Raw genomic sequence first — 115,343 nt, 5'->3', positions numbered from 1 at the left:
GTATTACCCGGGGTTTCCCCCGGCTATCCCCGTGTGATGGGTAGGTTGCCTACGTGTTACTCACCCGTCCGCCGCTATCCAGATGTCGGAAGTCGGAAGTCGGAAATCGGAAATCGGATTTCCTTGTCGGCTTCGGCAAAGCCAAAGCCTTCTATCCCGACTTCTGACCTCTGACTTCCGACATCTGAACCGCTCGACTTGCATGTGTTAGGCACGCCGCCAGCGTTCGTCCTGAGCCAGGATCAAACTCTCATGTTTGAAATTTTTATAAGCTCCTTTGAGCTTAATCATCTGATTTTTTATTCGAGACCTGTTCGATCTCTCACACTTTATGTGAAACTCTCAGGCGTAACACTGTTCAGTTTTCAAAGACCACTTTTCAAAAACAATAATCTTTAATTTGAGTGATTGGATTTATATTTTACTACATTTTTTAACTATTGTCAACAGTCTTCTATATTAAATTTCAGACCTGACAATTTTCGATTTTATCATATCATATTATTTATGTCAACATAATCATATTTTTTATTGAATTGACCAGCAGAAAATAATATATCACAGGATGTGTTATACTTCAATTATTGTCGAAAGCAATTATAATATATCTAATGTATTATCCTCACAAATTCTTAAAATAGCTCTTTTTTTCATACTTTCTATTTGAAATCCAGTATTGCTTGAGGGACATTTCCGACTATAATGGTTTCGGCAATAGGAACATCGGTTTTAACAACCATATTTGAACTTAAAAAAGGCTGCACTATTTTTATTTCGGCGTTTATGTCCAGCATAATGCGATGTCTTGTTTGATTTATTCCCGCTTCCTCAAAAGCTTCGGTTGTATTAACATAAACGGTTCCTACAGGGTATAGTGACACTTTTATTGCGGGGCCAAAATTAGCCAGTATTTTGCTTCCCGTTATCATCCCAAGTGGAATTTTTATCCCATCCATCGTTATTTCCTGAAGTGTCTTAACAACTTCCAAAGTGGTTTCAGTCTCCAGCCGGTTTATTTCTATTGTGTTTACCTGTATTAATGTTATCTGGCCGCTTGTATTTTTGTGAATTGTAATGAGGTCCTTATACTGGACATTATTTTTTATTTTGTCTTTAATAGCTCTATTTATCGCTTCTGTAGCAAGAATCCTCGCTCTTGCTTCCGCTATTGCAAAAATACTGGGAGATAGTTGCCTTTCAATAAAAGTAAAAATGCCGATACAAACAAAGATAAAAGTAATAATTATTGCATAAATATTTATTAAATTGTAACTTTTGCGACGCATATAAAATCTTTTTCTAAACACAAAAATTCCCTCCCACTTATTTTATGCGGGAGAGTAACAATATGTGAATAAATATATCCTATATAAACAAAGTAGTTTCGGTGAAGTTTGAACAATTAAAATTTCCCTTATGATTTTTATTGTGGTATAATATTTTATGCAAGAGGTCAAACCTGGGGGGTAGAGTATGACAAAACATAAAATTAGAATATTGTCGTTTAAGAACATTATACTCACTTTTCTTGTTGTGCTATTTATCGGTTTTGGGGCGGGTCTTGGTTTATTCCTTTCTTATATTAAAGACGCCCCCGCATTCGACCCAAACAAGTTAAAACCCAGTGAAACATCTTTTGTTTATGATAAAGACGGCAAAGTAATAGCTGAACTTCACGGAGAACAAAACAGGGTTCCGGTAAGCATTGATCAGGTCCCCGATTCTTTGAAAAACGCTTTTATAGCTATTGAAGACCAGTATTTTTATCAGCATAAAGGAATAAATATCCGCTCTATTTTTGGAGCTTTATGGTCGGATATTATACATGGCGGTTATCACCGAGGAGCCAGCACTATCACTCAACAACTTGTAAAACTTGCTTTTTTGAGCCCTGAAAAAGCACTAAAGCGCAAAGCTCAGGAAGCATGGCTTGCCATACAATTGGAAAGGCATTATACCAAAGACCAGATTCTGCAATTTTATTTAAATCAGATATATTTCGGCCATTCGGCTTATGGTGTGGAAGCGGCTGCAGAGATTTATTTTGGCAAAAGTGTCGACAAATTGGATCTGGCAGAATCTGCGATGCTGGCGGGTATACCAAAAAGCCCTTCTCTTTATTCTCCCTATATAAATTTTGATAGAGCCAAAGAACGCCAGGAAATAATTCTAAATGCCATGGTGGAAAGAAATTTTATATCCCGCGACGAAGCCGAAAAAGCAAAAAATGAAAAACTTCGTCTGGTAGGATTAAAGAACATAAAAGCCGATTATAAAGCGCCGTACTTTACGGATTATGTAATTCAAGAACTGGCAGCACAATTGCAGAAAGAATTCGGCATGACTGAAGATGAGGCTTATAATAAAATTTATAATGAGGGCTTAAAGATATACACAACCGTTGATATGAATATACAGGAAGCCGCAGAAAAAGCATTGGCGGATCCCAAAAACTATCCCTATTCCAAAGATGATAAAAATGGGAATCCACAACCTCAAGCCGCTGTAGTCGTAATAGACCCCCATACGGGATATATTAAAGCAATGGTCGGCGGAAGGGAACATCAACAAAAGCTCGGTTTCAACCGAGCCTCTCAGGCATTCAGACAGCCTGGTTCCGCTTTTAAGCCTATTGCCGTATATACCGCTGCCATAGACATGGGATATACTGCTTCTACTGTTATCGATGATTCCCCGGTTTCTTACCCTTCCGGTTCAGGAAAAACCTGGACTCCTGAGAATTACACAAGGGATTACAAAGGTTTGACGACCATCAGGACCGCTATCGCCAATTCCGTCAATGTCGTGGCTGTCAAAGTTTTAAAAGATATCGGTATAGATAGAGGCATAGAATATGCACAAAAACTTGGTATCAAAAATCTTGTGCTTTCAGGAAACAGAAACGACCGTCAGCTGACTATTGCCCTGGGAGGTCTGACCAAAGGAGTTACGCCGCTGGAGCTGGCTTCAGCCTACGGAACCTTAGCTAATCATGGTATTCATGTTGAACCTCTGGCCATATTAAAAGTTCTTGATAAGAACGGCAAGGTTTTGATTGAAAACAAAGCTGAACAATGGCCTGCCGTCAGTAAGCAGGTGGCTTTTATTATAACAGATATGTTGCGAAGCGTTGTAAATGAAGGTACGGGCAAAAGACTTGCAAACTTGCCTTTTCCAGTAGCCGGAAAAACAGGTACCACAACGGATAGTAAAGATGTATGGTTTGTCGGATACACTCCGCAGCTTGTCGCAGCGGTTTGGATGGGCCATGACGAACCGGCTCCCATGTCACATGTGGCAGGAGGCTATCAACCCGCTCTTATATGGAAGCAGATCATGACTGTAGCTCAGCAGAACCTCCCTAAACAGAATTTTGTAAAGCCTGATGGAATTGTGGGGCCGATAAATGTATGTATCGATTCGGGTAAACTACCTACAGAATTATGCTATAAAGACCCCAGGGGAGTCAGAGTGCGCGGGGAATATTTTATTAAAGGAACTGAACCTACCTCTTATTGCGATGTACATGTGGAAAAACAAATTGATATTTCGACAGGTCTGCTGGCTACACCAAATTGTCCGCCAGAATTAGTACAAACCAAAGTATTTATTCAAAGACCGCATCCTTATACCGTATCCCCGAAAGGCAAAATACCCCTAGATGCAAAATATGAAGCCCCTTCCGAATACTGCAATGTTCATAGTCTTGGCGAAACTCCGGGTAATTTTCAACCACCGGATGTAAATACATGGAATCCAGAAAACACACAGGAAAATACTCAAGAGAATAAACAAGAAAATATGCAAGAAAACATACAAACACCCTGAAATTATAGAAATATATAAATAAATAGAAGGGAGATTATCCCCTTCTTTTTATTTGTCTTATAACGACTGCGGCAGAAAACCTGACCCCTTGTGGGAGACGCCCGCCGCATAAAGTTTCAAAAAATCTACCGCTTTTATGTCCTGAGCTTTTTACAATGGAATTTAAAATCAAAGATTTTTTATAAATTCATCGGAATCTATTACCACAATACCGTTTTTTAATAAATAGGCGGCGGAAACCCCCATTCCTTCTCTTAATATACCTTTGAATGTTCCGTCATAAATTTTACAACATCCACAAGATGGGCTCCTTGATTTTAATATCGCTTTATCGGCGCCAATCAACCTCGCAAGTTTAAGGGTTTCCTTTGCTCCCTCAAGAAATTTGCGGGTAACATCCTCCCCTTCGGATGTCATAACCCGAGCTATACCTTCAATTACATCAAATCCGTCACCATCTAAAATTTCGGCCGGATATCTCGGAGTCGGCAAACCCCCGGCCTGTTCAGGGCAGATCGGCACAGCCTCCTTTTCTTTGATAAGTTTTTCAAATATGCTGCAATAATTATTTTTTGCGTTGTATTTACAATTGAATCCAGCAAGGCATGCGCTTATCAAATACATTATTTAAATTCCACCACCGTTACTCCCAGACCGCCTTCATCCATATTGCCCGGTCTGAAAAATTTCACTTCCGATTTCTTCTTCAGCATCTCGGTAATACCCTGGCGTAATACTCCGGTACCTTTTCCATGAATTAAATACACGGAGGACATTCCGGCAATAAACGCGTCATCCAGGTATTTGTCCACTCTAATCAGTGCTTCATCAAGAGTAAGACCTCTGAGGTCTATCTGATTCGAAACATTTCTGGCTTTTTCCATTGCCAAACTTGCATATTTCGTCTTTTGAACCGATTGCTTTTCATCATACGTTTTTACGAGGCTTTTTAAAGGAATATTAATCTTCATTACTCCCACCTGGAGCAAAGCCGATTTTTCTGTTTCATCTATGGAAAGAATATAACCTTCCTGGTTCAGCCCCGCAATTCTGACTTTTTCCCCTAGTTTGAATGTTTCATCCTGTTTTTCGGAAATTGTATCTAGTATCTGTGTTTTTGAATTTTTTAGAGATTCGTCGGTTTCTCTCAACCATGCCCTGGTGGTCTCTATTGCTTTGTCGCGTATTTGCCTTGCAGCTTTTTCATCAGCCTCCTTCAGACGGGCGATTATTTGCTCCGCTTCGTTTTCCACTCTCTCCAGCAGTGCTCTGGCCTTTTCCTTTGCTTTTTCCATGATTTTTTCATACTGACGGCGTACTTTTTCTCTTTCCTCTTCAAGTTTTTCCAGTTTCTTCAGGTACTGCCTCCGGAGGGAATCGAGTTCTTTTCTTTCTTCTTCCGCTCTATTTCTTTCCTTTTCTATATGCTTTAATAGATCTTCCATCTTTATATTCTCAGACGCCAAAAAGCCTCTTGCGGAATCAATAATGCTCTGATTGAGACCAAGCCTTTGGGCTATTTCAAAGGCATTGCTCTTCCCCGGTATGCCTATGGTAAGTCTGTAAGTCGGGCTCAATGTCCTTACATCGAATTCAACACAGGCATTTTCTATTCCATCGGTAGAATATGCAAAAGCTTTTAGCTCGCTGTAATGTGTGGTGGCTATTACCTTTGATCCTTTTTCATAAAAGTAACTCAGGATAGCCATAGCCAGAGCGGCGCCTTCGGTAGGATCAGTTCCGGCACCTAGTTCGTCCAATAAAATCAGAGAATTACTGTTGGATTTTTCCACTATTTCCTTGATATTTTTAAGATGGGATGAAAAAGTGCTGAGGCTCTGTTCAATACTCTGTTCATCCCCAATATCTGCAAAAACCTCATCAAAAACAGCAAGTTCGGTGCCTTCATCCGCAGGCACATGAAGCCCTGATTGACTCATCATCGCCATTAAGCCGACAGTTTTCAGGGAAACAGTTTTCCCGCCAGTGTTTGGCCCGGTTATTACTAGAATAGAAAATTTATCCCCCAATATAATATCTATAGGAACTACTTCTCCTTTTAACAGTGGATGCCTTCCTTTTTTAATATTAATATAGCCTCTGTTATTAAAAGACGGCTCCACACCTTTAATCTCTATACTGTAACCCGCTCTGGCCATGATGAAGTCCAGTTTTGCCAGATTGTCTAAAGTATCCGACAAAAAGTCATGGTTCTCCCGTATTTTTAGAGTAAATTCCCATAATATCTTTTCAATTTCTTTTTTTTCTTCGGTTTCCAGTTGAGCAAGTTCATTGTTCATCTGCAAAACCGGCATTGGCTCGATATATAAAGTTGAACCGCTAGAAGACTGATCGTGGACCACCCCCGGCAAAGCTCCTCTAAATTCCTGTTTTACAGGTATGACGTACCTGTCTTTTCGAACAGTGACTATGGGTTCCTGCAGCGCTTTCTGATATTGATGCGAATTGATGATGCTCTCCAGCTTTTCCCTGATTCTCTGGGCCAGAAGCCTTTTTTGTCTTCTTATGGTGCCAAGTTTTACGCTGGCATTGTCCGAAATTTCATCTTCGCTCAATATTGCTTTTTGAATTTTATCTTCAATAGATTGAAACAAATGTAAACCTTGTATAATTTCGTTTAATAGGCTGCAGTTCTCGGGTTTTCGTTCGGCCCACGCGGTTTTTATAAGCCTGGAAGTGCGCATCGTCGATGCAATATCAAGAAGGTCTCTTGGAGCAAGTACCGAACCCAATTTTGCCAATCGCATGGGATTCCTTATATCTTTAAGCCCATCCAGGGGAAAATGAATTCCACTTTTTAATATGGCAACCCCTTCGCTGGTTTCCCGCTGTAACTTTTTTACCGTAAATTCATCGCTGCAGGGTTCCATGTTGAATATAAGCTGCTTTGCCATGGGGGATTTGGCATATTCACTTAAAATCTTCTTTATTTTATCAAACTCAAGGATGGTTTCTACTCTTTTATTCATCTCATCACCTGAAATTTCATCGTTATGAAACTCCTCTGAAATAATGACCATGTGTGAAATTAGGGGTTATTTCTGCCTGATCTATTATCTCGATTTTATTTGTTTTTTTCACATAGGATGATACCAAATAATGAATTCTTTCCGGCGTTTCATCAGCAAGATAAAGCTGCGCCACATTAACATTCGTATCCTTTATTTCTTCAATATAATTTATCATGCAGAGTTCGTCGCAATTATATATGTGTGTCCTATTTTTCTCATCAATTCTAACCGGAAACACTTTCCCGATCCGGTCTTTCATTCCAAAAACATTTTTCACTCTTGATTTTTGAAAATCCAATAAATTATGTTCGCTTACCATAAGAGGTATCCTGCCGTGAATAATGCATTCCGTTTCTATTTCGCTTTTTAACTGTTTTATTTGATTCAGGTTTAGTTCGACAGACAGTATCGCTCTTTTTGCGCCAAGTTTTCCCAGAACATTTAAACTTATAGAATTGAACGCATTAAGGGAAAAGTCCGCCACCACCGCAAAGCCTTTATTTTTTGCCTCATTCAGAACCCCAAGATTCCCCGCAAGAACGCCTGTCACCTTGTTTTTATTGATTTTTTTCAAGGCGGAACATATATGCTCCATTTCATCAGATTTAGTTATTCGTGGAAAAACTAAAAAAAATTCTCGACCGGTATCTTTTATGAATTCGTATGCCTGTTCATAAGTAGAAAGAGTTGCAAAAATGTCTTCCGAACCATAGTATATTATATCCGCTCCGGCCGATAATGCAGCTCTTACGGATTCGGGAGTGTTTACTCTAACGCTCAATTTTAATCGGGATCCCGAATCTGCCGCTTTTTTTTCATAGTAGAAGCGTTCAAGATGTTCTCTCCAGTTTCCGGCCGGAGTTGATTTAATATGTTTATTTATTCTCTGCCGCTCAATGTCTTTGATAGCATTTCTCCGAAGTTCATTTATTACACTAAAGGGCACCATTATGTCATTATCCATTCGGGCAGCAAATTTTCTAAGCTTAAACACTGTATTGCCAAGCCGGTCAACCTGTTCTCTGAGTGTTTTTTCATCAAGTGGTCTGTTTTTTGCCTTTTCTGTAACATAATCGGATCTTTGAATCGATATATTGCCGTCACAGTCGCTAACCCTGATTTCAACGGGGTTTTTATTCTTTGCCGTCACTTCGATATCGACAGGTATCTTTTTTTCGAATAGCGGATCGCAATAGGTCTTCTTTAATTCTTCTAAAATTGCAATATCCGACGTCTTGTATATATGTGTACCTTTTTTTAGCGGCTTTTTGGTTTTTATCTCTATCAGTGTTCCTGCTTTTGCCTCTTTAACCTCTTTTTTATTTACATAAAATCTTGTAACTGTATAGCCAAAGCCTCCATCCCCTCTAACATCAATTCCGTCGCCAGCTCTAAGATCATCTTCCAGCAGGATTTCAATCATGTTCGTTCTGGAATTGTATCCCAAAACCTTCCCTAAAAAAACACCTTTATTTCGGGGAAATTCTGTGTTGATTAACTCTGAGCCCGGGTTTTCAAAATAGTATCCAGTGGTGAAATCCCGGTTGAATATTTGCGCCAATCTTTTTCTATCTTCGGGTTCCACTTTATACTTTAAGGGATTTTCAAAATATTTGTCGACTGCCTTTCTGTAAATAGATGTAACCTGAGCCACATATTCCGGCCTTTTTAACCGACCTTCTATTTTAAAAGAGTCTATTCCCGCCTCAATGAGTTGTGGCAAATGCTCTATTAAGTTGAGGTCTTTTGGACTTAATAAGTGTAACTTTGGGGATAAAGGCCTGCCATCCATATCCACTATTGTGTACGGCAGGCGACACGGTTGAGCGCACAATCCTCTGTTGCCGCTTCTTGCGCCGATGAAACTACTCATAAGGCATTGACCCGAATAACAAAAACACATGGCGCCATGTACAAAGGTTTCAATTTTTAATCCCGTCTTCTCTTTTATTTCTTTTATCTCATCAAGAGAAAGTTCCCGTGCCAGTACAACTCTGTCAAAATTCATCTCCTCCAACAATCTCGCACTTTCCAAATTGTGCACGGTCATTTGAGTGCTGGCATGGACTTGTATATCCTTAAAATTCTTTTTTATAAAATACCCCAGCCCCAGGTCCTGGACTATTATACCGTCAACGCCTATGGAATACAGGAAATCTATAAAATCTCCAGCCTGTTTCATCTCAGAGTCGGACAAAAGAATGTTCACCGTAACGTAGACATTCACCCCTTTTAAATGTGCATATTTACAGGCTGCCTTCAGCTCATTCCTGTCAAAGTTGGCGGCACCCCTTCTGGCGTTAAATTCTTTACCACCGAGGTAGACCGCATCGGCTCCGTTTTCTACAGCAGCCTTTAGAGCTTCGAAACTGCCTGCGGGCGACAATATTTCCGGCGACTTCAACGGACATTCAACTCCTTTATAAGCGTATCAAGCGGCCTGGTATTTACAACGTCATCCTTCTCAAGCCATGCCCTTCGCGCATTCCAGACTCCGAAGCGCATGTCTTTCAGACCTTCTTTTTCGTGGGCGTCGGTGTTGATTGCAATTTTCACGCCCATATCTTTTGCCCGTCTTGCCATCATATCATCCAAATCCAATCGGTCTGGGGAAGAATTTATCTCAAGTATGGTATTTGTGCGGGCCGCAGCCTTCAAAACCAAATCCATATCAACATCGTAAGGGTCCCTTTTCCCAAGCATACGCCCTGTGGGATGAGCAATGATGTCCACATGGGGATTTTCACAGGCTGCTATAATTCGCCTGGTAAGTTTTTCGCGATCCTGCTTGAACCCGCTGTGAATCGATGCTACCACCACGTCGAGTTTGCTCAATATCTCGTCATCAAAATCCATTATTTCATTAGAAAGAATATCCACTTCAATTCCGGAGAGAATCCTGAGTCCTTCTATTTCACTATTCAACTTCTTTATAACTTCCATCTGCTCTCTTAATCGCTTTTCGTCAAGACCTCCAGCTATTTTCAACGATTTGGAATGGTCGGTTATCGCTATATACTCATATCCCATTGATTTGGCGGCCGCAACAATAGCTTCAATGGAATTATTACCGTCGCTCCAGTCGGTATGGACATGAAGATCCCCTTTGATGTCTTGTCTCTCAAGGAGCACGGGAAGTCTGCCTTCCATGGCGGCCTCCAGCTCTCCTCTGTCTTCTCGGAGTTCTGGTACTATATATTGCATTTTTAAAAAATTATAAATTTCTGTTTCACTTTCGGGATAAAATACTTCTCCGTTTTTTTCTTCATAAATGCCATATTCATTCAATTTAAAGCCTTTTTGCTGAAAAATGCTTCTAAGTTTTGCATTGTGTTCTTTGCTGCCTGTAAGATATTGCAATGCGCAATGGAAAAAGCGCGGTTCTACTACCCTCAGGTCTGCCTGTATCCCTAAGTCAAGCCTAACGCTGGCTTTGGTGGAACCTCTGGCGAGAATCTCATTTACGCCGGGGAGCCGCAAAAATCCCTCTATAACATCATCAGGTTTGTTTGACGACGCCAGAATATCAATGTCGCCAATCAATTCTTTTCTCCGCCTTAGACTGCCCGCAATATCAATTTTTTCAACTTCGGGCATGGTCTTCAGCATCGAGACCATATCTTCCGCGAGAGCGAGACCTGTCGACAATAAGGTTTTTCCAGCTTCGCCCCTGAGCATCTTTATACCCTTTAATACGACCTGCTCTGTTTTGACACCCATTCCCGGCAGCGCTCTGAGCCGATGCGATATGGCAGCCTGTTCCAGTTCATCAATAGACGAAATATGCAGAGCATCATATATAATTTTAATTTTTTTAGCGCCAAGTCCCGGAATCCTGAGCATAGCTACAAGGCCCCGAGGAAACTCTTTTTTTAAGTCTTCATAAAAGCGGCATGTCCCTGTGCTCAGTATCTCCCGAATTTTCCCCGATAGAGCCTTTCCTATTCCTTCGATCTCTTCAAGACAACCTTCTTTCACGATATCCTGCAAATCTGCCGGCAGATTGCTTATAACATGGGCGGCTTTGCGGTATGCTCGAACCTTAAAAAAATTCTCTCCTTTGATTTCCAGAATATCCGCTATGTCGGAGAAAATGAAGGCCACTTCAAAATTTTTCATATGAAACTTCAACCTTTCGAATTTTCACTTTCCAGCATGTGTAAGAATTCGTCGTATTCATGTTTTAATTTAAACAGCTCATCAGTTATATTCAGCGCGGCCAGGACCGCTATCCTGGCTGCGCTTAAATTTTGATGGCTCCGTGATAAATCTATCATCTTTTTGTCAACATATGAAGCGACTCCCCTAATATATTCCTCAGAACCAGTTCCCTTTATATAATAATCCTCTCCATTTATCTTGACCTTAATTCTGTTTATTTTTTCAGGAGCCTTCTCCATCCCCAACACCTCGAAAAACTTATTATATCTAATCTAATATTTCCATCGGATTTATTCTCTCAACGTGCCGTTAAATTCTTTCACAAGTTTCTCCCTTATCCTGTCATGGACCCGGTTTATTTCCTCATCTGTCAGCGTCCTATCTTTCGCCCTGTACGTTATTGAAAAAGCCAGGCTTTTGAACCCTTTTTTAATCTGATCGCCCGTATATATGTCAAAAAGTTCCACTTTCTCCACCAGGTCGTTGCCCGTTTCTTTTATCGTCTGAATGATATCCCACGCCGGCAACCTTTCTTCCACTATTATTGCAAGGTCCCTCGACGATGCTGGATATCGAGGCAAATCGGTGAATTTGATATCGGTGGAAGCTTTTTTAATTAGGAGATCTATATCGAGCTCACATATATATACTCTTGAATTTATATCATAATTATCCATTACATCCGGATGAATTTCTCCTGCAACGCCAATTTCCTCTCCGTCAATCAAAACTTGCGCACAGCGGCCCGGATGAAAAGCATAATGCCGATATTGCTCAAACTCATATCGTTTTATTTTCAATATAGCAAACAATGTTTCGATAGTTTTCTTAAGTTCATAGAAATCTGCCTGCTTTCCGCAGAGCCCTATGGTCAGTTTCCTGTTTTCACAGGGCAGTTCTCTCAATGGCAGTTCTTTTGGAATATATACCACTCCTGTTTCATACAACCTGATTTCCTCTATTTTCTGATTAAGGTTATAAACCACCACATCCAGCATATTAGGAATCAATGTGGTCCTCATAATGCTCTGTTCTTCACCCAGAGGATTCATCAAGGTAATCGCCCGCCTCAGGGGACTGTCGGCCGGAGTATTTATCCTGTCAAATACCCTTGGACTTACAAAAGAATATGTGTATATTTCCGAATAACCTAGACCGGTCAAAATCTGTTTTATCGTGTAAGACAACTTTTGAGGAATTTCCACCTTTCCCCGGGTAACATCTCCCTGGGGCAAAGTAGACGGAAGCCTGTCATAACCATATATCCTCCCTACTTCTTCCACCAGATCAGCCTCTCTTGCAATATCGGCCCTGAAAGTGGGAATGATGGCAAACATGCAACCGGAATCCTTTTCTACTTTTATGCCCAGGCGTTTCAGAATATCCAGCATTTCACTCTCAGGGATTTCTGTCCCTAGGGCACGATTTATTTTATCCGGCCGCAAAATAATTTTTCGCGGATTTGCTTTTTCAGGATAAACGTCTATATAACCCTTTACCACCTTGCCTGCTCCCAGTCTTTCGATAAGCTGGCACGCCCGATCCGCAGCCATTTTGCAAATGTTAGGATCCAGACCCTTTTCAAATCTTATTGAAGCCTCAGATCTTAACCCGAGCTTTCTTGAGGTTCTTCTTATGCAGGGGCCAACAAAATTCGCCGATTCCAGCAAAATGCATTTTGTGGATGAATTTATCTCAGATTCTTCCCCGCCCATAACCCCCGCTATACCCACGGGTTTTTTTTCATCGGCAATCACCAGCATATCGTCGGATAGTGGTCTGGATACTCCATCAAGGGTAACAATGCATTCGGAATCCCTGCTCCTTCTCACGATTATGGAATGGCCTTCAAGCTTGTCATAATCAAAGGCGTGAAGCGGCTGGCCCAGCTCAAACATCACATAATTGGTTATATCCACTATATTGTTGATAGATCTTACTCCGCATGCTTGAAGTCTTCTTTGCATCCATAGTGGAGAAGGTCCTACTTTTACATCTTTTACAATCCTTGCCACATAGCGCTTGCATAAATCCGGGGCTTTAATGGTTATCTTTGCCATATCCTCGGCATTTTCTTCGGCTTCCTCTTTTAAAATAATCTCAGGCATTTTCAAATCTATTCTATAAGTGGCTGCGGTTTCACGTGCCATTCCCACAATGCTCAAACAGTCGGGCCGATTAGGGGTAATCTCAAAGTCGATTACGGTGTCTTCCAGTTCTATATACTCTTTTATATTCTTTCCGACAGGAGCGTCTTGCGGCAAAATCATAATTCCGTTTTGCATATCCTCGGGAAGGCCATGATCATCAATACCCAATTCTCCGGCTGAGCAAAGCATTCCATATGAATCCACCCCCCTGAATTTGGTGGCCGATATCCGTTTGCCCCCATGGATTACGGCTCCGTCTAGCGCTACGGGCACCAGGGCCTTTTCCCTTATATTGGTTGCTCCTGTCACAACCTGGATAATCCTATCTCCAATATCGACCTGCACAACCAGCAACTTGTCGGCGTCCTGATGTCTTTCAATTTTTTCAATGCGCCCTATGACTACTTTTTCAATCTCTTTACCAAGTTTCTCTATGCTTTCAACATTTGACCCCGACATTGTCATTCTCTCGGCGAAACTCCTGATTTCTTCATTAATGTTAACATATTCTTTCAACCAGTTCAACGGCACCAGCATCTATATCCCCTCCTAAAACTGCTCTAAAAATCGCAAATTATTTTCATAAAAAAGCCGCATGTCATTTATTCCGTATTTCAGCATCGCAATCCTTTCAATTCCCATGCCAAAAGCAAATCCGTTTACTTTTTCGGGATCATAACCAACATTTTCCAGAACATTTGGATGTACCATGCCGCATCCAAGTATTTCTAACCATCCGGTAAATTTGCAAATTCTGCAGCCTTCACCCTGACATGCTATACATGAAATATCCATCTCCGCACTAGGTTCGGTAAACGGAAAATAATGCGGCCTGAACCTGGCCTTTCTATCTTTTCCGAACATCTCACAAGCAAAAGCCTCCAGTGTTCCTTTAAGGTCTCCCATAGTAATATTTTCGCCAATCGTCAGACCTTCCACCTGGTGAAACATCGGTGAATGAGTGGCATCTACGGCATCCGATCTATAAACCCTCCCGGGAGCTATTATTTTTAGCGGAGGCTTATGTTTTTCCATTGTTCTTATCTGTACCGGAGATGTCTGGGTCCTCAGGAGTATTTCATCAGTAATGTAAAAAGTATCCTGAATATCTCTTGCCGGATGATCTTTGGGAGTATTCAATGCTTCAAAATTATAATAGTCCAGTTCTATTTCAGGGCCTTCCACCACCTCATACCCCAGCCCTATAAATATTTCCCGAATCTCGTCCAGAATCAGAGTAAGCGGGTGTTTGTGGCCAATTACAACTTTTGACGGTATCGTGACATCTATCCATTCTTCTTCCATTTTTTTTGCTTTTAATTGTTGTTTTAACTCATAATTTTTTCGGGAAAACTCCAATTCAATTTCTTCTTTTATCTCATTGGCCAGCTTTCCTATAGCGGGCCTTTCATCCGGAGAAAGTCCTGTTAAGCCTTTCAAAATTTGTGTAAGTTCTCCTTTTTTCCCTAAAAATTTAACTCTCAGTTCATTTAACTCATCCAGATTCTGCGACTGAGCTAAATCTTGAAGCACCCTTTGTTTTAACATAATCAATTCTTCTTTCAATTCATTAACCCTCCTATTCTTAACTAATTCTTAACTAAAAAAGCCTTCATCCCATCAGGGACGAAAGCTTAACTTCCGCGGTACCACCCTTCTTCAGTTTAAATTCTTAAACCCTCTTGTTCTTTAACGGAGAAAATCCGTGGGAGCCTACTACATTCGGCCCCCCTGCTCCGGAGTGAACTTCAGCGGTTTTGCCTTGAGAGAGCTTTCAGTCCGCGACTCTCTCTCCCTGAAAGGCTATCCCGCTTACTCTCTCCCTCACAGCTTTTTATTGTAAAATCAGCTTTTTATAAATAAGGTAAGCCGTAATAGATCCTGTAACCTCAAAAATATTCCAAAAAAAGTCGGCGTTAAGCATAAAACCACGCCCTTTCCAATTGGTTTATCATAATTATAGCACAGCTTCTGGTTATTTACAAGCAAAAGGGCATGTTTTCATTCGCTGTTTAACCGCCTCGAACAAAATGATTCCGTGAGCTATTGAAACATTCAATGACTCCGCCTGGCCCTTCATTGGAATTTTAATCATTTCATCGGATATCCTGTTAATTTCATCAGATACCCCCTCATCCTCTTTGCCCATCACAAGCACCGTCGGACCGGTCATATCAAGTTCATAGTAATATTTTTCAGCCCCAAGATGAGTAGAAACAATTTTACCGCCTTTATTTTTCAACTCTATTAAAGTTGCAATAATATCATCACTTTGAATTAACGGCACATGAAAAATTGAACCCATGGTGGAACGAATCACTTTTGGATTGTAGGCATCGACACAGCCCTTACCAGCTATAACGGCATTAATTCCGGCAGCGTCCGCAGTCCTGATAATGGTGCCCAAATTCCCGGGATCTTTTATTCTGTCAAGGGCGACGATAAAAAAGTTTTCCTTGACATATTCCTTTAGTTCAAAGGACTTCATTCTTATTACCGCCATGATCCCCTGAGGAGTTATTGTATCCGATAGGGAATTAAACAGATCCTCTGAAATCATGTAAAGTTTTAACTGCTGCAATCGTGCAATAAGATTTGAGCTTCTGTCATTATATTTATTTATAAATTTGGTCGATGCCACCACAAATTCAATTATAAAATTGGATTTTATGGCTTCTTCCACCGACCTCAGTCCTTCCACCAGGAAACACCGATCTTTGTCTCGGGCATTCCTGGATATCTTCAGAGCCCTGATAAATTTTATATGTTTTTTAGGAATATCATAGAGTATCATGCTATTTCACCCAGCACCTCGATGCAACTTCTGGGGCCAATCACCAGCAGAGTATCATCCACTTGTAAGACGTCTTCCGGCGATAATATGACTTTGACCTCATTTTGGCGCTTCAATGCCACTATATTTAGATTATATTTCTGGGATAGATTTAATTCCTTAATACTTTTTCCCACCATGATTTTGGGTGCGTTAATTTCAACAAGACAAGCATTCCTGGCAATCTCTATCATATTTAAAATATTTAATGATACAAGACTTTTGGCAATCTTTTCAGCCATATCTTTTTCGGGATAAATTACGGTGGTTGCACCGGTCTTTGAGAGTACTTTCCCATGGAGATCGCTAACCGCTTTTGCTATTATCTTTTTTACTCCCATATCCTTCAGAATAAGAGTGGCCAGAATACTTGCCTGGATATCAAATCCCATGCTAACAATAACACAATCGAAGTTATGAAGCCCCAGGGATTTAAGCGCGTTCTCGTTTGTGGCGTCCGCAATTACCGCATGGGTTGCTGAGGTGGATATTTCTTTTATACGGTTTTCATCCTTATCTATAGCCAGAACTTCATGGCCGAGGCTTAACAAAGTTGATGCGACGGCTGTTCCAAATCTCCCCATTCCTATGATGGCAAATTGTTTAAGCTGCTTCATCGACCCACCTCATACGTGCTTCTCCAGTTTTTCAATATCTTTGTTCTGGCCCACTACCACAAGTATATCCCCTTCCAGAATAATATCATCTGCTTTTGGGGATACAATCACTTCTTCATTTCGTTTAATGGCCATTACATTCAATCCGTGTTTTACCCTCATATCCAGTTCCTTGAGGGATCTGTCGAACCATTCGGGAATAGCGGCAATTTCAACTATGGAAAAATCCGGAGAAAGTTCAATATAATCAAGAATATTAGAAGAAACAAGGTTATGAGCAACGCGCACTCCCATATCCCTTTCTGGAAATACGACCCTGTCGGCGCCTATTTTGTAGAGAACTTTCCCATGAAGTTCGCTCTGAGCTTTTGCCACTACAAATTTTATACCCATTTCTTTCAATATAAGCGTAACCAGTATGCTGGCCTGGATATCCTGGCCGATACTTACTATTCCCACATCAAAATTCCTGACCCCAAGAGCTTTCAATGTGTTTTCGTCAGTTGCATCAGCTTCCACGGCATGAGTAATAGAATCCGACATTGATTGTACAATCTCCTCATTGCTGTCAATTCCCAGCACATCGTAACCAAGATTATACAAAGTTCTGGCAATACTGGACCCGAAACGTCCCAAACCAATGACAACAAATTGTTTCAATCAAACCGCCTCCGTATTTAGCCGACTAAAATTCTTTCTTCCGGATACTTTAATATCGCCTTTTTCTTCCTGCTGCCAAGCGCTAATACCAGAGTCAGAGGACCAACTCTCCCAGCAAACATGGTAAAAATAATTATTAACTTACCTATATTTGAAAGCGCCGGGGTTATACCCAGTGACAATCCAACAGTTCCAAAGGCCGAAGTCGTTTCAAATAAAATCTTTAACAAATCCGCATGTTCGGTTATGGTTAAAAGGAACGAGTTGACAAATACAAGCAACAGAGAAATAACCGCAATAGACACCGCTTTAAAAATATTATCGTGAGGTATCCTTTTTTGATATATTTCTACATCCTCTTTCGACGTAATAACAGTATAAATCATCATTAAAATTGAAGCAAACGTGGATGTTTTTATACCGCCGCCCGTGGAGCCTGGTGACGCTCCGATAAACATAAGAAGAATTGTAATATATTTAGACGGCATTGTCATGTCCGGCAAGTTAATAGTATTAAAACCCGCAGTTCTTGGCGTAACCGACTGAAAAGCAGCAGCCAGGATTTTCCCTAAAGGAGATAGAGAACCCAATGTTTTCATGTTTGAATACTCAAGAATATAATAAGCGACAAAACCCAGAGAAAGCAATGCCGCCGTCGAGGTTAGAACTACTTTAGAATGAAGGCTGAGCTTATGAAAACTCCTCGTTGTGAAAATATCGTACAGAACAGAAAAGCCTAAGCCTCCAAAAATTATCAAACCCATTATAACAATATTGACTAGCGGATCCTCCACGAAAGGCGTAAGACTTCTAAAATTCCCAATCAAGTCAAAACCGGCATTGTTAAAGGCGGACACTGCATGAAAAATCCCGAAATACACTCCTTTAGAAAAGCCGTAAATTCTTGTAAATCGCAGGGAAAGCAGCAGCGCCCCGGTTCCTTCGAATATAATAGTAGTCGCTATTATATATCTAGTAAGTTTTACTACACCGGACAGGGTCCCTTGATTCAGAGCTTCCTGCATGACCAGGCGTTCTCTTAAAGTTATCTTTTTGCCCATAATTAAAAATATTAATGTAGCCATGGTCATTATTCCCAGCCCGCCCATCTGTATTAATGAAAGTATGACCAACTGTCCGAACAGCGAATACTGGGTATAAGTATCCACCACTACCAGCCCGGTGACACATACCGCCGAAGTGGCCGTAAAAAGGGCGTTTATAAATCCCACACTTTGACCGCTACGGGAAGCCACCGGCAAAGCAAGCAGGACAGATCCCATTAGAATCAATGCCGCAAAGCCAAAAGCGAGAATCTGAGTCGGTTTAAAACTTACCCGAAGTCCTAAGAGAAACAGTTTTATTTTGACCGCCCCCAAAAAGTCCAAAAAAGCGACCGAAGCCGCTTTTTACTGGTTGTTGGCTTTAGCTATATTTATAAGCTGTGTAAAACCGCTGCTATCATGGATGGCCATTTCCGATAACATTTTGCGGTTTATCTGAACTCCCGCTTTTTTCAGGCCGTTTATAAATTTGCTGTAAGACATTCCGTTAAGCCTTGCAGCAGCATTTATTCTGGATATCCACAGTTTTCTAAAATCCCTTTTCCTTAGTTTTCTACCAGTATAAGAATAGGCCAATGCTTTGAGCACCGTCTGGTTAGCCGGTCTAAACAGTTTACCTTTTGATCCTCGATATCCTTTTGCCAGCTTTATGATCTTTTTATGTCTCTTACGCGCCGTTACGCCTTTTTTAACTCTTGCCATAATTATCCTCCTTTGGTTTTACATGTACGGTAATACCTTTTTGATTCGTTTATAATCAGCTTTACTTAGAATGGAAGCTTTCCTCAAATGCCTTTTCCTCTTGGAAGTCTTTTTGGTTAAAATATGACTTTTAAAGGCCCTTGCCATTTTAATTTTCCCATTTTTAGTCACTCTAAATCTTTTTGCTGCGCCTCTGTGTGTTTTAATCTTGGGCATGTAATTCACTCCTTAGCTTTGTTTTGTTTTGGTGATAAAACCATAACCATATTTCTACCCTCTATAAGGGGTTGTTTTTCTATAAAGCCAAATTCTTCTACACTATCCGCCATTTTCCTCAATACTTCTTCACCAAGTTTTGTATGAGTTATTTCTCTGCCTCGAAACTTAATCGTAACTTTTACTTTGTCTCCATCTTTAAGGAACCTCTGTGCATTCCTTACCCTCACCTGGAAGTCATGCTCTTCTATATTCGGATTCATCCGGATTTCTTTGATATTAATTATCTTCTGGTTCTTTCGAGCTTCTTTTTCCCTCTTGCTCTGCTCGTATTTAAATTTACCGTAATCCATTATCTTGCATACCGGCGGTTTTGCGTCGGGTACGATTTTAACTAAATCCAATTGTGCTTCCTGAGCGTGACGCAGGGCCTCTTTCAACGACATTATTCCAATCTGTTGTCCATTGGAATCAATCACCCTTACTTCCTTTGCTTTTATTTCATGATTTACCTGTATCTCTTTTTCTTTGCTAATACTATTCACCTCCACCATAATTAAATAAAAAAGGACAGGAAGATTCACCCGTCCTGTTAGTCCAGAACATAAACCTTATCAGCTTTCGCCATAAGGTGAGAAGTAAATCTTCTTCTTTATAAATCAAAATATAAAATTATCAATGGTTAATATATCATATAAGGCTTATACTGTCAATTAAAATCTAATTGAAATCAATTGAAATCCACTAAAACCATCTCTTCTGCTACTGTTTGTTTTTTTCTTTTTGCTTGACCTCGGCAATAAAATCTTCAATATTTTTAGAACCAATATCTCCGGCTTCTCTTTGCCGCACCGAGACACTGCCGTCTGCAGTTTCTTTATCGCCTACTATTAGCATGTACGGTAATTTTTGCATTTGTGCTTCCCTTATCTTATACCCGATTTTTTCGTTTCTTTCATCAAGCTCTACCCTTATATCCGCTTCCTCAAGTTTGTTTTTCACCTCTTTTGCGTAATCCATGTGCTTTTCACTGATGGGAAGAATTTTTACCTGCACGGGTGAAAGCCATACTGGAAACGCTCCGGCATAGTGCTCTATCAATATTCCTATGAAGCGTTCTAAGCTACCGAATATGACTCTGTGAATCATGACCGGACGGTGCCTTTCGCCATCGGGGCCTATATATGTCAGGTCAAATTTCTCCGGCATCTGAAAGTCCAGTTGAATGGTGCCGCACTGCCAGGTACGTCCGATGCTGTCCTTCAAATGGAAGTCAATCTTAGGACCATAAAATGCTCCATCGCCTTCATTTATTTTATATGGTAGCCCTTTTTTATCCAGCGCATTCTTTAAGGCTTGTGTAGCCTTTTCCCATAGTTCGTCGGAGCCCATAGAGTTTTCAGGCCTTGTGGAAAGTTCCACATGGTATTTGAAACCGAAAATATTATAGAAATAATCCACCAGGTCTATAACCCCGATTATTTCCCTTTCTATCTGCGATGGCATCATAAAGATATGAGCGTCATCCTGCGTAAAGCATCTTACCCTCATTAAGCCATGCAGTACGCCTGAAAGTTCATGCCTGTGGACCAAACCCAGTTCCCCAAGTCTGAGGGGCAGTTCCCTGTAACTGTGGACATCGGTCTTGTAAAGCAGAATGCCCCCGGGACAATTCATGGGTTTTACCGCATAATCCTCTTCGTCTATTTTTGTAAAGTACATGTTTTCTTTGTAATGGTCCCAGTGTCCGGACATTCTCCACAATTTTTCACTTAAAATGATTGGGGTCTTTATCTCGAGATATCCTCTTTTTCTATGCTCTCTTCTCCAAAAATCGGTGAGAATATTCCATAATACCATGCCCTTCGGATGGAAAAAGGGAAAACCGGGGCCTTCCTCATGCATACTGAAAATTCCCAGTTCCCTGCCGAGCTTCCTGTGGTCCCGCTTTTTCGCCTCTTCTATTCTGGTTAGATATTCGTCCAGCATGGACTTTTTAGGGAAAGAGATACCATATATCCTCTGGAGCATCTTGTTGTGTTCATCGCCCCTCCAGTATGCTCCGGCAAGGCTCGTCAACTTGAATGCCTTTATTCTGCCGGTGGCGGGAATATGCGGTCCTGCACACAAATCAATAAATTCGCCCTGCTGGTAAAAGCTTATATCGACATCCTCAGGCAAGTCCCGGAGGAGTTCAATTTTATAAGGTTCATCCATTTCCATCAATTTTTTAACGGCTTCTTCACGGCTTATATCCATACGCTTGAAGGAATAATTTTCGGATATAATTTTTTCCATTTCTTTTTCAATTTTCTCCAGATCCTGGGGCGTAAAGCTCTCATCTCTGTCAAAATCATAATAAAAACCTTCCTCTATGGCCGGCCCTATTGTAAGCTTTGCTTCGGGAAACAATCGTTTCACCGCCTGTGCCATCACATGTGATGTGCTGTGCCAGAATGTGCGTTTTCCTTCTTCATCCTCAAAAGTAAGAAATTCAACGGTGCAATCATTATCGATTTTGCAATCTAGATCAACAACGACGCCGTTCAGTTTTGCCGCAAGGGCCTCTTTTGCCAGTTTTACGTTTAGATCCTGCGCAATCTCAAGAGGTGTTATCCCTCTGGGATATGTTTTTTGTTCTCCTCTGAAATTTACTTTTACCTGTTCCATAAACGACCCTTCCTTTTGTATTTTTTCATAAAGTAAAGCCTCTCGTGTAATAAAGGGACGAGAGGCTTTCCCGTGGTTCCACCCTGATTTAGACTCATTATGCTTTAAGGCTGCAAGCCAAAAACTCCGAGGTGGTTTTCAACTTACTATTCCCAGGGTTTTCGCAGCTTTCGACCCCTCTCTTGGGGAAATCATAAGTTTACTCTTCTCTTCATAGTTTTGTTTATTTAATTTTTTTTATTATAATTCTGTGAGTATGTATTTGTCAAGTTAAATCATCTTAAAAAGCTCAAGTAATAAGACGCCACCGCCTGAATCAAGCCCACAATAAAGCCTATTATACCTCCAAGAATTTCGATTTGTTTCAATTCTTTTTTTGACAATCGTATGATAATGTCTTCTAATTGTTCCAGATTCATGGAGTTTAATTTTTCTTCTACCATGGTTTTTAAATCAAATTCATTTTTGGCTTTTTCCATTAAGATTCCTTTAAGCCGGTCAAAAATTGTTCCACCGTGACGGTCTATGGCTTCTCCAAGATAATCAGAAATTGCGTTTCTGAACCCTGCAGGAAAAAATGCCGGTAATTTTTCACAGGACTTTTCTATTGCAAGATTTTTTATATATAAAATGAGCTGTTTTTTAATCTTTTCTGAAGTGAATCTGTTTACTATCTCATCAGGTGACAATATTTCTTTCTCAAGAGTTTCCCCAATATTTTTCGAAATATCGAACCTTCTTTTTGGTATCAGACCCTGTATTTCTATCCCTGTCAACGGTATTTTAATGGGTTTCAACGGTCTGAAAATTAGTTTTACAGCCAGTAAATTGGTGCTCCATCCTATAAAAGCCCCTAATAACGGCATCAAAACAAATTGAATATAATTCATTAAAACCACCATTGCTAATTTCCACTAAATAATTCGATAAAACAGACAGCATAATCAATATAACACATATTTATAAAAATATCCAGAAAAAAGAAGCCTGGTCGCTCCTTATTTTGTCTCCAACGGTTTTGGCTCGGAACAAATCTCGCAATTTGTGCAAAAAGAGATTCTTTCTTCGAATATATTATATAAAGCATTTATTACTTCTATTTTTTCTTTTCCTTTAAAACCGTGAATAATAATCTTTTTTGGCGCCATATTAATCAAAGTACTAACCAGAATGTCATCTAAATTTACATCCGGATTTTCCCGAGCAATCATATTCATACTCTCATCTTTTTCAATTAGATTCATTTTTTCATCAAAAAGATAAAATTCCCCACCGCGCAGAATTACATTGACCAGATCTTTTTTGGGCTCCTGAAGGTCTACAAAATATCTTAACAGTTTTATAAATTCCCTGTATTCCTTATCCATCAGATATTCGTCTATAGCTTTATCAACTGCTTCTTCAAGTTCATCCATATAATCTTTCAATCGGAAATTAATAAAACCATCCAGGATAATAATGCTGCTGGTGTTTAAATAGTCTATTATTTTATGTAACACAAAAGTTTTACGCTTTATCTGGTATAGTAAGTTTTGTTTTCCGCAAGTTTCATTGAAGTTCAATATATTCCGGGAAAATTCATAAATTCTATTTTGTTCATTTGCATTAAAATAAAAATAGTTGTCTTTTATGATTTTCTTGATCAACTTTGGCTCCCAGAAATTTATTATCACATCCGAGATGGCATTGGCCACACAATAAAAAAACATACTTTTTAAATCTTGATAATTGCCTTTTAACAATACATAGTCGTCGACATGGCAATAATAATACATTATGCCATCATTGCCGGATTTTTTCAAAATTATCTCAAGACCTTCATCTTTAAGAATATCAAATTCCAACTTCAATCTATCTTCAAATCCGTCGACAGGTTCAATAATGCCGATCGATAATAATTGCACGGAACCACTCCCTTTCTTTGTAAATATTATATGTCTATGGCTTATACCATATACAAAAAACTCAAGGGAGCTTTTCCAATAATTAGGTAAAAAAATTACTTGCTTTTTGCAAGTAAAAAAATGGTGGGCGCTGTAAGGATTGAACTTACGACCCCTTCCGCGTCAAGGAAGTGCTCTCCCACTGAGCTAAGCGCCCACATCTCTGGTGCCGGGAACCGGAATCGAACCGGTATGGGTATTTCTACCCGCAGGATTTTAAGTCCTGTGCGTCTGCCTGTTCCGCCACCCCGGCTAGCATTTATATGGAGGCGGCACCCAGATTCGAACTGGGGGTAAAGGTTTTGCAGACCTCTGCCTTACCACTTGGCTATGCCGCCGTAAGATACAAAATGGAGCGGAAGACGGGATTTGAACCCGCGACCCTCGCCTTGGCAAGGCGATGCTCTACCACTGAGCCACTTCCGCATAACCTATGGTGCCTTGGGGCGGAATCGAACCACCGACACGAGGATTTTCAGTCCTCTGCTCTACCGACTGAGCTACCAAGGCTCAAATATGGCGACCCAGAAGGGATTCGAACCCTCGACCTCCAACGTGACAGGCTGGCGTTCTAAACCAACTGAACTACTGGGCCGCAAATTTTTATTCTGGTGGGCGAAACAGGGATCGAACCTGTGACCCCGTGCTTGTAAGGCACGTGCTCTCCCAACTGAGCTATCCGCCCTGAAGACATTAATAAGTATACCTTAGAATCTAGCGGGTGTCAAAAATCATTAATTATTATTATACATATTTATTTTTATTATGCGCTTGATAGCTCTCAATTACTCCGGATATCTAGCTGCAATGTTTGAAGGTTATTTTTTAAGATTTCATGTATTATCGTTGTTTAAATTATATAAATATCCCGACGATTTGTCAAGTCTTGAAACATCCATTATACATTTTGCGGTTTTTTCATCGGTTATAAGTACGTCCAGCATATTGCTCTTCAACGCTCCAAGGATGGACTTGACTTTTTCTTCGCCTGTCGCCACTCCTATGACTCTTGGGATTCTCTTTATATCTTCCGTACTGATGGATATGACCCGTCCGTCGAGCTCAGTGCGCAATTTGCCGTCTATATCAAAAAAATGAGCACATATATCCCCAACTGCATTCTCCCTTTTTAAAGATTCCAGGTCTTTCTCTTTCAAATAACCGGTTTTGAAAAAGCTTGAGGTTTCATCTATATTGCCTATTCCAACCACGGCTATATTTACCGCCCTGGCCATGTTCAATATTTCCTGAATGGTATTATCCTTTATAATTGCGGCCTTTATTTCCTGGCTGTCTACTATAGCCGGCGCTGGAAGTATGAAAGACCGCCCTCCGAAACTTTCGGCCATTTTCCTTACTATTTCATTGGCGCTTTCCGAACTTTGCCCTAGGCTGCCAATAATCTGGACTACCTTTATATTCTTTCTTTCGCTTATGCCTATGGAATCGACTACAGCTTTCAATGTCCTGCCCCAGGCCACTCCGATTGAATCCCCGTCTTTTACAATCCTTCTTAAGTACTTTGCTGCGGCAGCAGTCACTTGTGCAAAGGACCTTGAGTAATTCCCGTTTACATTGCGGACTATAATGGCTTCTTTCAAACCAAATATGTTTTCGAATATTTTTTCAAGCTCTGATCTTGCGGGTTCAGGATAATTTATTTTTATGTCAATTAAATTGTGTTCTTTGGCTGCTTTGAGCAATCTGGAAACCTTTGGCCTCGACAAATTGAGCTTTTGGGCAATTTCCCTCTGCGGGACATCATCAAGATAATACAGTTCAGCTACTTTAATCATCAGTTCAATATCGTAGTCCGCCACGTCAATCCTCCTAATTAGCCCGCAGAGATATCTGCGGGCTAAATCCAAATATTATCCTACTTATTTTAAGCAAAAATGTCAACTATATTGTATCAAAAGATCAAACACCCAGTTTGTTCAACCTTATTTGTTCATTTTTTGTAAAATTATTTACAGGCACATGCCCTTTTAGAGGCATTATTTTTTCATGTATTGCGTCGATTATCCAGTCGGCCTGTGGATAGAAAAACTTCTCCAGTTCAAACGCAGGAGTAATCCAGTTTTTGGCCCCGACCGCCACAGGAGGCGCATCAAGGTAATCAAAGGCAAGTTCGGTTATATTTCGGGCAAAATCGTTCAGCATTGAACCGCGTTCACATTCATCACTGGAAATCACGATCTTTCCCGTCTTTTTCACGGATTCAATAACTTTTTCATAATTGAAAGGAACCACAGATCTGGCGTCTATCACTTCAGCGGAGACACCAAATTTTTGTTCGAGTATTTTTGCGGCCTCCACTGCCTGGTAGAGCACGGGGCCTATGGTCAGTAGGGTTATATCTTTTCCTTCCTTCTTAATATCGGGTTCGCCTATCGGTATCTCATAATAGCCCTCGGGAACTCCTTCAAGGTGGAACATTTCTCCTATGTCATATATCTTCTGACTTTCAAAAAACACCACCGGATCCGTCCCCATCAGGGCGCTATTCATAATACCTTTTGCATCATAGGGAGTAACCGGGTATACAACTTTCAAGCCCGGGATATGAGCACATAATGATGTCCAGTCCTGGGAATGCTGAGCGCCATATTTTGCTCCCACCGATACTCTCAATACCACTGGCATTTTCAAAACTCCGGCACTCATTGCCTGCCATTTGGCGAGCTGATTGAATATTTCATCTCCGGCCCTTCCCATAAAGTCTGCGTACATGAGTTCCACCACCACTCTGCCGCCTGAAATGGCGTAGCCGACCGCGGATCCTACTATGGCTGCCTCAGAAATCGGGGTATTGAAAAATCTGTGGTATGGCAGAGATTCCGTCAATCCCTTATATACTCCAAAAGCTCCTCCCCAATCTCTATTATCCTCGCCATAGGCAATCAATGTTGGATCGGTATAGAACTTGTCTATGATTGCTTCGAAAATCCCATCTCTCAACTGGTAAGTTTTTATCCTGGAAACGGGTTTACCGTCTTGAATGCCCACTCTAATCTTATTTTTAATCTGTTTTACCCGCGGGTTTTCTTCCTTTGGAATAAGCACTTCGCATTCTCTGTCATCCATTTTTTCGATTCTCAGGTTGGAAAACATTAGATTACCAATAAAGTCGGGGTTTTTAACTAGGTCAATTCTGGGAGATATGCTGTCGTCAATGGCCAGCCTGAATATCTTCAAAATCAACTCCTTACTATCCTGCCTTATGGTTTCGATTTCATTTTCCGAGGCAATGCCTGCTTTGATCAGGTCATCTTTGAAAGAAACCAACGGGTCAATAGCTTTCCATGCGTCCAGTTCTTCTTTTGTCCTGTATGTTTCGGCGTCTGAAGGAGAATGTCCGGTCAATCGGTAGGTAACTGTATCTAAAAGAACAGGACCGCCATTTTCCTCTATTATCCTCTTCTTCCTCTTTATAGCATCTATCACCGCCAGAGGATTGTAACCATCAATTCTTTCGGCATGCATCTGTTCCGGATTTATACCTGCTCCTAACCTCGCCAGGAACTGGTATCCCATCGTTTCTCCATTGGTTTGACCGCCCATGCCGTAATGGTTGTTAAAAAAGTTGAATATGATTGGGAGGCCGCCCCTGTATCCTTCTTCCCACAATGTCTTAAATTGATCCATAGCCGCCATGTTCATTGCTTCCCAAACCGGGCCGCACCCAACAGCGCCGTCGCCCACATTGGAAATAACTATTCCCTTCTTTTTATTAACTTTTTTGTAAAGAGCGGCGCCCATTGCAATAGGAGCGGATCCTCCTACAATGGCGTTGTTGGGGTATATCCCAAAGGGCGTGAAAAAAGCGTGCATCGAATTGCCCAGACCTTTTGCAAACCCGTTCTCCCGACCGAAGATCTCTGCCATGGCACCGTAGATGAAGAAATCCACTGCTAATTGTTTAACGTCGTTCTTATCTTTCTGCTTGCCCTCGACCACCTTGAGCACTGCTCCGTCAAAAGTTTCTTTCATTATGGTTAATAGTTCATCATCGCTCATTTTTTGAATACAGGAAAGAGCTTTTGCTATTATTTCCCCATGGCTCCGGTGAGATCCAAAAATATAATCGTCTTTATCCAGCTCAAATGCCTGACCCACCGCCGACGCCTCCTGACCCAAAGAAAGGTGTGCGGGACCGGTGTATTTGTACGGTATGCCTTCATATTCATTGGTGGTTCTCACCGTATGAAGCATAATTTCAAATTCCCTAATGATTGTCATATCCCGGTATATCCTTAAAAAATCATCCTTTGAAAAATTCGCTTTCTCTTCATTCAAGCTCTTATTATATTGATTTACCGGTATATCCTTAAAAGTTATCCATCCGCTTTTTCTCATTTCTTCCGGATTAATGAAAAGAGTTTTAGACATTTATTTTGCCTCCCATAAACTCAAAATTTAAAAATAGCCTCCCGAATTATTTCCGAAACCGTCGGGTGCGGAAACACCAGTTGTTTGATATCCTTTACCCTCATTTCATTCTCTATCAAAAGCGCAGCGCCGTAGATAATCTCCGAAGAATAGTTGCCAATCATATGAATTCCTATAATCCTGCCGGTCCTTTTATCCGCCAGAATTTTACAAATTCCGTCCCCTTGCTCATTCTCCGCCACATACCTGCCACTGAAACGCATCGATACGGTGGATTTTTCAAAATCTATTCCCTTTTGATTTGCGGTCTCCTCATTCTCTCCCACTGATGCAACTTCGGGATTCGTATATATTACGGAGGGAATGGCATGGTATCTTACAATATCTTTACTTCCCGTCATGTTGTTGACCGCAACTTCGGCCTGCCTGTATGCAGTGTGGGCCAGCATCAATTGACCGGTTACATCGCCCGCAGCGTATACCTCAGGGATATTCGTCCTGCATGCGCCGTCAACTTTTATTCGCCCCTTTTGTATCTCCACACCGATTTTCTCTAGGCCTACTCCCCGGGTTACAGGGCTTCTTCCAATACTCATAAGTATTTTTTCGGCTTCTACCGAACTCCTCTGGCCATTTATCTCATAGAAGACCGAATTGTCTTTTATTTCCACAACTCTGGAATTGAGATAGAATTCAACGCCTTTTTTTTGATAAGTTTTCATAAGTATTTCAGACAGTTCCCGATCGATATTGCCAGCGATATGGTCCAGCATTTCGACAATCGTTACTTTGCTGCCGGCAGAATTGAAATATGACGCCATTTCAAGACCTATGACTCCTCCGCCGATAATTACAAGAGATTCCGGAACCTTTTTGAGGTCAAGAATTTCGCGATTTGTCAGAACGATACCTTTATCTACGGCTTCCATTGCGCCGGGAATTGGCGGAATGATTGGCTCGGAGCCGGTTGCTACCAACAGTTTCCCGGCGGTAAAGGTTTCGCCGCATGCTGCTACAGCGTAGCCTTTTTCCGTCTTCCCCTTGATTTCACCGAAGCCTTCCAGCACTGTAACATTACAGCTTTTAAGCTGGGATCGGACACCGGAGACCAGGATCTTTACAACTTTGTTTTTTCTGGCGACTACGGCTTCATGGTTCAAGTTGATGTTTCCGGCATCAACTCCGTATTTTTCACCATATTTCGCACTTTCATAAATCTTGGCGGAATAGAGCATGGTTTTTGTGGGAATACAGCCTTCATTCAAGCATACTCCACCCAGATATCTTTTTTCGAGCAAAAGGGTGTTTAAACCTGCCCGGGCGGCCCTTTCCGCTCCCAAATAACCGGCAGGTCCGCCGCCAATGACTATCAAATCATAATCCATGTTTTTATCACCTGCTGTCAATTAAAATTTTATGTCTGTTCAGCATCTTTGGCAGACATATGAACAATAAAAATTATGCGCCTTCCTGTATAGATGGCAAGACTTTTTTACTTGTACAAAAACTTATCTTGCCAACAAAAGGATGAAGTTTTCCAGGTTTGTCTTGAGATCTTTCAAGAACCTAGCGGCCGGAGCGCCATCCACAGCCCTATGGTCAAAGGTAAGAGATAACCCCATGGCAGGATAATAATCGTATCCACCGTTGACCAGCCTTGGCCTGTGGACAATGGAGCAGACGCCAAGTATCCCGGTCTGTGGTGGATTTAGAATGGGTGTGAAATGTTCCACATCCAGCGTTCCGAGATTTGTTACAGTAAAGGTGCCTCCTTTCAGGTAATCCGGATTGATGGAACCTTTTCTGCACTGTTCGGCTAGTTCTTTAACTTCTTTCGAAATTTCATTTAAGGATTTCATGTCAGCGTTGAATATGGTGGGCACCATCAAGCCTCTTTCAGTATCTACAGCCACGCCAAGATGTACATTTTCAAATACCATCATGGTGTCATCAACAAGGTGGGCGTTCAATTCCGGGTGGGTTAAAAGGGTCCTTGTCACCGCATAGAGCACCATATCGTTCAAAGTTATGTTCTCCAGATTATATTTCTCCCGGCTGGCTTTGACCTTTTCCCTATACGCCATTATTTCCGTGGCGTCAAATGTGGTATTAATCGTCAATTGAGCAGTGCTTTCAAGTGAATACATCATATTTTTTGCAATGACTTTTCTAATGTTGCTGAATTTTATTTCCTTATACTGTGACATAGGGCAGGAGTTTTCCATCATGTGCTTTTGTGGAACCTGTAGTTTTCCCACATCTTCTTTAATTGCAGCTTTTTCTTCAGTCTTCTTCACTTCTGCAATACCCTGGATGTCCACCGTGGTGATTCTTCCTCCAATACCAGTGCCTCTCGATATCGGCAGATTAATATCTGATTTTTGATATTCCTCTTTTGCCGCCGGGGTAAATATGGGGCCTTCTTTTATCAGTTCAAGTATGTCCCTTTCTATGATCCTGCCTTCCGGACCGGTGGGGCTGGCAAACCTGAAGTCCACTCCCGCCCTCTCGGCCAGATTCTTTGCCCGTGGGGAAATCTTTATCTCTTCATGCCCTGTTTCAGCCGGCACAGGTTCTGACCTGTCTGACCTTTCTTCTAACTGAGCTTCATCTGTTGAGCTTTTGGCTCTTTTATCCCTCAGTTCTTGAATTTCAATGAGGTTTTCCGACACGCCACCGGCCGGAGCAATGCTATCAAATTTTTCCCCCTCTCTGCCGATTACGCCAACATCCGTAAGTACCCGGACTTCATCCCCCTCGTTGAAAAATACTTCAAGAAGTGTTCCATCTACCTCAGCTTCCACATCAAAGGTGGATTTGTCAGTTTCGATGGTAAATAAAACTTCCCCTGCTTTTACCTGTTCCCCTTTTTTCTTATGCCATTTTGCTATAATGGCACTTTCATCCGATAGCCCAATTTTGGGCATTTTTACAGGTGTAGCCATGCTTATCTTCCTCCATCAAAATATTCATGTTCATAGTGAAATTTTGTTCATATATAATATTTTGTTCATTATGTTATATTCTACATCAAAACTAATTTTCCTTCTTTCTTTCCGTTTTTTTTCAAAAAAAATAGCCCTCCCGGGCTAAAATTTCCTTTTCTCTTTCCCTCAAGGTTTATATTCTTTCACAGGAACATAATGTTGCCGTTACTTGTTTTGAAACTTTTCGAGTAACTTATCCATAATAGCATCAGCTTTTTTTATGGCGTCTCCTACACCGACTTGAATGATGGGCTTCTTAGAAAATCTTTGAGTATTTTTTATACCCATATCCTTCGTCAAAATTACTACATCGGCTTCATCAGCTTCTTGTTGGGTTATCTCATTCTCTATTCCTATGGAACCTTGAGTTTCTACTTTAATTGTAATACCTTTTCTCTTTGCAGCTTTTTCCAGGGCTTCAGCTGCCATATACGTATGGGCTACCCCTGACGGGCATGCCGTAACGGCCACGATTTTCATGGTTATCCTTCCTTTCTGTATCTTTTGCTAATTCTATTCTAAAATGTATCTTTGTATATTATAACTTAATTTGCTATTATTTTTAAAGAAGCGGAGATAAAAATTAATTAAAAATCCAGGCCTTCTATTTTTAATTCCTCATCCTCATTCTTTTGTTCAATGGGTTTCTTGAGGGCATTGACCATAAATGCTGTAATTGCTATTCCAACAAGTGTTGATATAATATATCCAGGAATGTTTTGTACTACCGGAAGAACTATCCAGCCTCCCCATGGTGCGTTATTTCCCACATTTAACAACATTGCTGTTATAGCGCCTGCAGCGGAACCAACCATCAAGGAAGGGATAACTTTTATAGGGTCCATTGCTGCAAAAGGTATGGCGCCCTCAGTAATTCCAATCAAGCCCATTATCAATGCAGCTTTGCCGTTTTCTCTCTCTTCAATAGTGTATTTTTTTGGCGCCAACCATGTAGCAACTGCCATTCCTAAAGGAGGAGTACAAATGGCTACACCTACAGGGCCCATAACCGTTATTATTCCTTCCTTGATTAATCCTACTGCAAAAGTGTATGCTACTTTATTAACAGGGCCTCCCATATCAAAAGCAATCATAGCACCAAGGATTAATCCCAATAAAACCTTGTTTCCCAATCCCAAACCTTTTAACCATTCGGTCAATCCGGCCATTATTCCTGCTATGGGAGCTCCTATAACCCATACCATCAATCCACCAACTATTAAGGTGCCAAAAATGGGAAATACGAAAATAGGCATTACGGGTTTAAGATTTTTAGGTACCTGTATCTTTTTAAGATAAAAAACCACGATTCCGGCTACAAGTCCTGCAATAAGCCCACCTAAAAATCCAGCACCGATCTGATTTGCCAGATATCCTCCAATGGCACCGGGCGCAATGCCGGGTCTGTCCGCCATTGAAAAAGCTATATAACCTGCCAAAATAGGAACCATCAACGAAAAACCGCCGACACCTATATTAAATGTATCTTTTAAAAAACCAGATTCCGGAACCGATGGTTTGCCGGAAATTGCTACTGAAAGAGCTATCAATATACCACCGGCTACTACAAAAGGAATCATGTACGAAACGCCTGTCATAAGATGTTGTCTGGTTTTCTTTAAAAGATCTACCAATTCTCCCATTATTAATACCTCCCTAATATCATTTCATTTTATTTCTGTAGTTTTAAGTGAAACCATCTGAAACCCGATACAACTTCCTTAATATCCTTTGACAGTATCTCCTTCTGTCTTAACCGCCTATACTAGCATTAATACCGTTTTCTAAAAATGAATTTTTGATCCTTTCCATATCTTTTTTATCAGGTGTTATCAGTTCTTTGAAAAAATAATCTCTATCAAGTTGCTGATATTTATTCTTGCCCAAATGGTGTTGCGGCAGCAGATGGACCGTTTTTAAACCCAATTTGCTCATAATTTCTATAAATCCATCAATAGTGTTTTCATCATCATTGAAACCCAGAACAACAGGTATCCTGATAATCGGCTTAAACCCTTTATCCACTAATTGTTGCAAATTGCTCAAAATCAATTCATTTGAAACACCTGTCATGTCCTTATGCCTTTGCGGATATATATGTTTTAAATCATAGAGGATATGATCGGCGTATTCTGCAACCATCAACAGGATATTTTCCTCAGCATAACCTGTGGTTTCAATAGCCGTATTGATGCCGCTTCTCTTGACAGACTTTAGCAAGTCCAGGACAAAATCGTGCTGTACCAGACACTCCCCTCCAGAAAGAGTTAACCCTCCTCTGGAATACTCATAAAAAACCCTGTCTTTTTCTACTTCATCCATCACCTCCTCAGTGGTTTTTGTATATCCAAAACGCCTCAATGCACCTGTCGGGCAAACCTGCTGGCACTTGAAGCATCGAATGCATTTCTCTCTATTTACCATAATGCTTTCATCAGTAGCAATGATGCATTTTTCAGGGCAAACCGAGACACACGTCTTGCACAAAATGCAGCTTTTAACATTGTATCCCAGTTCAGGGTAGATTTCCTGGGTCTCAGGATTGCTGCACCATTTGCACCTCATCGGACATCCCTTTAAAAACACTATCGTGCGGATGCCCGGCCCGTCATGAACACTGTAATGCTGTATATCCGTAACAATGCCGGTCTTACATCCCATGCTCGGTCCTCCTGATGATGTCATTTTGCAGAGATTCATCCAGTTCAGTGAAAAATGCGCTGTATCCCGCTACTCTCACTACTAAGCTTTTATACTCATCCGGGTTTTTCTGAGCTTCTCTTAAGGTATCGGCTGATATTATATTGAATTGTATGTGGATAATCTTAAGCGCCGAAAAGGCCCTCAAGTACGCCACAAATTTTTCTAAACCCTCTTTACCTTCTAATGCCGACGGATGAAACTTCTGATTCAGCAGGCTTCCGTTTGACAGAAGGTAGGAATCCAGTTTCCCTACGGACTTCAGTACTGCCGTAGGTCCTTTCTTGTCTCGGCCCACCATCGGCGAAAGGCCGCCGTCTGCAAGCTGGAAACCGGCATTTCGTCCATCGGGAGATGCACCTACATCGGCTCCCAAAGGTATGTGAGCCGACACGGTATATGAGCCTGGTTGGAAAATTCCACCCCGGATATTTTTATATTTCTCCACTTCTTTACAATAAAACCTTAAGACATCTGAAGCTAGGTCATCTACTTTATCTATGTCATTTCCGTATTTACTAACATGATTTATAAAATAATGCTGCCACGTCTCATATCCTTTGAAATCAGCCGCCAGCATCTCCTTCAATTTATCAAATGTGAGCTTTTTATCCTCAAAGACTACTTTTTGCATCACTTCTAAAGAGTCAGCAACATTCGCAACCCCAATTCCCTGAACTCCAGAAAAGTTGAATCTTGCTCCTCCTACTGTCACATCCATGCCCTTTTCTATGCAATCATCGATAAATAGTGACAGAAATGGAGTCGGAGCTATTTCCCGGTGAGCTTTGTCCACTGCATTGGCACCTTTTACCATAAGGGATATTCCAGCCTTAATCTTCTCTTTATAAACCTTCATCAGTTCGTCAAAGGTTCCATAATCTCCATCCAGAGTCTCTTCCAGAACTTTCATGAGATTGAACAATGCTATGTCGTGAAGCCCATAGGTCTTGCCCGGAATGGAGAGTTCCACACAGCCAACCACGCCATAATCCCTAGCCTCCTCCAGAGGCACCCCTCTGTTCAAATATGCCGGGATAACGACTTCATCGTTGAAAATCTGCGGCATTCCTATCCCTAAGCGTATTACTTCTGCTGCTCTTTTCAGGAAAGTATGAGGAGAGTTAGAGTGAATTCTGATGCCTATATTAGGCTGAGGTAAGCTTATATCCTCAGTAGCTTTCAGGCAAAGATAAGAAAGCTCATTTGTGGCATCTTTACCCTTTTCATCAACACCACCAAGCACTATATTGTAACCAATTGGAAAACCTGCAAAATGCCTGGCGCTTTCTGCGCTCCTTATGGCAACAACCTCATTAATCTTTATCCAAAGACATTCCAGCAACTCCAGAGCAGTCTCCTGGCTTATCCGCCCTTCATTGATGTCTTTTTTATAAAATGGATACATATACTGATCAAACCTACCTGGAGAAATTGAGCTGGCGTTTGATTCACATTGCAGTATCACATTTATAAACCAGAAAAGCTGCAGGGCTTCATAGAAGTCTCCAGGCGGTTTGGTAGATACCTTTTGGCAGATATTGGCGATTTTTTCAAGTTCAAGTTTTCTTTCTTGAAATTTTTCATTTTTTGAAAGCTCCAAAGCTAAATCTCTATACCGCAGTATAAAGTGTTGAGAAGCGTTTAATGTTATTTTCGCCGCTTCATAGAAGGTTTTTGTAGACGAGCTCCCAGCAGCAAGCGCTTTTTCTTCGATTTCCTTCAGCAATCCTTCCATACCAATTTTCAATACTCTTTCATAACCAGGAATAATGTGCCCTTGCCCCTTATCGGTTTGATTCAACTTGAATACTTTCCTTGGCAAGGAATCTTTAACATCCTCCGGAAGCAGCTCATTGACCTTATCTCTTAAAGTTCTCCCTTTCCAGTATGGATATAGCACTTCCCTGAAGACTTTCTTATCATGCTCTGTTATCTCAAATCTGTCCTGAGGCCTTGTAGAAATGGTGTCCAATTCTTCATAAAACCAGTCTACATCCATTTCCGGTGAAACCACACCCATTCTCGGCTTTGGGGAGCGGCCTCCCACTATCAACTCGCCGTCATTGATGACGATTTCCATCTTATTCAGAATATTTTCAAGGGCTTTTGCCCTGCGTATAATCACTGGCTCGCCTTCAGTTTTTTCATAGGACTCTTTATAAAGAAGGGCCCTCTCCAGATAAATCTCCCGCGGCTTTTCAAAAAGCCGGGCCTTTAATTGAGATATTCTGGACATCTTTCATGCCTCCTTGAAGACTGATTGAAGCATCTCAAGAAGCTCTTTTTCATCCTTTGCTTTCATCAATCCTTCTCTGAATTCGTCATGTATCAATTTTCTGGAAAGCATTGCTAGAATCTGTAAATGCTGGTTTGAAGCACCTGCGTCAGGAACAGCCAACAAAAAAACCAGATTGACGGGATTGCCGTCCATGGAATCCCATAAAATGCCCTTTGAAGATTTGCCGAAGGCCACTGCCGGTTTTGTCACTGCACGACACTTCCCATGAGGAATGGCTATACCCATGCCTATACCCGTAGTACCAAGACTTTCTCTCCGTTTTACTTCATCTAAAAATTCCTCTATTAACTTTAGATTGCCATTGTTATAAAGGAGATTTGCAAGCTCTGATATCGCATCTTCCTTGGTTATACCTTTCAAGTCCATTTTTATCAAATTCTTATTTATCATTTCTTCTGCTGCTATTTCATCCATTTAAATTTCTCCCCTCTTAAGTAGTATCTTGTTAATTTCTAAAGAGTTTTTTGCCTCTCTAATCATTTTTAATAATTCAGGATTATCCATCATATCGTAAAACTCTTTAAAAAAACTTTTGGTATATTTACTGTTATTAAAATGTAACGCCAGGTAGAAGACCAAATCCACCTTTTCCCCCCACCAGTCGATGGACTCACTGAGAGTAATGACAGAAACTGCTGGTTTTATTACCTGACGGTCTTCGCCATGGGGTATGGCCACCCCTTTCCCTATATATGTTGATGTGATTTTTTCCCTATCAAGAGCTGTTTTTATAAACTCATGCTTTACATAGCCTTTTTCTACCAGAATATTACCTATGTCTTCTATGATTTCTTCTTTTTTTCTATATCTTTTTTTATAGAATATGAGTTCTTGAGGAATCAAGTCGCTCACAAAACCGCCTTCATGGTTTTGTAATGTATGCCTTATCTTAATATTGTTGTAATTCCCTATGGCATTACGAATTTTTATTACATCGGATCCGGTTACAAGAGGCGATATCAGTATTACAGGCAGATCTTTTAAATCCAACGGGATTGTAGAAATTATCAGGTCAACACTTTTACTTTTGAGTATTGAATCAACAACCCCGGCCGGTACCACATCTTCAATGATTATTTCCGGCAGTAATTTCTTCAGCCTTGTAGCAAGCAACTGAGCGGTACCGATGCCGCTTGAGCAAACCACCAAGGCTCTTTTTGGGGATGTGGCCCTGTCAATGGCTGCTCCCAGGTGCATAGCCAGATACCCTACTTCTTCTTCGCCTACTTTTATTCCCATGCGGTTTTCAATAATTCCTGCCGCAATCCAGGCAATCCCGTATACAGCAGTATAGTTTTCTTTGATCTGGTGCAATATTGGATTGTGAAGGTTCATTCCATTTTTAATCCTATTTATCACTGGCCTGAGATGCAAAGCCAGGCCGGTCACCAGTACCTTGTCACTGGAAAGTTTAACATCAATGGTGTTCTCTGTGACATGTATAATATCATAAACAATTTTAATCAGGTCATCGTCGAAATCTTTTAACATTTCTTCTATGTCCTTTTCTTTAAGGGGAAGGCTTCTCTGGATCTTTGCGCCTAAAATATGCAATGATATATAACCTGTTTCACTTTCGGGAATTTTTATGTTAAATTCTTTTTCTAGTTCTTCCGTGATAAAACTAGCAATTTTAAACTCCTCAGTTTCTTTCAATTTTTGAATCTGGGAGCCGGGCATTTTAATATCTTTTTTGTCCCGAAGCCGCTGGATACTTATGACCAGATGCACAATCAACGCCGTATACGTTTCTTCAACAAACCTGGAATTTAGTTGTTTTTCTGCTTCCAGCAATATTTTTTCAATTTTCCTTACATCTATTTCTGGGAACATTTCTGCCAGCTGTTTATAATTATCCGGGTCTAATCTTCTGTCCAGGGGAATTGCAACAGGCTCCCTGACCAGGTTTTTCAATTTATCTTTTTCCAGATGTTCTGCAAGAAAATTCGCTAAAGCCTTTCGCCAATTTTCTTCTTCCCCGATTATCTCTAAACCATAATTAGGCTTTTTTATTAATGCAAGCTGGTGCTTACCTAGCCACTTTTCTACATTTTCAAGATCTTTATATATTGTCATCCTACTTACAAACAATTCATCCGCCAGTTGTTGGGACGTTAAATTCTTGTCAGTCTGCAACAATCTTGATATAATATATTTCTCCCTTTCAGTGGAGTCAAAAGGCTCGGAATAGTATTCGCCAAGTTCCGATAGTTTATCACTCAACATGATCTTTTGCTCGGCAGTGGCTTTTAGATATACACCCATCCTCGGTTTTTTAACAAGTTTTATATCAAAACCATCTAGCCACTCCTGAATAATTTGAAGGTCGCTGCGTACGGTTCTGGAAGAGACTTTTAAAGCCTCCCCTATTTTTTCTGTCGTTATGGGTCCGGTGGTATTTATCAATATTTTTAATATCTCATGATGTCTTGCTTCAAGATTTGTCATTGGCATCACGCCTTTTAAAAAAGTCTTTTTTTTCCGGAAATTTATGAGGAAAAACTTTATTATTCCGGAAAAATATTATTTTTTCATTTTGTTAATTTTATTATAACATGTTTATTATAAGCAAAAGGCAGTATTTATTTCTACTTTAATGCGGAAACTGTTTATTATTTACTCAACTTTCGCAGATCAAACTATAACTACAAACCTTGATAAATCAATAAAAATAAGCAAACAAAAATGCAAGGAGCTTCCTTTTTGTGATATAATGGAATTGGACAAAATACACAAGAAAGGAAGATCCTTGCAATGTCCATTATATCACATTATAACGAAAATGAAAACCGCTTTTCCTCAACTGTTGACAATTTTTTAAAAGAAAATCGAATAGGGTTCCTACTAAAACAGAGCAATTTCTACAAGGAAAAGGGAATTTCATGCTATGCTGTTTTCAAGTTCCTGTTCACTCTTGTATTCTCCGGTAAGAATCTTTACAGGATTCTGGAGTCGCAAAATTCCAATTTGCCCTTTGCCAAGGATGTCATATATAGATTCCTGAACTCTATATATTATAACTTGCAGAAATTTCTTATGTTACTGGCATCATCCATAATCCGCAGCAAGTTGGTAGGTTTGACATCGGACAACCGTGTCAATGTCCTAATAATAGACGATTCTATATACAGTAGGAATAGAAGCAAGGTTGTCGAACTTTTAGCCAGAGTAAGAGACCATGTGGCACAAAAATACGTTAAGGGATTCAGACTTCTCACCCTTGGATGGTCTGATGGAAATACCTTCATCCCGCTCGGCTTCAACCTCTTGAGTGCACAAACTTCTGAAAACAGGTTGCAACCTATGAACAGTGAAATTGATAAAAGGAGCATAGGCTACAAGCGCCGAATCTCTTCACTCGCGAAAGAAACCGATGCCATGATAGACCTGCTAAAACAGGCAGTGGAGAATAACATCCCTGCAAAATATGTGCTGTTTGATAGCTGGTTTACTTACCCAAGCATATTGTTGAAGATCCTCGGATTAAACCTTAACGTCATAGCCATGGTTAAGAACATGAAGAAAATTTATTACAGTTTTCAAGGCAAAAGAATGAGCCTTCAGTCTATATATTCTTGCGTAAGAAAAAAACGCGGTAAGGCAAAGATACTTTCATCAGTTGTAGTTGGTATCGGCACTGACAATTATGGTAATGAAGTTCTTGCAAAGATTGTATTTGTAAGGGATCGCAACAGATCTCGCAACTGGCTTGCCATTATTTCTACAGATACAACGCTTTCTGATGAAGAAATCATAAGGATATATGGCAAGCGCTGGGATATTGAGATATTTTTCAAGATATGCAAGTCTTACCTTAATCTTGCAAAAGAGTTCCAGGGGCGTTCTTATGATTCTATTGTTGCCCATACTACTATTGTTTTTGCAAGGTACATCATGCTGGCTGTTGAAAACCGCAATAACAAGGATTTGCGGACTATAGGAGGCTTGTTCTATTACTTCTGTGATGAGCTTCAGGATATAAAGTTCATAGAAGCTTTGCAGCTATTGATTGATGCTCTTAAGACTGCTTTGCGTGAAAAGCTCATGCTTTCAAAAGAAGCAATCAGTGAGTTTTTAGATTATTTTATGTCTTGTCTGCCCACTTTCCTTAAGGAAAAGTTGGCACTTTGTTCCTGCGAAAGTTGAGTTATTTAAAAATAAAGGAGGCTCAAAGGCCTCTTTTCTTTGGAATTAATATAATGTTCAACTATTTTTTTCCGGTACTTTTATCTTTTCTTATCTTGCCGTCTTTTTTATCCATCTCTTCTTCTGCCAGGTTTATCATCTTTCTGACCATGTTGCCGCCTATTTTGCCGACTTCCCGGGTTGTCATGTTTTCCCGCCCACGCTTTTCGATGTCGTCGTCCAGATGAAGTTCTTCAGCCACTTCTTTTTTCAAGCTGTCGAGTTCATCTTCAGCTTTAGGATTGACAGGTCTATTTTTCCGGGGCATAAGGATAACCTCCTGAAAAATTTTTTCTATTATATGCAGAAAAGTATACTGTATTCAATAATTTACCGCTGTAATAAACAACCGATTTTCATTTTCTCCGCCTTTTCAATTCTTCCATGATTTCCTGAATGGATATGCCGTCATAGCGTAGGGCTATTAGTAAGTGGAAAATCAAGTCAGCGGCCTCATAAATGGTATCGCTTTTTTCACCGCTCATGGATGCTATGATGACTTCGGAGGCTTCCTCACCCACTTTTTTTAATATCCTTTCTCTGCCACCTTTATAGAGCTTTGCCACATAGGAATCTTCTGGAAGTTCATTGAATCTGGAATCTATTATATCTATTAGATCTTCAAGGATTTCCAATTCACTATTGTGGCCTTTTTTCCGGACCGAGTCATTTTCCGGCTTGTTTTCTTCTCTATTTTTTTTATCTCCAAAATCTTCAACCTTTTGAATACCCTTATCCTCTGTTACTGCCATCAAACTCCTGTAAAAGCATGATTTGTTTCCGGTATGGCATGCCGGGCCTTTTGGATCTACTTTTAAAAGTAATGTATCACTATCGCAATCGTAAAGGATTTCTTTCACTTTTTGGAAATTACCGCTAGTTTCACCCTTTTGCCATAGGGTTCTGCGCTTTCTGCTGTAAAACCATGCATTTTTCGTCTCCAGAGTTTTTTGCAGAGCTTCTTTATTCATATATGCCACCATCAAAACTTCCCCGGTGTTTTTATCTTGAACCACTGCGGGTATGAGTCCTTTTTCATCAAAATGTATTTCAAGATTATCTCCTTTGCTGTCAACGGATATTTCCTTATTGAGGCTAGTTTCGCTCATAATCTCATTTCAATCCCTTCTCGCCGCAGATATTGTTTCACCTGACGGATGCTGTAAGTGCCGTAATGAAATACTGATGCCGCTAGGGCCGCATCAGCCCTGCCTTCCTGAAAAATTTCTTTAAAATGCTCCATTTTGCCTGCACCGCCTGACGCTATCACCGGTACATTCACCCTTTCAGCAACTGCCCTGGTGAGCTCCACATCATAGCCATCCTTGGTGCCGTCGGCATCCATGCTGGTCAGGAGAATTTCGCCTGCTCCCAGTTTCACTGCCCTATCTATCCATTCCAGTGCATCAATTCCCGTGGCTGTACGGCCGCCGTGGATATATACTTCCCAGCCGTTGTGTCTTTTCTTTGCGTCACATGCCAGAACAATGCACTGGCTGCCGAAGCGCCTGGCTCCCTCATATATTAAGCTGGGATTTTGTACGGCTGAAGTGTTCAGGGATACCTTGTCTGCTCCTGCCATAAGCAGGTTTCTTATGTCTTCAATGCTCGATATGCCGCCTCCCACAGTAAGAGGTATGAACACTTCCTTTGCTGCCCTTCTCACCATTTCCACCGTGGTTTTGCGTCCCTCAGCTGATGCGGTTATATCAAGAAATACTACTTCATCTGCTCCCTCAGCGTCATAGAAAGACGCCAATTCTACCGGATCTCCTGCATCACGTAGGTTTATGAAATTTGTTCCTTTCACCACCCGCCCGTCCTTGACATCAAGGCACGGAATGATTCTCTTTTTAAGCATGCTAACCGACCTCGCAAATAATACAAATTTTTACGCCGATAACGTGGAAAACCTCTGTATCAGTTCATTTAAATTCAGCGCTCCGCTGTACAGAGCTTTCCCAATAATTACCCCTTCAACTCCTCTATCTTCATAGCAGGATAATTTCTCCAAATCTTCCATTGATGAAATACCGCCTGATGCAATAATTTTAAAGCCTCCGCAACCCATAATTTTCTTCAGACCCTCTAAATCCGGGCCCGACATCATACCATCTCTGGAGATATCGGTATAAATAATAATATTTATCCCGATTTCGCGAATTTGCTCCAGAACGTTATCGAGTGAAATTTCAGAGACTCGGGTCCATCCTTTTATTGCTACCATGTTGTTTTTTACATCGATTCCAGCAGCTATCTTTTCCGGCCCATAAAATGCGGCCGCTTCTTTTATTACAACTGGAGACTCTATAACTGCGGAACCGAATATCAGTCGATCGATTCCTGCATCAAAATATTTTTTTATAACTTCTAAGTCTCTTACTCCTCCGCCCAATTGAATTTTCGACCTTATTTTTTCCCGAATCTGCTTTATGACCTCAAAGTTTCGAGGCTTTCCCGATTTTGCGCCGTCCAGGTCAACAATGTGAATCCACGATGCGCCCATTTTTTCCCAATTTTTTGCGGCTTCAACCGGATCCTGCAAAAACACGGTTTCCCTAGAAAAATCCCCCTGGATTAATCTCACGCAGCGCCCGTCTTTAATATCTATAGCAGGATATATAATCATCCGGTCATCTCCCCAAAATTCTTTAAAATCTCGAGCCCGAAGAAGCTACTTTTTTCCGGATGGAATTGCACTCCGAAAATGTTGGCCTTTTCGACGCATGAGGTAAAAACGTTGCCATAATCGGTAGTCCCAACTGTTGCATCCTCCGCAGGATCGCAGTAATAGGAGTGAACAAAATAAAAGTCGGTATTGTCAGGTATGTTTGCAAGGAGACGAGAATATCCGGTTTTTTTCACGCTGTTCCATCCCATGTGGGGAACTTTCAGACCTTTATTCTCGAATTCAAATCTCCTGACAGAACCTTTTATTAGCCCCAGGCCTTGAAAATGCCCTCCTTCGAAACTTTCTTCAAATAAGAGCTGCATACCCAGGCAAATGCCCATAAAAGGCATCCCAGACTTTACAACATCATTAATAGTTTCGATCCATCCCATGGATTTAAGGCTGGCGACGGCGTCTTCAAAAGCGCCAACTCCTGGAAGCACCATTCTATCTATATCTTTTATGCCCTGCGCATTTTTAAGCAGTTTTACCTTGAAGCCCAATTTTTCAAAAGCCTTTTGCACACTCATCAAATTTCCCATTCCGTAATCGATTATGCCAATCAAAAACACATCCTCCTTCGGGGCCGGACCGGAAAATACTTTTTGACATCTTTCAAAAGTGTTGACACTATAAAATCCCCTTTGTTGAAGGTATGCCCTTTTCTCTCTCATCGAAACTTACCGCTTCCCTCAGTGCCCTGGCAAAAGATTTGAAAAGAGATTCTATCATATGGTGAGTATTCTGGCCACGGATGACCTGCAGGTGTAGAGTAATTTTTGCACTGTATACAAAAGCTCTGAAAAATTCCTCCACCAATTCCGCGTCAAACTCACCCACCTTATCTCTTATAAAATTCGCCATGAAATAAAGATAAGGCCTGCCGCTGATGTCTACCGTCGAAAATCCCAAAGATTCGTCCATGGGCACAAAAAAGCTTCCGTAGCGGCGGATGGACTTCTTTCCTCCCAGGGCTTTCAGGAAAGCCTCTCCAAGAACTATGCCGGTATCCTCTACCAGATGGTGGAAATCCACCTCCACATCTCCGGCAGCCTCTACTTCAAGATCAAAAAGGGAATGGCGGGAAAATAGAGTCAACATGTGGTTGAAAAAAGCTACTGGAGTTTTAATTAAGCATTGGCCCGCGCCGTCTAAATTTAATCTGACCCGTATATCAGTTTCTGCCGTCTTTCTTGAGATTTCAGCACTTCTTTCCATGATTTCACTTCTTTCGGTAAATTTATATAACCGTTGAGCAACTGTAGTGCAGCAAGTTCGGTTAAATCATATAAATCCGGCTCAGTCACTTTTGTCGGTAAGAAGCGATGCCAACTTATTCAGTCAGAATTTGTCGCAAGGTTTCCAGCAGTACTCTGTTCTGTTCGGGGCTTCCCACGCAAAACCTCAATACATTTTTCAGCTTTTCGCCATTGAGCCTGCGAGTGAGGATCCCCTTTGCCAGGAGTTTTTCGTATACCATATCCCTGGGCTTCTCAAATTCGCACAAAAAGAAATTTGTGGAGCTCGGGTAAACTTTTATTCCGGGAATCTTGTCTAGCTCCACTTTAAGCTCGTCCCGGGATTTAACCAGTTCGTCCCTCAAGTTCTGCACCCAGTCCAGATTTTTTAATATCTCAATCGCGGCGATCTGTGAAAAGAGAGTGACATTATAGGGAAGTTTTACCTTGTATAACTGGTCTATTATGGATTCATGAGCTATGGCATAACCCACCCGCAAGCCCGCCATGGAAAATATTTTTGAAAAGGTACGGATTACAGCTACATGGGGATATATCGAAATGCGGTTTGCAAAGGTCTTCTTTCCGAATTCAAAATACGCCTCATCCACAGCCACAATTCCATTAAAAGATTCGATGAGATCCAGGATTTTCTCCTCGCTGAAGTAATCACCGGTAGGATTGTTTGGATAGCACAAAAACATCATCTGAGGCTGATCTTTGCTGAAATGCTTTTTTATGGCATCCACATCCAGGTCCCAGCGCCAAAAGCCTCCCTTTTGTTCCAGCAAAAGCGGAACTTTTATGACTCTCGCCCCGGAAACGGTTGCAAATATTTCATAACTTGAAAAGGCAGGCACCGGTATTATCACATCCCGCCCAGGACCGGCAAAGGCAAACAATAAATCGCTGATTATCTCATCAGAGCCGCTGCCGACAAATATCTGTTCGGGTTTTACTCCCGTATATTTTGAAAGCTCTTCTCTCAGCTCATCGCAGCTGGGATCATAGTAGAAATTTATTTTTTCATGTTTAAGCCTCTGCCAGATGCGCTCTTTTATTTCAGGCGGAATATCATACGGGCTTTCATTTGCGTCAAGCTTTATACTGCAGGATTCCTTTGAAGGTTTATAAGGTTCTAGTTCTAAAATCTCCTGCCTCACGAATTTTAACCCTGGATTTATTTTGATCTCCTCCCCATATCTACTTTTGTATAATTATACACTAGTTATCAATAGATAGACAAGAATTCTGATCGAAACCTACATCCGATCATTTGCTTTTCTATACAGCCGCCTTCATCCTACGCAGTAATTCCTGTATCCGCCCGGATTTGAGGCGGAAACTGACCTGGTTTGCTATAAGGCGGGCGCTGATGGGACAGATTACCTCTTCTATCTTCAAGCGGTTTTCCTTTAAAGTATGACCGGTAGCTACGATATCCACAATGGCATCGGAAAGCCCAAGTAGCGGCCCAAGTTCCACGGAGCCATTGAGTTTTATTATTTCCACCGGCTGGGCCTTTTTTAAAAAAAAGCTTTCAGCGATATGAGGATATTTTGTGGCAACCCGGTATATAGGGATACCCGGTGCCCTATCTTCTGGTACGGCCACCACCATCCTGCACCGTGCCAAGTTTAAATCCAGGAGCTCAAAGACATCCTTCCTTTCTTCCAGTAGCACATCCTTTCCGGCCACTCCCAGGTCCGCTACACCATGCTCCACAAAGGTGGGCACATCTAAAGGCTTTGACAGGATCAATCTCATACCATAGTCTTCAAATTCAAAGATTAGTTTCCTGGAATCCTCGCTGACATTGTCAAAATGCATTTCTATTCTATTGAAAAGTTCCATCGTTTCTCCGAGTATCCTGCCCTTTGACAGGGCTATTGTCAGAAATTCCAAAGCAGATCTCCTTTTCCATATTTCATATTTGATGTACCATAATAAATGAACCTGCCACGACTCTCCCTTGTTTATTTTCCGCTTTATCACAGATTATTTTAATCAAATCCATCTCTTTTTACCTCTATTTTTCCGTTTTTATAATAAAGGATTTTTGCATTAAGATTTTCATCTAGACATGTATTTTCTTCGTCCTCCATTGGTATCAGTTTTACAGCAAGATTTTTTTTCCTGAGTTCTTCTGCTTTTTTAAGAGCCTGCGTGAAACTTTCCATGTCGTAAAATATATAATTCGGTTCGTATGAATCAACCATATCTTTCTCCAGTATTGAAAGCAGCGCTTCTTCAGTCAGCGCAAAACCCGTGGCGGGGCGGGTTCCGTTGAATTTATCCATGAGATTGTCATAGCGCCCACCACCGCCCAAAGGGAACCCAGAACCCGGTGAATATATTTCAAAAACAATGCCGGTATAATATTCAAGGCCCCTGGCAAGCCCCGGGTCAAAGGTAAGCCTTACATCATTGAAACCTTTCAGCATCCCAGCCAGTTCCATAAGTTCCGACAGAGCACTACGGCATTTTTCATTTAAGGTGATTTTATTTAATTCCTCAAGAATTTCTGGACCGCCATAAAAACCGCTCAGAGACAGCAAAACCTGTTTTATGCCAGGTTTTACAGGAATCTCCTTTATCAGTTCTTCCAGCAGAACAAAATTTTTACCCCATATGGCACGGGCTATCTGCTCTTTTTTCCCCAGGTCTGCATCTATTTCATCCAGCAAACCCTCAAGGAATTTTATGTGACCGATATTTATTATAAAATCGGAAACGCCGATTTTCTTCAAAATTTCCGATGCAAGCAGGATTATCTCCGTATCGGCCTGTATACCCTTTATGCCGATGAGTTCGGCGCCCACCTGGAAAAATTCCTGGTCGTGCCCCCTCCTTGGTTCCTGAAATCTGAAGACATTTGAAACATAACAAAAGCGGAGCGGGAGCCAGTGTTCGCTATAATAAGTCGCCACCATGCGGGCAATGGAAGTGGTGACATCCGACCTTAAAGCTAGAACCCTGCCCTGCCGGTCGAAAAACTTGAAAATTTTCTCAGAAAATCCTGGGCTGTTGCTTGAAAGAAATGTTTCCAGATATTCGAAGGAAGGAGCTATTATCTCCTCATAACCCCATTTTTCAAAAACATCATATATGACTCTTTCCATCCGCCTTTTTTTACGGACCAGCGGCGGAAGGAAATCCTTCACTCCTGCAGGCTTTTGAAAGACGATATCCATGATATACAACATCCTTTAGTTTGGTAAATTGTTAAAGCATTAAAATGATACTACCATAACTTTGCATTTCGGTCAATATTAAATTTGATAATCATAACAAATTCTGATATAATGGAGAATGATTTTAAATAAAGACATAAATTGAAAGGAGCTGTGTCCTTTGAAGGAAAAAGTCAAAGAAGTCCTTGATAAAATTCGCCCATCTCTGCAGGCCGACGGCGGCGACGTTGAGCTGGTGGATGTCGATGAATCCAGCGGTGTAGTAAAGGTAAAACTTACCGGTTCCTGCTTCGGATGCCCCTTTGCTACCATGACCCTGAAAAACGGCATTGAGGAAGCTTTAAAAGAACAGGTCCCCGGAGTAAAAGAAGTACAGCAAGTTCAATAAGATAGATAGTTTAAAGAGCAGCTAACGGCTGCTTTTTTTATTTTGGATAGCGTTTATAACTTATTTCATATATATAGATGATAAGTATCGTTTACAGTAACTATATATGCGTCGCTTCGAGCCAATTCTTTCTGACCGTCATATTCTACCACTGTGAGAGAGGCATTGCTGATTTTAAATTTCCAGAAAAGGTCATAATGCAGGTTTAGTATAACCGAAAGCAGTGCCCTGATAGGACCGGCATGGGTAACTATCAATATATTCTTGTCTGGATGCTTGTTTGCAGCGGTTTTTAAAAAAATGGATGTCCTGTCGCAAAGCTCTGACAGGGTTTCTCCACCTTCCGGTCGCTCGTTATAAGGATCCTTCCTCCACCTTTCCATCTCTCCCGGCCATTTTTCATTTATTTCGTCAAAGGTGCAGCCTTCCCATACACCAAAACTCAGTTCCCTCATCTCCCCGGCGGGAAAAACCTCTAATCCATGCGGCGCCGCTATAATTTCGGCTGTTTCCATGGCCCTTTGCAAGTCACTGGCATATACAGCATCGATTTTCTGATCCTTTAGCCTTTCTGAAAGTTTTAATGCCTGAAGCCTTCCTATATCGCTGAGGGGTATATCCGATTGGCCCTGATATTTAAACTCTTTGTTCCATAAGGTCTCCCCATGCCTTATCAGATAAAATCTAGACAAAAAAATCACCCTTTGTTTGATAATATGGCAAAAAATAAAAGCACAATTACTTCACAAACTTCATTTAACGCCCCATATGTATCGCCTGTATGGCCGCCCAGTTGACCCATGATATATTTTATAAAAATATAGCTTGCCGCAAACAATATCAATGATATAACAATTCCTTGAGATTTTGCAAGTATAATTGCAATTCCAATGGCACAAACACTTGAAAAAACAAAGTGCCATGGACTTTTGTCCATACTGAAAGCTTTGCCAAGCCCGCTTTCCCTGGCATATGGGAATTTGATTATAGCATAAGTAATTATCCATCGGCTCAAAGTGGGAGCGAGAATTAAAGCTGGTATCATGAGTCGCTGCGAAAGGACGCCTAATAGAGAAACCTTAAATAATAGCAGCAATACAACTCCCATGGTGCCATAGGCTCCAATGCGGCTGTCCTTCATGACCGACAGCTTTTTGTCCCTGCTACCTCCACAGAAAAGCCCGTCCATGGTATCGGCGAAGCCATCGATGTGCATGCCTCCGGTAACCATGACCCAGCCGGCAGTTATGATCACCGATAAAACCTGCAATGGTAGAAATTTTCTCCCCAGGAAATATATAAGACTTAATATACCGCCTATTACACTCCCTGCCAGAGGGAAGAATGGAACTGATGATGCAATCTTTTTTTCGTCTAGCATCACCTGGGGAAAAGGTATCCTTGTCAAAAATAAAAGAGCTGCATAAAATCCCATACAGTTTTTCACCTTCAATTCCTTCTGAATAGACCGGGGTTGAATAATTTGTTTACATAATATAATTATGGTTTCATAACAATATCACTAACTCCCCAGCTATCAACGCAATAATAGAGGATACTATGCTCAATGCCACGGCAGTCTTTATGTCATCTGGAACCATGTCCCTCAACTTCTCACCCATGTAGGCCCTGAAATTGGGCTGGCCGGAATAATAATTCATGCCGCCCAGCCGGATGCCCATGGCTCCTGCCATTATGGATTCGGGAATGCCCCCGTTGGGGCTTTCATGTTTTTTTGCATCTCTCAGTGCCGTCATTAATGCCTGCCTTGCATCAAGACCTAAAACTTTAGCGGCTATTAACATAAAGACCCCGCCTAACCGGGCAGGCACATAGTTTAGAATGTCGTCCATTTTTGCTGAAAACCATCCAAAGTGAAGATATCTTTCGTTTTTATACCCCACCATGGAGTCCAGAGTGCTGGCAGCCTTGAACGCTATGGCAAGGGGTGCCCCTCCGAGAAAGGCATACAGCAGAGGGGAAACGATGCCGTCTACGGTGTTTTCCGCCACTGTTTCTACTGTCGCCCGACAAACCTCATCCGGCGGCAGTTCCCATGTATCCCGCCCCACTATGCCCGAGAGGCGCAGCCTCGCCCTTCCTATATTCCCTTTTTTTAATTCATGAAAAATGCCCATAGCTTCATCGGATAAGTTTCTGACCGCCAGGGTCGTATACAGCAGCCAAACTGATACCGCCTGCCCGATCCGGATATTTATTCCATAAGCCAATTTTATCACACAAAACGTCAAAAAGTAAGATGCTCCTACGGTGACAAACCACAGCACCATCCCGCCCAACATAAGCTCCGAAGAAGTGCGAAAAACTTTTCGGATAAGTCCCTCCAATGATGAAATCAATTTCCCTATAAGCACTACGGGATGGGTGAGCCTCCTTGGGTCTCCCAGAATCAGGTCCAGCAAAAAAGCTACAAATATAAGTGTACCCATGTATTTCTTTACCTTTCTTCAGAAGTTTGTATAAAAAAGCTTTTATTATAAATTGAAGTGAGAGCATTTATAAGGATTTCGTTTTCCTCTCTTGTTCTAACAGCCACCCGGAAAAAGCTGTCGTCCAGAAAATCAAAGTTCCCACATTGTCTTATCAAAATTCCGTATTTTTTAAGTTTGTCCGCAAGAGCGTCGGATTTTATGCCGTCGGCAATTTTTACAAAGACAAAATTCGCCTCCGGGTACAATGGCAAAAGTCCATTTATGTCGCTCAGTTTACTCCAGAGGTATTCCTTTTCCTGGGAAATAAATTTTCTGGTCGTCTCAATGTAATTCTTGTCTTTTAAAACTTCATAGCCCACCAAACCCGCAAAAGTATTGATGTTCCAGGGATCTTTCAACTCTTCCAACTTTTGTATCAGTTCACTGTTACAAGCGGCAAAACCTATTCTAAGGCCCGGCAAAGCAAAAAACTTCGTGAGAGATCTGAGAATAATCAAATTTTTATGTTTCTCGACCCCTTTTATCAAACTCTGACTGTCTATCACAAAATCCATGAAAGCCTCGTCCAGCAAAAGAAATGATTTTCTGTCCTGCAACATCTCGAGCAAATTTGTTATCTCTTTTTTTCCGGCGAGTTTACCAGTGGGATTGTTGGGATTACATATTATCGTCATTGAATTTTTATCTATAACATTTTCCACTTTCCGAACAAGCTCAAAGTCCCACCCGTAATTATTTTTTGTCATGTCTACAAGTTCTACTTTTATTCCTCTCCCTCGGCAGGAGCGAGCGTATTCGGAAAAGGTGGGAGCAAAAATTATAACCTTTGATGGTTTCAACGCTTCCACAATTATGTTTATAAGTTCTACCGAGCCGTTTCCGGGAAGAATATTTTCCGGGTTTATGCCATAATATTCCGATGCGGATTTTTTAAGCTCTGCCTGTTCCGGATCTGGATAATAGACTATATCGTCTATCCGGTTGATTATTATTTTTCTTACGACATCGGGGAAACCGAGCGGATTTATATTGGCGGAAAAATCCATAAGCTTATTATACGGCATATCCAGCTCTCTCCCGACTTTATACACATTTCCTCCATGAATCGCCATGGTATCGGTTCCTCTCATGTTTCAAACTTTGTGTTGTCATGCCTGCTGCAATTCAATTTATACTTGGGGTATATAAATTTCCCTCGGACCGGCATTGTCAATACCCGCTTTGATGATCCTGTATTTTTTCCCGTGCTTTTTCATTATTCCATCCAGCTCTGCCCATAAATCGGCGTCTATACGGCAATTTTTTTCAAAAAACAAACTTACAGCGGAACCACTATGGGCTACATTTACCCCTGCGGCATTGAATCTGTTTGCAACTTCAATGGTATCCATTAAATGAGGCTTATAAAATATCTCCTGATGGGCAATGGCGCTTTTTATCATTGCCCTGCCGAGCAGCCTCACATCACCCTCTTTTATTGCGGTGCGTGCTAATTCCAGGGCCTGTCTAATAGCCGGTTCCTTTTTCGAATTCAACTTTTTTAAATCCGGGCGACCGTTGAATTCCAATGTATCCACAGTTTCTTCTGTATCTATGATATATACATCCATTTCCGGCAGGTCTCCCAAGCTCTCCCTCCATTTTCCCTTTATATGGTCAAAAATCACCGCCCCTTTAAACATTATACCGTCGCTCGGCTCTATGGAAATGGCAATATCGGCTATGGAATCCGGGGAAATTCTTTTTCCAAGGGCCGATGCCGTAGCCATGCATGCGGCGGTAATATCGGCAGTGCTAGATGAAAGACCTGTGCCCCGGGGAATGCGGGAGTTTATAGTTATGACCGGTTTATATTCAACCGCTCCGAAGAATTCAAGGGTTTTTTGCACGGCAAGATATGATTTAAAACTATATATATTTGGCCCGTCAAATGGTTTTCGTGAACTTTTTTCAGAAATCAATTCTACCGTTATTTCAGTATATAGTGAAATTGGGCAGGTCACCAGAAAGTCCTTTCCATCAATTGCGCCCTGAACTATTTCCCCGCAGCTGGCAGGGCAGCGGGCTTTCCCCAGCAAATACGGTCCCTCCTATTATTATTTGATTTTCAAAGGTATGCCAGACACCATGAAATAAACATTCTCGGCATACGATGCCATCAACTGATTCGCCTCTCCCAGCAAATCCCTGTAAAGCCTGCCTAGAGGGTATTCGGGCACAAGGCCCATGCCCACTTCATTGGATACAACCATAACATGTTTATTTAACCTTCCGGCTTCCCGGATTATTGAATTTATTTCATTCAGAAGCGATTTTCTTAAATCTTCCCATGTGGCGGGATCTTCAGCTCTGTCCAGCGGAATCCGGTTTGAAACCAACAGAGCCAGACAGTCGATAAGGATTATTCCATAATCCGACCATTTACTGTTTTCACCTATATTCTTTAAAACTCTCGATACATGCTCGGGCTCTTCAATCGTTTCCCATTCGATAGGTCTTCTCTGCCTGTGGAGGGCTATCCGATGAGCCATTTCCTGATCAAGAGCCTGAGCGGTAGCTATGTATACGACCTTTTCTCCGGATTCACGGGCCAATTTTTCCGCGAACCGGCTCTTGCCGCTGCGGGCGCCGCCGGTAATAAATGTCATACTCATATTATCACCTTCACATCCTGTAATCCTTATTTTTTTTCTTAAAAAGAAGGTATATAAAGAACGGACCACCAAACAGCGCCGTCAGGATACCCACCGGAAGTTCTGTGGGGCTTATGATAACCCTGGAAAAAGTATCTGCTATCATCAGATAAAGGCCTCCTACCAGGGTTGAAAAATTAAACAGCTTTCGATGGTCGGGTCCGATTATCAGCCTAGTGATATGCGGGATTATGAGCCCCACAAATCCTATTATGCCGCTGACCGACACCGCCGAGGCCGTAAGAAGACACGCTGCCGCAAGACTCACTTTCTTCGCTAGTTCTACATCAACTCCTGTAGAAAATGCCGTTTCCTCGCCCAATTGCATTAAATTCAGTGCCCTTAAGTTCAAGACCCCTATAATGTATCCTGCAACCCCGTAGGGCAGATTAAGTATTACGTCATCCCATCCCTGAGAAGAAAAACTTCCCAGAAGCCAGAAATAAATCTGGTGCAATTTATTGTCGCTGAAATACATGAAAAAAGATACCAGTGCGGATATGAAGCTGCTAACTGCGATTCCTGCCAGAAGCAATGTAAATGGATATGTGCGTCCTCCTACACTGGAAATCACATAAACCACGACAATAGTGACAGCCGAGCCCAAAAAAGCAAAAAATGGCACCGACCCTATTCCCCATATTTTCAAGCCCGAAAAAAGAAGGATAGCCAGAGTCGCACCCAGAGAAGCACCAGAGGAAGCCCCAATCACATACGGGTCGGCCATAGGGTTTCTGAATATGCCCTGGTATATTACACCTGCAGCCGAAAGTTCGGCGCCAACCAGAAAAGACAGCACTATTCTTGGAAGCCTCAACTGAAGTAAAATTGCTTCCTGAGAATAAGACCAGTCGGCGGTAACATTTCTTCCTAGAAATGGAATTTTATGAATGATAATTTTCATAATTATAACAGGGCTTATACTCACCGACCCTATTCCAAGAGCCAGAATGCCTCCAAAAATAATCGCTGCGATGAGCGCCGTATATTTTCGTATATACTTAATATCCTTCTGGAAACTTCCGGTCACTTTGTTCCTCCATTGCTCATACCTATTTTTATTTGAACAATTCCGGATGAATAATTTTTGCAAACTGTTCAAGACCGTCAACAAGCCTCGGTGTCGCTCGCTGGACTATATTTTCATCCACATAGAACACTTTATTATTCTTTACGGCATTGATGTTTTCCCAGCCGGGCCGTTTTAAAATATCTTCTATGGTTTGTTTGCTGGAGCCATGGTGCGAAAAAATAATAATATCGGGGTTTTTGGATATGATCATTTCCTGACTGTATTGCGGGTAGGCATTTTCGGCATCGCCAGCTATGTTCTCGCCCCCAGCTTTTTCGATTATGTCATTGACAAAGGTGCCCGGACCGGCAGTTGTAAAAGGCTCAGGCCAGACTTCATAGTAAATTTTTGGTCGTTTATCTTGTGGGATTCCCGCAGTCTTATCCTCGACAGTTTTTATCCTATTTTTAAGGGTTTCTACCAGCCTGAGGGATTCCGCCTCTTTGCCTGATATTCTTCCTATTATTTCAATGCTGTTCAGCATATCGGGGATATTCTTAGGGGCGAGGATCACCACAGGTATGTTTAATTTCTCCAGTTGTTCCACAGGCTTTTGATGCATATCTGTTGCCAGCACAAGGTCCGGTTTCAAAGAAATTATCTTTTCCAGATTTGGATCGGAAAATCCGCCTATCTTTTCTTTGCTCTTTGCTTCCTCAGGATAATCGCAGTAATTTGTCACCCCCACGACTTTTCCTCCCAATCCCAGGGCAAAAAGAATTTCTGTATTGCTTGGAGCGAGGGACACTATCCTTTTCGGTTCTTTTTCCACAGTTATTTCACGATTCATCTGGTCTTTTACTTTTAAAGGAAATGTTGCACTTTCTTGATGCAGAACGCTGTCCTGCGGCGCGGCAGGATTTTCTGGCGTCTTGCCTTGATTATCTTTTGATGAATTGCATCCGGCAAAAATGCCAATTACAATCAACAATATTAAAAACAGTGGTAAACTCTTAAATATTTTTCTTATCATAATTGTGTGGTAAAACCTCTCGGTCTGCCCAAACCTCCTTTATAATTCTTTATCCTGTGACCGTTAGAATTTTACGTTAAAACAATTAAAATAACCCGGCTGCTCTTGCGGAAAGACCGGGTTTTTGTTTCTTTGCAAAAGTACTCCCCCTTTCTTCCGAAGGCTGGTACCCTCATCAACAGGCAGGTTTCCTGGCTGACGGATCATCTTCGCTGCGCCTTCCCGGTTTTCCCAGTGGCATAGCAGTTTATCCCCGGTTACAGTGGCGGGACCGCTCAGGATTTTCACCTGATTCCCTTTTAACCTTTCGGCACCTGTTGCATATTGTTTTTTATATTATATCTCACATTTTCTTTTTCTACAAGTTCATGAGGTCATGCTTAATTCAGTTCTAATGTCTTAACTTTCAAAATGTGCTTTAATTGCCCCTATCATACTATTTTCCTTTTCTATTACCCTTGCCCTCATACCGGCTAACAATCTTTTGTGAAACACCAGCCTGTAATTGTACCTTCTTCCGTTGCAAAAATTATCCTTATATGATTCATTTCCCCTTAAAAAATCAAAAATGTTATCTTTTCTTTCTATTGATGTTTTTATGGCTGCTGAAGTAAGAAGCACCCCTATGCTCATATTTTTATAGGCATCGTCAAATCCGCCAATACTTTTTTGATGTAGCTCCACCATCCTGAGCAGGGTAGGTTTTACATCCTGCTCTTTGCTCACCACTTCATATTTTATATTAAAATCCCTGTTTACCCTTCTCCAGTAATATTCTATATTTTTTCTGAACCGCTTGTTTAAACTCGCTTTATATGCATCCCAGCTGTCGGGTAAGGTAATGTGTTTGATATCAGAAAAATGCTCCTTCAACTATTCCCGCCCCTTCTAAAATATCTAAAAAAAAGCTTCCAGGCCAGAAGAACGAATGTTATAAACATCATTATAGCGCCGGCTTTATATTCCCACGGCATATAAAGTAGCCTGTGTATCTCTGAATAGGTTTTAAAATACAGTATCATCCAAAATGTTGCCCAGAAGAAATCCCCGATCAGAGAGAATACAAGATAAGATAAAAAATTTATTCTCAAAAGGCCGGCGGCCCAAATGGCGGGAGTCCTGGTTATCCCGATCCACCGGCTTATCATATTTGCCACTCCTCCATATCTGTCAAACCATTCCCTTATCCTTTTAATATCCTCATCTTTCATGTGCAGGAATCTGTTTAACCGGTCTACCACCGGTGGGCCGCCGAAGTATCCTATGTAATAGGCGAGAATATTACCCGAAAGGTTTCCGATGGTAGCCACCGCTATAACGTATGACAATGACATTTGATTGATACTAATAAAATATACGGCAGCCATAAATAAAAGTTCTACAGGCAACGGCAACCCAGTACCTTCGGCCAAAAGGCCAAGATAAAGTCCCGCATATCCGTATTTAGTCAAAATATCATAAGAATTTTGCCACAGGTTGGACATGTCCCATCACCCAATAAAATTATACACTCGATGTACGTTTGTTTAAATGTTTTTCTTACAAATATAGCCGATAATGTTTCTCATTGTTTGAAACATCATCGGCCATAAATTCCACTACAAACCTTACAAACCAGCAAAAAGCCTTGCTGCGTGAGCGGCTTCTTCCCGGGCTATGGTCTTGAAAACTTCGGCTACTTCTGTAAATCCTTCTCTTTGAACCTGCCGGGCTGCAGAAGCATGAGTTTGTTTAAAAAGTTTATAATGAGCGGATTTTCCGGCTTTGACCGGATGTTTATATAAATTTGAAAAGACTTTAATCTATGGTATAATTTTAATTGTGTTTTTATGAATTTATTTTACAGTTTCTTAATTTCTTTTTTACTACGGCTCCGATTTTCCCGGTTTCCTGGGCTGTGAGCATGTCCCAGCCAATGCGCTTTACTTTGTCGAAAAGCCCCAATTCTGTGGCGGCTTCAAGTTTCAATTTTTCTTTGGGGTCTGGAGTTTTTTGCTTGTTTTTTTTAATATTTTTCCCCATAAGCTCACCTCAAAATTATGATGTCCGTTAAAAATAAATTTATTCCCGTATTTCTGTATAAAGGAGGAAGCTGTTTGATAGAACTTTCCAATATCACGAAAAATTATGGCAACAAGACTGCGCTGAAAGGTATATCGTTGTTTGTAAAGCGTGGTGAAATTCTTGGCCTTTTAGGCCCAAATGGAGCTGGTAAATCAACCACCATGCGAATAATTGCGGGGTATATGCCTCCCACTTCCGGAACGATACGGGTGGCAGGATATGATATCGTAAAACAACCCGTAACGGCAAAAAGATTTATTGGTTATTTGCCCGAAAATCCGCCGCTTTACAAAGACATGACCGTGAAAGATTTTATATCTTACTCCGCCGAATTAAAAGGTTTTAAAGGAAGGGAAAAAAGTTTAAGGGTAAATAAGGTCATGGAAGAAGTAGGAGTCGACGTTGTGAAAAACCGCCTTATTTCTCACATTTCCCGGGGATACCGCCAGCGGGTGGGCCTTGCCCAAGCACTGGTAGGAGAACCTGAGGTTCTGATTCTGGACGAGCCCACCGTAGGTCTGGATCCGCAACAGATCATCGAAATAAGACAACTTATAAAAAACCTTGCCGGCAAAAGGACAGTCATATTGAGTTCCCATATACTGCCGGAAGTGAGCAGCCTGTGTCACCGAGTTGCTATAATCAACAAGGGTAAACTTATAGCTGAAGATACTCCAGAAAACCTCGGCAACGCCCTTATGGGGAATCGGGAAATAATTCTGCAGATAAAAGGGCCCGATAAAGATGTTCTTTTTGCCCTTCAAAATGTCCCGGGGGTCCAATCAGTCTCCATAAATTCTATCGGCAAGGATATATCGGAGTTCAGGGTGACATCCGAAAAAGGCAGAGATGTCAGAGAAGACCTGTTCTTTGCCATGGCTTCCAGAGGTTTTGCCATACTGGAGATGAATTCTTCAAAAATGTCCCTGGAAGAAATATTCCTTGAACTTACGACCGAAGAAGATGCCATATCCGCATCTTTCAAGGAGGATGACAAAAATGACAATCATATACAGCATATTTAAAAAGGAACTGAAAGGTTATATTCAATCTCCACTGGCCTATGCGGTCATTTCGGTCATTATGGCTCTAGCAGGTTATTTCTTTTCTGTAGCCCTTTTTACTTCCAGGATTGCCGAAATGACAAGTCTCTTTATGAATCTGGCGGTAATCCTTATTTTCGCAGCCCCGGTTTTGACTATGAGACTGATGGCCGGAGAAGAGCAGGACGGCACCATGGAATTCCTGCTTACCTCTCCTGTGACCATACCCCAGCTGGTGCTGGGAAAATATCTGGCGTCACTGGCACTGTTTATCGCCATAATTATTTTGACCTTTATTTTCCCGGGTATTTTACTTTCCATATCTTCACCGGATATAGGAGTGATAATAACTTCATACCTTGGGTTTTTACTGCTGGCGGCCACATACCTTGCTATAGGAATAATGTGCTCCTCGTTTACCAGCAGCCAGATTATAGCCAGCATATCGGGCTTTGGCATATTGTTGCTGTTTTGGATAGTGGGATGGCTGTCGGGCAATATATCCGGACCTCTGGGTCAATTTGCAAAAGCTCTTTCAATTTCCGAGCATTACGGAGATTTTCTCAGGGGAGTGATAGACACGACTCATGTAATATATTTTCTGAGCATCATAATTGTATCTTTGCTGATTTCCATGCTTGGCGTAGCCAAGAGGGCCTGGTCATAGGGAGGATGTATAGCTTGAAAAATAACTTTTCATTACTATTTGTGCCGCCAGCGGTAGCGGCGGAATGGAGGTTAATATGAAAATTACGAGACTCTCCGGTGTTTTTATAGTTTTATTGCTTCTTGTGTCGCTCGTAGGTGTGAATTTTGTGGCCGCTAAGTACCATAAGCGATGGGATTTAACAAAATCCAAAAGATTTACCCTTTCTCAAAAAACCAGGGAAATTCTGGCCGAGTTAAAGGACCCTATCAAAATAACGGCTTTTATCGCCGAAGGCAGCAATACCGGCAGCGATATAAAAAATCTCCTGAAAGAATATGGTTTTGCTTCTTCTAAAATAAAAATCAACTTTTATGATCCCGAAAAAGAACCGGCAATAGCAAAAAAATACAATGTCCAGGAATACAACACCATTATAGTCGAAGATTTGAAAAATCAACGCACCATTAGCCAGTACAACCTATATTCGCCGGGGAAAAATTCCTATTCTATGGACTTCAATGGCGAACAGGCGGTAACAAGAGCCATTCTTGATTTAAACCGCCAGAACCAGGCTCATATTTATTTCCTGAAGGGTCATGGCGAGGCCAGCATTATATCGGATCTGGACAGCTTTAACTCTTATCTCAAAGGGGAAGGATATATTACAGAGCAATTGGAGCTTCCTGTTGAAGGAAAAATTCCTGATGACGCCGATCTGATAGTAGCGGCCGGTCCCCAGAGGGACCTTGTTTTAAGAGAGAGGGAACTGTTGGAAAACTATGTCAAGAAAGGCGGTAAACTTCTAATATTCCTTGGTCCTACCGATAACAGCGTCCCCTTGACCGAATGGAAAAATCTGCTGAATAGTATCGGTTTAAAGGCTCATGACGACGTTGTTACCGATCCGCAGCGGTCTTTTTATTCCGATCCGCTCACACCGGTACCGATGGTAGAAAACCACGATGTCACACAGAGCCTGCTGGATAAAAAACTCACAGTCATTTTCCCTTTTAGCAGAAGTTTGGAGCCGATTGCAAAATTGCCCGATAATCTTCAGGTAAGGTCTCTCCTGATAACCAGTAATGATGCATTTGGCGAAACGGACCTTACCAAAAACAGCGTGTCTAAAGACAATAACGATATCAAGGGGCCACTCCACCTGGCGTACGCCGTCTCCAGGCCTGCTGAAGAAAAAAAGCAGGATACACCTCTTGACCCGAATACAATAACTGCTCCCGACCTGGAAACCGGAGACCCCATAGCCGTTGTGGCAGGTAATATTGCATTTTTGGGGCCGCAGACACTGGGGCTTGCCGGAAATCTTGATTTTGCTGCAGGCTCAGTGACATGGCTGCTCCAGAGTACCAACCTGCTAAGTATACCGGCAAGATCTGAGGAACCGCCTTTTATTAATCTGACAGGAAATATGGTTCAGACTATTTTTTATTCTACAGTGGTAGCTCTGCCTTTGATTATAATTGTCGCTGGTTTTATAGTGTGGATACGCAGGAGGAATCTATAGGGATTCAAAAATACGTGACAGGGTTATCAAAACCCTGTCTTGTAAGTTATAATTGTAATCATTGCTATTGAAGGAGTTTTTAAATGGTTATTCTGCAATCTGTCCAAAGTATTTTAAGCATAATGCTCATGATTTCGCTGGGATATGTGCTTACATCTCGGGGGTGGTTTGACGAAAATTCTTCAACACTTCTTGTAAAGCTCGTTGTCAAATTATCCCTGCCCATGCTTATGATTCATGACCTCATGAACAATTTTAATAAGGAAAATCTTCTGGCCAGTGCCGGCGGACTGTTGGTGCCTTTTTTATCTATAGCCTTTTGTTATCTGTTAAGTTTTGTTACTGCAAAATTTGCAAAAATACCTGCCGAGAGACAGGGTGTATTTAGATCTATGTTTTTTAACTCAAACACCATTTTTATGGGACTACCTATTAACCTCGCATTGTTCGGTGAAAACAGCATTCCTTACGTATTGTTATACTATATTGCAAATACCGTTTATTTCTGGACGTTTGGAGTATATGAGATAAACAGGGATGGCAACGGCGGATATAAAAAATTATTTTCCATGGAAACATTAAAAGAAATTTTATCTCCTCCGCTTGTAAGTTTTATTTTCGCAATCGTAATGATTTTGCTGGGTATAAGATTGCCCTCCTTTATCATGGATACTTTTAGATATGTCGGTAATCTGACGACCCCTATTTCTATGCTGTTTATAGGCATCACCATTCATTCTGTCGACTTGAAAACCATAAAAATCAGCAAAGATATGCTGTTTTTGTTCGCCGGGCGGTTTATAATTTCACCGATATCAATTATTTTACTGACATTGTTTTTTCCTTTACCGCCACTTATGAGGAACGTCTTTGTGATTCAGGCGGCCATGCCGGTTATGACAAACACAGCCATAATCTCAAAAGCTTATGATGCTGACAGTAAATATGTAGCTGTCATGATAGCTGCAACCACCATAGCCACTCTCTTTGTAGTACCTGTGTATAGAGTGCTCTTAAATCAAATTCCGTAATAATAAAAGAGGCGTTTTTAATCACGCCTCCTTTGAAGAACTTCCTATTTTATTTTTTCTATAACTTCTTCAACCATTTTTCTTATCTCTTCAGATTTTTCCATACTCAATGCCTGTTCTGCAATTTTTTTTGCTTCATCGTACGTGAGAGAGCGAATAATCTTTTTCACCTGTGGGATGGATGATGCGCTCATGGAAAACTCGTCCAGTCCCATGCCCAGCAATATCGGAACTGCGGTCACATCTCCCGCCATCTCGCCACACATGCCTGTCCATTTCCCGGCCCTGTGTGAAGCGTCGATAACATTTTTTATAAGCCTCAGCACCGCCGGATGAAGGGGTTCGTAAAGATTGGATATGTGTTCGTTCATTCTATCAACGGCCAGAGTATATTGAATCAGGTCATTGGTGCCTATGCTGAAGAAATCCACTTCTTTTGCCAGGATATCGGCTATAACCGCGGCAGAAGGAATTTCCACCATGATGCCAACTTCCAGGTTATCGTCAAAAGGTATGCCCTCGGCTTTTAGTTCTTTTTTGGCTTCTTCAAGTATCGCATTGGCTTTTCTAATCTCCTCGGCCCGGGATACCATGGGGTACATGATTTTCACATTGCCGTAGAAACTGGCTCGAAGTATGGCTCGAAGCTGGGTTTTTAAAATATCGGGTCTGTCCAGGCACATACGGATGGCTCTCCAGCCCAGAAAAGGATTCATCTCATCGGGCATGTCCAGATATGGAAGTTTCTTATCCCCTCCGATATCCAGAGTCCTTATTATGATCGGCCGTGGGGCCATGGCTTCGGCCACCTGTCTATATGCTATAAACTGTTCTTCTTCCGTAGGAAGGTTTTCCCGATCCATGTACAAAAATTCTGTGCGGTAGAGCCCTACGCCTTCAGCTCCGTTATCCAGGGCGCCTTTTACATCTTTTGGAGTGCCGATATTTGCCGAAAGCTCCACTTTCCGAACCCCGTCTCGGGTCTGACCGGGAAGGTCTTTCAATTCTTTTAGCTCCCGGCGATAATTTATATAATCTTGTTTTAGCTTCTCATATTCCTTTAAAGTATTTTCATCAGGATTTATATGAACTATCCCTTTATTGCCGTCGACTATGATTATATCTCCCGTTTTGGCCTGCCGAGATATATCCACAAGCCCCACCACTGCCGGAATCTCAAGAGATCTGGCCATGATTGCGGTATGAGAAGTTCTGCCTCCCATGTCGGTGGCAAAAGCCAAAACTTTCTCTTTGTTCATTTGAGCGGTATCAGAAGGTGTCAGGTCTTTCGCTATTATAATGGACTCATCAGAAATATCCGCAAGGGTTTCGATTGGAACTCCCAGAATGTTTTTTATCATTCTGTCGCTTACATCTTTAACGTCTGCTGCCCGTTCTTTCAAGTATTCATCATTCATATTATTGAACATCTCAATATATTTATGTGATACCATTGATACGGCATTTTCGGCAGTTATTTTGTTATTTCTTATCATGGACTTTATTTCATCTATAAATACGGGATCATCCAAAACCATTAAATGAGCTGCAAAAATTTCAGCCTTGTCATGACCCAATTCTTTTTCGGCTTTTTCTTTTATTTTTTTCAACTGGATTTTCGATTGTTCTATTGCTTCTTCAAGACACTTTATTTCTTTTTCCACCATGTCTTCTGTGATGTTTTCTTTGTTAATGACAATTTGCTGGCCATTTAGCACATAAGCTTTTCCAATTTCAATACCGGGCGATGCCGCAATCCCTTTTAACATGTTTACCTCCCTCAAACTTAATCTTTTTTAATAATATCTTCCACTTCTTTTGCGATACGGTACGGCTTTGTAATTATCCTGATAGGTAAGGATAGAATGAACTTTTTGATGTCCCCTTCCAGTTCTTTTGTCATCCTGAACGGTTTTGTGAGGATTCTTTCAATAAAATCTACAGCATAGTTTCCTAATAGTTTTTCTCTTTTGATTTCAATTTCACTACCGCATTGAGTGCACTTGACGCTTTTTAAAATATTCCCCACATATGTTACAGTATGGGGTGTATCCTTATTGCAGTGAAGACAAAAAAGTTCAGCTTCCATTCTGGAGGTCATTCGACTCCCCCCTCTCCAAGATAATCATAGCCGCTATCATAATCAAAATTGCTGCATCTGGACTTTCTTCCCTTCGGGTAAGAAGAAAGCCAAACAAAGGTTTTTAAAGATGAATTCTCCATACAATATAATAATAACGTTAAATCTTAAAAGTATCAATATTAAAATGATAAATGAAGAGGGAGAACCCCTTCTCCTACATCTTGTGAATAGGTTCTCCCAGGACATCAAAGGAGGCTTCCATGACCGCTTCCGAAAGGGTTGGATGAGCATGGATTGTCTCGGCCAGTTCCTCTGCGGTGCACTCTAGCTTTATGGCAAGAGCAGCTTCGGCGATAAGTTCTGTAGCGCTGGGGCCGAGGATATGGACGCCGAGGATTTCGTTGTACTTTGGGTCGGATATTATCTTCACAAAACCCTGTCTTTCTCCAAGGGTCAACGCTTTTCCGCTGGCTATGAAGGGGAATCGGCCGATTTTGATGTTGTCTTTATATTTCTGTCGTGCCTCTTCTTCGGTAAGGCCAACCGATGCTGCTTCAGGGCTTGTATATATGCAGCTCGGTATTACTATATAATCCATCTTTTTGTTTTGTCCCAGGATGTTCTTGACCGCATTTAAGCCCTGGTGGGAGGCCACATGAGCCAGCATGGATTTTCCGGTGACATCTCCTATGGCATAAATGTTCTGTATGTTTGTTCTGAGGTAATCATCTACCATTATGCCGGTTTTTTGTATATCAATGTGAAGATTCTCCACTGCCTGGGTATTGGGTTTTCTTCCTGTGGCCATGAGGACTTTATCTGTTTCAATCCGTTTTGTGCCTTCCGGGTTTTCAAAGGTCGTTATGAGTTTTTCATTCTGCTTTTCTATGGTCTTTACTTTTGAGTCGGTGTATATTTTTATGCCCTGTTTTTCGAGAATTTTTCTCAGTTCTTTTTGTATTTCTTCGTCCTGTCTCGGGAGTATCCGGGGGAGCATTTCCACTATTGTGGTGTCGGTCCCTAAAGTGTTATATATATACCCCAGTTCTATGCCTATGACTCCACCGCCTATTATGAGTATGGACTTCGGAAGTTCTTCTAAGGATAGCGCTTCATCGCTGGTGATGACGCCCGGCAGGTTGTGGCCCGGTATGGGAACTATCGCCGGGGCAGAGCCTGTGGCAATTATTATGTTTTGCGCCGTTATGGTTTCTTTTTGTCCGGTATGGTATGTTATTTCTATGGTATTTTTGTCTAAAAGTTTTGCCTCTCCCTTATATGTTTTTACACCATTTGCTTTAAGGAGGTTTTCCACTCCCCTGGTGAGGGTCTTTACTATGGTTTCTTTGTTTTTCTGGATAGCATTCCAGTCTATTTGTACATCCCGGGCTGTTATGCCGAATCTTTTTGCCTGTTTTATTTCGTTTACTATGTTGGCGCTATGGATCAGGGATTTTGTGGGGATGCAGCCGCGGTTCAAGCATACTCCACCCAGCTCGCTTTTTTCTATCAGGGCGACTTTTGCTTTTTTCTTTCCGGCGTATATGGCGGCCACGTATCCTCCGGGGCCGCCGCCTATTATCGCGATGTCGTAGGTCATGTAAAACAGCTCCTTTACATTAACATCTCCAGAGGTTCCTCCAGAATCTGTTTGAGCATTTGGAGGAATCCGGCTCCCTGGGCGCCGTCTATGACGCGGTGGTCGCAGGAAAGGGTGAGGTTCATCATGGGTTTTATAGCAATCTGGTCGTCTATCACAACCGGTTTTTTCATTATTTTGCCCACCGCCAGGATGGCGCTTTCAGGCTGGTTTATGATGGCCTTGAAGTTTTCTATATCGTACATCCCCAGATTAGTAATGGTAAATGTGCCACCCTGGTAATCGTCGGGCAGGAGTTTGCCGGAGCGGGCTTTTTCTATGAGCTGTGCCGTATCTTTCGATATTTCTCCAATGCCTTTTTTATCGGCGCATCTTACCACAGGAACTATGAGGCCGTTTTCCAGGGCTACCGCAAGGCCGATGTTTATGTCTTCTTTTATTATTATTTCATCTCCGATAAAGCTTGAATTTATTATGGGGTTTTGCTTTATTGCCACAGCCGAAGCTTTTATGAGAATGTCGTTGTAGGACAATTTGCAGCCGTACCGGGCCTGTATGGCCGGAAGCAGTTTTTCTCGAAGCTCGATGACTTTTGTCATGTCGACTTCCAGAGTAAGGTATATATGGGGAACAGTGGCTTTGCTTTTTGCCATCCTATCGGCTATTATTTTCCTCATGCCGGCCACCGGGATAACCTTCTGTGTACCCGGGGCGGGGGAGGCTTTTTTGTCCTCCTGTGGCATGAGGTCCTGTTTTGTTATTCTTTCTCCCGGAGCCTTGTGAATTGTGGCAAGATCAATCCCCTGTTCTTCGGCCATCTTTATTGCTGCCGGAGTGGCTTTCACTTTGTGTGTTTCGATGAAATCCAGCACGTCTTTTTCTATTATGCGGCCGTCGGGGCCGGTGGGGGTAACTTTTGAAAGGTCCACACCGTTTTCCCGGGCTACTCTTTTTGCTGCCGGAGTTGCTTTTATTTTGCCTTCTGCGATTTGTGTTTGTTCCGGTGGTTGTTGTATTTCTTCGTATGCATTCTGGATGGGTGATGTTTCGGTTTCTTTTTGTTTTTCTTTTCCTATTTCGGGGAGAGGCTCGTCGGCGCCGGCAATTATGGCTATTTCTTTTCCAACGGGCACAACGGCACCTTCAGGTATGAGGATTTTCCTCATTATGCCTGATTCCGGAGCTTCGTCTTCAAGGTTTACTTTGTCGGTCTGTATTTCTACGTACGCTTCGCCTTTTTCTACCGGGTCTCCTTCTTTTTTAAGCCATTTTATTATGGTTCCTTCTTCCATGGTGGTACCGAGTTTGGGCATTGTCAGAATTGTAGCCATTTAATTCTCCTCCTTTATAATGCACAGGAAAGCAAAAATATGCCTTAATATATGGCTTTCCGTAGCGCATTTCAAAAAAGCTACCGCTGTTTTATTGTTTTTTTAATGAAAGCTTTTTTACTTCAGGATGTCTTTTATTGCTTTTACGATATCTTCCACCTGCGGAACGGCGTGTTTTTCTAGGTTGGGGTTGTAGGGAATCGGGATATCCAGGCCGGCCAGGCGCTTTATGGGGGCATCCAGATAGTCAAAGGCGGAGCTTGATGCGATTCCTGCGGCAACTTCCGCTCCCCATCCGAAGCTTATGGGGTCGTCTTCTACTATGATTACTCTGCCGGTCTTTTTTACGGAGTCCACTATGGTGCCCATATCGAGGGGTTTTAAAGTCCTGGGGTCTACCACTTCTACGTCTATGCCTTCTTTTTCAAGTTGTTTTGCGGCTTCCAGCGCTCTTATGACCATGATGGATCCGGCCACTACGGTGATGTCTTTCCCTTTCCTTTTTATATCGGCTTTGCCCAGCGGCACTATATATTCTTCTTCGGGCACTTCGCCTTTTACTTTATACAGCAGTTTATGCTCTGCAAATACTACCGGATTGTCGTCTCTTATAGAAGCTTTGATTAATCCTTTTACGTCGTACGGTGTGGAAGGCATGACGACTTTGAGGCCCGGGAAGTGGGCAAATACCGCGGGAAAGCTCTGGGAGTGCTGGGCGGCGGCTCCAGTGCCGCATCCCATGGGGCCTCTTATCACCATGGGTACTTTTGCTTTTCCTCCGAACATGTAACGGTTTTTGGCTCCCTGGTTTACAAGCTGGTCCATTGCTATGGTGAAAAAGTCGAAGAACATTATCTCCGCTACCGGCCTCATGCCGCACAGGGCGGCTCCCACTGCGGCTCCCGCTATGGCGGCTTCGGATATGGGGGTGTCTTTTACGCGGTCTTCACCAAATTCCTGAAAAAGGCCTTTTGTGACTCCAAAGGCACCGCCGTATAGGCCCACATCTTCGCCGATTATGAATACGTTTTCGTCGCGCAGCATTTCTTCCCGCAGGCCTTCTCTTAAGGCTTCGATATATAGTTTTTCAGACATTTTCTTTTCCTCCTTTATGCGTATACGCCGTCCATGATGTCTTCTACTCTTGGCTCGGGGCTGTTTTTGGCGTATTCTATGGCATCTTGTATAGCTTTTTCTACTTCTTTTTCTATTCTGTCCAGTTCTTCCGCCGATGCCACGCCGTCATTTATGAGTTTTTGCCTGTAGCGCTTGATGGGGCATTTTTGTTTCCATTCTTCTATTTCTTCTTTGGTCCTGTATACGTTGGCGTCGCTTTTGGAGTGGCCCAGCCATCGGTATGTTTTGTTTTCTATCAGGCTGGGCCCTTCTCCTCTCCTTGCCCTGTCCACGGCTTCTTTTACTGCTTCGTATACTGCTTCCACATCGTTTCCGTCTACTACTTTGCCAGGTATGCCGTATGCTGCCGCTCTGTCGGCGATATTTTGTACTGAGCTTGCCTTGCTGAATGGTACTGACATGCCGTAGAGGTTGTTTTCGCAGATATACACTATGGGGAGTTTGTTTACTGCGGCAAGGTTTACTGCCTCATGGAAACAGCCCTGGTTTGCCGCTCCGTCTCCGAAAAAGCACAGGGTTACTTTGCCGTCTTTTTTCATCTTGGAAGCCAGTGCTGCGCCTGTGGCTATGGGTATGCCTCCTCCCACTATGCCGTTGGCGCCGAGATTTCCCTTTTCTAGGTCGGCGATGTGCATGGAACCTCCTCTGCCCCGGCAGTAGCCGGTTTCTTTGCCCAGAAGTTCGGCAAACATTCTGGGAAGTTCTCCACCCTTGGCAAGACAATGACCATGCCCACGGTGGGTACTTGTTATCATATCGCCGTCTTCCAGGGCTGCGATGGAGCCTACGGCCGAAGCCTCTTCGCCCACCGACAGGTGGCAGGTGCCCCATATCATGTTGGCTTTAAAAAGCTTGTCTACTTCCAGTTCGAAATGCCTTATTTCCAGCATCTTGCGGTACATCCATAATTTCTTGTCTCTGGCAAGAGACATGTTATCAACTCCTTTTTTGATTGTAAGCACATTTGAGAAACTATATTCCATTTGTTAATTCTATGCAATTTTTGTGCCATTGAAATTGATCGAAAGAGAAAGGGCATTACGCCCTTTGCACTTAATCTTCCACAAAATATACCGCTATTTTATCAATTTCTCCTGCATTCTTCTTAGCTGGAGAATGAGAGAACTTTCATCAAGCTCTACCGCATCGTAAGTTATGGTTTCGCCCTTTTTGACATCTTTTTTTAATACAACATTTTTGTTTACAAGGCCAATTGGAAGCGCATTTTCTTTTCTGGCGTTTTCATAAGTGTCTATCACTCCATAAATAGTGTACCCTCCTATACCGTCCAAATACTCTCCTGCTTTTAAATCTTTTTTTGCTACGGTGACTGTTTCCGAAATGGGGGCTCCTTTTGGAGCGATAGTTGGTTCGTGATAGATATACGCCCTGGCCGCCGACAGAGGAGTTTCTATGCTGGTCAGATGATATGGCCTGTATATCACATAATTCGGGCCTTCGCCCATGGAAAGGTATGCCATCTCCTCCCTTACGGCTTCAAGATTTGTCCTGACGATTAAAAATACTCCAGGCGCTATGCCGTTTATAAATTCCACCACCTGGTATCTGTCCAGGATTCCTCCTTCTTCTTTCAAGCTCAATAGCTTCGGCAATTCCTTTACAGAGGCTTTAGGGCCGATTAAACCCCTTCGTGTGGGTAGAAAACCTATGGCATTTGAAACAGCGGTCATCTCAACCATAGTCTTGGTCCCATCCACAAAGGATGCCAGCATCTTGGGATTCATTTTTTGTGCTTCCGCTTTTTCTCTTACGGTGTCGGGATTCGCATCAAGGTTTAAAGGGTTGTTCTTACCCTTTCCGGCTACCACCACTTCAAAACCCATGGCATCGGCAAAATCATACAATTCTTTGATGGCGCCGGGCTCGTCGCCTGCTGATACGGTATATACCACTCCGGCGCTATCCGCCATTTTTTTAAGGATCGGCCCCACCGTTACGTCAGTTTCCACATTCAACATTACAATATGTTTGCCGTTGTAAATTGATTCCAAAGCAATCTGTGCCCCTGCTTCAGGAACTCCGGTGGCATCAATGACCACATCTATGGGCAGGGCCTTCGTTACCACTTCAAAATCATCGGTGATAACATACTTCCCCCGGCTGATAGCCTCCTCGGCTTCAATAGATGTTCTGGCCACCACTATGTCGTCGGGAATTATGCCTGCCAGTGTATAAGCTTTTTTCGCATTTTCCAGATTAATATCGGAAATTATAGCGGGTCTAATTCCTTTCATGCAGAACATCTGGCTGGTCATGCCCCGGCCCATCTGACCTGCGCCCACGAGACCAATATTTATTCTCTTTCCACTCTCTTCGAGCTGTTTTAACTTTGTGTTTAAATTCAACATGTTTACATCTCCTCTTTAAAAATTTTTTTAACCTTCTATGACAATCTTTTCTCCCAGATTTGCCTCGGGCAGATGTTCACCTGAAAGATGTATGTCGCCGGGCAGTTCGGGAGAAGTCTTGCCGTCAAACTTAAGGCATGTATGGCCCATACGCCTAATATTTTTATTTGCCACTTCACCCACTGCAGTAATGGTATAAACTCTTTGCCCTATGCTAAGCTTATCCCCCACTTTAATATCGTCCAAAAGTTCCCCCTCCGTATGAAGCACTGAAATGTCCTGCAACTCCAAAGGCGCATTTTCATTGAATAGCACGATAATGTTCTGCCCCAAAAATTCTTTCACAAGTTCGCCGATCCCTGTTACGGTAACTTCGTATTTTTTCATAGCGTTCCTCCTTCAAGGGCTATGGCGCCTTTCGGCGCCACAGCTTAAAATTATTCCCTTATTATATTTTATTTTGCATAAAGCCCGAAGCTGAACAAAAATGCAATCAATACTGCCAGCGGTCCGGTTATCAACCTTGAAATCAGTATGGCACTCACGCCAACTTCCACCGTTTCAGGTTCCGCTTCGCCAAGGCTCAAACCTACCGGTATAAAATCGCATCCGACTTGAGGATTTATGGCAAATAGAGCCGGCAAAGCAAACTGCGGGGGCACGTTGCCCTTGCCTATTTCAACGCCTACCAGCACTCCTACCACCTGTGCGATTACCGCTCCCGGCCCCAGCAGAGGCGAAAGCACCGGTATGGCGCAGATGACAGAAATGATCAGCAGTCCCGGCAATGTTCCCGCCATGGGCGATATGACATGGGCTATCCAGTCGCCTACTCCCGATTTCAAGATAATGCCTATTAGCGTGGCGACAAAAGCCATAAAGGGCAATATATTTTTAATTATCTGATCTATAGTTTCTCTGCCTGCCTGGTAGAGTATGCCCACAACTCCTCCCATGCTGCGGCCGATCTTTTCTATGAATCCCATTTTGTGACCGTTTCCATTGCCGTTCTTTTTAGCCTGAACCCTGCTTGCATCTTCCCTAGATGTATTTGCCGAAATGGCCTTTCCCGCTTCCTCGCCCGAAGCAAGAATAACATTTTCCGGTTTCACTCCGGACACATAGATATCCTCTTTAATATATTGAGCCAGAGGTCCCACCTGGCCTACGGGAGTGAGGTTGATGGTAGGAATCCGTTTCTTTGGATAGACCCCACACCTGGCTGTGCCGCCACAGTCAATAATGACGCAGCATATCTGGTCTTCCGGCACCGACGACTTGAACCCGTCAAAGGCTGTCCCGCCGGTCAGTTCGGCAATCCTTTGAGCCACGGGGTCTATCCCGCCTCCGGTCACCGATACTATCTTATCCTTTCCCGCCGAGGGTTTTATAATCAGCGGACCGCCCCAGCCGCTTGCGCCTTTTTCTATTTTTACCGCTTTATATTCCATTTTTCTCCCCTCCTATGCCAGTTCTCTCTGTCTCATCATTCTAAGAGTAAGCCATTCGGTAACCATACCACGGATGAAAATTACTATAACGCCCACTATAAAGTACCTTATGGCCAGTTGACCCAGAGGTAAACCCAATTGTTGTATTCCCTGCGCAATACCCATATAAACGAAAAGTTCGGCGGGATTTGCATGGGGGAACAATCCAGTTATTGGATGGACAAAAGAAACTGCCGCATCGTAAAACGCTGGTTTATATTTTTCCGGTAAGAATCTTCCAAAAGTATACGCCATTGGATTGGTGAGGAAAAATACCGCCAGCACAGGCATAATCGTATATCTCAATATGGTATTTTTGCCTGCAGCTTTGGCAACACCGTTAATTCTGTCTTGCCCTACGAACTTTGTTAATGCATTTACGGCTGTCATAAGAGTTATCAAGGTAGGTAAAATTCCACCTGCCAGCCCCAGGAACGTCTGACCTCCCTGCTGAAATAGGCCGATGAAAGACTGGGCAAAATTTGCTAATACATCCACTTGCTCCACCTCCAAAATTTTTGAAATGCATGAGAAAATAGTCTGTAATTTAAAACTGCCTCCCCAACCATCACCTCCTTCAAAAATTAAATTCTGAGTATTTAATTAAATTTATTATTATAGTACTTATTATGAATATGCTGCTTAATAAAATGTTTCAGTCATAACAGAACAGTCTACTTTCATTTTTTTAGATATAGAATCGACGGCCATAGTCACAGCTTTTAACAATATTTTATTGGAACCGTCGATCGCTCCAGTCGCTTCCCAATAATACAAATCATTCAGTTCGGGCAAAGGCGTGAATCTGGCGAAAACCGATACACCCGACATTTTCTGGGCTTCTATAATCCTGCCCGTCTCATCAACTGATAAAATCACTATAGCACCGGAGCCGAACCGATTTTTTACAGTTCCAATGCCTACTATTCCCTTTTCTTTCATTTTTTTTAATTTTATTTGGAAATTTTTTATCTGAAAGTATGTCAATACTCCCTGCAGAATCCACATAAAGCCGGCTATCAGCAACAACTTTACCCACATTTTTATCTCCCCTCAGTTCCTGCCAAGAAGAAAATTTCCGGTATGTTCATCTGTTATAAGCACATCCAGATGCTTGCCTTTAAGAGCTGCAAGAATGGCTTCCTGCTTATCTCGGCCTCCCGCCACACCGATGACGAGCGGAATCCTGTCGAGTTTTTCCAGCGGTATGCTTATGACCCTCTGATTTATCTCCGCCGGACATAATTTGCCGTCTTTATCTAAAAAAATGGAGCACAGATCGCAGACGGCTCCCGCGTTTTTAAGTTCTTCGAGTTCCTTTTCTGTAAAATATCCGGTTTCAAAAATGGTTGAATGAGGCGTCAGAGGCGCTCCTATTCCAATCAACGCAACACAGGATTTTTCTGCAAATTCCATAACATGCCTGGTGTTTTTATCCGACAATATGGTGTTTTTCACATTGATGCTGTCCACTATAGCCGGTGCATGAAGGAGCTGCCAGTCACCGCCAAAGGCTCTTGCAAGATTGATAACAATATGGTTCGAATGCACATCAAGCCTGGTCTGCCCTACACCTCCTATTAACGGTACAAATGTGACTTTAAGCCTGGGTGCGTTTTTGAGATATTCATACATATATGCAAGAGTAGTTCCCATGGAAACGCCTACGATATCTCCGTCCTTCAAAACTCTCATGAGGAAGCCCGCTGCAGCTTCTGCCAGCAACTTCTTGAGGCCCTCGCCTTCTTCTTCAAAAGGAGTAATTATAACTTCTTTTATTCCGAATGCTTTTTCCAGCGCATCCTCAAGGCGTGCGAAACTATCACCATAATTTATCTTTATTTCAACAATACCTTCCTCTCTGGCTTTTTGTAAGAGCCTGGAGATAGACGGTCTAGAAATGCCGAGCCTGTCGGCGATTTCCTGCTGGGTTTTGTTTTCATCATAATACATATGGGCGATTCTTATAAGCAGTCTATTATCTTTATTTTTGTTCATTATATCACCTTTGAACAAATGTGCATTATTTAATCATTCGTTCAGTACCATTATAACTCTATATTTTTTAATTTGTCAAGAATTGTGATAAAAATCACATACACCGGCCGGACAGATAAGTTACATCTCAATTGCCGGCACAAACCCCCAAAATAGGATACCAGGTCGTAACTACCACAAAATCGATTTTCTTCACAGGAAGCAATAATAAATAATTTGGGAATAGATTTCTCTATTCCCTGTAAGTTTATTAAATCACGTTATCACTGTCTGCTGGAAATTATAATAGCCCGAGCTTTTTTATCTTTTGTTATAATTATGCCTAATTCGTCATTTACCTTAATATCTTTTAATTCTACATCATACTCATTGTATATATATCCGGAGGTAGAAACACCTACTTTCTCTTGATAATGGATGATGGCGTCAGGTAAAACATAAATGTCCGGACCGGCTTTTATCCGGGTATCGGGAGAGTCGATGTATTCCCGCTCGATGATTATGATCCTTTTCTCCGGGTCAACGTTCTTTACCCTGCCATATATAAATGCCTCACCGGCTTTGGGGTCTGATTCAGGTATAGGTGTCACTTTTCTGGATATGTGGTTTAATATCCATATACTTTTTCCCCCGGGGCCAAAAGGCTGATAGAGCTGGATGGTATATTGCTCTCCTTTGTGTTTTACATTTACATAGGCTTCTCCGGTGTCCTGATTATCTCCCTGGCTTTTTTTAGATACAAGTACATACTCATCCTCAGGCAAAAAACCGAAAGCTCCAGATTCCTTCCTGGCCACTGCCACAGGGTCATACAGCCAGTCTCCCTTGCCGCTTTCTGCAAGGTCTTTGAGGTATTCCTGCCGGCTCTTGCTCACATAAACGGGGCCTGTTTTTATTGTCCGTACATAAATCCCATTTTGCCCATTATCATAGGGTTTATTATTAACTTCGATGGCCACTTTTTCAACATCCTTGATTTGAGTTAAGGAGAGCACTATGGATTGTATAAAGGCCGGTGACTTATCAAGATATTGTTTAGCTTCTTCTCTAAATTTAACCATTACTCCGTTTGTATCATACCAGTCGGCCGATTCCAGTAAATCCTCATCTGCATCCCGTGATATTACCGGCAATATTCCGGGTTCTTGCGGGCCGGCAATGATTTCCTTGACTATTGACTCGAATAGGTTTTTGTCCGATGGAATCTGTCTTTCTTCGGGAATCAACTGTTTACCGTTATTATCCAGAAAATATAAAGTCACTGCTTGAGTTTGTGGAGCCACCGGTTTATCATTGGCATTGTCCTGCGTCCTTGTGATACATCCTGTCAACAAAAGCAATACTATGGAAAAAATAATTAAAGGCCTTGCTAGTTTAGGCATTATTGAACCTCCTTGGATTTTTTGAAACATCTTTAACGAGCCCATTTTATTATACCAGATTCCCAGGAAATTTGCACTTCGAAGAAACCGCTTTATCACATAAGCTACTTCATTAAAACCTATAATATTATTGGAATATTTTTTAAGGAGGCTTTGTCATGGAAAGGCAAAAAAAGATTAAAGTGATAGATAAATCTGAACGTAAGGAGGAATTTAATCTTAAGACGGCAGAGAGAAAGGAAGATTTAGATAGGATAAGAGGAATGAGAAAGGTTATAGACCCGGAACGAGGACCTGAAAACAAGCGGTGACATGTTAAAAGCGGCTATAGATTTAACCAGTGGTATCTACAGCCGCTTTTCTATCTATAACCCTTATAGAGGGCTAATCCTTTTTAGGCACTTTCTTCCAATCTTCCAGGAAACGTTCCACCCCTATATCCGTCAGCGGATGTTTTATCATCTGCTGAAGAACTTTGTACGGAACCGTGGCGATATCGGCTCCCGCCTTCGCTGCGTTGATAACGTCCATGGGGGTCCTGATGCTGGCCGCAATAATCTGGGTATGTATATCATGTATGCTGAAAATCTCTGCAATGTCCGATATCAGTGCGATACCATCCTGGCTTATATCGGTGAATCTGCCTACAAAGGGACTGACGTAAGTTGCGCCGGCCCTGGCGGCAAGGAGTGCCTGGTTTGGGTTAAACACAAGTGTTACATTGGTCTTTATACCCTTTTTGCTGAGCTGACTTACCGCCTTCAAGCCTTCCCATATAATGGGGATTTTTATGACAATATTTGGATGCCAGGTGGCGATTTCCAGCGCTTCCTTAACCATGCTTTCGGCTTCAAGGCTTACCACTTCGGCACTGATGGGGCCGTCCACTATGGATGTGATTTCCATGATGGTTTCCTTAAAATCCCTGCCCTCTTTTGACACCAGAGTGGGGTTTGTTGTGACGCCGTAAATCACTCCCAGCGATGCCGCTTCACGTATCTCGTTTACATTGGCTGTATCGAGAAAAAACTTCATCACAAAACACCTCCGAATTATTACTTTTTTATTATTTTATCCTATCTCACGAAATATTTCCAGAGGTTTTTGGTATTTTTTAAAAATATTTTCAATGGTGAAATTAATTTCATGTATTGTTATTTCTTCTTCCTCCATAAGGCGCAGATGAATCCACTCTGCTCGCTGGACCACAACCAACATCCAGGACTCTTATCCCCTGGGCGGGAACAAACAAATCAAAAGCGAGCATGGTTTCCACCTCACCCGCAAAGCTGCCCATCCCGGTCTTATACCATGCATCATAATCCCGGGCTATTTCATCGAAAAAAGACATCCTTTTTACCTCCTCGAAATTTTATTAATTCAATAATTCGAATCATCGGTACTTATATATCTTTTCATCCATTGTCACACCGCCCGGTTTATAGTCTATCATAACTATGGATATCACTCTTTCGGCGCCTTCTTTTATACATACATCCTGGGCTTTCTTCACAATCTCCAGAAGCTCGTAAGTTCGCCTTCCATAGTGGTCTCCGAGGGCCCGACTATGTACCTCACACCGGATTCCTTAATTAGATCTATCACCTTATCCACTACCGGGTAGATCTTCTTCTCCTCCACTACCGGAAGCACCTTCAAGCTGACATTCACGTTAGCCATTTTTTCACCTTCTATAAGTCCAAAGCCCGTCACCTTTCAAGGTAACGGGCTTTGGAAATTTTTCAAATCATCTTCACTATTTTTCTCCCTCCGCTGGCATTACCCAGATCAGGTGTAAGGGTCGGAACCGTCAGTTCCCTCTCAGCCGGTCAAACCGGCTCCCCTGTTTTTATATTATTATATTCCCCAACATTAATTTCGTTAAGAAAAAAATCTTATATCCTACTTAAATATATTTTAACTTTTTCTGTCAAAATAAATATTCTTTCCTGTAGCCGAAAGGGGGATGCCTATTACAATCTCTCCTTCAATATAGCCCAGCTTGCGGGCTGTTACACCTATACGGTACATGATGCGGTTGTCCACGTTCAGGATGCTGGCTGTTTTAACTGCTGATCCCACGGCAATGCCAAGGTCGATAAGCCTCCATGCACAAATTGGACCCGCAAATTCGTGACCTTCCATTAGTGAAGGCAATTTTGCACATTCGGGATATCCGCAGGCTCCACAGTTGAGGCCCGCCTTTTTGGATTCTTTAAGGGATATGAGCAGGACCGCATCGGAGTTTTCTACGTTTTTCCCATCCCTATCATAGTTTTTCTTTCCTGTGTGTTCTCCATAGGCAGCCATTTCTTTACCCAGCCTCGTCAAATCGTCGCCTTCGATGATTTTGATTTCTATGAAATCCTGGCCTGCAGCCTTTGGAGCTGTTCTGGCCGATAATGCCATAAGCTCCGCCACCATTTTTACCGTATCTTTCATAAGCAATAGCCTCCTTTATAAAAATTATTGTTCATGGGTTTCCCCTGTTTTGACATTATCCTTTCCAGGCGTTTTTTAAGCTCCTTTATTTCCTGTTCTGGAGCTACACCTGTAAGACCTTTCTTTTTATATGCCAGTTCCAGTGCCCTGCGAGTAACCTGCTCTGCTTTCTGATATTCCCTTGTCTTATGTTCATACATTTTGGCAAGTTCCACCAATGCAAAGGCCGTATGTATGTTATCCCGGGCCATCTGCATCCACAGCTCTTGTGCTTCATCCCACCGGCCCAAGCGTTTGTATAAAAGCGAAAGCCTGATATATGCCTTTTCCCGTACTCCCGGTATTTCCAGGGCTTTTGAATAACTTCTTATGCTCTCATCGAACATCTCCATATCCTCGTAAAGTCTTCCCAGGCAGTAAAAGTCCTGTTCGGCGCAACCGTCTGAACCAAAGGGGTCTTGCAGAGCCCCGGCCATTTTTATGACCAGAGTCACCATGGATAGAATATCCATTCGATTGTGATAAAAAATGGGCGTCAGGGGATTTGGGTCTTTATCTCTCAAAAATCTAAAATAAATCGAGGGTATCTCAAAGCTGGGTATATCCCCTTCCCTTTCCATTGAAAAGAGATTTGTCTCCAGCGACGATAGGCTGACACTGGCCAGACGCTCTTTATATAATCTCCTTGCCGATGAGAGAAGGTCGAGGTGATAAGGCTTATCCAGGGGGTTTTCCATGCGATTGATTAAAAATCTTGTGGAAAGAAGCGGTATATCATACGCTTTACCGTTGAAGCTGACAACAGATTCAAATTCTTTCACGAGATTTTTTAAACTGTGCAAGACCGCCGGTTCCTCGTCGTAGTCCCTCATGAAATACTGAATGAGTTTGAATTTTTGCCCTTCAAAATACCCTGCGCCTATTAAAAAGGCATAGGTGCCCGAACCTCCTGCAAGACCGGTAGTCTCGGTATCAATAAATACGGAATTTAGGAAATTTAAGCAATTGTAGCAGCTATCTTTTGCAATAAGCGCTATAATTTCCCGCGGTATTTCAAAGATTCCGGAAAGTCTTACGCCGGCATGACAGAAAGCATCTTCATAGAAAGTCTGTGTTATCAGATGTTCTCCCAAAGGGGTTTTTACAGAGGTCGCATTTAATACTCTGCAAATTTGCTCATTTTTTTGAACCCGCAAAAAATTTTCGGAATCAAATCTACTATTTCTCCTGTCAAAATCCCGAATGCCATCCTTTTCATTCTTGCCCATATAAGTTTGCAGCTTATCGTAGAGGTTCAACTCAAAACACCTCTCTTGAATCAGATAAGGCATTGATTTATTATCTTTAAGGCGTAGTTCTTGCTGCCGGAACCCACTTCGTCGTAAGGCCCCACACAGGATGGGCATCCGTCCTCGCAGCCGCATTCCATTATAACCTGCCGGGCCGCCTTTAAAAGCATCCGGCTCATATCATATAGTTTCTCGGAAAATCCGACGCCTCCGGGATAATTGTCATATATATAAATTGTCGGCTTCAATGTGAAAGGTGACTTTATCTGCACCACACCCCGAATATCCCTGGGGTCGCACATCAGATAGAGTGGTGCAATGTTTGCCATTACATTACATAGGCCCAGCAAACCGGATTGGAGTTCTTCCTTTGACAGCCCCTCTATATCTTCCGGAATGGAAATCCAGAAGGCAGTTGTATGCATTTCCTCCGGCGGCAGATGTATCGGTCCGGAACCCACATTTTCGTGCGTAAAAAACTTTATTTTTTTGAACATGGTGGCAAGGCCGGTGACCATGACTTCGCCCATATGTTTTTTAAAATTGTCTTCGGCATCCTGTTTGAATTCTTCCAGTACCTTTATTTCCACCGCCAGATTGGCGTCGGTGTAATAATCCACATCCACTTTTCTGACATAGGCTTTCTTTTCATCGTAGTCCAGCTTCTCAACCTGGTATTGCTGTCCTCCGTGGATGTATATGGCCTCCTCATGAATCATCATTGGTGCGCTGGACCTGTCTACTTCCCCAATGACTTTTGCGCCCTCTGTGATATCTACCACCACAAAGTTTTCCGGTGAAGCGCTCCGGAGACTTATGTCATCCGCTGGAAAAGACTCGGCCATCCAGTGCCACCGGCCACCCACGTGCCTCAGAATCCTTTCGTTTTCCAGAAAAGCCAAAATTTCATCAATCCTTCGTCCTCCAAAGGTTTCTCCATCTTCAAACGGCAACTCAAAAGCGGCACATTTTATGTGACTTACGAGTATGTATAAATTATCCGGGTTAATTAGTCCGTTTTCTGGCGAGGACTCGAAAAAGTAATCGGGATGGTTTATTATAAACTGATCCAAAGGGCTGCTGGAAGCCACCAAAATCGATGCGGAAGATGCCATTCTCCTGCCGGCTCTGCCTGACTGCTGCCACGTGCTGGAAATACTTCCGGGATACCCCGTAATGATACTTACATCCAAATTGCCTATATCTATCCCGAGTTCCAGAGCATTGGTACTTACAACCCCAAGGATTTTCCCCTGCCTAAGTCCCTTTTCTATCTCTCTGCGCTCTTTGGGCAGATAGCCTCCACGGTACCCCCTTACCGCTTCGGCTCCATTCGGTATCTTTTTCATTTCCTCTTTTATGTAAGTAAGGAGAACCTCTACAGCGAGACGGCTCCTGGCAAAAGTTATGGTCTGAATACGGTTTTTTAAGAATATAAGGGCTAAATTCTTTGCTTCCAGGATACTGCTCCTTCTTATTCCCAGTTGACGGTTAACTACCGGGGGATTGTAAAAAATTATATTTTTTTCCCCAGAAGGAGCTCCGTTTCTGTCAATCAAAATCATGCTTTCCCCGGTCAATTTTTCGGCCAGTTCTTTCGGATTTGCTATAGTAGCTGATGAACAAATGAAAATTGGTTTTGATCCGTAAAACCTGCATATGCGCAAAAGTCGTCTCAGCACATTGGCGGTATGGCTGCCGAAAACTCCGCGGTATGTGTGCACTTCATCAATGATTATGAATTTGAGATTTGAAAAAAGTTTAATCCATTTCGTATGATGCGGCAGAATTCCGGTATGCAGCATATCGGGATTTGTGACCACTATGTGGCCGTCTTTTCTTATGGCAGCCCGGGCGCTGGTTGGAGTATCCCCATCATAGGTGAATGTTTTTATGTCTTCTCCCATGGCGTCCACCAGATCCATGAGTTCTGACACCTGGTCCTGGGAAAGGGCCTTTGTTGGAAAAAGATATATGGCCCGGGCATTCCTGTTCCCTGTCAGTTCGTTCAGCACGGGGAGGTTGTAGCACAGGGTCTTGCCGGACGCCGTAGGGGTAACCACAACGACACTATGTCCTGCCGTCACTTCGTCGAGAGCCTGCCTCTGGTGGGAGTAAAGCCGGTAGATGCCCTTTTTGTTCAGAACGGATACCAGTTTTTCATTGAGATATGAAGGAAAATCTTCATACTCTCCCGGCTTTTGAGGTATAACCTCCCAATGAGTGACATTTTGCATGAATCGTTCAGATGTTTTTATATAATCCAGCAATTGCTCAAGATTCATTAATCTCCCCTCTTCGCGGGCTATCATAAATTAAATAAACATCAGTTTGATTTTATCACAATATTTTTTTCTCATCAATAATATAAAAACTCCAGCGTTTTTTCGCCGGAGTTTTGGGCCCTCGCCGAGGGCTTTTATCTTACGCCTCACCCAAACTTACATCCACCCCCGGATGAAGAAGGACCGGAAGTGCCGGAGCCTGCGGTTCCAAATACGGAAACCGCTATTTGAATGTTTTTGCTCTTGCATTTGGGGCATTCAATATCTCTGTCCTTTTCCGAAAACTTCCGTAATTCCTCAAAGTGATTTCCGCAGTTTCTGCAAAGATACTCGTATATTGGCAATGTGGATACCTCCCTGGAACATTTATTTACATATATTATATAATATTTTCGCTATAAATAAAAGTATTTTTGGTTTTTATCTTTTTTACTTGAAAGCGTGTAATATTTTAAGAGTTTTATCACAAAATAATATCATGGATTAATAAACATTTGACAGAACCCGATTGTCATAAAGCTTAAAAATATCAGGGAGGCAAAATATATGGTAAGCAAAATGCAACTTCATGCAGTGGGTGAGATGTGTCCCGGTTACGTCAACAACGGCAATGTATCCGGAATAAATCCGGCTATAACGGAAGAAAAAACGGTGAGCTGTGAGACGTGCATCCACTGGGATAGGGGAAGATGCGACATAAACCTGTTCGATAAGGTTTTAACAGATCTAGACCAAACATAGTAAGATTCAGTCTAATTCAGAGGACGGAGTGAGTCAGAGAACCGTCCCCTGACTCACTGCAGGGAGGTTTAATATGGCATTGAAGAAAAAGCTTTTTGCTCAGAAAAGGACTTTTGCACGGCAGGAAATAGGATCCAATATTTTTAAGCCGGCCGGAAGGCCGCATCCACGCGAGGTCCGATCTCAGATAGCACAGTTGGAAAGCAACCAGCCCGGCACCAGAAAAGATGTAAAAATAAAGATGGATAAAAAATTGAATTAAAAGTACATTACATTAACGTTTTTTCCCATTTTTTCCAATATCACTATTATATCCTTAACTATGTTCAGTTTTATGGATAAGTCTCCTGGAAAGTCCGGATTCTGATGAGCGGGGTTTACCGCCTTTCCAAGCAGAAAGGTTAAATCTGTGGCGTCTACAAGGATTTTCGCCAGTCTTGAGGCGCCGTCTTTTTTTTCCAGCTGCTTTAATTCGGAGAATCCTGCCCCAGGCAAAGCATACTGCTGCAGTATCTGTCTTGTGCGCGCAAGAGTAAGCACTCCTTCAGTAACAAGGTCGATTCCTTTTATGCTGGCTATGGGCGGAACATCAGGGTCTACAAATTCTGTTGAGGTGACAAGTTCGCGCTTTAAAGTTCTAGAAACTATTCCGGCAGCAGTTCCACCGCACACAACTTTTTTCCCGGGACCATCCATGAGAATTTTAACCACCTTTTCATCATTGGCTATATTCTGGGGAGGACCTGTAAATATCGTGACCCTGCGCGGTCTTATTATCTTTAACACCGCAACGGTGGCATCGTCTCCCGGCCGATCCACATAAAAATTGGAAGTTACAGTGGCTAGAAGTCTTGTAAGGTTCTTGGGAGTAGTTTCGGTCTTTGATATTTTCTCGATATATGCCGCTATATTTTCCCACTGCCATCCCAGATTCAAAAGACCACCTACGCCGGCATGCACCACTCCGTCGCTCACCGCTACCAACAAGTCATTTTCCTCTGCCTTCAAACGGGTTTCTTTGATTCTTTTACCCGCAATCTCCCGTGTAACACCATCTAAATATTTAATCTTTCCATCTCTCAAAAAGAAGACTGGAGGATTGTCATACTCCACTATATAACAATTACATTTTTCATCTATTACAATTATTGTAAAAGTGGAATAGGCTATCTTTCTGACCCTGCAGACTGGAAGTGTAGAAACAATGGTTTTTACCGTATCTTCGATAGAAGCCCCCCCTTTTAGCATGGTTGCTGCTATTTTTGTGGTAAGGGTAGAAAGTATATTGGCTTTTACGCCGCTTCCCAGGCCGTCTGCCATCACAAAAATAGTCTTGCCTGGACTGCGGACTATCTCTACACTGTCGCCGCAGAGTTCCTCTCCAAATTTATTTATACTTTCCCAGTAAATATCAGTCCTGATATCCATTTTTTTCACCCGGCATCTCATCTATTAAAAGCTGCTTTACTTTATTTAACATTACCTTTGTCTCTGCCGTGGTTTCGCCAAGTAAACTTGCTATCTCCTGCGCTACTCTCATCTGATTTTCAATAACCTCCTGTGTCGTTTCCAGGGTTTTTTGCCTTACTTCCGCATTTTTCTGCCGGGATTTCTCCTGAGCCGTAATGTCTGAAATTATTCCGATAATAAGGTTATGGTCTTTTAAATAATATATATTTTGTAATGTTATCAGGCCGTAGTTTTTTATTACCACTTTTTTTTTTATGATATTTTTAAAGGTAGTGCCAACCAGCCTGAAATTGTCATCATTGAATAAACTGCTGAGGGGTTTATGTTTAAAACTGCCTGCCGGTATCTGGAACATATTCTCAGCCGCAGGATTCATCTCCTGAATAATCATCTCTTCATCAACCGCTATTATGGCATTTGGCGTCGATTCAATGATGAGATTGGAAAGAGATTCAGCCCTGTTTCGCATATACGGCATACACATATGAATTTCTGCCATGCCGTTGTATACGGCGACAGCCTTCTCCCGGCACGAGTTATACCCGCAGGCTCCGCAGTTAAGTTCATCTTCGGGGGTAATCTTGCCGATTTTAAGCAGTATGTTTTTAATTTCCGATTCAGAAGGGTATTTCATTGTCACCCCTATCGGCGAAAAATGTTTTGATAGATCAAGACCCTGGCATCCTTCAACGGTTAATGCCGCGTCTTCTCTGCCTTGCGCAATAGTATTCCGCGCAAAATCCTTTATTTTTTCGAGACGTTCGAAGGTGCCGCAGCCTGTATTCCCCACCGCCGGTCCGTTGCTGCAACTTCCGTAACAGGCATTCATCTCTATCCAGGTGTTCTCCAGCCTGCCTTTTTTCAACTCTTCAAGCAGTTTCATACAACCCTCCAGACCATCAACGCTGATAAAGCGCCGCCATAGTTGCTTCAGTAAAGGTTTTATGGTGAAAAACGTGCCGCCGGGAACAGGATAAAAATTTGCATCATCGGAAAAGCCGCTCTCATTACCCACTTCTGCCGCAGGGTCTATACCCTGTTCCAAAAACCACTTTTTAACTTCCTCAAATGTCAGAACAGCGTCTATATCATTTTTGTCATCGTCATATATCTCCATTTTCTTGGCCAGGCACGGGCCTATGAAAACCACTTTTGAGTAGCCTTTTATCTTTTTTAAATACCTTCCATGAGCCACCATAGGGGATACTATCGGTATCATGCAATTTACCAGTTCGGGGTAATATTTTTGAATGAGGTAGTTCACGGCAGGGCAGGCGGTGGTAATGATGTTGGATTTATTTTTATCGTTGTAAATATCCGCATAACCCTCCGCTATGATACGGGCGCCGATCGATGTTTGATAAACCGCCGAAAATCCCAGTTTCTTCAAAGCGCTGACCATCTGCCCGTAGTTTTGAAAACAAAAAGCTCCTGCAAAGGAAGGAGCCAGGCTTACAGCAATATCCTTGTTTTCCTCTATAAGCTTTTTTACTTTTTCAACATCACTCTTTACCGTCTTGGCATTTTGAGGGCATACTGTAAGGCATGTACCGCACGTAATGCATCTTTCCTCCACAATCTCGGCTTGATTGTTCTTCATGCGTATGGCTTTCACAGGGCAGGCTCTGATACATTTATAACAATTTCTGCAATTAGCCCTGGTAAAGTTGATAACTTCCATCTAATTTTCCCCCAATATTTTTTGCCTGAAGAAATCTTCCACTCCGTTTTTGTCAACAGAATAGGGACCTTTTTCATCAATCTTTACTGAAACAGGCTTGGTACAATTGCCGAAGCAGAATTGGGCCTTAAGCTCCACTTCCTCTTCCATTTGATGTTGTTTTATAAGTCTTTCCAATTCTCTTATTATATCATAAGATCCTTTAAGATGGCAGGAACTGCCCACACAAACGCTTATAGTTTTCATAATATCCCCTTGCTTTACAATTTTTTACCTGAAAAAGTGTAATCAATAACATATACTTAAGTTCTATTATAATTTTATTATATCATCTTTATATTTTTTGTCAATATTTTAACAATGTTTGTTGTAATGATTTTTTTTAACACTTTTTCATGCGATTTTTTATGTGAGCAGATCTTTTTTATAGGTAAGCCCGATTTCACTTCCCACATTACCAAGTCTCTTTCTTACTTTTTTAACTTTTTCCAGATCATATCCAATAAGATCGGATATTTCCTCATCTTTCAAACCAAGTGCAACAGCATCCAGAAACAGGTACAGATCTACGCCGTATTCCTTTTTTATTCTATCTTCGCTCACTCCCAGTTTCTTGAAAAAGCCATCTTGAATACCTTTCATGCAACCACCTCATTAATGAATTTCAGTCCCTTTTTCATTTGCATCTTTGATATTTCTATCAATATTCAAGTTCCCTTCTTCATCCAACCATGCTGATTTTATTTCAGCCAGATCTTTAATTCCTTTTTTATTCAATTCTGTTAGCATCTGGTCTATACTTGCACCGACTTTATCTAGATTATTCTGCAAAACCTCTCCTCGGTCCACTACCAGCGTATGGAAGATGCCCTGGTTTGCCCATATCCCCAGATCTTTGGGTGTAACCGACTGCGCTTCTTTTTTCTTTATAATACTAAGTTTTCCGTTGGGTTCAATGGTAGCTTCCTCTATTTCATTTATATTAGCGATGTTTTTTTCTCTAAGGAGTATAAGTAAATCCGCCAGGGTTATTCTTTCTTTTTTCATATTTCGGATAATGACTTCTCCATCCCGCACCAGTACGGTGGATGTCCCCTGAAAAAAGTTTTCCAGTTTGCGGTTTTTGGTGATAATCAAAGATAACCCATAATTGAGTACAGACATTACTATAACCGGTACAATGCCATATGTCAGTTTTATTTTGTCGTCTTCAAGAGGTATGGCAATAGCAGAGCCCATTATTATTACAACGATCAGGTCAAATGGTGAAAGCTGTGCGATGGTCCTCTTACCCATAAATCGAACCAATAACAGACTCACTGCAAATAGTATTATCGATCTGTAAGACAACATCAGGATTTCTCTCACGGCAAAACCCCTCAAATCTCAAATGTAAGATTATCTTGTACCAATTTTTTCTTCAATAATATTAAATTTTACCGCTAAATCATCCAAACCGGTCATCAAAATCAGACCATTTTCGGCCTCGGCCAGGTCCTGCGTCGCTTTTAACATGGATTTTTGTATGCCTTTTGCCAGTAATAGTCGGGTGTCGTAAATTATTTTGCGCATTTTTCTAAGAATTTTTTCCGCTACCTTTATATTATTATTATTAATTGAGCCTAATACCAGCCGGCTTGCCAGTTGAATTTCCTCCATTTTTTTATTGATATCCACCAGGCTGGAAGATTTCATCATTGTTTGCTGAAGTTCATCATCCAGTTCTTTTTTTATTGTCTTTATAGCTGTCAGCGTATTATCTATTTCTTCTTTCAATCCAAGCATGGCTCCACTCGTTTTTAATATTGCCGGGTTCTCCATTATAACTCCTCCCTCTCTTTTCTTCTTTTATTTATTTTAAGGATTCAATAAATTTTTATTCACCAGATTTTACAAGTCCTCTCGAACTTGGCACATTGAACAAATTTTGTTATACTTAAAACATAAATACTTTTACATAGGAGATGACAAATGAAGAAAACTGTAAGTTTATTTATTATCATGGTTTTTGTAATGGTCTTTTTTATGGCAGATGCATCAGCAGAACCCGCTTTGACAGATCCCAGTTCTCCTCCGACCATTACGGGTGAAACAGGCATATTGATAGATGTCAAAACAGGAAAAGTGCTTTACGATAAAAATTCGCATGTCCGTATGGAACCCGCCAGCATCACCAAAATTATGACAGCGATTGTCGCACTGGAAAAGGGAAAGCTGACCGATACAGTAATTACCGGAAAAGAGCCTCCTCTGGCTGACGGTACCAGAATATATCTTGAGGAAGGCGAAAAATTGACACTGGAACAAATGCTATATGCCATGCTTTTAAACTCAGCCAACGATGCGGCCATTGCCATAGCCGAACATATCGGCGGCGACGTGCCTTCTTTTGTAAAAATGATGAATGAAAAAGCGAGAGAAATCGGCGCCATGGACACCACATTTGTAAACCCAAACGGTCTGCCTGCCGAAGGCCATCTGACGACCGCCTATGACATGGCGCTAATAGCTAGATACGCTCTTTTAAACTTCCCGGAATTCAGAAAAATGGTGGCTACAAAAAACTTTGATATCCCTTGGCAGGGAAAAGAGTGGAATCGCAGGCTGATTAACCTAAATAAACTTCTCTGGAATTACGAGGGTGCCGACGGGATAAAGAGCGGATATACCCATTCTGCCGGTCAGACCCTTGTCGCATCCGCTACGAAAAACGGTTGGCAGCTTATTGCGGTTGTTTTGAAATCCCGGGGAAAAAGCATATGGGCCGACGCCGAAACTCTATTAAATTATGGATTTGATAATTTTGAGCCGATAGATGTCGTAGAAAAGGGCAAGATAATAGCTTCAGAAAAGGTAAAATACGGTGATACCGTGGAAATGGAAACCGATGGAGATTTTTCAACAGTGGTACCAAAAGGAACCAATTCAATAACCACCAGGACGGTGCTGAAACCCGACATTAAAGCTCCTGTTAAAAAAGGTGAAATTTTAGGAGAACTGGAAATTTTTCAAGACGCTCAAAAGATAGGAAGTATCCCTCTGGTGGCGGTAGAAAACATTCCCAGAAAATTGTATACTTTATGGTGGTTCTGGCTGGGAGTAATATCCCTGGGCTTTTATGCTCCGTTCAGAGTGATGGTGGGTATAAGACGTTATAGAAGACATAGAAATCGGAGGTATTATATATCCTATGTCAAAAAATATAGATAAAAAAGTCATACATAAACAAGAAAAGGGCTATCATAAGCCCTTTTCATTTTAATACATAAACTGTAACCCATTTTCTTCCAAAGCGATTGGCTTCTGCCCGGGATTCCATAAAAAGATCGATTTTATTATCTTTTATGGCTCCCCCGGTATCCTCTGCACGGGCAAAACCGTAACCGTCAATATAAAGCCTCGAGCCAAGAGGTATAACATCAGGGTCCACAGCCGCCACTCCAACTCTGGGTTTGGTATCCATTGCCGTTAGATTGCCAGTATGAGTATAGGCCGTAGCCAGCATTCTGAGTTTTTTTGTATAGGCAAAGTCAACTCCTCCACGGGATGCTATCAGCATGGAGCCGGTAAGTACAATTCTTGGCTTGGCCGGTTTTATCACGGTGCTTGTAGTATTTTTCGAAACAACCTGGCCGTTTTCAAAAATTAGTGTGGTCACTATTTTCTCCTGACCGTTTTCGCCTTCCTGTAATACCTTTTTCTGACCTAGGGGAATGTTGGGATCCTTTCTGGTCACAGTTTCATAAGCAATGGTTTTAATTTCTTCGACGACCTTTTGATTCACCCTGGTAACAACCACTTCAGTCGGTGCGCTGATGTATGTATCAAGCTGCGGTTTTACTTTATCTTTTTCCCCGACTAAAATGTCGGCTTTTGCCAGGAGATTGGCCACCGTATCAGGTTGAGTCTTTACCGTGTATTCTTTACCGTCAGATAATATTTTTACATCAAAAGCTCTTTTTATCCGGATACCCAAACCATCTTTCAGTCTTTCGTCAATTCCAGGTGTAATTTCGTCTTCCGGGATTACCTTTATATCCGCCTCTTTAAGCGCCTCGCCAACCGTGTGGGCAAAGGTGGATATATTAAATGTTTTCCCATCTACTTGAACGACTACATCCTTTTCAAGGTAAGAATAGCTTCCCACGGCCCCGGCAAATACCAAAATAATTACCATACAGAATATCGCCCGGCGGGTCTTGAATAAAGTCACAGTATTCCCCCTTTGAAAATATATATTAATTATTCGACACAAACATCAAAAATCCTTTTAATATATATTATTACCTGTTTCAGTTAAAATATCCAAAAATTTTCTCTATAATTTATATCAGTTTTCTTTAAGTCTGTCAAATATATTTTCATAAAGCGTGGTTATTTTATGATAATGTGCCTGCCATTATCGAACAATTTAGGTGGCCGGCTTATAATACAATCTTTTTCCATCTGCCTTTCCGAAATCTGTAACCTATCAAAAGGGCTTCTACAAAAAATTGAGTTACTGTCGCCATCCAAACATATTCAAGACTTTTGCCCAGAATAAAAATCACAAGAAATATGAGCGGCAATCTTATCAACCATGTACTTACCAGCGTGACAAGAAATGTCCCTTTAGTATCTCCGGCCCCTTTCAGAGCACCGCCTAGAGTCATTGAAACGGCAATGGTAGGCTGCTCAAAAGCTCCTATCTTTATACAGACGACTGCCAGGTCGCGAATTTCCTTTATGTTTGTGAAAAATCCCATCAACCATCCGGGAAATAAAAAGAATACAGCACCCACAAAACCCATCAATAGTGTTGAGAATCTCATGGCTTCCCAGCCGCTGATTTCAGCGGTTTTCTCCCGTTTTGCCCCTAGGTTCTGACCCACAAGGGTGGACGCGGCTACCGAAAATCCGTAACCGGGCATAAAAGACATGGACTCAGCACTGACCGCTACCTGATTTGCGGCAAAGGCCAGTGTTCCCAGGTGTGCAATCCACATGGAGGAAATAAGCCGGCTGCCGCTGTATGAAAATTCCTCCAGTGAAGCCGGAATGCTCAATGATATAATTTGTTTCAATGTATTAGGATCAATATGTATTATATCCCGCATTTTTAATCTTACTTCACTTTTTGGCCAGATGACATAGCCCATGGTAATTGCCGCACCGCAAATCTGGGCAAGAGTTGTTGCAAAGGCCGCTCCGCTAACTTCCCATCGGGGAAAGCCGAAATGACCGAAAATCAGTACATAATCTCCAATTATATTAACCGTATTAGCTACCAGCGCTGAAATCATTGGGAGTTTGGTGTTGCCCGCTCCGCGCAGGGCGGAATTCATTACCAGGGTGGGGACCATAAACACGACACCTACCGACACTATTTTCATATAATTTATACCCTTTAATACTACTTCGGAATCTCTCATGATATAAGAAAAGAATAATTCGGCGCCCGAATAATTTAAAACCCCTAGAAAAAGTCCTATCGTACAGGCTATCAAAAAAGATTGCCCTGCTGCATGATCTGCTTTTTCGGTCTCTCCAGATCCCGTGAAACGGGCAACCATAGCCGATGTCCCTACTCCGATAGCAGCGAAAATAAAAGTCACGGTATAGGCCAACTGCCCGCCAAGACCTACCGCACTTAAAGCTTCGGCGCTTAACCGTCCCACCATGGCAGTATCAAAAATCCATACTGCGGTATGCAGCACCATCTCCATAATGGCAGGCCATGCAAGATGGAAAATTTCCTTTCTTATAAAAGTAATGCTTAGATCATTTTCTATTTTTCCCATGAATTACCTCTCTTTATCATATTTATTATCTCTGAAAAGTTACTTGCCGCATCAGACTCATATGTATTATTATATCACATGCCATACGGGTTTTGCCAATATTGATTTCAGATGCCAGATGCCGGATGCCAGATGTCAGATTAAGTTGGAATTTGTAACTCGTAAATTCTTTCTATTCCGACTTCTGACTTCTGGCTTCTGAAAGAGCGGCAGACAACGGCGGTGCCGGTCCATCTCCGATAGAGAAGTGACTTTTTAAACCAAAATAAAGGGACAGGTCTTGACTGTTTATGACCTGTCCTAAAGTTAAAACATTTTTCATCATATGCTAATCTTTTTTAATGCCTTTCTCATTCTTTCATATCCGTCGTTTAGATCTTCTTCAGTCACAGTAAGAATTGGTCTGAAGCGGATGCTATGAGTACCTGAAGGCAGCACCAGCATCTTCTCTTCATAGCAAGCCTGACGGAATTTGTCTCTCAGCGCCGGGTTCGGCAAGCTGAAAGCCGCCATTAGCCCTTTATATCTCACATTGCTTATAAGTTCCGGAAATTCTCTTTCCAGCGCATGCAGATGTTCATGCAATACTCCAGAAATTTTATTTGCATGGTCCAAAACATTATCTTCTTTTATTATCTCCAGTATCCTTGTGGAGCGGACCATGTCGGTCAGGTTTCCGCCCCAGGTGGAATTTATGCGGCTGCTTTCCACAAAACAGTTATTTTCGACTTCATCCACGCGATCGTTCGCCAGGATGCCGCATACCTGGGCTTTTTTGCCAAAGGCAAAAATGTCGGGTTTTACTCCATAGTGCTGCCATGCCCACATCTTGCCCGTTATACCCATCCCGCACTGTACTTCATCGAAAATCAACATGATGTCGCTTTCATCGCAGATATCTCTTAGTTTCCGGAAAAATTCCGGTCTGAAATGATTGTCGCCACCTTCGCCCTGGATAGTCTCAATAATGATGGCACAGATGTCATCAGGATTATCCTTTATGGCTGCCTTTATCTGGCCCAGCGACTCTTCCTCTGCTTTTATAACCTCTTCAAGATGTTCCTCCAGAGGCCATACTATCTTGGGATTTAATACCCTGGGCCAATCATTAAATTTGGTAAAGTACATATATTTTCTCGGGTCTGCCGTATTGGTGAGAGAAAGAGTATATCCACTGCGGCCGTGGAAGGCTTCTTTGAAATGAATTACCTTTGTGCCTTTTTCGGCGCTCTCTTTGTATCCTTTTGCAATATTCTTGCGTACCTTCCAGTCCATTGCTACTTTAAGAGCATTTTCAACTGCCAGAGTGCCATAATCTATTAAAAACAGATGCGTGTAACCTTCCGGCGCAGCCACTTCCATAAAGGTCTTTACAAAGTCGGCCATTTCCACTGTATAAATATCCGAATTGGCAACTTTATTCACAGCCGCCCTAAAAACTCTTTCTTTGAATTCGTCATTGGCAAGTTTGGGATGGTTTATGCCCAGAGGCGATGAAGCAAAAAAGGTATAGAAATCCAACCAATCCGTGTTATCTCTGGCGTCTATTATGTGGCTTCCATAAGATTTTTCCAGGTCCAGCACTATAGGGAAACCATCCACCAGAATATACTTTTCCAGCGTCGAAAGAACTTCCTGCGGTCTAACCATTATAATCCTCCTTGTCTTAAAAATAATAATTAATTACAAGATATTACCTGTTTTTGAACATGACCCCCTTTCTTTTGTTGTCCGTATTTCACAATTTTTTCGATATGTTTATTCTTTTGCAAGTTTAATGCCATCGTCACATGGTTAATTTTCTTGTATTTATTCAAAAAAATGCTGGTAATATTGCAATTCAATTGCTCAATATTGGGCAGTTAATTGCTGATTTTTAATTTTAATAACTTGACATCCTAGTTTTATAAGTGTATTATTATTCATATATTTGAATAATAATAAATTATTGTAGGGGGTATTTCCATTGTCAAATAATCAAGATATCATCAATATCACCGAGAAATACAGCGCTCATAATTATCATCCGCTGCCCATAGTCATTTCCCGTGCCGAAGGTGTATGGGTAGAAGACCCGGCCGGCAATCGCTATATGGACATGCTGAGCGCCTACTCCGCCGTCAATCAGGGTCACAGGCATCCAAAAATCATTGCCGCCCTGAAGGAGCAGGCAGACAGGGTCACCCTGACTTCAAGAGCTTTTTACAATGATAAGCTGGGACCTTTCTGCAAAAAAGTGGCGGATATAACCGGTAAAAATATGATACTTCCTATGAATTCCGGGGCCGAAGCCGTCGAGACAGCTATCAAGGCCGCCCGGCGGTGGGCTTATGATGTAAAAAAAGTTCAAGAAAATCAAGCGGAAATCATTGTGTGTGAGGGTAATTTCCACGGCCGTACTACCACAATAATCTCCTTTTCCTCCGATGAAGACTATAAGCGTGGATTCGGCCCCTTTACTCCCGGTTTTAAGATTATCCCCTACGGGGACATAAATGCATTAAATACTGCTATATCGGCAAATACAGCCGCTTTTCTGGTAGAACCCATCCAGGGTGAAGGCGGAATCAAGATACCGAAAGAAGGGTTTTTGAAAGAAGCATATGAACTTTGTAAAAAGAACAACATACTCTTTATGGCCGACGAAATCCAGACGGGCCTTGGTCGTACAGGCAAGCTTTTTGCTTGTGACTGGGAAAATGTGGTACCCGATGTCTATATTCTCGGTAAAGCTCTGGGAGGCGGCATAGTTCCTATTTCTGTAGTGGCAGCCAATGAAGACATTCTGGGTGTTTTCGAGCCGGGTTCTCATGGCTCAACCTTTGGGGGAAACCCTTTAGCCTGCGCCTGCGCTATTGCCGCTCTTGATGTCATACAGGAAGAAAATCTGGTTCAAAGATCCCTTGAAATGGGCGAATATTTCATGGGCAAGCTAAAGCAGATAAAAAATCCCTCCATCAGAGAAATACGCGGAAAGGGCCTTTTGATAGGAATCGAGCTCGATAAAAATGTAAGACCTTACTGTGAAAAATTGATGGAACTGGGTCTGCTGTGCAAAGATACCCATGAAACCGTTATCCGGTTTGCCCCACCTTTGATTATAACAAAAGAAGAAATTGACTGGGCTGTGGAAAAGATAAAAGCGGTACTAGGATAAATATCAGCGAGGCTGTTCATGATTTCAACAGCCTCGTTATTTTTCCAGCTGGCGGGAGCATGTGGGAATTGAACCCACCTCGGAGGTTTTACCCCCGATGCCGGTTTTGAAGACCGGAAGGCCCACCAGGACCTATCTACTCCCAATTGATATTCTAACAGATAATACGGCTTTTTTCAACCATTGTAAAGGTTGCTTCCGGCTATCCTCACATCTTTTACGCGCCTTGTAGCCTTGATGCCATCCATATACTCGAGCAAAGGCAAGGTAAATTTGCGGGAAACCCCCAGCATATCCCTGAAAGCTGATACAGTCAGCTCTCTGTTTTCCACAAAATAATGTTGCAGAAGATGAAGGGCTTTTTCTACCCATTGGACGGACATATAGATTTCTTCATTGATTTTTATTATTTTCCCCTCCTCGATAAGTCTGAAAAGCACTTCCTTTACATCTTTCTCCCGATAAGGAAATCTTGACAATACTTCGTCGATAGCAGGCGGAGTCCAACCACCTTCTAAAAAAATGTTGAGTATTGTCTCTGAGATTTGACGTTGGATGGGACTCATTACAACAGAAAACTCCTTTTTCTTTACGATATTCCCTTTGCTCTCTATCAGACCTTCATTTGCCCATTTTTCCATCAAAGAATCAAATATAGCCGGTTCAATACTCGCTCTGCTTCTGAGCTCCTCTCTGGCGATACCTTCGCTGAGTGGAAATTTTCTATGATAATCTTCAATTATGGCAAGCGTTTCATTGGTAATATTGCCGTAATATGTTTTATCAAAGAGGATTTCTTCTCCCGAAACTTTTAGTAATACTACTTTACCTTCAAAAATTAATGCTTTCGCAATCTCTTCCATTTGCTTTACATTTTTTCCCACATAAGGGCACATATCCCGCAAACTAAGGTATTCTCTGCCAAAAGTCCCCAATAAAGCAACGGCAAAGTCCTTTATCCCTCCCGAAGAGGTATTTTTCAGCGCTTCTTTTATCTCTTTAAGGCATTCTTTTTTCTTTATACGTCTGGGGTTAACGAAAAGAATTCGACCTCCTCCGATGGTAGTGGCGGGCGAATAGCTTCTTATGACATAATAGTCATTATATGCGCAAGCTATGGGCTCTTCCATCAACCACAGCACAAAAGCGCCTTCTCCCGGAAAAAGTTCATCTCTATCGAGCAAGTCAACCCTCGCCAGGGCTTCTTTGGTCCCGATATGGAACCGTATCCTTGCCCTGTTTTTTAAAGGTGACGGAGCATCGTCTATGAGTTTTAAATATGCGTAAGCTTTTGTAACTGAAAAAAGCGTCCCAAAAGGCGCTACCACATCGCCCCGCCGAATATCACCAATCTTCACATTAGCGAGGTTAAGGGCGGTTCTCTGCCCGGCTTCGGCTTTATAACGACTCTGGCCGTGAACTTCAATGGACCTTACCCGCGTGGTAAGCCCTTCTGGAAAAATCGCGACTTCATCGCCGGTTTTCACGGTGCCGCAGATCAGACTGCCCGTTACAACAGTACCTATACCCTGTAAGGAAAAAACCCTGTCGATGGGCAGGCGGAATGGAGATTCCAGGTCCTTTAAGATTTCGCCACTGCTCATCTCATCTATTGCTGCTATCAGTCGTTGTAACCCTTCGCCTGTGGTGGAAGACACGGAGATGATGGGGGAACCTTCCAGAAAAGTCCCTTTAATTTCTTTCCTTACTTCCTCCGTCACCATTTCCAGCCACTCTTCATCGACCAGGTCCTTTTTTGTCAGCACAACAATTCCTCTTTTAACATTCAACAATTTCAATATGTTCAGATGTTCTCGGGTCTGAGGCATTATTCCCTCATCAGCGGCAATCACCATCAGTACCATGTCTATACCGCCGGCCCCGGCCAGCATGTTTTTAATGAATTTTTCATGGCCTGGCACATCCACAATACCTATCGTGCGACCCGAAGGAAGGGTCATGTGGGCAAAGCCTAGTTCTATGGTTATGCCCCTCTTTTGCTCTTCCTTCAGCCTGTCGGTGTTGATCCCTGTAAGAGACTTAATAAGTGTAGTTTTGCCATGATCGATATGACCGGCGGTGCCCAGTATTATGTTGCCCATATTGCTTTTCCCACCATCTCTACAATCTTTTCTATTTCTTTTTCTGAAATTGTCCTCAAGTCGAATAACAACTTGTCTTTTTTCACCCTTGCCACCACTGGAAAAGAAACTTGTCGCAGCCTTTTTGCCATCTCCTCCGGTGAAATTCCATCAACACTTATTCCAACGCATTTGGTAGGAATCTCCACACCCGGCAGAGAACCTCCACCCGCCTGTGTAACATCATTTATGATCTCTACCCTCCCTTTTTCGTTTAAGACCTCCTTTACCCCTTCGGCAAGTTTTTGGGCCCGGTCCTCCATATCATCTATGGATTCCATAAGCATGGCCAGCACCGGAATATGCTTCCACCGTCCATCCTTATAAAGTCGCAATACTGCCTCCAGAGCCGCCAGGGTGAGTTTATCAATGCGCACTACTCTATTGAGGGGATGGCTTTTAATTACGGAAATGTATTCCGCTTTCCCCAGGATTATTCCCGCCTGTGGCCCACCCAGAAGTTTGTCGCCGCTAAAGGTTATCAGGTCCATACCTGCCCTTACCGAATCCTGAACTCTGGGTTCTTCCGAAAAACCGAAAGACCTCATATCAAGCAACACTCCGCTTCCCAGGTCTTCCATCACCGGCAGGTTGTATTTTTCCCCAAGAGCTTTTAATTCCTCGTCTGTTACCTGGGAAGTAAAACCTATCTGTTTAAAGTTGCTGGTGTGTACTTTTAATAAAAGCGCAGTATTTTCATTTATGGCCATTTCATAATCTCTAATGTTGGTTTTGTTGGTAGTACCCACTTCCACCAGCTTTGCTCCGCTCTGAGCCATGACATCTGGAATCCTAAAGCTTCCGCCTATTTCTACCAGTTGCCCCCGGGAAATCACCACTTCCCGGCCGGACGCTATGGCGGAAAGACAGAGAAGTACCGCAGCCGCATTGTTGTTTACCACCAGGGCGTCTTCGGCGCCGGTTATATCGCATAAGAGTTCCCGGACATGGCTGTATCTTTCTCCCCTCTCACCTATACTCAGGTCGAATTCCAGATTTGAATATCCGGAAGCCACCATTTGTATTCTTTTCAATGCTTCTTCGGGAAGAGGCGCTCTCCCCAAATTGGTATGAAGCACCACACCTGTGGCATTTATGACAGGTTTCAAACTGTATGGGGAAAAACTCAACTTGTTGATTGCCAGGGAAATAACTTCTTTCTTCAAATCTTCTTCACTTCTGTCAGGAACATTTCCATCTTCTATCATCGTAAGCATTTTTAAACGGATGGATTCAAGGCTTTCCCTTAGCACATTAGTAACATAGATTTTATTTAACCTTAGTATCAAGTCTTTTATTTCGGCCTCTTCCAGGAGGTCGGCTATTTTAGGAAGCTTCTTCATAAAAAAGTTCTTATCCAAATAACACACCTCTTTTGAGAGAAAAGCAAAAAGGGATACAAAATTTTTCGGATATGGGATGCCAAATATCAGATTAAGTTAGAATTTGCCATTCGCAAATTCGTTCTATTCAGACTTCTAACTTCTGGCTTCTGAAAAAAGCAGCAGAGGACTGCGGTGCTGAGCCATCTCCGGCAGAAGAGTAACTTTTTATACTGAAATCAAATTTTACGTCGCATATTCTTACTCCAATACTATCCTGTAATCTTCAGACTCCACCGCTCTTCCTATGGGTGCTGCATCTGCAACCCCGCTTTGTTTTAGAAGAGCGAGCAGTGCTGAAGCTCTATTCTCGCTCACTGAAATAAGAAGGCCACCGGAAGTCTGTGGGTCGAAAGTCAAATCTACCAATGTTTCAGGCACCCCGGAACTTATATTGACCTTATCTTTCAGGAAATTTTTATTATGATACAATCCTGCTGGTAAAAGTCCCATCTCCGCCAGTCGCTCCATGCCTGAAAGTATGGGAAGGGCTTCAGCTTTCAACCGCAGGGTTACTTTTGAGGCTTCCGCCATTTCGAAGGCATGGCCTAAAAGTCCAAAGCCAGTTATATCTGTTACGGCATTTACACCAATTTGTACGGCGGCGAGAGATGCCTGCTTGTTTAGGGTAGACATGATTTGAACAACTTGTTTTTCAGTTTCTTTATCAAGCATGTCAGCTTTCAGAGCGGTGGTAGCCACTCCAATCCCAAGAGGTTTCGTGAGTATTAATACATCGCCTGGTTTTGAACCGGCATTGGTTAAAATTTCTTTGGGAGAAACCTCACCTAAAACAGACAAGCCGTAGATGGGTTCGTTACTTTTTATGGAATGGCCTCCTCCCACTACGGCACCCGCTTCTAACACTTTGTCACTTCCGCCCTTCAAGACATCTGCCAGTACATTTTCCACCAATTGTTCCGGAAAAGCCACCACATTTAAAGCAAGGAGCGGTTTTCCTCCCATGGCATATATATCGCTCAACGCATTGCATGCAGCAATCTGACCGAATGTATACGGGTCGTTTACAACAGGCGTAAAAAAATCCACAGTATGGATAATGGCAAGGTCGTCATTTATTTTATATACCGCCGCATCATCGGAGGTGTCGAGTCCCACCAGAAGATTTTCATTTTTTATTACTGGTAGCTGCCGCAGGACCTGCGACAGGGCGTCGGGGCCAAGCTTCGCCGCTCACCCGGAGCTGCAGGTAAGTTTGGTAAGTTTAACTTTCTGCATGGGTTGAATACCTCCTTCCATTATTTCGTCGACTACTAGCAGATCAGTCAACTTTTATTTTATCTTTAATCTGCTCGAACTTCTTGTCTCCTATTCCGGAGACGTTTTTAATATCATCTATGGATTTAAAAGGACCATTCTGAGTTCTGTAATCTATGATTTTCTGAGCCGTAGCGGGGCCTATACCAGGCAGTGTATCCAGTTCAGAAAGCCCTGCGGTGTTTATGTTTATTTTCCCATCGCTTAAAGAAGTTATGCCCGCTGTACCACTTGCGCCTGCAGTGCTTTGCTGTGTCTGCGATTCGCTCATAATTTCTCCAATTTTAGGGACATATAATTTATCCTCATCATGGAGCTTTTGAGCAAGATTCAGGCGCAGAAGATCTGCTTCGGGGAGGACTCCTCCCGCCAAATCAATGGCGTCTTTCACTCTCATACCGTCTTCCAGAGTATATACTCCGGGATTCTTGACGGCACCGGTGACGTATACTACCACTTTTTTAGGCTGTTCCTGAGTTACCGGTGCGGTAACCGGTATTGCAGGACCTTCCTGCAATTTAAAAGCTACATCGGCGTTTTTTTCGTGAAAAGCATAATAAACAAGCCCTCCGCTGATGATAATGGTCGCCAGTAAAAGTCCCAATAAAATTTTTTCTCTATCGCTTAAATTGAACATTTAATCCTCTCCCGCATTTATCAGAAACTGGAGGTTGGACATAAAACAGAGCCCGGAATTTGGTAATCAGAGACCAGATAGAAATATTGGATTGAAGTCCACAAATCCATACTTAAATTTAACATCTGACATCCGAAATCTGATTTCCGGCATCTGTTGTGCGGCAAATCCAACTTAATCCGACATCTGGCCTCCGATATCTAGCAAGTTTAGGGTTAGGCTTAACTAATTCAATTATTACGATCTAAATCTACTATTTTATATATCTTACCTATATCCAGGTTTTTTCGCACAACATCGGCCCACCGGTCGTACTCTTTCTGTTTGAATTTCGCGAAGTCGAATGCGTCCTCTGGATTAAATCCGATATCGTTTATATCATTTAAAACACTCCCGGTAGAATGGCATTTTTGCCTTTTTAAATAACCGACAAATCTGGAGGTAAATTGGTTGCTGTCGAAAATACCATGGATGTAGGTACCCAAAATCCGGCCATCGAAACTCACACAGCCGTCTATAATGTATACGTCTTTCTCCAGGCGCTTTTGAATAAGCACAAAGCCTGGGTAATTTCCATCAGATATGGTTTTGCCCATGTGTATCTCATAACCATCCACCTGCGAACCGCCCAGAGCTCCGGCAAGCCCCGGCAGACCCTCCGGTACTTTTCCGGAAATTCTTGTGGTCACCTTTTCCATTTCTATCTGTGTATGAACATCCAGCAAGCCCAGGCCTTCGCTTTGCTCTATGCTTCCTTCAATATGATTCGGGTCTCTTATGGTTTTCCCCAGCATCTGATACCCGCCGCATATTCCTACTATTACCGCTCCTTCTTTATATAGTTTCCTGATTTCTTCATGCCAACCCTGAGATTTAACAGCCGCCAAATCTTCCAGGGTGTTTTTTGTCCCGGGAATAATAACCGCATCGGCTTCGCCGATGGTCATGCCTTTTTTGATATAGGTCAGATTAACACCGGGATATTCGGCCAGAGGCACAAAATCAGTAAAATTGGATATATGGGGAAGGCAGAGCACTTTTATCACTACTTCACTTGAGTGCAGTCCTGCATCGTTGGAAGCTAAACCTTTTGCTTGCCTCTTTAAATATTTCATTCTATAAATCTCGGCTTCCGGCGAATCTTCCTCATCCACATATATATCGGTGTATGGTACCACGCCAAGTACAGGCCTTTCTATAATGTTTTCCAGCATCTCAAGGCCCGGTTTTAAAATCTCCAGATCTCCCCTGAACTTATTAATGATGACGCCTTTTATCCGGCTCCTTTCGCTTTCGTTTAAAAGCAGCATGGTGCCTGCCAGGGAAGCAAAAACTCCCCCTTTATCAATGTCCCCTACAAGTATGACCGGAGCATCCACCAGTTCGGCCATCCCCATATTGACTATATCCCGATCCCTGAGGTTAATCTCAGCGGGGCTGCCCGCTCCTTCTATAACTATTATGTCGTTTTGCTCGGCAAGCATGTCATAAGCCCTTTTTACTGTTTCAAGCAGCTTCGGCTTGAACTCATGATAATCCATGGCGGAAAGGTTGCCGTATACCTTTCCCATGATTATTACCTGACAGTTTTTATCAGAACTGGGTTTTAAAAGCACAGGATTCATTAGAACCGAAGGTTCCACACCGCAGGCTTCCGCCTGCGCCACCTGGGCTCTGCCCATTTCCAGACCTTCCCGGGTTATAAAAGAATTCAAAGCCATGTTCTGGGATTTAAAAGGCGCCACTTTATACCCATCCTGTTTAAACACCCTGCACAGCCCAGCCACTATGCGGCTTTTGCCCACCGATGACCCGGTTCCCTGCACCATGATGCATCGTGCACTCATTGCAGAAAGCCCCTCAATATGACGTCTTCGGCTTCTTTTTCCGAAAGTCCCAGAGTCTCCAGCTTCATCAACTGTTCCTCTGCAATTTTTCCAATGGCGGCTTCGTGCGTAAGCTGGGCATCGGGGTGCTCGGCAGATATGGCTGGGGAAGAGCTTATTCTGCCCCGGTCCATGATGATGGAATCGCACTCGACGTGGCCTCTTGCTGAGGCTCTGGCCACCATTACAGGGCGGAAAACCTGTTTTGAATCGTCTTTTGCCACAGAACGTGATATCACCTTTGCATTGCTGCCTTCTCCTTCCAGCTCTATGAGAATATCCGATACCGCCTCCTGATGGTCGTGAGTCAAAAGTCGCTCAATAATGGTCAGGCTCGCGCGTTCCGCAAGTTTTGCCTTTGTATCGCGGACGGTACTGTCAACGCCCTTTATCTGAGTCAGTTCCATCTCCACCACAGAATCTTTTTCCATAATTAGAATGGTCTTCGGGTTCAGTACCCTTTCACCGGTACCATCGCCACCGCCGTAGTGCTTTTCAACATATTTCATCCTGGCACCTTTATGGACTATAATCTCATGGATGCCATCATGCTGAGACCTTTTTGAACCCGGGTTATGTATCCCGCATCCCGCCACTACCGTGACATCCGCTCCTTCGCCTATTTCGATGGTATTATACACCACATCCACAATTCCTGAAAGGGTAATCAATACCGGTATATGGACCGCTTCGTTTTTTGTGCCCGGAGACACAAAGATATTTATGCCGGGTTTGTCCGTTTTCGGGCTTACCTGTATATGAGCCGACGACCTTCTTTCCACGCCCTGACCATCCTTGCGAATGTTAAAAGCTCCGGAAGGAATACTGTGAAGGTCGGCTACTGTTTTTAAAAGTTCATTATCTATAGCATTCAATGGCATCTTCGTCACCTCCGCAATTTTGCTGCCAGCGGCATTTGAAATCACCCTTCAGAGCATCCCACATTTCATCTCTGGCTCCCCGCTCTTTTATCTCGCCTTCCGCCATGAGGATTATTTCATCGGCAAGAGATAGCACCTTTTCATGATGGGTTATTACTATGCTGGTAACTCCTCCTCGCAAATGGTATTTTTTAATCAGGCCGAGCAGTTTTTCAAAACTCCACAGGTCAACTCCGGCTTCGGGTTCATCGTATATCACTATCCTGGAAGGCCTGGCCAGCACCGTGGCAAGTTCGATCCTTTTTATTTCGCCCCCCGAAAGGCTGCTGTCGCATTCTCTGCCTAGATAGTCCTGAGGGCATAGACCCACAGCCCTCAATCGAGCAAAATCTGTATCCTTACCGCCGGAGGAAATTTTCAGAAGGTCCCTCACCTTAAGGCCCTTGAAACGGGGAGGATTTTGAAAAGCATAACTGATACCGGCTTTAGCCCTTTCAGTAATATTAAAATCCGTAATATCGATGCCGTCAAGATAAATTTTGCCGCTCGTTACCTTATAAATGCCCATTATGGCCCGGGCCAGGGAAGTCTTCCCTCCGCCATTGGGGCCGGTTAGAGCATAAAACTTGTTATCCTCCAGTTCTATATTGATATTCTTTAGAATCGATACATCACCAGAACCATTGGAAATATCAAGGTTTAAAGACTGTATTTTCAACATTAACCTCATCCTCTTCCCACAAATATCGCTTTATAGTAATCTAAGACTATTTTACCTTACTTCGTTTGAGATTACAACATTCAAGCTTATAATAAATAAAATAATAAATTAAAAAAAGAAGCCGGGTTTGCCGGCTTAAAAAGCTTACTTTACCACTATATTTACAAGTTTACCAGGAACGGTAATCACCCTTACCACTTCTTTGCCCTCTATATGCGGCTTCAGTTTTTCACTGCTAAGAGCCCGCTGCTTCATCTCTTCATCGCTAATGCCTGCCGGAAGGCTTATTTTGCACTTCAATTTACCGTTTACCTGAACAACTATTTCAATTTCTTCCTCAGCAAGAGCCTCTTCGCTGTATTCTGGCCACGGCATGAGGTGGATGCTTTCCTCTTTGCCCATCCTTGCCCACAGCTCCTCGGTCATATGAGGGGCAAAGGGTGCCAGCAGCAAGAGCAGGTTTTCCACCGCTTCTTTCAGGACAGCTCCCGAAATTTTTTGATCTTTAACCGCATACAGGCCGTTTACCATTTCCATGATTGCACTTATTGCCGTATTGAAATTAAATCTTTCAGATATATCTGATGTAACCTTTTTTATGGTCCTGTGCACCAGGCGGCGCAAATCTTTATCGGTTTTTGACGCCGTATCTTCTTCATTAATTCTTTCAGAAAGTTCTTCCACCAGACGCCATACCCTCTGAAGGAACCTGAAGCAACCTTCCACGCCCTGGTCGCTCCATTCAAGATCTCTTTCCGGCGGCGACGCAAACAGGATGAAAAGCCTGGCAGTATCGGCGCCATATTTCTCGATGATATCCTCCGGGCTCACAATGTTGCCAAGGGATTTGGACATTTTGGCGCCATCTTTCAGCACCATGCCCTGGGTCAACAAGTTCACAAACGGTTCATCGACATGCACAAGACCTGCGTCGCGCATAGCCTTGTTGAAAAATCTGGAATACATCAGATGCAGTATAGCATGCTCAACACCGCCTATATACTGATCCACCGGCATCCAGTAATCAAGCTTTTCCCTGTCAAAGGGCTTTTGCGCATTTCTTGCATCCGTGTATCTATAATAGTACCAGGAGGAACACATGAAGGTATCCATGGTGTCCGTCTCCCGACGGGCCGGTCCTCCGCATTCGGGACATATCGTATTTAAAAATTCCTCGCATTCAAGGAGCGGCGAAGTTCCTCTAGGATTAAATTCCACATTTGGCGGAAGCATCACCGGCAGGTCTTTTTCCGGTACGGGCACCACGCCGCATTTTTCACAATATATTATAGGTATTGGCGCTCCCCAGTATCTCTGGCGGGAAATGAGCCAGTCTCTTAGTCTGTAGTTTACTTTGATGCGGCCTATTCCCTTCTGTTCCATATACTTACCAATGGCCTGGATGGCTTCAGTATTGTCCATTCCGTTAAATTTATCGGAATTAACAAGTATGCCCCTTCCCACATAGGCTTCAACCATCGCTGCTGCATCAGGAGTTTCTCCCTGAGGCGATACGACCACTTTTATCGGCAGGTTATATTTTTTCGCAAATTCGAAATCCCTCTGGTCGTGGGCGGGCACTCCCATAACCGCGCCGGTCCCATATTCCAAAAGTACATAGTTGGCCGTCCATATGGGAATTCTTTCGCCGTTCATGGGGTTTTCGGCATAGGCACCGATAAAAATCCCTTCCTTTTCGGTTTCAGTGGATGTTCTGGTTATTTCATTTAATTTTTCAATTCTTTTCTGAAATTCCTTAACCGCATTTTCCTGCGGTGTCCCGGCTGCAAGCTTATTCACCAGAGGATGCTCTGGTGCTAGAACAATATAGGAAACACCATATACGGTATCAGGCCGTGTGGTAAAAACTGGTATTTTTTCTTCGGTCCCTTCAACCGTAAAGGAAAACTCCACGCCTTCACTTCTGCCGATCCAGTTTTCCTGCATAGTCTTAACTTTGTCGGGCCAGCCTGGAAGTTTTTTCAGATCTTCCAGCAACTCATCGGCATAATCTGTTATCTTAAAAAACCACTGCTCCAAATCCTTTTTCCCAACCTCTGTGCCGCAGCGTTCACACCTGCCGTCCACCACCTGCTCGTTTGCAAGCACTGTGGCGCAGGATGGACACCAGTTTACAAAAGACTTTTTGCGATAGGCAAGTCCCATTTTATAGAGTTTCAGGAAAAACCACTGGGTCCATTTGTAGTAGTCGGGATGGCACGTGGCCACCTCCCGGTCCCAGTCGTAACTCAAACCAAGGCTTTTAAGCTGTCGTCTCATGTTGTCGATATTATCCCAGGTCCATTTTGAAGGCGGAATGCCATGTTTTATGGCGGCATTTTCAGCGGGAAGGCCAAAGGCATCCCACCCCATGGGATGCAGCACATTGTAGCCGTTCATTCTTTTAAATCTTGCCACCACATCTCCAATGGAATAATTTCTCACATGACCCATGTGAAGTTTCCCTGAAGGATAAGGAAACATCTCAAGGCAATAATACTTGGGTTTCTCCGAATCTTCTACCGCTCTGTAAAGTTTTTGTTCAGCCCATTTTTTTTGCCACTTGTTTTCGATGGCTTTAAAATCATAATTCAAGCCAAAATCCTCCTTTGAAGTGAAAATTTAAAATTTAAAAGCTCCTCAATCCCCTTTAGGGACGAGAAGCCTTCTCGCGGTACCACCCTAATTGGCTAAAAGCCCTGCTCTTTTGCCCTTTAACGCCTGCCGGCCATTTTCTACTAAAGGCGAGTTCAAGGCTTTTCCCTTCCGGATTTCCACCAGCCTCCGGTCTCTGAAAAAGGGTTGTCGCCTTTACTACTCCTTTTTGATATCTTTTTAGATATTATATGAAACATTGCGGCTTCTGTCAATATGTTCCTCTGTTTTTGGATTCCCACCTCATTTACGCCCTTTGACAATACAAGAATTAATTTTGTGGGCACCGTCCATACAGCCTATCTCTAATCTTTCAATCAGAGGAGTCTTCATGTTTTACTGCCGTGGTCACCCGACCGGCATCAGCCCACAAGCGTTCCAGCATGTAGTATTCCCTCTCATAAGTATAGAATATATGCACTATTACATCATAAAAATCCAGCAGGATCCATTTTGCTTCATCATATCCTTCCTTGCCCCGTAAAGTAAAGCCTTCTTCTATAAGTTTTTTCTCCACTTCGTCAGCCAGGGCTTTTACATGCACAAATGATTTTCCGGTGGCTATAACGAAGTAATCCGCCAGAATCGAAATCCTGCTTATATCCAGTATTACCACATCCTGACCCTTTTTATCTTCCAGAATTTTTGCTGCAATAATAGCGCACTCTTTAGGGTCTTTTGCCATCAATTTCCCTCCATCAATTTATATCTTTTCCGATTATCACAGTGGTTAAACCCGCTTGAAGCTGGGATTCTTCCTTCATCTGAGCGTTTGTAAAAATCCTTGCGATTTTTTCAGCATCATCTTTTTTTTCTTTTGGGTAAAGAATTGTGGTTGTTTCGTAGTCAAAACTGTCCGCATTGGCTATCCGGACCACCTTGAATCCATTTTGTTCCAGCACCCTGGCAATTCTGGAAGCTATACCCGAAGAACCATTTCCGTTCAACACAGCAACTTTTGAATATCCGCCATCAAAAAATATATTATCCACCATCTCGTTCATCTGGGCTTGGAACGGTATGAAATAGCTTATGCCCGAAATATATTTGCCTTCGCCAGGCAGCATAAAAGTTTCAATATTATCAGGCCCCACCTGTCTTGCCAGATTGGCAAGGCTTGCGATTGCCAAAGGTTCAATATCTGTCTCAACATTTTCCTGAATCGTATTTATAATCTTTGGCAATTTTAATAAAGTAGACGGTTTTAAAATAGTCTTGCCTACAGCCTCAATGAATTTTTGTTGAGCTTTTATTCTGTCAATATCTCCACCAGGATAGTGCCTGTACCTTACAAACTGTTCTGCCTTATCTCCATCCAATACCTGCAGTCCGGGTTTTAAATCAATGTGAAGATTGCCCGCATTGTCATCATATTTCATGGGCTTTTCTATATTTATTTCAACTCCGCCCAAAGCATCTACTATTTCTTTAAAACCTTTATAATTCACGACAACGTAGTTATGAATGGGAACGCCAAGTAAATCTTTGACGGTCTTCACAGCCAGGTCCGGACCGCCAAAAGCCATAGCCGCATTTATCTTCTCAATTCCCACTCCCTGAATTTTAACTCTGGTATCCCTTGGAATCGACAGCACCTTTATGTTTTTTTTATCCATATCTATGCTGAAAACCATCATCGTGTCCGACCTGTAACGGTTATGCTCTTCGCTAGCGCCTATTGTGCCGGCATCCACGCCCAGCAATAAAATATTCAGTCTGCCGCCTTTGATAAATTCATCGGTGTTTGTGCTTTGAGTATCAGGATTACCGGAGTTTGTCCTGTTCAAACTGTGAAATACATAATAAAAACCGCTGCCGACTGATAATACTATAAAAAGTATCGCAATCAATGAATATTTTAAAATTTTTTTCATGTTCTCTCCTCTCTCCCTTTACACAAAAGAATATAGTTTCTGGCGTTTACGGTTCTGGGATGTAACAGGCCCTGCCTTTCCATTACATATCTTACGGTCGAATCAAAAGCTGCGGTTAGGGCTTCATCCAAGTCCTTAAAAGCTTTTACCCTCAAGTTTTCGACGCCTGGAAAACATCTTCCCGGCTCAATATAATCGGAAATGAATATAATTTTTTCAAGCAATGTCATATTTTTATCCCCGGTAGTGTGCAATCTCACCGCATTGAGTATCTCTTCATCATGGATGTCAAAAACATCTCTTGCAATTTCTGCTCCCAGCGGTCCGTGAATCAATACGGGTTCGTGCTTTTGAATATCATCCAACAGTATACCAAAATTTTCAGCCATTTTCAACTGCGTATCCAATGGTATATCCCTTGCGCAGTCATGTATGAGTCCGGCAAGTTCAGCCTTTTCTGTATTTGCCCCATAGCGTCTGGCAAGTATCATAGAAGTTTCCATAACTCCGAGAGAATGTTTAAAACGGCTTTCCGTCATTGATTCTTTCAATTTTGAAATAATGCCATCAGGTACCATCTTTTCATCACCTGTAAATTCCATGCTTTTTAATATATATCTCAATACTTTCAGGAAGAAGGTATTTTATGGAAAGTCCTTCACGTACCCTTCTTCTAATTTCTGTCGATGATATATCCATACCGGTGACTTCCAGAGGATAGACTTCGCTGTTATACAATCTTTTTATTTCCTGAAGCTTTTGCTTCAATTTTTCCATCGGGTATCCAGGCCTTGTGGCGGCTATGAAAGTGCACATACTCAAGACTTCCCGCACATCTTTCCATGTCAGAATGTCCAGTACAGCGTCGGCGCCGCTTATAAAAAAAAGAGACGTATCTTTCCCGTATTCTTTTGCAAAATATCGCAAAGTATCTACAGTATAGGTATAACCTTTCCTATCTATTTCAACCCTAGAAACTTTAAAATAAGGATTATCGTTTATAGCAAGAGCGGTCATCAGGTATCTGTGCTCGGCGGAAGTGACAGTATAATCTTTTTTATGAGGCGGATTACCAGTGGGAGTGAAAATGACTTCATCCAGATTAAAATATATCCTAGCGGCTTCGGCTGTAACAAGGTGGCCGTAATGAATAGGGTCAAAAGTACCCCCCATTATTCCTACCCTATTCTTTTTAGACAAATTAAATCCTCCCCCAACAATTCTTTAAAAATTATACCATTCAAATGCGCATTTTTCAATTTACTCCAAATAATAAAATTCCGCATCGCCAATTTTGACACTGTCCCCTGGCTTTATGCCTTCTTTTTTAAGGGCTTCGTCTAGACCTATTTTTTTGAAAATCCTCTGAAGCCTTTTGACGGCAGATTCATTCTCCAGGTCTGTCATAGCCACAAGTTTTTCCACCATGTTTCCGGAAACGGTAAAAACCTGGCCCCCTTTGTTTATCTGAAAAGGTTCCTCTTCCTGAATTGCGTATTCTTTTATTTCTACAGTTTCAACTTTGTCCGGAATCTCATCCAATCTTTGCTGAATCTTCAATAAAAGTTCTTTCACTCCCTGCCCCGTGGCGCCGGAAATTGGTATCACTTCAAACCCTTCTTTTTTTAAGGTCGATTCGATCTTCGCATAATTCTCCCGGGCTTGAGGCAAGTCCATCTTGTTGGCTGCAACCAATTGTGGTTTTTTGGATAGGCTGAGACTGTATTGGGCCAGTTCTCTGTTTATTATGTAAAACCCTTCTATAGGATCGTTTTCCAACCCTGCTGCGTCTATTACATGCACCAGCAGTCTCGTGCGTTCCACATGCCTTAAAAACTCATGCCCCAATCCCATGCCTTCATGCGCACCCTCGATGAGGCCGGGGATATCCGCTACCACAAAGCTTCTCCCTTCTCTTTTGCCGGGGTCTACTACACCGAGGTTGGGAGATAATGTTGTAAAGGGATAATCTGCTATCTTGGGCCGTGCGGAAGTAATTCTTGACAAAAGCGTGGATTTGCCGGCATTCGGAAATCCGATTAAACCCACATCCGCAATAAGCTTTAATTCTAATAGAATCCAGCGTTCTTCTCCGGGTTCTCCCTTTTCCGCAAAATCCGGAGCCTTGTGAATCGAAGAGGCGAATCTTGCATTGCCGCGACCTCCACGGCCGCCCCTGGCGGCTATAAAAGTTTGGCCTTGTTCTACAAGGTCGGCCAGCACATCTCCAGTCTCCGGGTCCTTGACCACTGTCCCCGGCGGAACCCGGATAATTAAATCCTCGGCACTTTTGCCCATTTTATTCGAACCCTGCCCATGGTCTCCCCTCTCAGCCTTATAGTGTACTTTATATTTAAAATCCATAAGCGTGGAAAGACCCGAATCCACCTTTAGAATCACATCTCCACCCTTACCGCCATCACCACCGCTGGGACCTCCCCGTGGAACATATTTCTCGCGCCTGAAAGCCACAACGCCATTGCCTCCATCTCCACCTTTTACGTAAATCTTCGCCCTGTCTATGAACAATCAAATCACCTTTCTCTAATTTAGGAATTAGTCGTTATAAAGGATTCCCCTCTTTTATAAAATTATATAAAAAATTTTTGTCTTGAGTCAATTTTAAGCGGAAACGGAATCTTCATTGACAAAGCTAAACTCTACTCCGTTTTTGTTCAGTACTATCCTAACCTTTTTAGGACCAACAGTTTCATTTAACTTCGATGTGAAAGTATTTGCCGTTTTAATCAAATCTGCCGTGGGAACCCTTTTAATATTTACGTTTTCTTCTACATCTAACATTACGTCGATCTCAAACTGCCGGAAAAGGTTAACCACCTCCAACAGGCTACAAATTAACATAGGATTGTCCAAGTGACATATACGATCATACACATAGTCATTTTTTTTAATACTGTTTATGTAATTTATCACCCTATCATATTTTTTCAATTGTATCATGCCGTATATTATCTGCAGGTGATTGTGAAAATCGTGCCTCTGTGCGCGATAGGCTTTCAGCAGCTTCCACCATCTTGCATCCGGATTTCTGTATAACTCATTATACATAATCGAGCATTCGGAAATGAAAAGCAAAACACATAGACCCAAAATAATCTTGATCATAGGTTCCGACTTATTTATTGTTGACAGTAGAATAATAACAATTGCCTGTACACATAGTATCGCAATGATTAATTTGCGTCTTTGCAAAAAACCCAATCCTTTCATAGATATAATAGTAACACAGATATAATAGTAACACAGTGTTAATTCTATTTTTTTTTGTAATTTCCTGCTTCAAACCTACAATAAAAAAGCTCCTCATTACAAGGAGCTTACATTTGAGCGTATACGCTAACCTGTTTTTTGTCTCTACCGTTTTTCTCAAATTTAACATAACCGTCGACTTTGGCAAAAAGAGTATGGTCGACGCCTATCCCCACGTTTTTCCCTGGATAGACTCTGGTGCCTCTCTGCCGAACCAGGATGCTTCCCGCATTTACAAACTGTCCGTCAAACCTCTTGACTCCCAGACGCTTCGATTCGCTATCACGACCGTTTCGGGTACTGCCCATTCCTTTTTTATGAGCAAAAAGCTGTAAATTCATCTATAGCACCTCCTTTATAATCTTCACCTGAACAAATTTCGGATAGGATTTTGAAATGTCTTTAAGGCCCAGCAAAATTGTTTGCATAATGATATCGGCTTTTTCCCGGGCATTAACTGATACACCTCTGGGAATTTCCAATAATACATAGCCTTCTTCTTTTAAGATAAGCGGCTTAAATTCGCCGATGTTTTCGAGCCCCAGAATACATGTTTCAATAAGTGCCGACACACCGGCGCAAACTATATCTTTTCCATAATTCGCAAATTCCGCGTGCCCCGAAACCTTCAGGCGCATAAACTTTCCGGCTGAGTCTTTTACTGCTGTAATTGTTATCATCTTAAAATTCTATTTTTTCGATTTTAACCTCGGTAAAAGGCTGGCGGTGCCCCTGCTTTCTGCGGTAATTCTTTTTTGGCTTGTACTTGAAGACAATAATCTTTTCTCCTTTGCCATGCCTTAAAACAGTAGCTTTAACTCTTACGTTTTCAAGACATGGTTGACCTACCGAGAGCCGATCGTCTTTAGATAAAACCAGAACCCTGTCAAATTCGACAGTTTCGCCTTCATCGGCGGCAAGTTTTTCCACTTGTAGCACATCGCCTTCGGATACCCGATATTGTTTTCCACCGGTCTCTATAATTGCATACATAAATAAAAACACCCTCCTTAATATCTCGCCGAATCTTAAGGTCGGAACAAGCGAATCTACAGGGGCTTGCTCCCGTCAATACCCGATCCGTGCGGCAGGTGGCAAGCGAAAACCACCGATGTTATTTTAGCATAAGAGGGACTTTGTGTCAATGCCGGTTTCCAATGCTGAATAAACCGCAGCAGTTATATTGCCATGTTGCATAATTTAGTTATATCTTTTTGAAGTGGCCCTGGGAAAATGCCATACCAGCGTCTTCAGAGGTTCTTTTGATTCCCGCATATTTTCTCTTGATTCTTTTAAAGATTCTTTACTCTTGATTTCTTTAACAGCCTCTTTAAAATCAATTACTTTTTCGCTTGCAGAGTCATCATGGGAGCCATCATATTCGCCTATGTTATAAGATTCATCAAATGCTTTCTCTACAGGCTCTGTTATCTCCTTATCCGACGGAACACTTTCAGGAATCAGTATAGGTAAATTCTCCAGTTGTGATGACTGTTCTTGTTCTTTATCTTGAGTAGTATGCATGTCGGCAACCGTATTTTGCTTTGTTTTTAAATGAAGCCCCAGATTCAGATTTTTTTCCATAAATATCGAAAGCCCTAAAACGTTGGTCAATAACAGCATGTAAACAAGAGAAGATTTGCCGGCATTTCCCGAACCCGTTATCACATCCTGAAAACTTGCCATTGAAAAACCCCCTTAAATTATTTTTGCCGCCGGGCGGGAAGCGGCAGTCAGACAATGCCGCTTCCCGCCACCTAAAAGTTCTATCTTGATTATATATATGCTCAAAATATTTTTTATGACACTTATTCTGCTAAAACGAGCAATATCAACACTAAAAATATGATGAACGTATCATGCAAAGTGTCTTCAGACAAAATCAAAGAAGACCCCTCCTTACTCTGCTTTTCTATTTATAAAATATTCATCTGCGAACATTTAGTTGCATATTTACATGGTCATAGTTCCTTTATCGGTTTCGACAACTTTTAATATCTGTTCTTCAAATCCACTTTCAGCATTTATATAAATGAAATACCGTTCATCTTTCAGATTGCCGTCAACTTCATAACACAGTTTTTCCTTCATGGCGGGATCAGGAATTAGAGCTAGCCTGATTCTATTTACTTTTAGATTTTTATTTATTTTATCCATCACCTCTTGTTTTGAAAGTTTGACATGAGACAGATTTCTAGACCTGTGAAATGTCAGATAACTGGTAGAGTCAAACCCTACTATTTGACCGTTATCCAACGCCACCTCGGTCTTGATGAAATCAGGGTATAACAACACATCTTTCATTTTAGGAACAAAAGTTATTGTTACCGTACCATCCTGAGTAAGAGACCCGGTGGGCTCAAGATCAGTATATCCTCTGGAACCCAAGAATGTTCTGGCGTGATCGACTGCTTTACTTAAATCAATTTTTTGCGTCTCAATTGCTCTGGTATTTAAGTACCATATGACATGACCGCCTTTTTCACTGATATCCATCACTATTTCAGGAGTCTTTCCGCCTTTCCTGGTTAATTCGACACTATATGCCGGTATATTCCCCCTGGCTTTTCCGGTTATGCTGATATCATATTGCAATTTATCCGGATTATCTATAAAAGCCGCTGCGATATTTTTCGCCCTGGATTTCGTTATGGCGGAGCCAGTTATGCCCATGGGTTTTACATTTTCCACATGGTCCGAAAATGGACCGTCATAAGTTATTGTCGGTGCTTCGTCTTTTAATTTTTGGTCGATAATTGCAAATTTATCCGCCATTGCCTGGGGAAGTTTACTCATTTTGCCAGCGGCAAAAGCTCTGTTTTCCCATTTTATCCTGCCTGCAGCCACATCATCCTGAAGTTCCCGGAGTTTTTTACTTAAATCCTGAGAGTATTTTTTAAAATCCTCTATCTTTTTCCATTCTGCCTGCGTAACCTTTTGGCCATTCACTATTTTTTTGGAAAGACTGTATGAAAAATCTCCTAGTTGGGCAAAAAATTTTTGACTGTTGGTCATATCCCTTTGGCCCAGCGGAAGTTGGGAAAGGCTTGCCCTGGCTCCTTCCGCCTGGTGCCATATGGTTGTGAAAGTCATTATTCGCTGGGCGTCGGAAGAAGTCACAAGGCTTTTTGAAATAAGCAGATTCAGATTGTTTACCTGGTCTATAAGGTCAAAAAAGCCTCGTTGATATGAAGCTTCAAGTGCATTTTCCGCTGAATACGCCCTTTTTGACATCGACCAGAAGCCAAGGATTATCCCACCTGCCAGCAAAATACCGATTATCCAGAAATATGTCCTTTTCAAATTATCCCCTCCAAATCTATTTTCCAAATACATGCCTGCCTATTTGTGTCATCACGCGTCTAGTCCATATCCACGGGTTTACCCATTTATATGGATTCCAGAAATAAAGACTTCCATAAGTGGGATCCCATCCGTTCAGTGCCTCCCGGGCCGCATTGAAATTGCTTCGGCTGGGATATGAAGCCCATATCTGACCGTTGATTACTGATTCGAAAGCCCCCGGTTGAAAAATAACTCCGGCCACCGTCGAAGGAAATTTTGGATGCTTTGCACGATTTAAAATCACCGCCGCAACCCCGACCTGGCCCAGATAAGGTTCACCTCTGGCCTCCCCCGACACCAGCCTTGCAAGAAGCATGTAGTCGCCGTTCCATGAAGAAACGGCATAATCTTCAACTTTGGTTTTAGAAGTGTGTGTTGCGATATTTTTGTTGTAAGAAGCAAATATGCCCAATGTAATCAAAATAACTAACAAAACTAATATGAACTTGTATGCTCTGGTCAATATAAAACACCACCTTGCTTTTTTTTTAGTTTGTGACATTTTCAAATCATTATTCTGGTACCATTTAATGCTCTTTATTCATATAATATTTTAGAAACGCTTTTTAAGGAGGGGATCCTTTGATAAAAGAAAATAATAAAAAAACCCCCCCAACCGCCCCAAAGCCCAACCCTTATACACTTTTTCTTATTTTGATACTGTTAATCAATTCGACAGGAAACACGTGTATTTTTAAAAAAGGTAAAAAAAATAATCTGTAGGACCGGGAGGGCAGAAAATGAAAATTTTAACACTTGCGGAAGACGATATGCAGATTTTAAAGGCAATTAAACCTTTTATGAGTCCTAAAGGCCAGGGAATTATTGAAACATTCGTTACTGTTATGAACATTTTCAAGCCATCGGAACCGCAGCAAAAAATAAACATAGACGCTCTTGTTGATTTTTTAACAATCATGAACCAATCCTTTGAAAGCCAAAAAGCGCATCAAAAAGTTGAGGCAAATAAGTCTGAAGGACAAAATGCTTCACCAAAATCTCAAGATGTGGGAAATCTCTTAAACGTATTGGCAGATAAAAATAACACGAATAATGCGAGGAGGTGCTAATATGGATAATAGAGCGGTATTCTCACTTTTTCTGATCCTTATTTTACTGTCCTTCTCTGATGGCGCATCAGCTAAAGGCGCTGCTGATACAAAAAAGACTGAAGTAAAGGCAACTTCAAAATAATTTTTAGGGCTAAAAGCCCTAATTTTTGTTCATCATTCACATTTTGAGCACATATACTTTATTGATGAAAGTAAGGGAGGTGTTAAAGTGCTTGGTGATATGGAAAAAATGGCTAAAATTTTTCAGGATGAAATAGTTCATTTAAAAGAGCAATTGAAAAATGCTTTTTTCACGGAGGAATCTTCTGACGGCAAGGTCATTATAACAGTAAATGGCCTCGAAGAAATAGTAAAAGTCAATTTCAGTGTTGAAGATCTGGATCCCGAAATTAAGAACTCTCTGGAACGCTCAACAGTCGAAGCAACCAATAGGGTTCTTGCCAAAGTAAAAGACCACTTAAAACAGAAATTCTCCAATACCGGCCTTTTTGGAGGGATATAATTGGCTGAAAGTGATAACAATCCCAAAACC

115 protein-coding genes, 8 tRNA genes, 1 rRNA gene, 1 pseudogene, 2 riboswitches and 2 other annotated features (2 of these 129 running past the window's edge) are annotated in these 115,343 nt (G+C 42.1%); of the genes and pseudogenes, 16 read left to right on the top strand and 109 right to left on the bottom strand.

Going from position 1 to position 115,343, the window contains the following annotated elements:
- Together AC6I1H_RS17365 and yunB are read right to left on the bottom strand one after the other, a co-directional pair.
- A 16S ribosomal RNA gene (locus tag AC6I1H_RS17365) occupies positions 1–258 on the bottom strand; it reaches 1,337 nt to the left of the window's first position.
- Between the two features lie 401 nt (positions 259–659).
- Positions 660–1,307, bottom strand: coding sequence for a sporulation protein YunB (gene yunB, locus AC6I1H_RS17360; RefSeq protein WP_497738763.1), 648 nt, complete (start codon positions 1,305–1,307; stop codon positions 660–662).
- A gap of 166 nt (positions 1,308–1,473) precedes the next feature.
- On the opposite strand from yunB, the gene AC6I1H_RS17355 reads away from it, so the two are divergent.
- On the top strand, positions 1,474–3,828 hold the full coding sequence (locus AC6I1H_RS17355) for a transglycosylase domain-containing protein (RefSeq protein WP_497738762.1): 2,355 nt from the start codon (positions 1,474–1,476) through the stop codon (positions 3,826–3,828).
- Positions 3,829–3,996: 168 nt separating this feature from the next.
- On the opposite strand, the gene AC6I1H_RS17350 is transcribed toward AC6I1H_RS17355, so the two are convergent.
- From AC6I1H_RS17350 to AC6I1H_RS17180, 35 genes are all read right to left on the bottom strand, one after another.
- The gene (locus AC6I1H_RS17350; protein WP_497738761.1) at positions 3,997–4,452 is read right to left on the bottom strand and encodes a 2-thiouracil desulfurase family protein; all 456 of its coding nucleotides are present in this window, start codon (positions 4,450–4,452) and stop codon (positions 3,997–3,999) included.
- The gene (locus AC6I1H_RS17345; protein ID WP_497738760.1) at positions 4,452–6,818 is read right to left on the bottom strand and encodes an endonuclease MutS2; all 2,367 of its coding nucleotides are present in this window, start codon (positions 6,816–6,818) and stop codon (positions 4,452–4,454) included. Before AC6I1H_RS17345 ends, AC6I1H_RS17350 begins: the two co-directional genes overlap by 1 nt.
- A gap of 22 nt (positions 6,819–6,840) precedes the next feature.
- The gene (locus AC6I1H_RS17340) at positions 6,841–9,264 is read right to left on the bottom strand and encodes a U32 family peptidase (protein WP_497738759.1); all 2,424 of its coding nucleotides are present in this window, start codon (positions 9,262–9,264) and stop codon (positions 6,841–6,843) included.
- Positions 9,261–10,979, bottom strand: a complete 1,719-nt coding sequence (gene polX, locus AC6I1H_RS17335) for a DNA polymerase/3'-5' exonuclease PolX (protein ID WP_497738758.1) — start codon at positions 10,977–10,979, stop codon at positions 9,261–9,263. The genes AC6I1H_RS17340 and polX overlap by 4 nt, the downstream gene beginning before the upstream one ends.
- Before the next feature lie 8 nt (positions 10,980–10,987).
- Complete coding sequence (locus tag AC6I1H_RS17330) at positions 10,988–11,260, bottom strand: cell division protein ZapA (protein ID WP_497738756.1); 273 nt, start codon at positions 11,258–11,260, stop codon at positions 10,988–10,990.
- Between the two features lie 51 nt (positions 11,261–11,311).
- Entirely contained in the window at positions 11,312–13,708 is a 2,397-nt protein-coding gene (gene pheT, locus AC6I1H_RS17325; protein WP_497738755.1) for a phenylalanine--tRNA ligase subunit beta, read from the bottom strand.
- 12 nt (positions 13,709–13,720) lie between these two features.
- The gene (gene pheS, locus AC6I1H_RS17320) at positions 13,721–14,737 is read right to left on the bottom strand and encodes a phenylalanine--tRNA ligase subunit alpha (RefSeq protein WP_497738754.1); all 1,017 of its coding nucleotides are present in this window, start codon (positions 14,735–14,737) and stop codon (positions 13,721–13,723) included.
- A 53-nt stretch (positions 14,738–14,790) separates the two neighbouring features.
- Positions 14,791–15,008 (bottom strand) — a binding site (T-box leader).
- Complete coding sequence (locus tag AC6I1H_RS17315; protein WP_497738753.1) at positions 15,006–15,095, bottom strand: YqzL family protein; 90 nt, start codon at positions 15,093–15,095, stop codon at positions 15,006–15,008. It overlaps the preceding feature by 3 nt.
- 51 nt (positions 15,096–15,146) lie before the next feature.
- Positions 15,147–15,965, bottom strand: a complete 819-nt coding sequence (rlmB, locus tag AC6I1H_RS17310; RefSeq protein WP_497738752.1) for a 23S rRNA (guanosine(2251)-2'-O)-methyltransferase RlmB — start codon at positions 15,963–15,965, stop codon at positions 15,147–15,149.
- Positions 15,962–16,621, bottom strand: a complete 660-nt coding sequence (locus tag AC6I1H_RS17305) for a potassium channel family protein (protein ID WP_497738751.1) — start codon at positions 16,619–16,621, stop codon at positions 15,962–15,964. The genes rlmB and AC6I1H_RS17305 overlap by 4 nt, the downstream gene beginning before the upstream one ends.
- A 9-nt stretch (positions 16,622–16,630) precedes the next feature.
- Positions 16,631–17,281: a potassium channel family protein gene (locus tag AC6I1H_RS17300; protein ID WP_497738750.1), complete on the bottom strand. Its 651-nt coding sequence runs from the start codon at positions 17,279–17,281 to the stop codon at positions 16,631–16,633.
- A gap of 17 nt (positions 17,282–17,298) precedes the next feature.
- Positions 17,299–18,669, bottom strand: a complete 1,371-nt coding sequence (locus AC6I1H_RS17295) for a TrkH family potassium uptake protein (RefSeq protein WP_497738749.1) — start codon at positions 18,667–18,669, stop codon at positions 17,299–17,301.
- 21 nt (positions 18,670–18,690) lie between these two features.
- On the bottom strand, positions 18,691–19,047 hold the full coding sequence (gene rplT / locus AC6I1H_RS17290; RefSeq protein ID WP_497738748.1) for a 50S ribosomal protein L20: 357 nt from the start codon (positions 19,045–19,047) through the stop codon (positions 18,691–18,693).
- 18 nt (positions 19,048–19,065) lie between these two features.
- On the bottom strand, positions 19,066–19,263 hold the full coding sequence (gene rpmI / locus AC6I1H_RS17285) for a 50S ribosomal protein L35 (protein ID WP_497738747.1): 198 nt from the start codon (positions 19,261–19,263) through the stop codon (positions 19,066–19,068).
- A gap of 5 nt (positions 19,264–19,268) precedes the next feature.
- On the bottom strand, positions 19,269–19,817 hold the full coding sequence (gene infC / locus AC6I1H_RS17280; protein ID WP_497740852.1) for a translation initiation factor IF-3: 549 nt from the start codon (positions 19,815–19,817) through the stop codon (positions 19,269–19,271).
- A 208-nt stretch (positions 19,818–20,025) separates the two neighbouring features.
- Positions 20,026–21,933, bottom strand: a complete 1,908-nt coding sequence (gene thrS / locus AC6I1H_RS17275; protein ID WP_497738746.1) for a threonine--tRNA ligase — start codon at positions 21,931–21,933, stop codon at positions 20,026–20,028.
- A 50-nt stretch (positions 21,934–21,983) separates the two neighbouring features.
- Positions 21,984–22,157, bottom strand: a binding site (T-box leader).
- Between the two features lie 51 nt (positions 22,158–22,208).
- Positions 22,209–22,823: a DUF445 domain-containing protein gene (locus AC6I1H_RS17270; RefSeq protein WP_497738745.1), complete on the bottom strand. Its 615-nt coding sequence runs from the start codon at positions 22,821–22,823 to the stop codon at positions 22,209–22,211.
- 108 nt (positions 22,824–22,931) lie between these two features.
- On the bottom strand, positions 22,932–23,837 hold the full coding sequence (ytxC, locus tag AC6I1H_RS17265; RefSeq protein ID WP_497738744.1) for a putative sporulation protein YtxC: 906 nt from the start codon (positions 23,835–23,837) through the stop codon (positions 22,932–22,934).
- A gap of 121 nt (positions 23,838–23,958) precedes the next feature.
- Positions 23,959–24,033: transfer RNA gene (locus tag AC6I1H_RS17260), tRNA-Val, on the bottom strand.
- Between the two features lie 7 nt (positions 24,034–24,040).
- A tRNA-Leu gene (locus AC6I1H_RS17255) sits at positions 24,041–24,129 on the bottom strand.
- 11 nt (positions 24,130–24,140) lie between these two features.
- Positions 24,141–24,214 (bottom strand) — tRNA-Cys (locus AC6I1H_RS17250).
- Between the two features lie 13 nt (positions 24,215–24,227).
- Positions 24,228–24,302: transfer RNA gene (locus tag AC6I1H_RS17245), tRNA-Gly, on the bottom strand.
- Positions 24,303–24,310: 8 nt separating this feature from the next.
- Positions 24,311–24,386 (bottom strand) — tRNA-Phe (locus AC6I1H_RS17240).
- Positions 24,387–24,393: 7 nt separating this feature from the next.
- Positions 24,394–24,471, bottom strand: a tRNA-Asp gene (locus AC6I1H_RS17235).
- Between the two features lie 14 nt (positions 24,472–24,485).
- Positions 24,486–24,561 (bottom strand) — tRNA-Val (locus AC6I1H_RS17230).
- Positions 24,562–24,709: 148 nt separating this feature from the next.
- A complete protein-coding gene (locus AC6I1H_RS17225) occupies positions 24,710–25,696 on the bottom strand; it encodes a sugar-binding transcriptional regulator (RefSeq protein ID WP_497738743.1) in 987 nt (328 codons plus the stop codon).
- Between the two features lie 100 nt (positions 25,697–25,796).
- Positions 25,797–28,268 (bottom strand): alpha-ketoacid dehydrogenase subunit alpha/beta, encoded by a 2,472-nt coding sequence (locus tag AC6I1H_RS17220; RefSeq protein ID WP_497738742.1) that lies wholly within the window; start codon positions 28,266–28,268, stop codon positions 25,797–25,799.
- Between the two features lie 20 nt (positions 28,269–28,288).
- Positions 28,289–29,653: a dihydrolipoyl dehydrogenase gene (gene lpdA / locus AC6I1H_RS17215; protein ID WP_497738741.1), complete on the bottom strand. Its 1,365-nt coding sequence runs from the start codon at positions 29,651–29,653 to the stop codon at positions 28,289–28,291.
- Positions 29,654–29,776: 123 nt separating this feature from the next.
- On the bottom strand, positions 29,777–31,213 hold the full coding sequence (locus AC6I1H_RS17210) for a dihydrolipoamide acetyltransferase family protein (RefSeq protein ID WP_497738740.1): 1,437 nt from the start codon (positions 31,211–31,213) through the stop codon (positions 29,777–29,779).
- Between the two features lie 207 nt (positions 31,214–31,420).
- Complete coding sequence (locus tag AC6I1H_RS17205; protein WP_497738739.1) at positions 31,421–31,735, bottom strand: PTS fructose-like transporter subunit IIB; 315 nt, start codon at positions 31,733–31,735, stop codon at positions 31,421–31,423.
- Positions 31,736–31,842: 107 nt separating this feature from the next.
- A complete protein-coding gene (locus AC6I1H_RS17200; protein WP_497740850.1) occupies positions 31,843–32,889 on the bottom strand; it encodes a PTS fructose transporter subunit EIIC in 1,047 nt (348 codons plus the stop codon).
- Positions 32,890–33,007: 118 nt separating this feature from the next.
- Positions 33,008–33,916, bottom strand: a complete 909-nt coding sequence (locus AC6I1H_RS17195; protein ID WP_497738738.1) for a glycyl-radical enzyme activating protein — start codon at positions 33,914–33,916, stop codon at positions 33,008–33,010.
- Positions 33,906–36,194: a formate C-acetyltransferase/glycerol dehydratase family glycyl radical enzyme gene (locus AC6I1H_RS17190; RefSeq protein ID WP_497738737.1), complete on the bottom strand. Its 2,289-nt coding sequence runs from the start codon at positions 36,192–36,194 to the stop codon at positions 33,906–33,908. Before AC6I1H_RS17190 ends, AC6I1H_RS17195 begins: the two co-directional genes overlap by 11 nt.
- Positions 36,195–36,197: 3 nt before the next feature.
- On the bottom strand, positions 36,198–36,671 hold the full coding sequence (locus AC6I1H_RS17185) for a PTS sugar transporter subunit IIA (RefSeq protein WP_497738736.1): 474 nt from the start codon (positions 36,669–36,671) through the stop codon (positions 36,198–36,200).
- Positions 36,672–38,705: a BglG family transcription antiterminator gene (locus AC6I1H_RS17180; protein WP_497738735.1), complete on the bottom strand. Its 2,034-nt coding sequence runs from the start codon at positions 38,703–38,705 to the stop codon at positions 36,672–36,674. It lies immediately after the preceding gene.
- 306 nt (positions 38,706–39,011) lie between these two features.
- Between AC6I1H_RS17180 and AC6I1H_RS17175 the strand changes: the two genes are divergently transcribed.
- Entirely contained in the window at positions 39,012–40,403 is a 1,392-nt protein-coding gene (locus AC6I1H_RS17175) for an IS4 family transposase (RefSeq protein ID WP_497738734.1), read from the top strand.
- A gap of 61 nt (positions 40,404–40,464) precedes the next feature.
- Here the strand turns inward: AC6I1H_RS17175 and AC6I1H_RS17170 are convergent, their stop codons facing one another.
- The 9 genes from AC6I1H_RS17170 to hisZ form a co-directional block, all read right to left on the bottom strand.
- Entirely contained in the window at positions 40,465–40,710 is a 246-nt protein-coding gene (locus tag AC6I1H_RS17170) for an alpha/beta-type small acid-soluble spore protein (protein ID WP_497738733.1), read from the bottom strand.
- 88 nt (positions 40,711–40,798) lie between these two features.
- A complete protein-coding gene (gene hisIE, locus AC6I1H_RS17165; protein ID WP_497738732.1) occupies positions 40,799–41,551 on the bottom strand; it encodes a bifunctional phosphoribosyl-AMP cyclohydrolase/phosphoribosyl-ATP diphosphatase HisIE in 753 nt (250 codons plus the stop codon).
- A complete protein-coding gene (gene hisF, locus AC6I1H_RS17160) occupies positions 41,548–42,303 on the bottom strand; it encodes an imidazole glycerol phosphate synthase subunit HisF (protein WP_497738731.1) in 756 nt (251 codons plus the stop codon). Before hisF ends, hisIE begins: the two co-directional genes overlap by 4 nt.
- Positions 42,304–42,333: 30 nt before the next feature.
- Positions 42,334–43,071 (bottom strand): 1-(5-phosphoribosyl)-5-[(5-phosphoribosylamino)methylideneamino]imidazole-4-carboxamide isomerase, encoded by a 738-nt coding sequence (gene hisA / locus AC6I1H_RS17155; protein ID WP_497738730.1) that lies wholly within the window; start codon positions 43,069–43,071, stop codon positions 42,334–42,336.
- Positions 43,068–43,679, bottom strand: a complete 612-nt coding sequence (hisH, locus tag AC6I1H_RS17150; RefSeq protein ID WP_497738729.1) for an imidazole glycerol phosphate synthase subunit HisH — start codon at positions 43,677–43,679, stop codon at positions 43,068–43,070. The genes hisA and hisH overlap by 4 nt, the downstream gene beginning before the upstream one ends.
- Before the next feature lie 64 nt (positions 43,680–43,743).
- Positions 43,744–44,331, bottom strand: coding sequence for an imidazoleglycerol-phosphate dehydratase HisB (gene hisB / locus AC6I1H_RS17145; RefSeq protein WP_497738728.1), 588 nt, complete (start codon positions 44,329–44,331; stop codon positions 43,744–43,746).
- A 115-nt stretch (positions 44,332–44,446) separates the two neighbouring features.
- The gene (gene hisC, locus AC6I1H_RS17140; RefSeq protein ID WP_497738727.1) at positions 44,447–45,514 is read right to left on the bottom strand and encodes a histidinol-phosphate transaminase; all 1,068 of its coding nucleotides are present in this window, start codon (positions 45,512–45,514) and stop codon (positions 44,447–44,449) included.
- Positions 45,515–45,635: 121 nt separating this feature from the next.
- On the bottom strand, positions 45,636–46,256 hold the full coding sequence (gene hisG, locus AC6I1H_RS17135) for an ATP phosphoribosyltransferase (RefSeq protein ID WP_497738726.1): 621 nt from the start codon (positions 46,254–46,256) through the stop codon (positions 45,636–45,638).
- 98 nt (positions 46,257–46,354) lie between these two features.
- On the bottom strand, positions 46,355–47,545 hold the full coding sequence (hisZ, locus tag AC6I1H_RS17130) for an ATP phosphoribosyltransferase regulatory subunit (RefSeq protein WP_497738725.1): 1,191 nt from the start codon (positions 47,543–47,545) through the stop codon (positions 46,355–46,357).
- Positions 47,546–47,705: 160 nt separating this feature from the next.
- Between hisZ and AC6I1H_RS17125 the strand changes: the two genes are divergently transcribed.
- On the top strand, positions 47,706–47,933 hold the full coding sequence (locus AC6I1H_RS17125; protein ID WP_497738724.1) for a NifU family protein: 228 nt from the start codon (positions 47,706–47,708) through the stop codon (positions 47,931–47,933).
- 65 nt (positions 47,934–47,998) lie between these two features.
- Here the strand turns inward: AC6I1H_RS17125 and cobC are convergent, their stop codons facing one another.
- The 12 genes from cobC to AC6I1H_RS17065 form a co-directional block, all read right to left on the bottom strand.
- Complete coding sequence (gene cobC / locus AC6I1H_RS17120) at positions 47,999–48,625, bottom strand: alpha-ribazole phosphatase (RefSeq protein ID WP_497738723.1); 627 nt, start codon at positions 48,623–48,625, stop codon at positions 47,999–48,001.
- A 5-nt stretch (positions 48,626–48,630) separates the two neighbouring features.
- Entirely contained in the window at positions 48,631–49,380 is a 750-nt protein-coding gene (cobS, locus tag AC6I1H_RS17115; RefSeq protein ID WP_497738722.1) for an adenosylcobinamide-GDP ribazoletransferase, read from the bottom strand.
- A gap of 61 nt (positions 49,381–49,441) precedes the next feature.
- Positions 49,442–50,383 carry an adenosylcobinamide-phosphate synthase CbiB gene (cbiB, locus tag AC6I1H_RS17110; RefSeq protein WP_497738721.1) on the bottom strand — a complete coding sequence of 314 codons (942 nt, stop codon included), beginning with the start codon at positions 50,381–50,383 and terminating at the stop codon, positions 49,442–49,444.
- An 8-nt stretch (positions 50,384–50,391) separates the two neighbouring features.
- Positions 50,392–51,498, bottom strand: coding sequence for a threonine-phosphate decarboxylase CobD (cobD, locus tag AC6I1H_RS17105; protein WP_497738720.1), 1,107 nt, complete (start codon positions 51,496–51,498; stop codon positions 50,392–50,394).
- 57 nt (positions 51,499–51,555) lie between these two features.
- Positions 51,556–52,464 carry a GHMP family kinase ATP-binding protein gene (locus AC6I1H_RS17100; RefSeq protein WP_497738719.1) on the bottom strand — a complete coding sequence of 303 codons (909 nt, stop codon included), beginning with the start codon at positions 52,462–52,464 and terminating at the stop codon, positions 51,556–51,558.
- 18 nt (positions 52,465–52,482) lie between these two features.
- Positions 52,483–53,040, bottom strand: a complete 558-nt coding sequence (cobU, locus tag AC6I1H_RS17095; protein WP_497738718.1) for a bifunctional adenosylcobinamide kinase/adenosylcobinamide-phosphate guanylyltransferase — start codon at positions 53,038–53,040, stop codon at positions 52,483–52,485.
- Between the two features lie 10 nt (positions 53,041–53,050).
- The gene (locus AC6I1H_RS17090) at positions 53,051–54,109 is read right to left on the bottom strand and encodes a FecCD family ABC transporter permease (protein ID WP_497738717.1); all 1,059 of its coding nucleotides are present in this window, start codon (positions 54,107–54,109) and stop codon (positions 53,051–53,053) included.
- A gap of 28 nt (positions 54,110–54,137) precedes the next feature.
- Complete coding sequence (locus AC6I1H_RS17085; protein WP_497738716.1) at positions 54,138–55,124, bottom strand: ABC transporter substrate-binding protein; 987 nt, start codon at positions 55,122–55,124, stop codon at positions 54,138–54,140.
- Between the two features lie 164 nt (positions 55,125–55,288).
- A riboswitch (cobalamin riboswitch) is annotated at positions 55,289–55,457 on the bottom strand.
- Between the two features lie 66 nt (positions 55,458–55,523).
- Positions 55,524–55,997, bottom strand: a complete 474-nt coding sequence (locus tag AC6I1H_RS17080) for a GNAT family N-acetyltransferase (RefSeq protein ID WP_497738715.1) — start codon at positions 55,995–55,997, stop codon at positions 55,524–55,526.
- Positions 55,994–56,608: a DedA family protein gene (locus tag AC6I1H_RS17075; RefSeq protein ID WP_497738714.1), complete on the bottom strand. Its 615-nt coding sequence runs from the start codon at positions 56,606–56,608 to the stop codon at positions 55,994–55,996. Before AC6I1H_RS17075 ends, AC6I1H_RS17080 begins: the two co-directional genes overlap by 4 nt.
- A gap of 123 nt (positions 56,609–56,731) precedes the next feature.
- Positions 56,732–56,926, bottom strand: coding sequence for a ferritin family protein (locus AC6I1H_RS17070; protein WP_497740848.1), 195 nt, complete (start codon positions 56,924–56,926; stop codon positions 56,732–56,734).
- A gap of 25 nt (positions 56,927–56,951) precedes the next feature.
- Positions 56,952–57,146: an alpha/beta-type small acid-soluble spore protein gene (locus AC6I1H_RS17065; protein WP_497738713.1), complete on the bottom strand. Its 195-nt coding sequence runs from the start codon at positions 57,144–57,146 to the stop codon at positions 56,952–56,954.
- A 74-nt stretch (positions 57,147–57,220) separates the two neighbouring features.
- Between AC6I1H_RS17065 and AC6I1H_RS17060 the strand changes: the two genes are divergently transcribed.
- From AC6I1H_RS17060 to AC6I1H_RS17045, 4 genes are all read left to right on the top strand, one after another.
- Positions 57,221–58,213: an ABC transporter ATP-binding protein gene (locus AC6I1H_RS17060; protein ID WP_497738712.1), complete on the top strand. Its 993-nt coding sequence runs from the start codon at positions 57,221–57,223 to the stop codon at positions 58,211–58,213.
- Positions 58,188–58,898, top strand: a complete 711-nt coding sequence (locus tag AC6I1H_RS17055; protein WP_497738711.1) for an ABC transporter permease subunit — start codon at positions 58,188–58,190, stop codon at positions 58,896–58,898. The genes AC6I1H_RS17060 and AC6I1H_RS17055 overlap by 26 nt, the downstream gene beginning before the upstream one ends.
- A gap of 76 nt (positions 58,899–58,974) precedes the next feature.
- Complete coding sequence (locus AC6I1H_RS17050) at positions 58,975–60,402, top strand: GldG family protein (RefSeq protein WP_497738710.1); 1,428 nt, start codon at positions 58,975–58,977, stop codon at positions 60,400–60,402.
- A gap of 83 nt (positions 60,403–60,485) precedes the next feature.
- Entirely contained in the window at positions 60,486–61,433 is a 948-nt protein-coding gene (locus AC6I1H_RS17045) for an AEC family transporter (protein WP_497738709.1), read from the top strand.
- 44 nt (positions 61,434–61,477) lie between these two features.
- On the opposite strand, the gene ptsP is transcribed toward AC6I1H_RS17045, so the two are convergent.
- The 13 genes from ptsP to AC6I1H_RS16980 all read right to left on the bottom strand — a co-directional run bounded on the left by ptsP (position 61,478) and on the right by AC6I1H_RS16980 (position 74,823).
- Positions 61,478–63,202 carry a phosphoenolpyruvate--protein phosphotransferase gene (gene ptsP, locus AC6I1H_RS17040; protein ID WP_497738708.1) on the bottom strand — a complete coding sequence of 575 codons (1,725 nt, stop codon included), beginning with the start codon at positions 63,200–63,202 and terminating at the stop codon, positions 61,478–61,480.
- Between the two features lie 17 nt (positions 63,203–63,219).
- On the bottom strand, positions 63,220–63,534 hold the full coding sequence (locus AC6I1H_RS17035; protein WP_497738707.1) for a bh protein: 315 nt from the start codon (positions 63,532–63,534) through the stop codon (positions 63,220–63,222).
- Between the two features lie 196 nt (positions 63,535–63,730).
- Positions 63,731–65,116, bottom strand: a complete 1,386-nt coding sequence (lpdA, locus tag AC6I1H_RS17030) for a dihydrolipoyl dehydrogenase (RefSeq protein WP_497738706.1) — start codon at positions 65,114–65,116, stop codon at positions 63,731–63,733.
- A 14-nt stretch (positions 65,117–65,130) separates the two neighbouring features.
- The gene (locus tag AC6I1H_RS17025; RefSeq protein ID WP_497738443.1) at positions 65,131–66,447 is read right to left on the bottom strand and encodes a dihydrolipoamide acetyltransferase family protein; all 1,317 of its coding nucleotides are present in this window, start codon (positions 66,445–66,447) and stop codon (positions 65,131–65,133) included.
- A gap of 117 nt (positions 66,448–66,564) precedes the next feature.
- Positions 66,565–67,542, bottom strand: coding sequence for an alpha-ketoacid dehydrogenase subunit beta (locus AC6I1H_RS17020; protein ID WP_497738442.1), 978 nt, complete (start codon positions 67,540–67,542; stop codon positions 66,565–66,567).
- Between the two features lie 14 nt (positions 67,543–67,556).
- Positions 67,557–68,516 (bottom strand): thiamine pyrophosphate-dependent dehydrogenase E1 component subunit alpha, encoded by a 960-nt coding sequence (locus AC6I1H_RS17015; RefSeq protein WP_497738705.1) that lies wholly within the window; start codon positions 68,514–68,516, stop codon positions 67,557–67,559.
- A gap of 144 nt (positions 68,517–68,660) precedes the next feature.
- Positions 68,661–69,953, bottom strand: coding sequence for an NAD(P)H-dependent oxidoreductase (locus tag AC6I1H_RS17010; protein ID WP_497738703.1), 1,293 nt, complete (start codon positions 69,951–69,953; stop codon positions 68,661–68,663).
- 27 nt (positions 69,954–69,980) lie between these two features.
- Positions 69,981–70,340, bottom strand: a complete 360-nt coding sequence (locus AC6I1H_RS17005; protein WP_497738701.1) for a PTS glucitol/sorbitol transporter subunit IIA — start codon at positions 70,338–70,340, stop codon at positions 69,981–69,983.
- Positions 70,341–70,408: 68 nt separating this feature from the next.
- Positions 70,409–71,404, bottom strand: coding sequence for a PTS glucitol/sorbitol transporter subunit IIB (gene srlE / locus AC6I1H_RS17000; RefSeq protein WP_497738700.1), 996 nt, complete (start codon positions 71,402–71,404; stop codon positions 70,409–70,411).
- 12 nt (positions 71,405–71,416) lie between these two features.
- Complete coding sequence (gene srlA / locus AC6I1H_RS16995; RefSeq protein ID WP_497738699.1) at positions 71,417–71,941, bottom strand: PTS glucitol/sorbitol transporter subunit IIC; 525 nt, start codon at positions 71,939–71,941, stop codon at positions 71,417–71,419.
- A 144-nt stretch (positions 71,942–72,085) separates the two neighbouring features.
- Complete coding sequence (locus AC6I1H_RS16990; RefSeq protein WP_497738698.1) at positions 72,086–72,484, bottom strand: transcriptional regulator GutM; 399 nt, start codon at positions 72,482–72,484, stop codon at positions 72,086–72,088.
- Positions 72,485–72,496: 12 nt separating this feature from the next.
- Complete coding sequence (locus tag AC6I1H_RS16985) at positions 72,497–73,441, bottom strand: sugar-binding transcriptional regulator (protein WP_497738697.1); 945 nt, start codon at positions 73,439–73,441, stop codon at positions 72,497–72,499.
- Positions 73,442–73,704: 263 nt separating this feature from the next.
- Entirely contained in the window at positions 73,705–74,823 is a 1,119-nt protein-coding gene (locus tag AC6I1H_RS16980; RefSeq protein WP_497738696.1) for a GerMN domain-containing protein, read from the bottom strand.
- Between the two features lie 158 nt (positions 74,824–74,981).
- On the opposite strand from AC6I1H_RS16980, the gene AC6I1H_RS16975 reads away from it, so the two are divergent.
- A complete protein-coding gene (locus AC6I1H_RS16975) occupies positions 74,982–75,134 on the top strand; it encodes a hypothetical protein (protein ID WP_497738695.1) in 153 nt (50 codons plus the stop codon).
- Between the two features lie 73 nt (positions 75,135–75,207).
- Here the strand turns inward: AC6I1H_RS16975 and fsa are convergent, their stop codons facing one another.
- The 7 genes and pseudogenes from fsa to AC6I1H_RS16940 all read right to left on the bottom strand — a co-directional run bounded on the left by fsa (position 75,208) and on the right by AC6I1H_RS16940 (position 81,183).
- Positions 75,208–75,858, bottom strand: coding sequence for a fructose-6-phosphate aldolase (gene fsa, locus AC6I1H_RS16970; protein WP_497740846.1), 651 nt, complete (start codon positions 75,856–75,858; stop codon positions 75,208–75,210).
- A 109-nt stretch (positions 75,859–75,967) separates the two neighbouring features.
- Positions 75,968–76,174, bottom strand: a complete 207-nt coding sequence (locus tag AC6I1H_RS16965; protein ID WP_497738694.1) for a hypothetical protein — start codon at positions 76,172–76,174, stop codon at positions 75,968–75,970.
- A gap of 42 nt (positions 76,175–76,216) precedes the next feature.
- Positions 76,217–76,503: pseudogene (locus tag AC6I1H_RS16960) on the bottom strand (thiamine-binding protein).
- Between the two features lie 68 nt (positions 76,504–76,571).
- A riboswitch (TPP riboswitch) is annotated at positions 76,572–76,678 on the bottom strand.
- A 62-nt stretch (positions 76,679–76,740) separates the two neighbouring features.
- On the bottom strand, positions 76,741–77,265 hold the full coding sequence (locus AC6I1H_RS16955) for a ferredoxin domain-containing protein (protein ID WP_497738693.1): 525 nt from the start codon (positions 77,263–77,265) through the stop codon (positions 76,741–76,743).
- On the bottom strand, positions 77,262–78,563 hold the full coding sequence (locus tag AC6I1H_RS16950; protein WP_497738692.1) for a ribonuclease H-like domain-containing protein: 1,302 nt from the start codon (positions 78,561–78,563) through the stop codon (positions 77,262–77,264). The genes AC6I1H_RS16955 and AC6I1H_RS16950 overlap by 4 nt, the downstream gene beginning before the upstream one ends.
- 20 nt (positions 78,564–78,583) lie before the next feature.
- Positions 78,584–80,839, bottom strand: a complete 2,256-nt coding sequence (locus tag AC6I1H_RS16945) for a DEAD/DEAH box helicase (protein ID WP_497738691.1) — start codon at positions 80,837–80,839, stop codon at positions 78,584–78,586.
- 146 nt (positions 80,840–80,985) lie between these two features.
- Complete coding sequence (locus AC6I1H_RS16940) at positions 80,986–81,183, bottom strand: FmdB family zinc ribbon protein (protein WP_497738690.1); 198 nt, start codon at positions 81,181–81,183, stop codon at positions 80,986–80,988.
- Between the two features lie 202 nt (positions 81,184–81,385).
- Between AC6I1H_RS16940 and AC6I1H_RS16935 the strand changes: the two genes are divergently transcribed.
- Both AC6I1H_RS16935 and AC6I1H_RS16930 read left to right on the top strand, forming a co-directional pair.
- Positions 81,386–81,580: a hypothetical protein gene (locus AC6I1H_RS16935; protein WP_497738689.1), complete on the top strand. Its 195-nt coding sequence runs from the start codon at positions 81,386–81,388 to the stop codon at positions 81,578–81,580.
- A gap of 73 nt (positions 81,581–81,653) precedes the next feature.
- Complete coding sequence (locus AC6I1H_RS16930; protein ID WP_497738688.1) at positions 81,654–81,842, top strand: hypothetical protein; 189 nt, start codon at positions 81,654–81,656, stop codon at positions 81,840–81,842.
- On the opposite strand, the gene AC6I1H_RS16925 is transcribed toward AC6I1H_RS16930, so the two are convergent.
- From AC6I1H_RS16925 to AC6I1H_RS16900, 6 genes are all read right to left on the bottom strand, one after another.
- A complete protein-coding gene (locus AC6I1H_RS16925; protein ID WP_497738687.1) occupies positions 81,839–83,008 on the bottom strand; it encodes a SpoIIE family protein phosphatase in 1,170 nt (389 codons plus the stop codon). The two genes, AC6I1H_RS16930 and AC6I1H_RS16925, sit on opposite strands and share 4 nt — an antisense overlap.
- Positions 82,992–84,731, bottom strand: a complete 1,740-nt coding sequence (locus tag AC6I1H_RS16920) for a [Fe-Fe] hydrogenase large subunit C-terminal domain-containing protein (protein WP_497738686.1) — start codon at positions 84,729–84,731, stop codon at positions 82,992–82,994. Before AC6I1H_RS16920 ends, AC6I1H_RS16925 begins: the two co-directional genes overlap by 17 nt.
- Positions 84,732–84,977 carry a (2Fe-2S) ferredoxin domain-containing protein gene (locus tag AC6I1H_RS16915; protein ID WP_497738685.1) on the bottom strand — a complete coding sequence of 82 codons (246 nt, stop codon included), beginning with the start codon at positions 84,975–84,977 and terminating at the stop codon, positions 84,732–84,734.
- Between the two features lie 159 nt (positions 84,978–85,136).
- On the bottom strand, positions 85,137–85,373 hold the full coding sequence (locus tag AC6I1H_RS16910) for a hypothetical protein (protein WP_497738684.1): 237 nt from the start codon (positions 85,371–85,373) through the stop codon (positions 85,137–85,139).
- Positions 85,374–85,385: 12 nt separating this feature from the next.
- Positions 85,386–86,099: a DUF421 domain-containing protein gene (locus AC6I1H_RS16905; protein ID WP_497738683.1), complete on the bottom strand. Its 714-nt coding sequence runs from the start codon at positions 86,097–86,099 to the stop codon at positions 85,386–85,388.
- Between the two features lie 30 nt (positions 86,100–86,129).
- Positions 86,130–86,552: a hypothetical protein gene (locus AC6I1H_RS16900; protein WP_497738682.1), complete on the bottom strand. Its 423-nt coding sequence runs from the start codon at positions 86,550–86,552 to the stop codon at positions 86,130–86,132.
- 150 nt (positions 86,553–86,702) lie between these two features.
- Here AC6I1H_RS16900 and AC6I1H_RS16895 point away from each other — a divergent pair, with 150 nt between their 5' ends.
- Complete coding sequence (locus tag AC6I1H_RS16895; RefSeq protein WP_497738681.1) at positions 86,703–87,941, top strand: D-alanyl-D-alanine carboxypeptidase family protein; 1,239 nt, start codon at positions 86,703–86,705, stop codon at positions 87,939–87,941.
- A 43-nt stretch (positions 87,942–87,984) separates the two neighbouring features.
- Here AC6I1H_RS16895 and AC6I1H_RS16890 read toward each other — a convergent pair whose 3' ends face one another.
- From AC6I1H_RS16890 to lat, 3 genes are all read right to left on the bottom strand, one after another.
- Positions 87,985–88,944, bottom strand: a complete 960-nt coding sequence (locus AC6I1H_RS16890) for a resuscitation-promoting factor (RefSeq protein ID WP_497738680.1) — start codon at positions 88,942–88,944, stop codon at positions 87,985–87,987.
- Positions 88,945–89,155: 211 nt separating this feature from the next.
- Positions 89,156–90,511, bottom strand: coding sequence for an MATE family efflux transporter (locus AC6I1H_RS16885; RefSeq protein WP_497738679.1), 1,356 nt, complete (start codon positions 90,509–90,511; stop codon positions 89,156–89,158).
- 321 nt (positions 90,512–90,832) lie between these two features.
- Positions 90,833–92,161, bottom strand: a complete 1,329-nt coding sequence (gene lat / locus AC6I1H_RS16880) for an L-lysine 6-transaminase (RefSeq protein ID WP_497738678.1) — start codon at positions 92,159–92,161, stop codon at positions 90,833–90,835.
- Positions 92,162–92,477: 316 nt separating this feature from the next.
- On the opposite strand from lat, the gene AC6I1H_RS16875 reads away from it, so the two are divergent.
- Entirely contained in the window at positions 92,478–93,668 is a 1,191-nt protein-coding gene (locus tag AC6I1H_RS16875; protein WP_497738677.1) for an ornithine--oxo-acid transaminase, read from the top strand.
- 49 nt (positions 93,669–93,717) lie between these two features.
- On the opposite strand, the gene AC6I1H_RS16870 is transcribed toward AC6I1H_RS16875, so the two are convergent.
- The 22 genes from AC6I1H_RS16870 to AC6I1H_RS16765 form a co-directional block, all read right to left on the bottom strand.
- A tRNA-Sec gene (locus AC6I1H_RS16870) sits at positions 93,718–93,812 on the bottom strand.
- A 32-nt stretch (positions 93,813–93,844) separates the two neighbouring features.
- Positions 93,845–95,770 (bottom strand): selenocysteine-specific translation elongation factor, encoded by a 1,926-nt coding sequence (gene selB, locus AC6I1H_RS16865; protein WP_497738676.1) that lies wholly within the window; start codon positions 95,768–95,770, stop codon positions 93,845–93,847.
- Positions 95,758–97,152: an L-seryl-tRNA(Sec) selenium transferase gene (selA, locus tag AC6I1H_RS16860; protein WP_497740844.1), complete on the bottom strand. Its 1,395-nt coding sequence runs from the start codon at positions 97,150–97,152 to the stop codon at positions 95,758–95,760. The genes selB and selA overlap by 13 nt, the downstream gene beginning before the upstream one ends.
- A 240-nt stretch (positions 97,153–97,392) precedes the next feature.
- Positions 97,393–98,430: a selenide, water dikinase SelD gene (gene selD / locus AC6I1H_RS16855; RefSeq protein WP_497738675.1), complete on the bottom strand. Its 1,038-nt coding sequence runs from the start codon at positions 98,428–98,430 to the stop codon at positions 97,393–97,395.
- 43 nt (positions 98,431–98,473) lie between these two features.
- Entirely contained in the window at positions 98,474–99,106 is a 633-nt protein-coding gene (locus AC6I1H_RS16850; protein ID WP_497738674.1) for a helix-hairpin-helix domain-containing protein, read from the bottom strand.
- Positions 99,107–99,336: 230 nt separating this feature from the next.
- Positions 99,337–100,953, bottom strand: coding sequence for a cobyric acid synthase (locus AC6I1H_RS16845; protein ID WP_497738673.1), 1,617 nt, complete (start codon positions 100,951–100,953; stop codon positions 99,337–99,339).
- Positions 100,950–101,873, bottom strand: coding sequence for a SufB/SufD family protein (locus AC6I1H_RS16840; RefSeq protein ID WP_497738672.1), 924 nt, complete (start codon positions 101,871–101,873; stop codon positions 100,950–100,952). Before AC6I1H_RS16840 ends, AC6I1H_RS16845 begins: the two co-directional genes overlap by 4 nt.
- Positions 101,851–102,594, bottom strand: a complete 744-nt coding sequence (locus AC6I1H_RS16835; RefSeq protein WP_497738671.1) for an ABC transporter ATP-binding protein — start codon at positions 102,592–102,594, stop codon at positions 101,851–101,853. The genes AC6I1H_RS16840 and AC6I1H_RS16835 overlap by 23 nt, the downstream gene beginning before the upstream one ends.
- Before the next feature lie 144 nt (positions 102,595–102,738).
- A complete protein-coding gene (gene leuS, locus AC6I1H_RS16830) occupies positions 102,739–105,189 on the bottom strand; it encodes a leucine--tRNA ligase (RefSeq protein WP_497738670.1) in 2,451 nt (816 codons plus the stop codon).
- A 155-nt stretch (positions 105,190–105,344) separates the two neighbouring features.
- Positions 105,345–105,536 (bottom strand): hypothetical protein, encoded by a 192-nt coding sequence (locus AC6I1H_RS16825; RefSeq protein WP_497738669.1) that lies wholly within the window; start codon positions 105,534–105,536, stop codon positions 105,345–105,347.
- A 26-nt stretch (positions 105,537–105,562) separates the two neighbouring features.
- On the bottom strand, positions 105,563–105,934 hold the full coding sequence (gene rsfS, locus AC6I1H_RS16820; RefSeq protein WP_497738668.1) for a ribosome silencing factor: 372 nt from the start codon (positions 105,932–105,934) through the stop codon (positions 105,563–105,565).
- Between the two features lie 13 nt (positions 105,935–105,947).
- Positions 105,948–107,123 carry an LCP family protein gene (locus tag AC6I1H_RS16815; RefSeq protein WP_497738667.1) on the bottom strand — a complete coding sequence of 392 codons (1,176 nt, stop codon included), beginning with the start codon at positions 107,121–107,123 and terminating at the stop codon, positions 105,948–105,950.
- Positions 107,120–107,701, bottom strand: coding sequence for a bis(5'-nucleosyl)-tetraphosphatase (symmetrical) YqeK (gene yqeK, locus AC6I1H_RS16810; protein ID WP_497738666.1), 582 nt, complete (start codon positions 107,699–107,701; stop codon positions 107,120–107,122). The genes AC6I1H_RS16815 and yqeK overlap by 4 nt, the downstream gene beginning before the upstream one ends.
- Positions 107,702–107,708: 7 nt before the next feature.
- A complete protein-coding gene (gene nadD / locus AC6I1H_RS16805; RefSeq protein ID WP_497738665.1) occupies positions 107,709–108,323 on the bottom strand; it encodes a nicotinate-nucleotide adenylyltransferase in 615 nt (204 codons plus the stop codon).
- Between the two features lie 60 nt (positions 108,324–108,383).
- On the bottom strand, positions 108,384–109,652 hold the full coding sequence (gene obgE / locus AC6I1H_RS16800) for a GTPase ObgE (RefSeq protein WP_497738664.1): 1,269 nt from the start codon (positions 109,650–109,652) through the stop codon (positions 108,384–108,386).
- A gap of 93 nt (positions 109,653–109,745) precedes the next feature.
- Positions 109,746–110,192, bottom strand: a complete 447-nt coding sequence (locus AC6I1H_RS16795) for a Spo0B domain-containing protein (RefSeq protein ID WP_497738663.1) — start codon at positions 110,190–110,192, stop codon at positions 109,746–109,748.
- 269 nt (positions 110,193–110,461) lie between these two features.
- On the bottom strand, positions 110,462–110,734 hold the full coding sequence (gene rpmA / locus AC6I1H_RS16790) for a 50S ribosomal protein L27 (RefSeq protein ID WP_497738662.1): 273 nt from the start codon (positions 110,732–110,734) through the stop codon (positions 110,462–110,464).
- Positions 110,735–111,073 carry a ribosomal-processing cysteine protease Prp gene (locus AC6I1H_RS16785; RefSeq protein WP_497738661.1) on the bottom strand — a complete coding sequence of 113 codons (339 nt, stop codon included), beginning with the start codon at positions 111,071–111,073 and terminating at the stop codon, positions 110,735–110,737.
- 1 nt (position 111,074) lies between these two features.
- Positions 111,075–111,386 carry a 50S ribosomal protein L21 gene (gene rplU / locus AC6I1H_RS16780; protein WP_497738660.1) on the bottom strand — a complete coding sequence of 104 codons (312 nt, stop codon included), beginning with the start codon at positions 111,384–111,386 and terminating at the stop codon, positions 111,075–111,077.
- A gap of 207 nt (positions 111,387–111,593) precedes the next feature.
- Positions 111,594–112,079, bottom strand: coding sequence for a hypothetical protein (locus tag AC6I1H_RS16775; RefSeq protein ID WP_497738659.1), 486 nt, complete (start codon positions 112,077–112,079; stop codon positions 111,594–111,596).
- A 267-nt stretch (positions 112,080–112,346) separates the two neighbouring features.
- Positions 112,347–113,696: a germination protein YpeB gene (ypeB, locus tag AC6I1H_RS16770; protein ID WP_497738658.1), complete on the bottom strand. Its 1,350-nt coding sequence runs from the start codon at positions 113,694–113,696 to the stop codon at positions 112,347–112,349.
- 16 nt (positions 113,697–113,712) lie between these two features.
- Complete coding sequence (locus AC6I1H_RS16765; protein ID WP_497738657.1) at positions 113,713–114,201, bottom strand: cell wall hydrolase; 489 nt, start codon at positions 114,199–114,201, stop codon at positions 113,713–113,715.
- Positions 114,202–114,478: 277 nt separating this feature from the next.
- Here AC6I1H_RS16765 and AC6I1H_RS16760 point away from each other — a divergent pair, with 277 nt between their 5' ends.
- From AC6I1H_RS16760 to AC6I1H_RS16745, 4 genes are all read left to right on the top strand, one after another.
- A complete protein-coding gene (locus AC6I1H_RS16760; protein WP_497738656.1) occupies positions 114,479–114,808 on the top strand; it encodes a hypothetical protein in 330 nt (109 codons plus the stop codon).
- Position 114,809: 1 nt separating this feature from the next.
- On the top strand, positions 114,810–114,932 hold the full coding sequence (locus tag AC6I1H_RS16755) for a hypothetical protein (RefSeq protein WP_497738655.1): 123 nt from the start codon (positions 114,810–114,812) through the stop codon (positions 114,930–114,932).
- Between the two features lie 87 nt (positions 114,933–115,019).
- Complete coding sequence (locus AC6I1H_RS16750; RefSeq protein WP_497738654.1) at positions 115,020–115,313, top strand: YbaB/EbfC family nucleoid-associated protein; 294 nt, start codon at positions 115,020–115,022, stop codon at positions 115,311–115,313.
- A protein-coding gene (locus AC6I1H_RS16745) for a hypothetical protein (protein WP_497738653.1) crosses the window boundary here: on the top strand, positions 115,314–115,343 show its start. The gene runs 336 nt beyond the window's last position; 30 of the gene's 366 nt are visible here — the first part of the coding sequence; it begins with the start codon at positions 115,314–115,316; its stop codon lies off the right edge, out of view.

The sequence above is a fragment of the Biomaibacter sp. TOL genome, assembly GCF_059717795.1.
The sequence above is the reverse complement of the archived record's forward strand: the minus strand, read 5'-3'. Positions and strand labels throughout refer to the sequence as shown.

Excerpts from the sequence above, each read along its gene's own strand:
- AC6I1H_RS17355 (WP_497738762.1), top strand. The coding sequence starts at position 1,474 with ATGACAAAACATAAAATTAGAATATTGTCGTTTAAGAACATTATACTC.
- AC6I1H_RS17350 (WP_497738761.1), bottom strand. The coding sequence starts at position 4,452 with ATGTATTTGATAAGCGCATGCCTTGCTGGATTCAATTGTAAATACAAC.
- AC6I1H_RS17345 (WP_497738760.1), bottom strand. The coding sequence starts at position 6,818 with ATGAATAAAAGAGTAGAAACCATCCTTGAGTTTGATAAAATAAAGAAG.
- polX (WP_497738758.1), bottom strand. The coding sequence starts at position 10,979 with ATGAAAAATTTTGAAGTGGCCTTCATTTTCTCCGACATAGCGGATATT.
- AC6I1H_RS17330 (WP_497738756.1), bottom strand. The coding sequence starts at position 11,260 with ATGGAGAAGGCTCCTGAAAAAATAAACAGAATTAAGGTCAAGATAAAT.
- pheT (WP_497738755.1), bottom strand. The coding sequence starts at position 13,708 with ATGCTGGTGCCGTTGAACTGGTTGAAAGAATATGTTAACATTAATGAA.
- AC6I1H_RS17315 (WP_497738753.1), bottom strand. The coding sequence starts at position 15,095 with ATGCTTAACGCCGACTTTTTTTGGAATATTTTTGAGGTTACAGGATCT.
- rlmB (WP_497738752.1), bottom strand. The coding sequence starts at position 15,965 with ATGATACTCTATGATATTCCTAAAAAACATATAAAATTTATCAGGGCT.
- AC6I1H_RS17305 (WP_497738751.1), bottom strand. The coding sequence starts at position 16,621 with ATGAAGCAGCTTAAACAATTTGCCATCATAGGAATGGGGAGATTTGGA.
- rplT (WP_497738748.1), bottom strand. The coding sequence starts at position 19,047 with ATGGCAAGAGTTAAAAAAGGCGTAACGGCGCGTAAGAGACATAAAAAG.
- rpmI (WP_497738747.1), bottom strand. The coding sequence starts at position 19,263 with ATGCCCAAGATTAAAACACACAGAGGCGCAGCAAAAAGATTTAGAGTG.
- infC (WP_497740852.1), bottom strand. The coding sequence starts at position 19,817 with ATGGTGGAGGTGAATAGTATTAGCAAAGAAAAAGAGATACAGGTAAAT.
- thrS (WP_497738746.1), bottom strand. The coding sequence starts at position 21,933 with ATGGAACAGGTAAAAGTAAATTTCAGAGGAGAACAAAAAACATATCCC.
- AC6I1H_RS17270 (WP_497738745.1), bottom strand. The coding sequence starts at position 22,823 with ATGAATTATATTCAATTTGTTTTGATGCCGTTATTAGGGGCTTTTATA.
- AC6I1H_RS17220 (WP_497738742.1), bottom strand. The coding sequence starts at position 28,268 with ATGTCTAAAACTCTTTTCATTAATCCGGAAGAAATGAGAAAAAGCGGA.
- lpdA (WP_497738741.1), bottom strand. The coding sequence starts at position 29,653 with ATGGATTATGATTTGATAGTCATTGGCGGCGGACCTGCCGGTTATTTG.
- AC6I1H_RS17210 (WP_497738740.1), bottom strand. The coding sequence starts at position 31,213 with ATGGCTACACCTGTAAAAATGCCCAAAATTGGGCTATCGGATGAAAGT.
- AC6I1H_RS17205 (WP_497738739.1), bottom strand. The coding sequence starts at position 31,735 with ATGAAAATCGTGGCCGTTACGGCATGCCCGTCAGGGGTAGCCCATACG.
- AC6I1H_RS17195 (WP_497738738.1), bottom strand. The coding sequence starts at position 33,916 with ATGGGATGTAAGACCGGCATTGTTACGGATATACAGCATTACAGTGTT.
- AC6I1H_RS17190 (WP_497738737.1), bottom strand. The coding sequence starts at position 36,194 with ATGTCCAGAATATCTCAATTAAAGGCCCGGCTTTTTGAAAAGCCGCGG.
- AC6I1H_RS17185 (WP_497738736.1), bottom strand. The coding sequence starts at position 36,671 with ATGGATGAAATAGCAGCAGAAGAAATGATAAATAAGAATTTGATAAAA.
- AC6I1H_RS17180 (WP_497738735.1), bottom strand. The coding sequence starts at position 38,705 with ATGACAAATCTTGAAGCAAGACATCATGAGATATTAAAAATATTGATA.
- AC6I1H_RS17175 (WP_497738734.1), top strand. The coding sequence starts at position 39,012 with ATGTCCATTATATCACATTATAACGAAAATGAAAACCGCTTTTCCTCA.
- AC6I1H_RS17170 (WP_497738733.1), bottom strand. The coding sequence starts at position 40,710 with ATGCCCCGGAAAAATAGACCTGTCAATCCTAAAGCTGAAGATGAACTC.
- hisIE (WP_497738732.1), bottom strand. The coding sequence starts at position 41,551 with ATGAGCGAAACTAGCCTCAATAAGGAAATATCCGTTGACAGCAAAGGA.
- hisF (WP_497738731.1), bottom strand. The coding sequence starts at position 42,303 with ATGCTTAAAAAGAGAATCATTCCGTGCCTTGATGTCAAGGACGGGCGG.
- hisA (WP_497738730.1), bottom strand. The coding sequence starts at position 43,071 with ATGATTATATATCCTGCTATAGATATTAAAGACGGGCGCTGCGTGAGA.
- hisB (WP_497738728.1), bottom strand. The coding sequence starts at position 44,331 with ATGGAAAGAAGTGCTGAAATCTCAAGAAAGACGGCAGAAACTGATATA.
- hisZ (WP_497738725.1), bottom strand. The coding sequence starts at position 47,545 with ATGGATATCGTCTTTCAAAAGCCTGCAGGAGTGAAGGATTTCCTTCCG.
- cbiB (WP_497738721.1), bottom strand. The coding sequence starts at position 50,383 with ATGGGTACACTTATATTTGTAGCTTTTTTGCTGGACCTGATTCTGGGA.
- cobD (WP_497738720.1), bottom strand. The coding sequence starts at position 51,498 with ATGGCGATTCATGGAGGAAATGTGTATAAAGTCGGGAGAGAGCTGGAT.
- cobU (WP_497738718.1), bottom strand. The coding sequence starts at position 53,040 with ATGAGTATGACATTTATTACCGGCGGCGCCCGCAGCGGCAAGAGCCGG.
- AC6I1H_RS17085 (WP_497738716.1), bottom strand. The coding sequence starts at position 55,124 with ATGATAAGAAAAATATTTAAGAGTTTACCACTGTTTTTAATATTGTTG.
- AC6I1H_RS17075 (WP_497738714.1), bottom strand. The coding sequence starts at position 56,608 with ATGTCCAACCTGTGGCAAAATTCTTATGATATTTTGACTAAATACGGA.
- AC6I1H_RS17065 (WP_497738713.1), bottom strand. The coding sequence starts at position 57,146 with ATGGGGAAAAATATTAAAAAAAACAAGCAAAAAACTCCAGACCCCAAA.
- AC6I1H_RS17055 (WP_497738711.1), top strand. The coding sequence starts at position 58,188 with ATGACAATCATATACAGCATATTTAAAAAGGAACTGAAAGGTTATATT.
- AC6I1H_RS17050 (WP_497738710.1), top strand. The coding sequence starts at position 58,975 with ATGAAAATTACGAGACTCTCCGGTGTTTTTATAGTTTTATTGCTTCTT.
- AC6I1H_RS17045 (WP_497738709.1), top strand. The coding sequence starts at position 60,486 with ATGGTTATTCTGCAATCTGTCCAAAGTATTTTAAGCATAATGCTCATG.
- ptsP (WP_497738708.1), bottom strand. The coding sequence starts at position 63,202 with ATGTTAAAAGGGATTGCGGCATCGCCCGGTATTGAAATTGGAAAAGCT.
- AC6I1H_RS17035 (WP_497738707.1), bottom strand. The coding sequence starts at position 63,534 with ATGACCTCCAGAATGGAAGCTGAACTTTTTTGTCTTCACTGCAATAAG.
- lpdA (WP_497738706.1), bottom strand. The coding sequence starts at position 65,116 with ATGACCTACGACATCGCGATAATAGGCGGCGGCCCCGGAGGATACGTG.
- AC6I1H_RS17025 (WP_497738443.1), bottom strand. The coding sequence starts at position 66,447 with ATGGCTACAATTCTGACAATGCCCAAACTCGGTACCACCATGGAAGAA.
- AC6I1H_RS17020 (WP_497738442.1), bottom strand. The coding sequence starts at position 67,542 with ATGTCTGAAAAACTATATATCGAAGCCTTAAGAGAAGGCCTGCGGGAA.
- AC6I1H_RS17015 (WP_497738705.1), bottom strand. The coding sequence starts at position 68,516 with ATGTCTCTTGCCAGAGACAAGAAATTATGGATGTACCGCAAGATGCTG.
- AC6I1H_RS17010 (WP_497738703.1), bottom strand. The coding sequence starts at position 69,953 with ATGTTGAATTTAAACACAAAGTTAAAACAGCTCGAAGAGAGTGGAAAG.
- AC6I1H_RS17005 (WP_497738701.1), bottom strand. The coding sequence starts at position 70,340 with ATGAAAAAATACGAAGTTACCGTAACAGGGATCGGCGAACTTGTGAAA.
- srlE (WP_497738700.1), bottom strand. The coding sequence starts at position 71,404 with ATGGAATATAAAGCGGTAAAAATAGAAAAAGGCGCAAGCGGCTGGGGC.
- AC6I1H_RS16990 (WP_497738698.1), bottom strand. The coding sequence starts at position 72,484 with ATGTGGGTAAAGTTGTTGCTGATAGCCGGCTTTATGTGGATTCTGCAG.
- AC6I1H_RS16985 (WP_497738697.1), bottom strand. The coding sequence starts at position 73,441 with ATGAACAAAAATAAAGATAATAGACTGCTTATAAGAATCGCCCATATG.
- AC6I1H_RS16980 (WP_497738696.1), bottom strand. The coding sequence starts at position 74,823 with ATGCCTAAACTAGCAAGGCCTTTAATTATTTTTTCCATAGTATTGCTT.
- AC6I1H_RS16975 (WP_497738695.1), top strand. The coding sequence starts at position 74,982 with ATGGAAAGGCAAAAAAAGATTAAAGTGATAGATAAATCTGAACGTAAG.
- fsa (WP_497740846.1), bottom strand. The coding sequence starts at position 75,858 with ATGAAGTTTTTTCTCGATACAGCCAATGTAAACGAGATACGTGAAGCG.
- AC6I1H_RS16965 (WP_497738694.1), bottom strand. The coding sequence starts at position 76,174 with ATGTCTTTTTTCGATGAAATAGCCCGGGATTATGATGCATGGTATAAG.
- AC6I1H_RS16955 (WP_497738693.1), bottom strand. The coding sequence starts at position 77,265 with ATGAAAGATACGGTAAAAATGGTGGCGGAGCTTATGGCATTATCGGCC.
- AC6I1H_RS16945 (WP_497738691.1), bottom strand. The coding sequence starts at position 80,839 with ATGAATCTTGAGCAATTGCTGGATTATATAAAAACATCTGAACGATTC.
- AC6I1H_RS16935 (WP_497738689.1), top strand. The coding sequence starts at position 81,386 with ATGGTAAGCAAAATGCAACTTCATGCAGTGGGTGAGATGTGTCCCGGT.
- AC6I1H_RS16930 (WP_497738688.1), top strand. The coding sequence starts at position 81,654 with ATGGCATTGAAGAAAAAGCTTTTTGCTCAGAAAAGGACTTTTGCACGG.
- AC6I1H_RS16925 (WP_497738687.1), bottom strand. The coding sequence starts at position 83,008 with ATGGATATCAGGACTGATATTTACTGGGAAAGTATAAATAAATTTGGA.
- AC6I1H_RS16920 (WP_497738686.1), bottom strand. The coding sequence starts at position 84,731 with ATGGAAGTTATCAACTTTACCAGGGCTAATTGCAGAAATTGTTATAAA.
- AC6I1H_RS16915 (WP_497738685.1), bottom strand. The coding sequence starts at position 84,977 with ATGAAAACTATAAGCGTTTGTGTGGGCAGTTCCTGCCATCTTAAAGGA.
- AC6I1H_RS16910 (WP_497738684.1), bottom strand. The coding sequence starts at position 85,373 with ATGAAAGGTATTCAAGATGGCTTTTTCAAGAAACTGGGAGTGAGCGAA.
- AC6I1H_RS16900 (WP_497738682.1), bottom strand. The coding sequence starts at position 86,552 with ATGGAGAACCCGGCAATATTAAAAACGAGTGGAGCCATGCTTGGATTG.
- AC6I1H_RS16895 (WP_497738681.1), top strand. The coding sequence starts at position 86,703 with ATGAAGAAAACTGTAAGTTTATTTATTATCATGGTTTTTGTAATGGTC.
- AC6I1H_RS16885 (WP_497738679.1), bottom strand. The coding sequence starts at position 90,511 with ATGGGAAAAATAGAAAATGATCTAAGCATTACTTTTATAAGAAAGGAA.
- lat (WP_497738678.1), bottom strand. The coding sequence starts at position 92,161 with ATGGTTAGACCGCAGGAAGTTCTTTCGACGCTGGAAAAGTATATTCTG.
- selB (WP_497738676.1), bottom strand. The coding sequence starts at position 95,770 with ATGGGCAACATAATACTGGGCACCGCCGGTCATATCGATCATGGCAAA.
- selA (WP_497740844.1), bottom strand. The coding sequence starts at position 97,152 with ATGAAGAAGCTTCCTAAAATAGCCGACCTCCTGGAAGAGGCCGAAATA.
- AC6I1H_RS16850 (WP_497738674.1), bottom strand. The coding sequence starts at position 99,106 with ATGTTCAATTTAAGCGATAGAGAAAAAATTTTATTGGGACTTTTACTG.
- AC6I1H_RS16845 (WP_497738673.1), bottom strand. The coding sequence starts at position 100,953 with ATGAGTGCACGATGCATCATGGTGCAGGGAACCGGGTCATCGGTGGGC.
- AC6I1H_RS16840 (WP_497738672.1), bottom strand. The coding sequence starts at position 101,873 with ATGCCATTGAATGCTATAGATAATGAACTTTTAAAAACAGTAGCCGAC.
- AC6I1H_RS16835 (WP_497738671.1), bottom strand. The coding sequence starts at position 102,594 with ATGTTGAAAATACAGTCTTTAAACCTTGATATTTCCAATGGTTCTGGT.
- rsfS (WP_497738668.1), bottom strand. The coding sequence starts at position 105,934 with ATGGCAAAAGACCCTAAAGAGTGCGCTATTATTGCAGCAAAAATTCTG.
- AC6I1H_RS16815 (WP_497738667.1), bottom strand. The coding sequence starts at position 107,123 with ATGAAAAAAATTTTAAAATATTCATTGATTGCGATACTTTTTATAGTA.
- yqeK (WP_497738666.1), bottom strand. The coding sequence starts at position 107,701 with ATGGTACCTGATGGCATTATTTCAAAATTGAAAGAATCAATGACGGAA.
- AC6I1H_RS16795 (WP_497738663.1), bottom strand. The coding sequence starts at position 110,192 with ATGTATAATGAGTTATACAGAAATCCGGATGCAAGATGGTGGAAGCTG.
- rpmA (WP_497738662.1), bottom strand. The coding sequence starts at position 110,734 with ATGAATTTACAGCTTTTTGCTCATAAAAAAGGAATGGGCAGTACCCGA.
- AC6I1H_RS16785 (WP_497738661.1), bottom strand. The coding sequence starts at position 111,073 with ATGATAACAATTACAGCAGTAAAAGACTCAGCCGGAAAGTTTATGCGC.
- rplU (WP_497738660.1), bottom strand. The coding sequence starts at position 111,386 with ATGTATGCAATTATAGAGACCGGTGGAAAACAATATCGGGTATCCGAA.
- AC6I1H_RS16775 (WP_497738659.1), bottom strand. The coding sequence starts at position 112,079 with ATGGCAAGTTTTCAGGATGTGATAACGGGTTCGGGAAATGCCGGCAAA.
- AC6I1H_RS16760 (WP_497738656.1), top strand. The coding sequence starts at position 114,479 with ATGAAAATTTTAACACTTGCGGAAGACGATATGCAGATTTTAAAGGCA.
- AC6I1H_RS16755 (WP_497738655.1), top strand. The coding sequence starts at position 114,810 with ATGGATAATAGAGCGGTATTCTCACTTTTTCTGATCCTTATTTTACTG.